This window comes from Paracoccus versutus (genome assembly GCF_000763885.1).
Taxonomy (GTDB): domain Bacteria; phylum Pseudomonadota; class Alphaproteobacteria; order Rhodobacterales; family Rhodobacteraceae; genus Paracoccus; species Paracoccus versutus.
This window is the reverse complement of the sequence record NZ_JRKO01000022.1, coordinates 1-88,416: the sequence shown is the minus strand read 5'-3', so window position 1 is coordinate 88,416 and position 88,416 is coordinate 1. Positions and strand designations below refer to the sequence as shown.

Sequence of the window (88,416 nt, the reverse complement as noted above, 5' to 3'; positions counted from 1 at the left end):
TGACGACGGAATTGGCCTCCTCGCCCTCCTTGACCGGCGGCGCGGGCAGCACCTGGCGCAGGGTGGCGCGATGCTTGCGGTCGGGAAAGCCGAGCGTGGTGAACCAGACCGGCATGCCGGGGCGCAGATGCACCACATCCGCCTCGGAGACGTCGCTGCGCACCGTCATGGTGGCCAGGTCGGCGATGCGCAGGATCAGCGGCGTGTCGTAATTGGCGTTCAGCGTCTGCCCCTCGCGTGCCAGCGCCGCGACCACGGTGCCGGCCATGGGCGAGGTGATGCGCGAGCGGGCCAGCGTCGCCTCCTCGGCCCGCAACCCGGCGCGACTGCGGCGGATGGTGGCGTCCAGCGCCTCGATCCGGGCGCGCAGCACGTCGCGGTCACGCTCGGCCTCTTCCAGCGTCACCCGGCTGCTGCTGCGCCCGGCCAGCGAGGAATGCCGCCCGGCCTGGCGCTCGGCAAAGCCCAGCTGCGCCTGCAATTCGCTGCGCTCGGCGGCCAGGCGGGCCAGTTCGGCCTGCAAGCCCTCGACCTGCGCCGCCTGCACCTCGGCGTCGATCTCGGCCAAGAGCTGCCCGGCCTCGACCCGGTCGCCGGCCGCGACATGCAGCCGGCGCAACTGCCCCGAGACCTGCGCGCCGACATCGACATGGGCATGCGGCTCGATCCGGCCCGAGGCGGTCACGGCGTTTTCCAGGTCGCGGCGCATGACCGGCGCGGTGTCATAGGCGACGGCGGGCGGCCCGCCGCGCAGATGCCACAGCCCCGCGCCGGCTAGGGCGGCCAGCGCCAGCACGGCCAGCAGGGCGCGGCGGCCGCGGCGGGCGGGTGCTTGCGCGGGCAGGGGCGGCGGCAGGTCAGTCTCGGACTGTAGAAGCGCGTTCATGCACAGGGTCCATTGGGTGCCCGAAAACAGGAAGATCCGACCTGGCCGGATCGCGTCGGAAGTGATGAGGAACGCCTGCAACCTTCGCCGCAGGCGGCGCGGCGATCTGGCTTTGCGAGGGTCCGATGGCGACGGTCGGGGGACCGGCGGCCCTGCACATGGCGTCCCTGCTGTTTAGGGCCGCCCCGGCCCAAGCGCAACAGGCCAAGGCGGGCGCGCATCGGCCGGGGAAAGCCCGGCCGACGGCTTGCGGCACGCCTCAGAACCGGCCGCGCAGGGTCAGCGTGGCATTCCGGGGCTCGCCATACCAATTGCCGCCGCCAGGGGTGCCGATGGTGGCGTAATAGGTCTTGTCGAAGACATTGTTCACGTTCAGCGCCAGCGCCCATTGCTCGTCGATCTGGTATTGCACATGCGCATCCCAGACCGAATAGCCGCCCTGCCTGATCTCGAACTCGGGCTGGGTCCAGTTGCCGTCGGGGCCGCGCAACCAATAGGTGCCGCTGTTCGCGTGCCGGCTTTTCACCGTCACCCCGCCGCCGAAGGTCCATTTCGACCAGTCGCCCGGCAGGTTGTAGTCGGTCCACAGCTTGAACATGTGGCGGGGGGTCAGGGCGCTGAAGACGGCGTTCTCCCTCGTGTTCTTGTTATGGTTGTAGGTATAGCCGGCAAAGACCTGCCAGCCCGGCGCGACCTCGCCCGAGACCTCCAGGTCGATGCCCTGGCTGACGATCTCGCCCAACGGCAGGTAATAGGTGCCGAGCTCGTCCTCATAGCGCGGATCCTCTACCTTTTCGCCCTGGCGCTCGATGCGATAGAGCGCAGCCGCAAGGTTCAGCGCACCCCCCATGATGGCACCCTTGGCGCCCAGTTCGTAGTTGCGGCCGGTGATCGGGTCCAGTTGGGTCGGGTTGTCGGGCGGACCGGCAAAAGTGTTGCCCTGCGGCTTGTAGATCTCGGTCAGGCTGGCATAGGCGGTCCAGTCCGGCGTCAGGTCATAGGTGACGGCGGCATAGGGCGTGAAGATGCCGTTTTCGCTCCAGCGCCAGCTGGTGTCGCGATAGGTGACGTTTCCGTCCTCGTCATACTCCTCCATAGTCTCGGAATGCCTGTAGTTGCCGTAACGGCCGCCGACGATGACATGCATCCTGTCGGTCGCCTGCATGTCCAGCCGGGCATAGATGCCTTGCTGCTTGCCGCCCCATGCCGGCCAACCGGATCCGGCCCTGCCCCGCACCGGCGCGGGCAGGTCCAGACCAGGGAAGTCGTCCAGACGGATTTCGCCCTCGGGAAACGCCGTGTCGATGCGGTTGCGCAACTGCTTGCCGTAGCTGCGCCGCCAGTCGGCGCCCATGGTCAGCTTGTATTCCCGGCCCCAGGCATCGAAGCGACCCGAAAGGCTCAGGTCCACCCCGTCCGAGTGGTTGCCGTCGTCTTCGGAAAAGGCGCTCGGCGTGCCGAAAGAACCCGTCACCGGATCGATCGGACCGCCGAGACTGAGGTTGAGGTAATCGAAATCAAAGCGTTGCCGCGCGGCGCTGAGCTTGAGCGTCCAGTCCGAATCGAACCGATGCTCGACCGAGGCGAAAAGCTCGCGGATGGTCTGCTCGCGCTTGGCCCAGTCCACCGTCAGCGCCACGTCGCGCGGCAGGCCAAGCTGGCTGCCGTCGGTATAGGTCGGCAGGCCCCTCTGCCACATGGTGCCGTCTTGGCGCTGGTAGCTGATCCCGGCGCTGATCGTGGTCGAGGGCGTCAGGTCGTATTCCAGGATGCCGTAGAGAACCTGCTTTTCCTCATCCGCCGGCTTGTAGAAATAGTCGCGGTCCTGCCAGACGCCGACCAGCCGGCCGCGCAACCGGCCGTCAAACCCCAGCGGGCCGCCGATATCGGCCTCAAGCCGGCGGTTGTTCCAGCTGCCATAGGCCAGCGTCACCGCCGAGCGCAGTTCATCCGTCGGGCGCTTGCGCGCCAGGTTGATGGTGCCGCCCGGCTCGCCCGCGGCGGAAAACAGCCCCTCGGCCCCGCGCAGCACTTCCAGCCGGTCATAGATCGCCAGGTCGAAATCTGGCCGGAATGTGGAATCATACGAGGTGCCCAACCCGTCGATCTGGTAATTGTTGATGACGAAGCCGCGCGAATGGAACTCGGGGTTGCCCATGCCGTCGGTGATGGCGACGATGCCCGGCGTCTTGGCCATGGCGTCGGACATCATGGTCAGGCCCTGGTCCTCGATCGCCTGGCTGGTCAGGACCGTGACCGATTGCGGCACCTCCTTCAGCGACTCGGCGCCGCGGGCGATGCTGGCGGACGGCGTGGCATAGGAGCCGCTGCCCTCGGTCGTGGCGCTGCCGCCGCGCAGGGTGACGGTATCCAGGACCACCGCGCCATCGCCCGCCCCCGCTGGCGCCGCGGCGCCGGGCCGGACCAGGACATAGCTTCGCGGCCCCGCCTGCTGCAGCTGGTAGCCGCTGCCGGACAGCAGGACGGAAAAGCCCTGCTCGACCGTGTAGCTGCCGCGGATGCCGGCGCTTTGCAGCCCCGCCAGCGCCGAGGGTTCATAGACCAGCTGCACCCCCGAGGCGGCCGCATAGCGCGCCAGCACGTCGCTGAGCCGGCCGGGGCCGATGGCATAGTCGCGCGCCTGCGCAAGGGCCGGGGCGGTGATCGTGGCACCCAGGGCGGTGCCGACCAGAAGCGCCCGCACCGCGCCGCGCGGGGCCGATAGCCCGGTCGAAAGCGCGAGGGCGCGGGCAACCGCCACCGGCGCGCAGGTAAGATAAGTCATGCTGCTTCGTCCTGTCTTGAATGGATGAAGGGCAGCGGGCTGATACCTGCTTGGCTGGCTCCCTTTCCCCATTCACCGGACGAGATCCGAAAAGTGATCACCCTGGCGGCAAAAAATTTCCCGCGCCGGGCCTTTCAGGCGCGCGGCGCGACCACCACCCACCAGGGCGTGCGGCGCTGGATGCGCACCGGCAGGGTCTGCGCCAGCAGGTCGAGGCCGCGATCCGTATCGGCCAGCGAGATCGCCCCCGAGACCCGTATCCCCGCCACGGCGGGATCGCAGCGCAGCACGCCATGGCGATAGCGCGCCATCTCGGCGATCACCTCGCCCAGCCGCATGTCCTGCGCCAGTAGCATGCCCTGTTCCCAGATCGCCGCGCTGTCATCCACCGCCGCCGGTCGCCTGACGCCGCCGCGGCCGAAATCCGCCTGCTCGCCCTGGCGCAGGACATGGGGCGGGGCATCCAGCGGCCGGATCTCGACGGCATGGCGAAAGACCGAGACCCGCGCCAGGTCGTTTTCCAGATGCCGCACGCTGAAGCGGGTTCCCAGCGCCCGGATCTCGCCAAAGGCCGTGGCGACCAGCAGCGGACGCGGCGCCGGCGCGGGATCGGCATGGGTCGTGACCAGGATCTCGCCGCTGTGCAGGTGGATGCGCCGCTCGGCGGCGGTAAAGGCGATGTCCGCCGCGCTGTCGGTGTTCAGCACCAGTTCCGAGGCGTCGGGCAGGTCCAGCGCCTTGCGCTCGCCCACCGCCGTGGCCACGTCGGCGCGCCATTTCCGCCAGGGCTGCTGCCAGACCAAGGCCCCGGCCGGCGGGACGAGCAGCAGGCCGCCCAGCAGGCCGAGCGCCCGGCGCCTGTTGGGCTGCGGTTCGATGGTGCGCAGGACATCCTGGCCCAGCCCGCGCGGCAGCCGGTCGAAGGTCTGGAACACCGCCTGCGCCCGCGCCCAGGCCGCGGCATGCTGCGGGCCCTGGGCCAGCCAGCGGTCGAAGGCGGCGCGGTCGACCTCGCCGGGGGCGCCGTAGCGCATGGCCATGGCCCAGTCGGCGGCTTCCTCCAGCAAGGCGTCCCCGCAAGGCTGCGCCATGTCAGGCCGCCTCCATGCAGGCCAGCAGCGCCTTGCGGACATGCCGCCTGACGGTGATGACCGGCGCCTGCACCCGCTGGGCGATCTGCTGCAGGGTCAGCCCGTCCAACTGGGCCAGCAAAAAGACCTCGCGGGTAAAGGCCGGCAGCCGCGCCAGAACGGCGTCGATCCGCATCAGGGCCTCGATGACCAGCATCTGCTCTTCGGGGGGCGGAACCGCGGGGACGGGCAGATGGGCGATGGCCTGCTGATAGGCCCTTTCGACGCGCCGGCGCCGCCAGTGATCGGCCAGCAGGCCCTTGGCGATATGGGTCAGAAGCGCGCGGGGCCGGTCGCCGAGTTGCGAGCGGCGCGAGGCCAGCAGCCGCAGGAAGGTGTCATGGGCCAGATCCGCCGCATCGCCGCTGTCGCCCAGCTTGCCGCGCAGCCAGCCATGCAGCCAGCCGTGATGAGCGGCGTAAAGCGCATGGAATTCGCATCTGGGATTTTCGCCGATCGACACCCTGCCCCGCTGATCTGCCCGGAAAGCGTCCGGGTCCGAAATCCTTACTAGATTACAAAGGTATTTCCATCCTGGGCTTGCCGGCGGCACCGAAAATTTGCCCGCCGCGGCCCGGTTGTCGATTTCATGTCACAACCGGCCGGCATGCGCGGCATGGCAGCGCCGGGCTGGCCCGCGCGATCCACCGCGCATCGCCGCGGCCGCGGGGCGCGATTCGGCCGCGTCCAGGGCCGGGCCTAGGGTTCGAGCAGCGCGCGCGCGGCCGCCTTGGCGGCGGGGGTGATCTCTTCGCCGGCGAGCATGCGGGCGATTTCCTCGATGCGCTGGCTGGCGGTCAGCGCGGCGACGTTCGAGGTGGTCATACCGCCCTCGACCGATTTCGCGACCCGGAAATGATGCCCGCCAAGCGCCGCGACCTGCGGGCTGTGGGTGACGACCAGCACCTGCGCGCCCTCGGCCAGCCGGGCCAGGCGCCGGCCGACCGCATCGGCGGTGGCGCCGCCGACGCCGCGGTCGATTTCGTCGAAGATCAGCACCAGCGCGTCGTTGCCGCGCGCCAGGCAGACCTTGAGCGCCAGCAGGAAGCGCGACAGCTCGCCGCCCGAGGCGATGCGGTCCAGCGGCCCGGCCGGGGCGCCCGGATTGGTGGCGACGGTGAAGGCCACCGCGTCGCGGCCCTCGGGGCCCGGCTCGGCCTCGGCAAGCCGGGTCTCGAAGACCGCGCGCTCCATCTTCAGCGGCGCGAGTTCGGCCGCCATCGCGGCATCGAGCCGCTTGGCAGCCGTGGCGCGCCGGTCGCTCAGCCCCGCCGCCGCCGCGCCATAGGCGGCGTCGGCCGCCGCCACGGCCTCGCGCAGGCGCGCCAGATCCCCCTCGCCCGCGTCGATCCGGCCCAGCCGTTCCCGCAGCGTGTCGGCCAGCCCCGCCAGATCGTCGGCCAGCACCTCATGCTTGCGCGCAAGCGCGCGCAGCGCGAACAGCCGTTCCTCGGTCGTCTCGAGGTCGCGCGGGTCGAAATCCATCGCCTCCAGCGCCGCCTCGACGCCCGAGGCCGCCTCGCCCAGTTCGATCAGCGCCCGCTGCAGCGCGGCCGCGGGCGCCTCCAGCCGGCCCTCGGCCCGCTCGGCGGCACCGTCGAGCCAGCGCGCGGCATCCAGCATCGCGCCCTCGGCCCCTTGCGGCCCCAGCGCCTGCAAGGCCCGCGCCACGTCCTCGCGGATGCGCTCGGCGCCCTGCATGGCGCGGCGGCGGGTGTCCAGTTCCGCCTCCTCGCCCGGCTGCGGGTCGAGCTTGTCGAGTTCGGCCACGGCATGGCGCAGGAAATCCTCTTCGCCCTTCGCCGCGGCCAGCGCCGCCTCGGCCCGTTCCAGCGCCGCGCGCGCCTCGCGCCGGGCGGCCCAGGCGGCACGGACCGGCCCCAGGTCCACCCCGGCAAAGGCATCCAGCAGCAGCCGGTGGCCGCGCGGGTTCAAGAGACCGCGGTCGTCATGCTGGCCATGCAGCTCGACCAGCAGTTCCGAAAGCGTGCGCAGCACCTCGCCCGAGGCGCGGCGGTCGTTGATCCAGCCGGTCTTGCGCCCGTCCAGCGCATTCACCCGGCGGATGATCAGCTCGTCCGAGACCGGAAAGCCCGCCTCGTCCAGCAGGGTGCGGGCGGGATGACCGGGCGGCAGGTCGAAGACCGCCGTCACCTCGCCCTGGCTGGCGCCGGCGCGCACCAGGTCGGCACGGCCGCGCCAGCCCAGCACGAAGCCCAGGCAGTCGAGCAGGATCGACTTGCCCGCCCCGGTCTCGCCGGTCAGCACGTTGAGGCCCGGCCGGAACTCCAGTTCCAGCCGGTCGATCAGCAACATGTCGCGGATGTCGAGATGCCGCAGCATCGCCCGCTTACAGCCACTTGCCCTGGATGACCTGGCGATAGACCCGCGTCAGCCAGCTGTCGCCGCGCGCTTCGGCCTGCAGGCCGCGGCCGCGCAGTTGCGCATGGGCATCCTGATAGAAGGGCGAGGACTGGAAGTTGTGGCCCAGGATCGCGCCGGCCGTTTGCGCCTCGTCGTTCAGGCCAAGCGCCAGATAGGCCTCGACCAGGCGCATCAGCGCCTCGGGGGTATGGGAGGTGGTCTGGAACTCCTCGACCACGACGCGGAAGCGGTTGATCGCCGCGGTGTAATGGCCGCGCTTGAGGTAGTAGCGGCCGATCTCCATTTCCTTGGCGGCGAGGTGGTCGAAGGCCAGGTCGAATTTCAGGATGGCCGAGCGGGCGTATTCGGTGTCGGGATATTGCTCGATCACCTCGCGCAGCGCCTGGAGCGCCTGGAAGGTCAGGCCCTGGTCGCGCCCGACCTCGTCGATCTGGTCGTAATAGCTGAGCGCCAGCAGGTATTTCGCATAGGCCGCGTCCGCATCGCCCGGATAGGTGTCGATGAAGCGCTGCGCGGCGCCCCGCGCCTCTTCGTAGTCGCGGGCGCGGTGATAGGCATAGGCCTGCATGATCAGCGCGCGCTTGGCCCATTCGGAATAGGGGTAAAGCCGCTCGACCTCGGAGAAATACTGCACCGCGTCCTTGGGCCTGCGCGAGTTCTCAAGCTCGTATTCGCCGCGCTTGTAGATCTGTTCGGCGGTAAAATTCTCGAATGATTCGGGCTTGTTCCCCGCACCGCCCGAACAGCCCGCCAGCAGGCCCAACGACAGCACAGCCGCGACCAAGGAACCCGATCTGATGCCTGTCATTCCATACCGCCCGTCAGAAATTCACGCCGCCGCATGGGCGGAAGGCCCGCGCGGCCCGGTCGTCCTAGCACAGAAAATCGGGCTGCGCAAAATGCCAAAACGGCAAAAACGGCGCAGGGCCGCCACCTTCAGGCGACGGCCAGCTGACGGGTGCGGGAAGCGAGGCGCGCAGCCGAGGCGATCACCCCGGCGCCGGGCTGGCGGCTTTCCATCGCCGGGGTCAGCGTGACCCATTCCCAGGCCTCGGGCTGGGCGAAAAGCGCGCGCAGCAGCTTGTTGGTCATGGCGTGGCCGGCGCGGTGGCCGGTATAGCGCGCCAGCAGCGGCGCCCCGGCCAGCGCCAGGTCGCCCACCGCGTCCAGCATCTTGTGGCGCACGGCCTCGTCGCGGTGGCGCAGGCCGCCCGGCGACAGCACCCGGTCGCCGTCCACGACCACCGCGTTCAGGTAGGTGCCGCCAAGCGCCAGGCCGTTCTTCTGCATCTGCACCACGTCAGCCTGGCGGCAGAAGGTGCGGCTGTCCATCAGCTCATGCACGAAGCTGCCGTTGGCCATGTCGAGGCGCTTTTCCTGATGGCCGATCGCCGCGTCCACGAAGTCGATGTCGAAATGGATCTCCAGGTGGTCGGCGGGCGAGAGGCGGGCGAAAGCCTCGCCCTGCCGCACCTCGACCTCGCGCAGGATGCGGATCGCGCGCAGGGGCGCCGCCTGCTGGCGCAGCCCGGCTTCCAGGATGCCCTGCACGAAGGGGGCTGCGGAGCCGTCGAGAATCGGCACTTCCGGCCCGTTCACCTCGACCACGGCATTGTTGATGCCGGTGCCCGACAGCGCAGCCATCACATGCTCGACCGTTGAGACGGTGGCGCCGCGGCCGTTGTCCAGCAGGGTGCAAAGCTGCGAGGGCGTGACATGGTCCCAGCGCGCCGGAATCCGGGCGCGGTCCAGGTCGGTGCGCACGAAGACGATGCCATGGTCCGCCGGCGCCGGCAGGATCGCCAGCCGCACGGCCGCACCCGAATGCAGTCCGACGCCGCGGAACTGGGCTTTCTGAGCGATGGTGGTCTGCATGGTCTTGCCTGCCGATTCTTGTGAACTGAGCGTGCCACGGCAAGAAATCCGCGGCGCAAGGATCAGTTAGGCATCCCCCGCCGATTGCTCAAATAACCTTTTGTAACGGGGTGAAACAATCGGCCCCGGCTTGCGCCCCGGCCCCGGCCGGAACCGCCAATACCTTGATCCAGCAAAGAAAAAGGACCGCCGAAGCGGTCCTTCACGAAATCGTCGCCGGAATTTTGTGATCGGCTCAATTCGCCTGGCGGCGCAGGAAAGCGGGGATCTCGACATTGTCGCCGGCCCGGTCGGGGCTGGCCAGATCGTCGAATCCGGCGTCGAAACCGCCGCGGTTGCGGGCCGCGACACGCTCGTTCACGCGCTCGGCGATGGTCGAGGGCGCGGGCTTGTCGGCCTGCTCGCCATGGCCCGAGATGCGCTCCAGCATCCGGCTCAGCCCGCCCATGCGGCCCTGGGCGCGGCCCTGCTCGGCCGGCTGCGGCTGCTGCTGGGCGGCGCGGTTCTGGGCCGCGGCCTGGCGCTCGGGCGCCTTCTGGACGGCGGCGGCCAGGCGCTGCATCACCGCATCCGAGGGCGTGCCGGCCGGCGCCTGCGGCCGGGTCGGCGCGACGAAGCCGCCCGCATCGCCGTTCAGCGCGTCGCTGGGCGCGGCGGGCTGGCGCAGTTCGGGCTGGTAGGCCGGGCGCGGCATGTCTTCCTCGTCATAGCGCGCGGCAGGGGCCGAGGGCTGGACGCGCGCCGCCGGGGCGGGCTCGGCCAGGGGCGCGGTGCGGCGCGGCGGAACCGGCAGCTCTTCCTCGGCCGGTTTCTGCGCCACGACGGGGTTCTGGGTCAGCGGCTCCTTCATGCCGCGGCGCGGCACCGGAACCTCGGCCGCCGAAGCGTCGATGCCGGTCGCGACGACCGAGACGCGGATCGAGCCCTCCATCGACGGGTCAAGCGTCGAGCCGACGATGATGTTCGCATCCGCATCGACCTTCTCGCGGATCTTCTCGGCCGCCTCGTCCATCTCGAAGAGCGTCAGGTCGTAGCCGCCGGTGATGTTGATCAGCACGCCCTTGGCGCCGTTCAGGCTGATCTCGTCCAGGAGCGGGTTGGCGATGGCCTTTTCTGCCGCCTGCACGGCGCGGTTCTCGCCCGAGGCCTCGCCGGTGCCCATCATCGCCTTGCCCATCTCGTCCATCACCGCGCGCACGTCGGCGAAGTCCAGGTTGATCAGGCCCGGCCGCACCATCAGGTCGGTCACGCCCTTGACGCCCTGGTAAAGCACGTCGTCGGCCATGGCGAAGGCTTCGGTGAAGGTGGTCTTTTCGTTGGCCAGCCGGAACAGGTTCTGGTTGGGGATGATGATCAGCGTGTCGACGACCTTCTGCAGCGCCTCGACGCCTTCCTCGGCCTGGCGCATGCGCTTGGTGCCCTCGAACTGGAAGGGCTTGGTCACGACGCCGACGGTCAGGATGCCCATCTCGCGCGCGGCCTGGGCGATGATCGGGGCGGCGCCGGTGCCGGTGCCACCGCCCATGCCGGCGGTGATGAAGCACATATGCGCGCCCATCAGATGATCGACGATGTCCTCGATCGTCTCTTCGGCGGCCTTGGCGCCGATCGAGGGCTTGGCGCCGGCGCCCAGCCCCTCGGTCACTTTCGGGCCGATCTGGATGCGGCTTTCCGCCTTGGAGGATTGCAGCGCCTGGGCGTCGGTGTTCGCCACGACGAACTCGACCCCCTCCAGCTGCTTGTCGATCATGTTGTTGACCGCATTGCCACCCGCACCACCGACGCCGAAGACGGTAATGCGCGGCTTCAGTTCCTGGTCATCATTCAGCATCAGGTGAATCTGCCGTTCCATGTCTCGCCTGCCTTCATCTGTTGCGCCGGACATGTGCGCAGTCCGGTCGAATCCCCGTATACCGGCCAGCCTAGCCAGATTCGCGCCGAGCGTCACCCGAAAAACACACCCCGCACACCAAATATCGCGGTGGATGCTGGGGTTTTCGGCGGCATCTTGCCCATTCTGCTGCATGTGGTGGAGGCGCCGGCCCACACCACCGCATCCGGGTTCCGCGCCCCTACCAGTTGTTGCGGAACCAGCGATAGGCCCGGCGCAGGCTGCGCGCCGGGTAGTGTTCGGCGGGCATGTCGAAGTCCCACCATTCGTCCTGCGGATGCGCCGTCAGCAGCGCCAATCCGATGGCCGAGGAAAAGCCCGGCGCGGTCGCATTATGCGGCAGGCCCTGGATACGCAGCGGCCGGCCGATGCGCACGTTCTGCCCCAGCATGCGCGAGGCCAGCGCATCGAGCCCCGGGATCTGACTGCCGCCGCCGGTCAGCACGATCTGGCGCGAGGGCATATAGTCGAAGCCCGCCGCATCCAGGATCTCGCCCACCTTTTCCAGGATCTCCTCGACCCGCGGCCGCATGATGCCGATCAGGTCGGCGCGGCTGACGCTACGGCGGTCGGTGTCCCAGTCGCCGGTCTCGCCGCCCAGCTCGATCATCTCGCGGTCGTCGCGGCCGGTGGCCTCGAGCCCGCCGTGCAGGGTCTTGAGCCGCTCGGCCACGGCATGGCTGACGCGCAGCCCCTTGGCGATGTCCTGGGTGATTAGCTCGCCGCCGAAGCGGACGGCATCGGCAAAGATCATGTGCTTCTTGATGAAGACCGAAACGCCCGTCGTGCCGCCGCCCAGGTCGATGCAGGCGGCGCCCAGCTCCTGCTCGTCCTCGACCAGCGCCGCAAGACCCGAGGCATATGAGGCCGAGGCCACGCCTGCCAGTTCCATGTCGCAGCGCCGGATGCAATGCACCAGGTTGCTGGCCGCATCGCCGTCGATGGTCAGCACGTGCATGTCGCAGGCCAGCCGGCCGCCCGACTGGTCGCGCGGGTCCGACAGCCCCGAGCGGCCGTCGAGGGCAAAGTTCACCGGCTGGGCGTGCAGCACCTCGCGGCCGCGGCCAAAATCGGGCACCTCGCAGGCGGCCAGCACGCGGGCCACGTCGCCCTCGCCCACCTTGCCGGCGGGCAGCACGATCTCGCCGGCCAGGCCATAGCTGGCCGGGCGCGCGCCCGAGATGCAGGCGATGACGTGGTCGACGCGCACGCCTGCCACCTTCTGCGCCGACTGGATCACGGTGCGAATGGCGCGCTCGGTCTCGGCCATGGTCTCGATCTCGCCATAGCGCATCCCGCGCGAGCGGGTGGTGGCGGTGCCGATGACGCGGAAATTCGACTGGCCGGCCATGGGGCCGACGCCGTCCGTCTCGCGGAACTGGCTCGGGCCGTCGAATTGCAGCACCAGGCAGGCGATCTTCGAGGTTCCGATGTCCAGAACCGCGATGACGCCGCGCTGCATGGCCTGGCGGCGCATGTTCCGCATGGCCCGCTGGCCCTGATACAGATCCTTCATCTCACCTGCCTCCTTGCGCTGTCAGCCGCTTTTCTTCGCGGTCTTCGCCGCCTTGCCGGCCGTTGCCTCGGGCGGCAGCGGCAACCCGTCGGGGCCCAGTTCGGGCTGGCCGCGGGCACGGCGGATGGCGTTCTGCGCCTCCATCCCCAGCCGCACCACCGGGCGCGCCTCCTGCCGCAGGTCGACGACCGAAAGGTCGCGGTCCAGCATGTGCAGCGCGCGGTCCAGCGCGATGGCGCGCTCCAGCGCCTGAAGCGCCTTTTCCTCGGGCAGCTTGATGCGCTGGCCGCGGTCCAGCACCACGTCCCAGCGCCGCTCGCCCATGCGCTCCAGCCCGCGCAGCCGCGGCAGGATCGGCCCGGCGGCGTCGATCAGCGCCAGCGCCTCGGCCGCGGCGCGGTCGGCGCCCTCGCCGGCGATGATCGGCAGGTCGCCGCGCACCTCGCGCCCCGTGACCGAGGCGACGCGGTGCCCGGTCTTGTCCAGCAATTCGATGCCGCGGGCATGGCGCCACAGCAGCGCCGGCACCCGTTCCGTGACCACGGCCGACAGCACCCCGCCCGGCTTGATGCGCAGGTCCACCGCCTCGACCGCATCGAGCTTCAGCACCCGCTCGCGCAGCTTTTCCAGGTCGATGTCGAAGCTCGAGGCCGGCAGGTCCACCGGCAGCATGGCGCGCAGCCCCTTGTCCACCGCGGGCGAGGCGCCCTCGATGGTCATCATCCTGACCATGAACTCGTCGCGGTGCTGGATGCGGTCCACGATGGCGTCGATGCCGCCGGTCAGGTTGGCCCGGCGCGTGTCGTCCGACAGCCAGATCCCCGCCACCAGCGCCGCCAGAAAGGCGGGCAGGCCGACATGCACCAGCCGCCGCACCAGCGGCCGCAGCATCATCCGGTTCAGCCGGTAGGCCAGGCGCGAGGGCGCCGGATCCTTGCGCGGCGTGCGCGGCGCCGCCGGGGCGGGGCGCGCGGGCGCAGGGCGTACCGGCGCCGGCCGACCACCCGGCCCCTGGCCGCGGTGGAAGGGGTTCAGGCCCTGCATAGCGCCTCCTCGACGATCCAGCGGCAGAGCGCGGGAAAGTCCATGCCGGCATGGGCCGCCTGCTCGGGGGCAAGCGAGGTGGGGGTCATGCCGGGCTGGGTGTTCACCTCGAGGATGATCAGCCCGCCCAGCCCGCGGCTTTCGTCCCAGCGGAAATCGGTGCGGGTCAGCCCGCGGCAGCCCAGGGCCTGGTGCGCACGCACGGCCTGGTCGCGGCAGGCGGCGGCGATTTCCGGCGGGATCTCGGCGGGGATGACATGGCGCGAGCCGCCGGGCTTGTATTTGGCATCGTAGTCGTACCAGCCCTCGGTCACGATCTCGGTCACGCCAAGCGCGCGGTCGCCCAGCACGGCCACGGTCAGCTCGCGCCCCGGCGCATAGGTTTCCACCATGACCCGCGCGGGCATCCGGTCGGAAAGCTGCGGCGGGCCGTTCGCGGCCTCATGCACGATATAGACCCCGACCGAAGAGCCCTCGTCGTTCGGCTTGACCACATAGGGCGGCGCCATGACGTGGCGGGCGCGCACCTCGGCGGCATCGGCGATCAGGCTGTCCAGCACCGGCAGGCCGGCAAGGCGCAGCACGTCCTTGGCGCGGGTCTTGTCCATGGCCAGGGCCGAGGCCAGCACGCCGGAATGGGTATAGCGCCAGCCCAGCCATTCCAGCAGGCCCTGCACGCAGCCGTCCTCGCCCCAGCGGCCATGCAGCGCGTTGAAGACCACGTCCGGCGCGTGTTCGGCCAGACGCGCGGGCAGATCCCTGCCCGCGTCCAATTCGACGACTTCATAGCCCGCCTGCCGCAGCGCAACCGCGCATTCACGCCCCGACGAGAGCGAAACCTCGCGCTCGGCCGAGGGTCCGCCCATCAGGACTACGACTTTCGGGGCCGACCTGCTCGACCTGCCCGCCAATGTTCTGCCTCATGCTCCCCGGTTGATCCGGGTATTTGTCGGGTCAGGATAGCCGCTTGGGCGGAATCGCAAAAGTCCCTTTTCGCGTCTCGCGCGATATTTCCGGCAATGACGGCGGGTTACGGCCGGTTCCTAGGGCTGGCCTACGCGGATGACTTCCCATTGCAGCTCGTGCCCGCTGGTCTCGCGCACCTTCTGCCGGACCAGTTCGCCCAGGGCTTCCAGCTCGGCGGCGGTGGCGCCGTCGGCGTTCAGCAGGAAGTTCGGGTGCTTTTCCGACATCTGCGCCCCGCCCAGGCGGTGGCCGCGCAGGCCGGCGGCGTCGATCAGCGACCAGGCCTTCAGCTCGTGGCTGTCATCCGCCCGCCCGGTCGAGGAAAACCCGGCCGGGTTGCGAAAGGTCGAGCCGGCGCTGCGTTCGCGCGTGGGCTGGCTCGCATCGCGGCGCGCCAGCTGTTCCTCCATCCGCGCGGCCAGTCCCGCGGGGTCGCCCGGCTCGGCGCGAAAGCGGGCCTCGGTCACGACCCAGCCCTCGGGGATCTCGGAATGGCGATAGCCGAGGCGCAGGTCGGCGGCCGCGATCTCGTGCAGGCTGCCGTCGCGGGCCACGGCGCGGACCGAGACCAGGTGGTCGGCGACATAGCTGCCATAGCAGCCCGCGTTCATCCGCACCGCGCCGCCGATGCTGCCGGGGATGGTGCGCAGGAAGGTCAGGTCCAGCCCCGCCTCGGCCGCGCGGCGCGCGACATGGGCGTCCAGCGCCGCCGCACCCGCGGTGACGATGCCGCCCTCGCAGGAAATGCCGTTGAAGCCGCGCCCCAGCCGGATCACCACGCCGCGAATGCCGCCGTCGCGCACGATCAGGTTCGAGCCGACGCCCATGGCAAAGACCGGCAGCGAAGGGTCGAGGCCGCGCAGGAATTCGGCCAGATCCGCTTCGTCCGCGGGCTGGAACAGCCAGTCGGCCGGCCCGCCGACGCGCAGCCAGGTCAGGTCGGCAAGGGCCCGGTTCGGGGTCAGGGCGCCGCGGGGCGCGGGAGGCGTCTGGGTCATGGCGCGGTGGTTAATCAGCGTTGCGCGCGCCGTCAATCCGGCCCGCATGCCGCAGCCGCTTTCCGGCGCGTCTCGCCAGGGTTCCGACTGCGGCCTGCCGAGACGCGCCGCGCATCTAGCGCAGCCCGTCCACCGGGGCCGGAGGCACGGGCTGGGTCACAAGATGGCTCTTGCGCTTTTCGTAGAAGGCATTGCCACCCGCCACCAGGACATAGTGCATGTTGTCATAGGAAAAGCGGTGATCCTTCTGGTGGAAGAACATGGCGTTGCCGATCCCCGGCTGCCTTTCGCCGCGCAGGACCGCGATCGCGGCCTCGCGCACCGCCGGCAGGGATTTCGAATCCATTCGCCGGGTCAGGACGCCCGGCGCGAACTGGCCCTTTTGCCCGACCACGCCGCAAACCGTGTTGGGATAGCCCTGCGCCCTGACGCGGTTCATGACCACGTTGCCGACGGCGATCATGCCGTCGCGGCTCGAACGGTTCGCTTCGAAATAGATCGCCCGCTCCATGCATTCCAGCTCGCTCATGCCGCCGCGGCCGCAGCCGGCAAGCCCGGCCAGGGCAAGCGCCAGCATCGCGCCCAGCCCTGCCCGGACCCGCATCCTGCTTTCCGTCATCTCGTCCCCCTTTTTCATCCCGTTTCCTGTCATTCCAGCGCGCTGAGGACCACCGCCAGCGCGGCGAAGCAGCCCAGGCCGACGATGTCCCAGGGCTGCGAGAACGGCGCGCGAAGGACCGGCGGCGGCCGCAGGCGGTCGTGAACCCAGCGCAGCAGCGCGCCTGCGGCCAGGCCCCCCGCCGCGATCAGCAGCAAGAGCGACAGCAGCGCGCCGATGATCCCGGCCAGATAGCCGCCGGTCTTGCCGTCGCCGATCAGATAGCAAAGCCAGGCCGCGCCGAGCAGCAGGGCCAGTTCGCCCCCCAGCACCCGGAACGAGCGGGCGCCGGCACGCAGGATGCCGACGGCGGCGGCCAGCGCCACCGTGACGGCGACGATCAGCCATGCCACCATCATCGCCGGCGGTCCCTAGCGCAGGCCGCGCTGCGCAAGCGCGCGCCGGCGGCGGCGCGCATCGAAGGGCGGCCAGACCAGCAGCGACAGGCCGAGCGCCAGGAACAGCACGCCGAAGCCGGGGCCGCACAGATAGGTCAGCCAGCCCAGCACCGGCACGCCGCACAGCACCAGCGCCCAAAGCGCCGAATGGCGCCAGCGCAGCCGCACGAAGGGTAGAAGGCAGGCCATCACGCCCCAAAGCAGGGCGCAAAGCGCCGCGGTGGCGGGATGGCTGGCCAGCGCGATCACGCGGCCTTCTCCGTCAGCCGCTCGGGCAGGTTGTTGGCCCAGGTCGAGATGGTGCCGGCGCCCAGGCAGACCACCATGTCGCCCGGCCGCGCCTGTTCGCGCACCAGCCGTTCCAGGTCGCCCTCGTCCATCACCGCGCGGGCGTGGCGGTGGCCGTGGGCGATCAGCCCGGCGACCAGGTCGTCGCGCGAGGCGCCGGGGATCGGTTCCTCGCCCGCCGAATAGACCTCGGCGATGGCGACGACATCGGCTTCGTTGAAGCAGGTGCAGAAATCGTCGAAGAGGTTGGAAAGCCGCGAATAGCGATGCGGCTGATGCACGGCGATGACCCGGCCCCTGGTCGCCTGGCGCGCGGCCTTCAGCACCGCCGCGATCTCGACCGGGTGGTGGCCGTAATCGTCGATGATGGTGACGCCCCCCACCTCGCCCACGCGGGTAAAGCGGCGGCTGACCCCGCCGAAGCGCGCCAGCGCCTCGCGGATCTGGGCGCGCTTCATGCCCAGGTGGCGGGCGACGGCCACCGCGGCCAGCGCATTGCTGACATTGTGGTCGCCCGGCATCGGCAGGGTGCAGCCCTCGATCACCGGGATCTCGCCGTCGTTCAGCTCGGCCTCGCCCTGCAGGGCGATGTCGAAATGCGCCACGCCGTTCTCGTAGCGCAGGTTCACGGCGCGCACGTCGGCCTGGGCGTTGAAGCCGAAGGTGGCGACGCGGCGGTCGGTCAGCCGGCCGACCAGCGACTGCACCTCCGGGTGGTCGGTGCAGCAGACGGCCAGCCCGTAGAAGGGGATGTTCGAGACGAAGTCCTGGAAACCCTTGCGCAGCGCGTCGAAGCTGCCCCAATGCTCCATGTGCTCGGGGTCGATATTGGTCACGATGGCGATGGTCGCGGGCAGGCGGTTGAAGCTGCCGTCCGATTCGTCGGCCTCGACCACCATCCATTCGCCGGCGCCGGCGCGGGCATTGCTGCCATAGGCATGGATCACGCCGCCGTTGATGACCGTCGGATCGAAGCCGCCCGCGTCCAGCAGCGTCGCGACCATGGTGGTGGTCGTGGTCTTGCCATGGGTGCCGGCGATGGCGACGTTGGATTTCAGCCGCATCAGCTCGGCCAGCATCTCGGCCCGGCGCACGACGGGCAGGCCGCGGCGGCGCGCCTCTTCCAGTTCGGGGTTGCCCTTCTTGATCGCGGTCGAGATCACCACCACGCCCGCTTCGCCAATGTTTTCAGCGCGCTGGCCCTCGAAGACGGCGGCGCCCAGCGCCTCCAGCCGGTCGGTGATCTTCGAGCGTTTCGCGTCCGAGCCCTGCACCTGGTAGCCCAGCGTCATCAGCACCTCGGCGATGCCGGACATGCCGATGCCGCCGATGCCGACGAAATGGATGGGGCCAAGCTCGCCCGGAAGTTTGGTCGCTGCGTTCATCGGGTCGGTTCCGTCACTAGATCTGCAAGGCGCTGCGCCGCGTCGGGGCGGGCAAGCGTTAGCGCGGCAGCTGCCATGGCGGTGGCGCGGGCGCTGTCGGAAAGGATGTCCCGGATGTCGCGCCTGAGGCTCTCGGCGTCAAGCACGGATTCGGGCAAAAGGATCGCCGCGCCGGATTCCGCAAGGGCACGGGCGTTGGCGGTCTGGTGGTCGCCGGTCGCCGCGGCATAGGGGATCAGGATCGCCGGACGGCCGACCACGGTGATGTCGGCAATGGACGAGGCCCCGGCCCGGCTGACGACCAGCTGGGATTCGGCAAGGCGGCGGGGCACGTCGTCGAAAAAGGGCCGGACCTCGGCATTGACGCCGGCCGCGGCATAGGCGGCGGTGACGCGCTCGGCATCCTCGGCGCGGGCCTGGTGGCTGACCGACAGGCGGGCGCGCAGGTCGTCCGGCAGGTCGGCGATGGCCTCGGGCACGATGTTCGACAGCACCCGCGCGCCCTGGCTGCCGCCGATGACCAGCAGGTGCAGCTCGCCTTCGCCCGGCGGGGCATAGGGGGCGGCGGCGCGGTGCAGCACCGCCTGGCGCACCGGGTTGCCGGTATGGATGCCCTGGACGCCGGGCGGCAGCCGGGTCGGCCAGGTGCCGCAGGCCACGCGATCCACCCGGCGGGCAAAGGCGGCGTTCACCCGGCCCATGATGCCGTTCTGTTCGTGGATCATGCGCGGGATGCGCAGGGCCAGCGCCGCCGACATGGCGGGGATGGTCGGGTAGCCGCCAAAGCCAACCACCACGGCGGGACGGTCGGCGCGCATCGCCCGGATCGCCCCCAGGATGCCGGCGCCGATGCGGAAGGGCACGGCCAGCTTGGCCAGCGCGCCCCCGCGCGCGGTGGTGGCCGAGCTGACCACCTCGCGCACCACCTCGGCCGGGAAGGCGCCGGCATAGCGCGCGCCGCGCTCGTCGGTGGAAAGCTTCACCCGCCAGCCCTGGGCCAGCAGCACCTCGGCCAGCGATTGCGCCGGGAACATGTGGCCGCCGGTGCCGCCGGCAGCGATCAGGCACAGCGGCCGGCCTTGGGACTGCGGGTCGCTCATCCCCGGCCCCGGCCCAGCACGTCGGCGATGCGGCCCTGCGGGCGCGAGCGGGTCAGCGCCAGCAGCATCCCCATGGCGATGCCCGAGGCGATCACCGACGAGCCGCCGTAGCTGACGAAGGGCAGCGTCATGCCCTTGGCCGGCAGAAGCCGCACCGCCACGCCCATGTTGATCAGCGCCTGCACGCCGAAGGCGCAGGCAAGCCCGGTGCCGGCGATGCGGACGAAGGGATCGCGCTCACCCTGGAGCCGCAGCAGCGAGCGGATGACGATGGCGGCATAAAGCGCGATGATGATCAGGACCAGGATCAGCCCGTATTCCTCGGCCGCGACCGCGATGATGAAATCGGTATGCGCGTCCGGCAGCGACCACTTGACCGAGCCCTCGCCCACGCCGACGCCGAAGAAGCCGCCTTCCTGGATGGCGTTGGTGGCATAGCCCAGCTGGGTGCGCGGATCGACCTCGGCCGCAAGGAAGCCGTTGATGCGGCGGGCGAAATGCTCGGACGCGCCATAGGCGAAGACGCCGCCGACGCAGGCCAGCCCCATCACGCCCCCCAGAAGGTAAAGCGGCGCCCCGGCGATGAAATACATCACGCACCAGGAAAACAGCACCAGCGAGGCCTGGCCGAAATCGGGCTGCATGGCCAGAAGCAGCACCACGACCACGGCGAGGCCGAAGGAAAAGGACTTGCCGGGCGGGCCGCCGACCTCCTGGCTGGCGGCCATGAACCAGGCGCAGATGGCGACGAAGCAGGGCTTGAGGAACTCGGACGGCTGCACCGACATGCCGCCGGGCAGGCGCAGCCAGCGCACCGCGCCCTTGCCGAAATCGGTGCCGATGAAGGGCAGCGCCATCAGCACCACCAGCGCGACCAGAAAGCCCAGCACGCCGATCCGCCGCACCATCCGCGGCGAGAAGGTCGAGATCACCAGCATCGCCGCCAGCGCCATGGCACCGAACACCGCCTGGCGGGTGACGTAATAGAATTGCGGCAGGCCGTTCTTTTCGGCCAAGGGCACCGAGGCCGCCAGGCCCAGAAGCAGCCCCACCGCGAACAATCCCAGCACGCAGGCCAGGGACCATCGGTCCAGCGTGCGCCACCAGCGTGGAAGAATCGGGTCACCTGCCCGCAAGGGGGTGGTGCCAAAGACCATTTCGGTCATGGGTTACCGCCGTCACTGCCTCGTTTGCATCGCCCGTTTGCCGGGTCTGGGCCGAAGCATAGCGCGATTGCACCCGGCGCGCTACTGCGGATTGAGCGACGTGGTGGCAGCCCGGATGACATCGCGCGGAAGACGGCCGGGTTTCGCACCCCGCCGCCCCGCCTTCTCCGTTCTTCAAATACCCGACGGCAACCGCGCGGCCGGGCGCGGCGGCGGAAATCTGGCGCTCAGGCGCGCGCCACGTCCTTGCGGGTGCGCCACAGCGACCAGCCGACGCCGGCGCCGAGGATGGCGAAGGTGATGCCCAGGGACACGGCGGGCGGGAATTTCGCCAGCCCCATCAGGTCGGCGATGAACACCTTGGAGCCGATGAAGATCAGCAGCACCGCCAGCGCCTGCTTGAGGTATTCGAAGCGGTGGATGATCGCCGCCAGCGCGAAAAACAGCGCGCGCAGGCCCAGGATGGCGAAGATGTTCGAGGTATAGACGATATAGGGATCGGTGGTGATGGCAAAGACCGCCGGCACCGAATCGACGGCGAAGATCAAGTCGGCGATCTCGATCATCACCAGCGTCAGCAGCAGCGGCGTGGCAAAGCGGCGGATGCGGCCGGTCGCGGGATCGGGCCGCTTCACCACGAAGGCATGGCCGTGCAGCTCCTGCGTCAGCGGCATGCGGCGGCGCAGGAACCGCAGGACCGGGTTCGCGCCCATGTCATGCTCCTTGTCGCCGACGAACAGCATCTTGATGCCGGTCAGGATCAGGAAGCCGGCGAAGACATAGAGGATCCAGCCGTATTGCGCGACCAGCGTGGCGCCGACGCCGATCATGATGCCGCGCAGCACGATCACCCCCAGGATGCCCCAGAACAGCACGCGATGCTGGTAGCGGCGGGGGATCGACAGCGTGGCGAAGATCAGCGCGATGACGAAGACGTTGTCCATCGCCAGCGTCTTTTCGACCACGAAGGCGGTCATGTATTCCGCGGCGGCATTGCTGCCCAGCTGATACCAGACGAAGCCGCCGAACAGCACGCCCAGCGTGATGTAGAAGGACGATAGCTTCAGGCTCTCGGCGACGCCGATCTCCTTGTCGCCGCGATTGAGCACACCGAGATCGAAGGCCAAGAGCAGGCCGACCAGGCCGACGAAGACCAGCCACAGCCAGATCGGCGTGCCGAGAAACAGGGTCAGGTAGAAAGGTTCCATGTCAGGCTCCACGTTGAACGAAAGCCGGTGCGAAGCCTTGGGCGGGAATGGTTCCGGGCTGGCACCGAGCAGGGCTCGATGCGGTCCGACATCACGACATGCGTCGTCAGAGGGGCCCGGTCCGCCCGTCCCAGATAGGGGCTCGATGGCGCGATGCAAGGCCGTCCCGCCGGCTTTTCGACAGGCAGTCCCACCGGCGGCCCGCGTCCCCCTTCCCCTCGGCCCTGCGCGGGACTAACTATCGCCAAGCCCCGCAAAAGGATCGCCCATGCTTTACCAGACCAAGGCCGAATGGCTGGCCGCCCCGAAAAAGCGCGTGCTGTTCTTTGGCATGTCGGGCCTGGGCAAGACCTTCCTGGCCTCGATGCTGCGCGGCTCGGGCGAATGGTTCCACTATTCCGTCGATTACCGCATCGGCACCCGCTACATGGGCGAGCTGATCGCCGACAACTTCAAGCGCGAGGCGATGAAGGTGCCCTTCCTGCGCGAACTCTTGCTGTCGGATTCGGTCTATATCGCCAGCAACATCACCTTCGAGAACCTGGCGCCGCTGTCCACCTATCTGGGCAAGCCCGGCAGCGTCACCCGCGGCGGGCTGGAGTTCGACGAATACATGCGCCGCCAGGACCAGCACCGCATGGCCGAGATCGCGGCGCTGCTGGATACCGGCCACTTCATCCGCCGCGCGCAGGAAATCTACAACCTGGGCAATTTCGTCTGCGATTCCGGCGGCTCGGTCTGCGAGGTGGTGGACCCCTTTGCCGAAAGCGACCCGGTGCTGGACGCGCTGGGGCGCGAGCTGCTGCTGGTCTGGATCAAGGGCTCGGACGCGCATACCGAGGAACTGGTGCGCCGCTTCGACCGCGCGCCGAAGCCGATGTATTACCAGCCGGATTTCCTGGACCGGGCCTGGACCGACTATCGCGTCGAAAAGGGCCTGCGCGAGGACCAGGTGAACCCCGACGACTTCATCCGCTGGACCTATGCCCGCGCCCTGGCCCACCGCCAGCCCCGCTACGAGGCGATGGCCCGGCGCGGCGTGACGCTTTTGGCCGAGGAGGTGGCGCAGGTGACGACCCCGCAAGACCTGATCGCGCTGATCGGCCATGCCATAGACCGACGGCCCGCCGGCGCCGCCATTGCCGGAAAGTTCGACAGAAAGGACGCATGATGCCCATCACCCTGCCCAATGACCTGCCCGCCTATGACATCCTGTCGAACGAAGGCGTCATGGTCATGTCGCCGGGCCGGGCGGCGACGCAGGACATCCGGCCCTTGCGCATCGGCCTGCTGAACCTGATGCCCAAGAAGATCCAGACCGAGAACCAGTTCGCCCGGCTGATCGGCGCGACCCCCTTGCAGATCGAGTTCCAGCTGATCCGCATGTCGGACCACGAAAGCCGCAACACGGCCGCCGACCACCTGCAATCCTTCTATCGCCGCTTCTGCGAGGTCGAGGAGACGGGCGAGAAGTTCGACGGGCTCATCATCACCGGCGCGCCCATCGAACACCTGCCCTTCGAGGCCGTGACCTATTGGGACGAGTTGACCCGCGTCTTCGACTGGACGCAAAGCCACGTGCATTCGACCTTCGGCGTCTGCTGGGGCGGCATGGCGATGGCCTGGTATTTCCACCGCCTGGAAAAGCACATGCTGGACCGCAAGGCCTTCGGCTGCTTCCGCCACCGCAACCTGGCGCCCTCCAGCCCCTATCTGCGCGGCTTTTCCGACGACGTGCTGGTCCCGGTCAGCCGCTGGACCGAGGTGCGCCAGGACGAGGTGGACGCCATCCCGGCGCTGAAGACGCTGATCGCCTCGGACCAGGTCGGGCCCTGCCTGCTGCAAGACCCCGGCCATCGCGCGCTCTATGTCTTCAACCATTTCGAATATGACAGCACGACGCTGAAGGACGAATACGACCGCGACGCCGCCTCGGGCAAGCCGATCGACGTGCCGGTGAACTACTACCCGGACGACGACCCCTCGCGCACGCCGACGAACCGCTGGCGCAGCCATGCGCATCTGCTCTATGGTAACTGGATCAACGAGATCTACCAGACCACCCCCTTCGACCTGAACCGCATCGGCGAGGCGTGAGCATGGCCAGCAACGGCGACAAGGCCGGGTCCGGCAAGCAGGGATCGCTGCCCGACCTGCCCTTTGTCGGCGCGATCACCCGCTATCTGGAAAAGGACGCGCCCGATGGGCTGCGCAAGGCGGTGGCGGCGGCGGACGGCAAGCGCATCCCCGATCCCACCTATCCCTATCCCGAGGAGATGAAGGGCAAGGATTACGACGACCGCATGGCCGGGCTGCAATTGCAGCTGGTGCGGCTGATGCGCGACGTGATCCACCAGCGCAAGCGCCTGGTGGTGCTGTTCGAGGGCCGCGACGCCGCCGGCAAGGGCGGCACCATCGAGCGGGTGCGCGAGAACCTGAACCCGCGCTCGGCCTATATCGCCGCCCTGCCCAAGCCCAGCGAACGCGAGGCCGAGGAATGGTATTTCCAGCGCTACGTGGACTGGCTGCCCGCCAGGGGCGAGATCGCGCTCTTCGACCGCAGCTGGTACAATCGCGGCGTGGTCGAAAAGGTCTTCGGCTTCTGCACGGATGCGCAGCGCGAGACCTTCTTTCGCCAGTTGCCGCTGTTCGAGACCATGCTGGTCGATGACGGGGTGATCCTGGTCAAGCTGTGGCTGGAGGTGGGCCGGGCCGAGCAGCTCAAGCGGTTCCTGGACCGCGAGCGCGACCCGCTGAAGCAATGGAAGCTCAGCTCCATCGACGTCGAGGGGCTGGCGAAATGGGACGATTACAGCGCGGCGATCCGGGATACGCTGCTGCGCAGCCATTCCGGCATCGCGCCCTGGACGGTCATCCGCGCCGACGACAAGCGCCGCGCCCGGATCGCGGCGATCCAGGCGATCCTGCGCGCGGTGGATTTCGCCGGGCGCGACGACGCGGTGATCGGCCAGCCCGACCCGCGAATCACCGGCGGCCCCGAGATCCTGCCGGGGTGACGGGCAAGACGATGGACAAGGCGGCTGGCAGGGCAAGGAGCGACGATGGATAGGCCGTCCGGGACCGCCCCGGCCAGCGCAATCGCCCGGATGGCGGCATGGCTGGTCGCGCTGCTCTGGCTGGCGGCCCTGGCCCCAGCCCATGCGCAGGGCCTGCCCGACTGGCAGAACCTGCATGTCAACGATTTCGCCGGGTTGCTCGCGCCCGAGGATGCCCAGGCCCTCGACGGGGCGCTGGCCGCGCTCAGGGAGCAGACCGGCATCGAGGGCACGGTCGTCACCCTGCCCGACCGGGCGCGCCATGGCGGGACCGACGGGCTGGAGCCCTTTGCCACCCGGCTTTTCAACCATTGGGGCGTGGGCGACGCCGCGCGCAACGACGGCTTCATGGTGCTGGTGCTGGCCCAGGACCGCGAGGCGCGCATCGAACTGGGCCGCGGCTACGAAAACGACGCCGACATCCAGGCCCAGGACATCATGCGCAACACCATGCTGCCCGCCTTCCGCGACAACCGGATGTCGCAGGGCATCCGCGAGGGCACGCAGGCGGTGATCGACCTGATCGCCCGCCCCGTCGCGGCGGGCCAGCCGCTCGCCATGCCCCGGCGCAGCCTGATGGACCGCATCCTGCCCTTCCTGTTCGGCGCCGCCGGGCTGGCGATCCTGGGCGCCGCCGCGCGGCAGGCCTGGCGGCGCAACCGCTGCCCGCAATGCGGCCGCCGCGGCCTGGAAACGCAGGTGGCGCCGCTGGAAACCCCGCTGCCCGAGGGCGGCCACATGGTCTCGCAGGACAATGTCACGCGGCGCTGCCCGGCCTGCGGCTGGTCCGAAACCCGCCAGCGCCTGCGGCCGCAGACGGTCTGGTATGGACCGACCGGCACGGTGCTGCGCAGCGAGCCGACGCCGGGCTATCGCAGCGCCGCGCGCGGCTCCTCGGGCTTCGGCGGCGGCTCGTCGCGGGGCGGCGGCGCCTCGGGGCGCTGGTAGGGCACGGCCGCGCTTGCGAGGGCGCGGCGGGACCGCTAGCGTCGTGCCAGACTGCCTTCAAGGAAAGCTCCGACATGAAACCTCTCCGCTTCCCCGCCCTGGCGCTCGCGCTCGCCAGCACCAGCCTCACGGCCGCCTGGGCCGCCGACCCCGAACTGACGGTCTTCGACTGGGCCGGGTTCGAGGAGCCGGTGATCTTCCAGGGCTATATCGACCAGCATGGCGCCAGCCCCACCTTCGTCTTCTACGGCGACGACGACGAGGCCTATCAAAAGCTCGCCTCGGGCTTCAAGGCGGATGTCGCGCATCCCTGCTCGCAGATGGTGTCCAAATACCGCGACGCCGGGCTGATCGAGCCCTGGGACGTGTCGAAGATCCCGGCCTTCGAAAGCCTCGATGCGAAATTCCTCGATTCGGAAATCTTCAAGGACGACGAGGGCGTCTGGTATATCCCGACCGATTGGGGCGCGACCGCGGTGGCCTACAATACCGAAACCGTGCCGGCCGAGGACGTGGCCAGCCTGAACATCTTCATCGACCCCAAATACCAGGGCCGCACCTCGCTGCCCGATTCGGCCGACGACGTCTGGGCGCTGGCCTACCTGGCCACCGGCACCACCGACTGGACCGAAGTCACCGACGAGCAGTTCGCGGCCGCCGCGGACTGGCTGCGCCAGGCGCATCAGAACGTCGCCGCCTATTGGGCCGACCCGGCCGAACAGGCGCAGCTGATGGCCTCGGGCGCGGTGGACGTGGCCTGGTCCTGGAACGACGGCGTGGTGTTGCTGGAAAACGACGGCTTCCCGGTCGGCTTCCAGCGCGCGGCCAAGGAGGGCAGCTCGACCTTCTTCTGCGGCTTCATCAATCTCAAGAACGGACCGGGCAAGGAAGACAAGGCCTACGATTTCATCAACGCCTGGCTCGCCCCGGAAGCGGCCAAGGGCCTGCTGGACACGATCGGCTACGGCCATACTTCGACCGTCGCCATGGAGACGATCAAGGACGAGCCCGCGGTGCAGGAGGGTCTCTCGCCCGTGGACGCCCCGATCCTGGCCCAGACCCCGAACGACCCGCAGCAGCGCGAAAAGCAGTTGCAGGAGTTCGAAAAGATCAAGGCCGGCTTCTGACCGGCCCTTACAGCGCCCCGCCCGAAGGCGGGGCGGGACGCCGGCGGCACGGCCGCATGAGTATTTTGGGAACGAAGAAGGCGGGACGCCGCGCCCGCTTCTTCTCCGTTTTCCAAATACCCCAAGGGGTAAATTGGCCCGCGCAGCGGGACAAGAGGGGAACAGCGTTCCCCTCCCTTGCGCGACGGGATGGTGGCGCCTATATTCCGCTTGTCCGGGTTCGCCCGGACTATGGACATAAACGCGCAGGTAATAAGCGGATCGGACCCGGGGGCGGTACCCGGCGGCTCCACCAAGATCCCTCGTTGGGGGCACAGGGGGCCGAAACAGGATCGACGAACGTCTAAAGCTGTTTGCTTTGTCTCGGTGAGCTACCACCGTTATCGGTGCAAAATGTACAGTTGCCAACGACAACCGTGCTCCGGTGGCTCTGGCTGCGTAAGCAGCTCGGGTAACCGAAACTTAAGCCCTTCCGCCTAGCAGCGTAAGGCGGGGCCCGCAGGAGCCTGGCAACAGAATCCTGCACCTTCCCCTTTCCATCTGGCCCCTTTCCATCTGCCCGCTTTGCATCTGGCTTTTCAGCGCGCCGGCCCCTATTTCAGGCGTCATGCAAGGGAATGCCGCCATGAAAGACCTGACCTCTTCCGATGCCGATGCGCTGATCGCGGATCTGGGCGCAAAGGCGCGCGCCGCCGCCGCCGTCCTGGCCGAGGCCAGCGCCGAGCGCAAGCACGCCGCCCTGGTCGGCGCCGCCGATGCGATCCTGAAGGCCGAGGACGCCATCCTCGACGCCAATGCCGAGGACATGCATTACGCCGAGGCAAAGGGCCTCTCCCCCGCCATGCTCGACCGGCTGAAGCTCGATCCCGCGCGCATCCGCGCCATGGCCGAGGGGCTGCGCTCGGTCGCGGCGCAGGCGGACCCGGTCGGCAAGGTGCTGGCCGAATGGGACCGGCCGAACGGGCTGCATATCCAGCGCGTCGCCACCCCCCTGGGCGTCATCGGCGTGATCTACGAAAGCCGCCCCAATGTCACCGCCGATGCCGCGGCGCTGGCGCTGAAGACCGGCAATGCGGTGATCCTGCGCGGCGGCTCGGAAAGCCTGAACAGCTCGGCCGCGATCCACCGGGCGCTGGTGACGGGCCTGGGGCAGGCCGGGCTGCCCGAGGCTTCGGTGCAGATGGTGCCGACCCGCGACCGCGAGGCCGTCGCCGCCATGCTGCGCGCGCAGGAATTCATCGACGTGATCGTGCCCCGCGGCGGCAAGGGGCTGGTCGGGCTGGTGCAGAAGGAAGCCCGCGTGCCGGTCTTTGCCCATCTGGAGGGCATCTGCCACGTCTATGCCGACCGCGACGCCGACCTGGACAAGGCGCGGCGCGTGGTGCTGAACGCCAAGACCCGGCGCACCGGCATCTGCGGCGCCGCCGAATGCCTGCTGATCGACTGGCAGTTCTATACGAAACATGGCGCCGTGCTGGTGCAGGATCTGCTGGACGCGGGGGTCGAGGTGCGCGCCGAGGGCGAGCTTGCCAAGGTGCCGGGCACCACCCGCGCCGAGCCCTCGGATTTCGGGCAGGAGTTCCTGGACAGGATCATCGCGGTGAAACTGGTCGATGGCGTCGAGGAGGCGATCGCCCATATCCGCCGCTATGGCTCGGGCCATACCGAATCGATCCTGACCGAGAATGACGCCACCGCCGAGCGCTTCTTCAAGGGGCTCGACAGCGCGATCCTGATGCGCAACGCCTCGACGCAATTCGCCGATGGCGGCGAGTTCGGCATGGGCGCCGAGATCGGCATCGCCACCGGCAAGATGCATGCGCGCGGCCCGGTCGGCGCCGAGCAGCTGACCAGCTTCAAGTATCTCGTCACCGGCGACGGCACCATCCGCCCCTGATCCTCGCCCGAAAGGCTGCGCCGGGGCCGCCGCATCGCCCCGTTTGGCGGCAGCGGCCACGGATGCGCCGTGGTCGGTGTCGCGCAAGGCCCCGTGCCTTGCCGAAAGGCTGGATTGGCGCGCAGGTGATGCAGGCCGCACGGCGCGACCGTTCGTCCAGGGCCGCAGCATGACGCCTGCCGAAGCGCCGCCGCCGCCGATCCAGATCGCGGCGACCGGCTCTCGGCGAAGGCCGGTTTGCCGCGCCGGGCAAGGTAGCGGCGGCGCTCGCTTGGCATGAGTTGCGGGGCGGGCGATTCCGGCAAAGCCGCGCTCACGGCGCGGAGAGGCTTTCCAGGGACAGGCCGCATCCATGGCCGGCATAGCCCACCCAAACCACGGCGGGTCCGGCCCCAAAAGCCCGGCAGAGAGCCTCAGAACGAGATCTCGCCGCCGGTCTCGTCCAGTTCCCAGGCCAGCGGCCGGTTGGCGGCGCAGGCAAAACCGGCCAGCAGCGGGAAATGCACCTCGGAGGCGCCCGGTTCTGGCCGCGCCCGGTCCCCGTCGGGGCCAAGCCAGGACCACAGCGCCGGATCGGACCGGATGCGGCTGCATTCGGCGACCAGCCGCCAGCCCTGGGCGCCGCGGCAGACCAGCACGCTGCCGCCCCAGGGCATCGCCGTCTCAAGGCACATCAGCGCCAGCAGGATCAGGCGCGCCTCGATGCGCGGCAGGTCGCCCTCGGCCTCCAGCCGCAGGCGGATGCGGCCGCCCTTCTCGACTTCGGCCAGCAGCGCGGCCAGTTCGGCCAGACCAAGGCGCTGGTCCGGCGCGGCATGGCCGAAGGCCACGCGGAACCAGCGTATCCGCGCCCGCGCCGCCTCGACGCTTTCGGCGATCAGCTGCATCTCGGGGCTGTCGTCGATGCCCGGCCAGTCACCCGAAAGCTGCAGCAGCTCCAGCCCGTTGCCGATGGCGCCCAAAGGAGAGACGATGTCGTGGCACAGCCGCGAGCCGACCAGCGCGGCCAGCCGCTCGGGCGAGACCGCGCCGGGGGTGTCGGGCGGGCAATGGATTGTCAGATCGTCCATGGAAGGCTAGCCTGCATGCTGTCTCGGGAAAGGGCGTGAGATGAATGAAATCCTGGAACCCGGCATGATCGTGCGCCATCCCGGCGCGCCGGAATGGGGCACCGGGCAGGTCCAGTCGCGCATCGGTGACCGCATCACCATCAATTTCACCAATGCCGGCAAGCAGGTGGTGAACGGCAGACATATCAATCTTGAACTGGTCACAACCGACCCTTTTTAGGCGACCATTGCAGAGTAATTCAACTTTTGCGCGAGTCAACCGCTGTTGAAACGCCGGGCCTGCTGGCGGTTGCAATGTCGCGTTCCCCCGCCTAGACACGGGCGCAAGATGCCATAAGCCGGGGATAGCAGGCCGTAAGATGACGCCGGAAACCTCCTATTTCGCGACCCGTCTCGCCACCGAGGAAGCCGATCTTCTGGCCGCGCAGCGCCTGCGCTATCGCGTCTTCGTCGAGGAACTGGGCGGCGACGGCCCTCTGGTCGACCACATGAACCGGTTCGAGCGCGACGAGTTCGACCCGGTGGTGGATCATCTGGTGCTGGTGGACGACCGCCGCTCGCGCGAGGCGCTGGACCATGTGGTCGGCGTCTATCGGCTGTTGCCGGGCGACCGGGCCGAGGCCTTTGGCCGCTTCTATTGCGACAGCGAATACGACCTCGCGCCGCTGCGCGCCTCGGGGCGGTCGCTGCTGGAGCTGGGCCGGTCCTGCGTCGATCCGGCCTATCGCGGCGGCTCGGGCATGTTCCTGATGTGGAACGCGCTGGCCGATTACGTGCTGGCGCGCGGGATCGAGATCCTGTTCGGCGTCGCCTCGTTCCACGGCACGGACGTGCAGGCGCTGGCCCAGCCGCTGTCCTGGCTTTACCACCACCACCTGGCGCCCGAGGCGATCCGGCCCCGCGCCCGGCCCGACGGCTATCGCCGCATGGACCTGGTTGCGCCCGAACAGCTGGATCGCCGCGCCGCCATGACCGGGATGCCGGCGCTGATCAAGGCCTATCTGCGGCTGGGCGGCATGGTCGGCGAAGGCGCCTGGCTCGACCGCGCCTTCAACACCACCGATGTGTTCCTGATGGTCGATACCCAGGCGATGTCGGCCAAGCACCGCAGGTTCTACGAAGCCCGGCAGGGACAATGAGCGAGGGCAACCGCTCCACCTGGCGGGACGCGGTCGCGCCGCCGGCCACTCCACGGCCCGGCGCGCTCGGCTGGCTGCTGGTGCTGCTGCGCGGCGGCGGCATCGTCCTGGTGCTGGCGCTCGGCGTGCTGCTGATCCTGCCGCTGCGCCTGGCCGAGCGGCTGTTCACCGGCCCGCGCCGCCCGCTGACCGGCCCCTGGGTGCAGGGCGTCTGCCGCATCTGCCTGGGGATCATGGGCCTGCGCTGGCGCTGCATCGGCCGGCCGATGCGCGGCCCCGGCGCGGTGGTGGCGAACCATTCCAGCTGGCTCGACATCTTCGTGCTGAACGCAGCGATGCCGGTGTTCTTCGTCTCGAAATCCGAGGTGGCGGGCTGGCCGGGGATCAACATCCTGACCCGCGTCACCGACACGCATTTCGTCGCCCGCGACCCCAGGCTCGCCCGCGCCCAGGCCGAGGAATTCGCCGCCCGCACCCGCGCCGGCCACCGGCTGCTGTTCTTCCCCGAAGGGACCAGCAGCGACGGGCGCCGCGTGCTGCCCTTCAAGCCGACGCTGTTCCAGGGCTTCCTGGATCCCGCCCTGCCCGAGGGGCTGGCGATCCAGCCGATGAGCGCGACCTATCATGCGCCCGAGGGCCGCGATCCGCGCTTTTACGGCTGGTGGGGCGACATGGCGCTGGGGCCGCATCTGCTCGCGGTGCTGGCAGAGCCGCGCCAGGGCTCGGTCGCGGTGCGGCTGCTGTCGCCGATCCCGGTCGCGGCAGAGACCCGCAAGACGCTTTCCGCCAAGGCGGAAACGGCGGTGCGTCAGGGCTTCGACCAGGGCTGACGCGCCGCGCCGACGACGCTGTCGCATGGGTATTTGTGCAACAGAGAAAGCCGCAAGGCACGCCCAAGCAGGCCGGGGAGCTCCAGAGGTTCGCCTTCTCTGTTGTTCAAATACCCCGGCAGCCGTGACGCCGAGACCGCGCCGCCGCCTAGAGCGGCCAGAACAGCGGGATGGTCAGGCAGGCGACGATGCCGCAGATGATGTCCAGCGGCACGCCGACCTTGACGAAATCGCTGAATCTGTAGCCGCCGGGGCCATAGACCATCAGATGGGTCTGGTAGCCGATGGGCGTGGCGAAGGCGACCGTGGCCGAGAACATCACCGCCACCACATAGGCGCGCGGGTCATGGCCCAGCGATTTCGCCAGCGCGATGGCGACCGGCGTCAGCAGCACCGCGACGGCATTGTTCGACAGCACCTCGGTCATCACCAGGCCCAGGAAATAGACCGCGATCAGCGTGGCAAAGGGCGGCAGGCCGGAAAGATGGGGCGCGACCACATCCACCACCAGGTTGACCGTGCCGGTATGTTCCAGCGCCTCGCCCACCGCCAGCATGGCAAAGATCATCGCCAGCAGCCGGGCATCGACAAAGGAGAACGCCTCTTCGGCATCGACGCAGCGGGTGATCAGGATGATCGCCGAGGCCATGAAGGCCAGCGCCATGATCGGCGCCACGTCCAGCGCCGCCAGCGTGACCACCGACAGCAGGCATACGATAGCGATCGGCGCCTTGGCGCGGCGATAGGGCCGGGCCGAGGGGCGCGAGACATCGACCAGTTCCATGTCCGCGGCCAGCCGGGCGATGTCCTCGGGCGCGCCTTCCAGCAACAGCGTGTCGCCGACCTGCACCACCAGGTCGTCGAGCTGGCGGCCGATGTTCTGGCTGCGGCGATGCGCGGCCAGAACATAGACGCCATAGCGCCGCCGCAGGCGCATGTCGCCCAGCCGCCGCCCGACCAGCCGCGCGCCGGGCGAGATCAGCACCTCGACCGTGTTGGTCGCGACCGAGCTGAGCTTGTCCACCATCTGGAAATTCTTGTTGGCCTGCATCTCCAGCAGGTCGGCCATTTCCGAGCGCAGCACCACGCGGTCGCCCGGTTCCAGCACCACCTCGGCCAGGTTGCGACGCAGCGAGGCGTCGCCGCGCAGCACGTCGATCACCCGCACCGCCTCGCGCTTGAAGATCGGCGCGGCCAGCACCGGCTGGCCGACCAGGCTGGAATCCTCGGGGATGGCGACCTCGGTGAAATATTTCATCTCGCGTCGGGTGCCGAGGAAGCCGGCCAGCGAGGTGCGGTCGGGCAGAAGCCGCCAGCCGATGGTGGCGAAATAGGCGACGCCCGCAAGCGTGATGGCGATGCCGACCGGGGCGATCTCGAAGATGGTGAAGGGCACCATGCCCTGTTCGCGGGCCACGCCGTCGACCAGCAGGTTGGTCGAGGTGCCGATCAGCGTCATCATCCCGCCCAGGATGGTGAAATAGCTCAGCGGCATCAGCAGCTTCGAGGGCGAGAAACCCAGTCGCAGCGCCAGCTGGATGAAGATCGGGATCATGACCGCCACCACTGGCGTGTTGTTCATGATCGCCGAGGCCAGGATCACGAACAGGAACAGCGCGCCGATGGTGAAGCGCGGATGGCTGGTCGCCCGTGCGGTCACGAGGCGGGACATGATTTCCAAAGCTCCGGTCCGCAGAAGTCCGCCCATGATCAGGAACATGAAGGCGATGGTCCAGGGCGCCGAGTTCGACAGCACCCCGGCCGCGTCCTTGATCGGCAGAAGGCCCAGCAGCAGCATCACCGCGGCAGTGCCGATGGCCACGACTTCGGGCGGGTGCTTTTCGCGAATGAACTCGATGAACATGATGGTCACGATGATCAGCATCGCCACCGCCGCATTGGTTCCGGTCAGTTCAAAGCCCAGCATGCAATCCTGTCCCGTGCGCCGTTAAATCACGGCCCTTTCGATGGGTAATAGAATTATTTTCTCCGCCGCCGCAAGCAAAAGCACGAGGGCACCGTCGCCTTCAGGCAGGAAGCTGCGTGGCATCCAGCCTGCCGCCCTGGCGCACCGCCTGGACCGCGACCGCCTTGCCGGTGCGGTCATCGGTTGTGACCAGCACGCCCGAAAGCGTCGCCTCGCCCTCGGCCGGGGTGAAGCGTTCCGAGGCCATGCCGGTCAGGAAGCGGCGCAGCGGCTCGGCCTTTTCCATGCCGATCACGCTGTCGTAGTCGCCGCACATGCCGGCGTCGGTCTGGTATGCGGTGCCGCGGTTCAGGATCATCGTATCGGCGGTCGGCACATGGGTATGGGTGCCGACGACCAGGCTGGCGCGGCCGTCGCACCAATGGCCCATGGCCATCTTTTCGCTGGTGGCCTCGGCATGGATGTCCACGACCGATGCCTGCACCAGCCCGCCCAGCGGATGCGTGCGCAGGATCGCGTCGATGGCCGAGAAGGGATCGTCGAAGGGCCGCTTCATGAAGACCTGGCCCAGCACCTGCGCCACCAGCACCTTGCGGCCGCGCGTCGCCTCGAAGACCCGCGCGCCATGGCCGGGCGCCACCTTGGAATAGTTCAGCGGCCGGATGACGCGCGGCTCGGTCTCGATATAGGACAGCATTTCCTTCTGGTCGAAGGCATGGTCGCCCAGGGTGATGCAATCGGCGCCGGCCTCGAGGATCAGCTTGGCATGGCCGCCGGTCAGCCCCATGCCGCCCGAGGCGTTTTCGCCGTTCACCACGGTGAAATCGACGCCCAGCCGTTCCTTGAGCGGGCCGAGCCCTTCCGCAATCGCGCGCCGGCCGGCGCGGCCCATCACATCGCCAAGATAGAGAATCCGCATGCGACAGCGTTAGGCGAAAGCCGGGGCGCGCTCAAGCCCCGGCGGTGGCCGGGCGGCATCTTACCCCAGCCATGCGCCGAAGGCCGCGCCCGCCAGGGCAACGACGGCGCCCAGCGCCATGCCGGCGACAAGGCCCGGACGCCGGCGCGGCTCGGGCGGGGGCGGCGGTTCGCGCAGCAGCTCGGGCATCCGACGCTCCAGGTATTCCGGCAGAAGCGGCGCGAAGCGCCCCAGAACCTGCGCCGCCCGCGTCAGGTCGCGCACCGCCGCATGCGGGCCCAGGTTGTCGCGGATGTAGCTTTCCACCACCGGCTTGGCGACTTCCCACATGTTGATCTGCGGATCGAGCGAGCGCGCCACACCCTCGACCACGACCATGGTGCGTTGCAGCAGGATCAGTTCGGTCCGCGTGGCCATGCCGAAGCGCTCGGTCACTTCGAACAGATAGGCCAGCAGGTTGGCCATCGAGATGCGGCTGGCATCGGCGCCGAAGATCGGCTCGCCCACGGCGCGCAGGGCACGGGCGAATTCCTTGATGTCGCGGTCGCGCGGCACGTAGCCTGCCTCGAAATGCACCCGCGCGACGCGTTCGTAGTCGCGGCGGATGAAGCCCATCAGGATCTCGGCATAGACGCGGCGGGTGTATTCGTCGATCTCGCCCATGATGCCGAAGTCATAGATGACGATGTCGCCGTTCCTGGCCACCTTCAGGTTGCCCTGGTGCATGTCGGCGTGGAAATAGCCGTCGCGCAGCGCGTGGCGCAGGAAAAGCTGCAGCACCCGCGCGCCGATCGTCGGCAGGTCGTGCCCGGCCGCCCGCAGCGCCGCGACATCGCCCATCGGCACGCCCTCGGCCCAGTCGGTGGTCAGCACGCGCCGCGCGCTGAGGTGCCAATAGGGGGCGGGCACCGCCATCCCCTCGTCCCCCGACGTGTTCTCGGCAAATTCCGAGGCCGAGGCAGCCTCGAGCCGCAGGTCCAGCTCTCCAGTCACCACCGATTCGAAATGGGCGACCACGTCGCGCGGCCGCAGCCGGCGGGTCGAGGGCGACAGCCGCTCCATCATGCCGGCGGCGAAATGGAAGGCGTCGATGTCGCGGCGAAAGGCCGATTCGATGCCGGGCCGCAGCACCTTGACCGCCACCTCGCGGCCATTGTCCAGCCGCCGCGCGCGATGGACCTGCGCGATCGAGGCGGCGGCCACCGGCTCGGAGAACTCGCTGAACAGCGCCTCGACCGGGCGGCCCAGCTCGGCGGCGACGGTGCGGCGCGCCTGTTCCTGCGCAAAGGGCGCCAGCCGATCCTGGAGCATGGAAAGCTGGTTGGCCAGCTCCACGCCCACCACGTCCGGCCGGGTCGACAGGATCTGGCCGAATTTCACATAGGCCGGCCCCAGCGCGGTGATGGCGCGGGTGACGGGCGGCAGCGCCGGGTCGCCCTTGTAGCCGAGCCAGGCGAAGGGCCAGCCCAGGATGCGGGCGGCGACGCGGATGCCGGCGGGCGCGTTCGCCGCGTCCAGCGCGACCTTCATCGCGCCCGTGCGCTCGAAGGTGGCGCCGGTGCGGATCAGGCGCCAGATGTTGTGCGGGCCGCGCATCGTTACAGCTTCCAGCCCGAATGCAGCGCGGCGATGCCCATGGACAGGTTGCGCCATTGCACGCGGCCGAAGCCCGCCTCGCGGATCATGGCGGCAAAGGTTTCCTGGTCGGGGAACTTGCGGATGGATTCGACCAGATACTGGTAGCTGTCGCGGTCGTTGGCAACGATCTGGCCCATGACCGGGATCACGTTGAAGCTGTAGCGGTCATAGAGCCATTGCAGCATCGGCACCGGCATCTGGCTGAACTCCAGCACCATCAGCCGCCCGCCGGGGCGCAGCACGCGGCGCGCCTCGGCCAGGGCGTCGGGGATGCGGGTGACGTTGCGGATGCCGAAGCTGATCGTGTAGCGGTCGAAGCTGTCGTCGGCGAAGGGCAGCTGCATCGCGTCGCCCGTCACCCAGGCGAGGCGCGAGGCGAGCTGGCCGGCCTCGGCACGCTTGCGGCCCTCGACCAGCATCGACTCGGTCATGTCGCAGACGGTGACGCGGGCGCCCGGCGCGCGCTCCAGGAAGCGGAAGGCGATGTCGCCGGTGCCGCCGGCCACGTCCAGGAGGTGCTGGCCGTCGCGCGGCGCCAGCCAGTCCATCATCGCGGTCTTCCAGATGCGATGGATGCCCCCGCTCATCAGGTCGTTCATCACGTCATAGCGCGAGGCCACGCGCGAGAAGACGCCATGGACCAGCCCGGCCTTGTCCGTCTCGGCCACGGTGCGGAAGCCGAAATGGGTCTGCTTTGGCTCGTCAGGGGTCATGTCGCTTGTCCATCCGTCGTTTCGCGCCCAGATAGTCCGAAAGCGCGCCGCGCGCCATAGCAAGGCCGCGGCCGCACCATGCGACGAACGGGAAGAAAATGCCAGAACTGCCAGAGGTCGAAACCGTCCGGCGCGGCCTTGAGCCGCATCTTGAAGGCCGCGTGATCGCCCGCGCCGAGGCCCGCCGCCCCGACCTGCGCTGGCCGCTGCCGCCGGACCTGGTGCAGGTGCTGACCGGGGCGCGGGTGACGCGGCTGCGGCGGCGCTCGAAATACATCCTGGCCGAGCTGGAGGATCGCGGCAGCCTGCTTTTGCACCTGGGCATGTCGGGGCGGATGCTGATCGAGGGGGAAAGCCAGGGCGAGTTCCACCGCGACCCGGCGATCCTGCCGCGCCACGACCATGTGGTGATCTGGACCGACCAAGGCACGCGCATCACCTTCAACGACGCGCGGCGATTCGGCATGGTGGACCTGGTGGGGCCGGGCGCGACCCATCCGCTGCTGGCGCATCTGGGGCCCGAGCCCCTGTCCGACGCCTTCACCCCCGAGGCACTGGGGCGGGCCCTGGCCGGGCGGCGCACGCCGGTCAAGGCGGCGCTGCTCGACCAGCGAATCGTGGCGGGGCTGGGCAATATCTACGTCTCGGAGGCGCTGCATCGCGCCGGCATCGACCCGCGCCGGCTGGCCGGAGCGGTCGCCGCCCCCGAGCTGGCGGCGCTGGTCGGCCATGTCCGCGCCGTGCTGGAAGAGGCGATCGCGGCCGGGGGATCGTCCCTGCGCGACCACCGGCAGGCGACGGGCGAGCTGGGCTATTTCCAGCATTCCTTCCGCGTCTATGGCCGCGAGGGCGCGCCCTGCCCGACGCCGGGCTGCGCGGGCGCGGTGCAGCGCATCGTCCAATCCGGCCGGTCCAGCTTTTTCTGCCCGCTCTGCCAGAGGTGAAGCCGCCGCCGGCCGCTGCCTCCGGCGGGGGTATTTGGACAACAGAGAAGCGCGCTGGCCTTGGCCTCGCGCATTTGTTACGAGTCGCGGTCAACTTGCTTGCGAAAGGCGAAGAGTCGATGGCTTACCAGACCCTCACCGTCGAGATCGACGATTATGTGGCGCTGATCCGGCTGAACCGGCCCGAGGCGCTGAATGCACTGAACGCGCAGCTTCTGGGCGAGTTGGGCGATGCGCTGGCCGAGGCCGACCGGAACGAGAAGGTGCGCTGCGTCGTCCTGACCGGCACTGAAAAGGCCTTTGCCGCCGGCGCCGACATCAAGGAAATGTCCAGCAAGAGCTTTGTCGACGTCTATGCCGAAGAGCTGTTCGGCCCCGAGATCGACCGCATCACCGCGACGCGCAAGCCGATCATCGCCGCAGTCTCGGGCTATGCGCTGGGGGGCGGGTGCGAGCTGGCCATGGCCTGCGACTTCATCATCTGCGCCGACAACGCCAAGTTCGGCCAGCCCGAGATCAACCTGGGCGTGATCGCCGGCATCGGCGGCACCCAGCGGCTGACCCGTTTCGTCGGCAAGTCGAAATCGATGGAGATGCACCTGACCGGCCGCTTCATGGATGCGGCCGAGGCCGAGCGCTCGGGGCTGGTGAGCCGCGTCGTGCCGGCCGCGAAGCTGATCCCCGAGGCGCTGGCCGCGGCCCGCAAGATCGCCGAGAAGGGCCAGATCGCCGTCATGGCCGCCAAGGAGGCGGTGAACCGCGCCTATGAGACCACCCTGCGCGAGGGCATCCTGTTCGAGCGCCGCAGCTTCCAGGCGCTGTTTGCCACCGAGGACCAGAAGGAGGGCATGGCCGCCTTTCTGGAAAAGCGCGAGCCGCAGTTCCGCGACCGTTGATTTGGCGCTTGGCATCGGGGCCGGTCCACTGTATAGGGCCGGGCTACATGCGCGTGGGCCCGCTTAAGGCAAGAATCATGACCGTCCGTTTCTGCGGACGGCGCCATGGGCTTTGCGCAACCGAGACATGAAGAACAGATAGGACCGCACCCATGGCCAATACGCCCCAGTCGAAAAAGCGCGCCCGCCAGATCGAGCGCCGCACCGCCGTCAACAAGGCCCGCCGCTCGCGCATCCGCACCTTCCTGCGCAAGGTCGAGGAAGCCATCGCCGGCGGCAATGCCGAAATCGCCCGCGAAGCGCTGAAGAATGCCCAGCCCGAACTGATGCGCGGCGTGACCAAGGGCGTCATCCACAAGAACACCGCCTCGCGCAAGATGTCGCGCCTCGCGGCCCGCGTTAAGGCCCTGGGCACCGCCTGAGCCGCTGCGGCATTTTCGCAACTATCGGTGGAATCCACCAGGGGCGCGCTCTATCCAGGCGCGCCCTTTCGCATAAGGAAGCCGTGGTTTTTCCTTGGCTTTTCAGCATTTTCGTCCCTGCCCTCCCCTTACCGCCGGGCCGCGAGATTCGATCAGGCAAAGTGACTGTCAAGCGCGAAGATCGGTTGCTGGCCGGGCGCGGTTCTTGCTAGCTTGTTCCCTGCGATTCACCGTCGCGCCTGGGGGACATGCCCTGAACCGTCGGCCGTGCCGCCGACAGGCAGGGTGGCAGCAGGATCGGACAAGATCCGCTACCGATGAAGCGTAAGCCGGCTGCCACCGGACTGCGCTGCGTGTCTGCAAGTTTCGGCCGCAAGATGGCCCATGCGTCGCCTTGGCGGCGGGGTCTTCTTGTTGCCGAAACGTATTGCGTTCAGGCCGCGGCACCGAATCGCCTCACGCCGGAAAATGCCGGCGGCATGTGGGGACAAGAGACGGAACTGGGCGAGATGGACAGACTTTGGGGGCAGGCGCGTGAAGAACTTCAGAAGATCGTCGGAGCCGACAGTTTCTCGACCTGGATCGAGCCCCTGCGCCTGACCGGCGTCGAGGACGGCACAGCCACCATCGCCTGTCCGACCCGTTTCCTGTCCGACTGGGTCTCGCGCCATTACAGCGACGACATCCTGAAGGTGCTGGACCGCATGGGCGGCCCCGTGCAACGCCTGAGCTTCCAGACCCGCAGCCAGACCGCGCGCCAGGCCGCGGCGCCCGCCGTCAAGCGCCCCGCCCCGCGCCCCGCGGGCGAGGAGGAACTGGCCGCGCCGCTGGACAGTCGCTTCACCTTTGAGAATTTCGTGGTCGGCAAGCCCAACGAGCTGGCCCATGCCGCCGCCCGCCGGGTGGCCGAAGGCGGCCCCGTCACCTTCAACCCGCTGTTCCTTTACGGCGGCGTCGGCCTGGGCAAGACCCACCTGATGCATGCCATCGCCCGCGAGATCCAGGTCCGCCAGCCCGAGGCGCGGGTGCTTTACCTGTCGGCCGAGCAGTTCATGTATCGCTTTGTCCAGGCGCTGCGCGACCGCACGGTGATGGATTTCAAGGAACTGTTCCGCACCGTTTCCGTGCTGATGGTCGATGACGTGCAATTCATCGCCGGCAAGGATTCCACGCAGGAGGAATTCTTCCACACCTTCAACACCCTGGTCGACCAGGGCAAGCAGATCGTCATCTCGGCCGACCGCGCGCCGGGCGAGATCAAGGACATGGAAGAGCGCATCAAGTCGCGCCTGCAATGCGGCCTGGTCGTGGACCTGCACCCGACCGATTACGAGCTGCGCCTGGGCATCCTGCAAAGCAAGACCGACAGTTTCCGCGCGCAATATCCCGGCTTGCAGATCGCGCCGGGGGTGCTGGAGTTCCTGGCCCATCGCATCACCTCGAATGTCCGGGTGCTGGAGGGCGCGCTGCAACGGCTGTTCGCCTTTGCCAGCCTGATGGGACGCGAGATCACGCTGGACATGACCCAGGAATGCCTGGCCGACATCCTGCGCGCCAACGACCGCAAGGTTTCCATCGAGGAGATCCAGCGGAAAGTGGCCGAGCATTACAACATCCGCCTGGCCGACATGATCGGCCCCAAGCGGGTGCGCACCGTCGCCCGGCCGCGGCAGATCGCCATGTATCTGTCCAAGCAGATGACCTCGCGCAGCCTGCCCGAGATCGGGCGCCGCTTCGGCGGGCGCGACCACACCACCATCATGCATGGCGTGAGAAAGATCGAGGAGCTGCGCGGCTCGGACCGCAGCCTGGCCGAGGACATCGACCTGCTGCGTCGCCTGCTGGAGGCGTGAACGCATCTGCTTGACCTTGCGCGGGATTGTGCCACATTGGCGCCCCGCGTCGCCGGGTGCGGGACGAGGCCAGAACGACATAAGGGTTGACCATGAAATTTTCGATCGAACGTGCCGATCTGGTGAAAGCCGTTTCCCAGGCCCAGTCCGTGGTCGAACGCCGCAACACCATCCCGATCCTTGCCAACGTGCTGATCGAGGCCGCGCCGGACGGCGTCAGCTTCCGCGCAACCGACCTGGATACCGAGATCGTGGACCGCGCCACGGCGCAGGTCGAACGGCCCGGCGCCACCACCGTCTCGGCCGGGATGCTGAACGACATCGCCCGCAAGCTGCCGGACGGCGCGCTGGTGCAGCTTAGCCTGGATGCCGCCTCGGGGCGGCTTTCGGTGCAGGCGGGGCGGTCGAACTTCAGCCTGGCGACCCTGCCGCGCGAGGATTTCCCGGTCATGTCCTCGTCGGAATACAGCGCGAATTTCTCGGCCCCCGCGGCGGTGCTGCGGCGGCTGTTCGACAAGTCGAAATTCGCCATCTCGAACGAAGAGACCCGCTATTACCTGAACGGCGTCTACATGCATGTCGCGCAGGCCGAGGACGGGCCCAGCCTGCGCTGCGTCGCGACCGACGGCCACAGGCTGGCGCGGATCGACGCGCCGCTGCCCGCCGGGGCCGAGGACATGCCCGGCGTGATCGTGCCGCGCAAGACCGTGGCCGAGCTGCGCAAGCTTCTGGACGATGACGAGGCCGAGATCGCCGTCTCGGTCAGCGAGACCAAGGTGCGTTTCGCCACGCCGACGATCACGCTGACCTCGAAGGTGATCGACGGCACCTTCCCGGATTATTCCCGCGTGATCCCCTCGGGCAATACCCGCAAGCTGGAAGTCGATGCCGGCGATTTCGCCAAGGCGGTGGACCGGGTGGCGACGGTCAGCAGCGAGCGTTCGCGCGCCGTCAAGCTGTCGCTCGACGAGGACCGGCTGGTGCTGTCGGTGAACGCACCCGACGCCGGCGCGGCGGACGAAGAGCTGCCGGTCGCCTATGCCGACGAGCCGCTGGAGATCGGCTTCAACGCCAAATACCTGCACGAGATCGCCAGCCAGATCGAGCGCGAGAACGCGGTCTTCCTGTTCAACGGCTCGGGCGACGCGGCGCTGATCCGCGAGGGCGGCGACACCAGCGCGGTCTATGTCGTCATGCCGATGCGCGTGTGACGCTGAGCCGCCTGCACCTGACCCAGTTCCGCAGCTGGGCCAGGCTGGAGATCGAGGCCGACCGCCGCCCCATCGCCATCCATGGCCCGAACGGGGCGGGCAAGACCAATATCCTGGAAGCCGTCTCGATGCTGTCGCCCGGCCGCGGCATGCGCGGCGCGGCGCCCGGCGACCAGGCCCGCAAGGGGCCCGACGTCGGCTGGCAGATCCGGGCCGAGATCGGCCAGCATCAGGTGCTGACCCGCGCCCTGCCCGGCCAGCCGCGCGAGGTGGTGATCGACGACAAGCCCTCGACCCAGCTGGCGCTTGGCCGGCTGATGCGGGTGATCTGGCTGACCCCCGCCATGGACCGGCTGTGGACGGATGCGCCCGAACAGCGGCGGCGCTTCCTCGACCGGGTGACGCTGAGCTTCACGCCCGGCCATGCCGAGGATGCGCTGGCTTTCGACAAGGCCATGCGCGAGCGCAACCGGCTGCTGCGCGACGAGGTGCGCGACGCCGGCTGGTATCGCGCGCTGGAGGCGCAGATGGCCGAGGCGGGCGCGGCCCTGACGCGCAACCGGCTGGACGCCATCGCCCGGATCATGGCGGCGCAGCAGGGGGCCGAGACCGCCTTTCCCTGGGCCAGCCTGGTGCTGCTGCCCGGCGAAGGCGCGGCCGACGATCCCGACCCGGACAGCATCGCCGCCCGGCTGGCCGAGGGGCGCGGCCGCGACATGGCCGCCGGGCGCACGCTGACCGGCCCGCACCGCGCCGATCTGGGCGCGCATTGGGGGCCGCAGGCGATGCCCGCCGCCCTGTCCTCGACCGGCGAGCAAAAGGCGCTGCTTCTGTCGCTGATCCTGGCCAATGCCCGTGCGCTGGCCGACGAAAGCCCGGTGCTGCTGCTGGACGAGGTGGCGGCGCATCTGGATGCCGACCGCCGCGCCGCGCTTTACGACGAGATCTGCATGCTCAGGGCGCAGGCCTGGCTGACCGGCACCGGCCCGGAACTGTTCGCGGCGCTGAGCGGCCGGGCGCAATCCCTGGCGGTCGCGCGCGAGGGCGACAGCTCGCGGCTGGTCGGGGACGGTTCGTGATCGGGCCCTGACGGGTTTCCTTGTCCGTCGGGACCACCCTTCGGACGCCGGGACGCTCCGCCGTTTCCTGGGTATTTGTCCAACGGAGAAGCGCATCAGGCGTCGAGGTCGATCCAGACCGGGACGTGGTCGCTGGGCTTGTCCTTGGCGCGTTCGTCGCGGTCGATGCCGACGTCGATCAGCAGGTCGGCGGCCTGCGGCGACAGCAGCACGTGGTCGATGCGGATGCCGTTGTCCCTTTGCCAGGCGCCCGCCTGGTAGTCCCAGAAGGTGAAGGGGCCGCGCGTGCTGCCCGGATGGCGCAGGCGCACCGCATCGGCCCAGCCGTCGAACAGGATGCGGCGCAGCGCGGCGCGGCTTTCGGGCTGGAACAGCGCATCGTCCAGCCATTTTTCCGGGAAGGCGGCGTCGCGGGGCTCGGGGATGACGTTGTAGTCGCCCAGCATCGCCACCGGCGTCTCGGTCGCCAGCAGCGCCCTGGCCCGCGCGTGCAGCCGCTCCATCCAGGCCAGCTTGTAGTCGAATTTCGGCCCCGGCTGCGGATTGCCGTTGGGCAGGTAAAGCCCGCAGATGCGCACCGCGCGATGGCCGACCACCGTCGCCTCGATATAGCGGGCCTGTTCGTCGCCGTCGTCGCCCGGCAGGCCGCGGCTGACATCCTCGAGCGGCAGCTTCGACAGGATGGCCACGCCGTTGAAGCCCTTTTGCCCGTGGGTTTCGATATTGTAGCCCAGATCGGCGATCGGCTCGCGCGGGAAGCCCTCGTCCTGGGTCTTGATCTCTTGCAGGACCACGACATCGGGCCGGGCTTCGGCAAGCCAGCCGGTCAGGGTCTCGATACGGGCACGGATGCCGTTGATGTTGAATGTCGCGATCTTCATGCGCGCGAGACTAGCCGGCCCGGCGCGCCCGCGCCAGACCGGATCGAAAACCCGCGGTCAGATCGAGAACGAGGTGCCGCAGCCGCAGGAGGCGCTGGCATTGGGGTTGTCGATGGTGAAGCGGGCCCCGATCAATTCGTCGGCAAAGTCGATGGTGGCGCCGGCCAGGAAGGGCAGCGAGACCGGATCGACCACGACGGTTTGCCCGGCGCCGCTGAGGACCAGGTCGTCCTCGGCCGCCTCGTCCAGGCGGATGTCATACTGGAACCCCGAGCAGCCGCCGCCCGCGACCGCGACCCGCAGGGGCCGGGCGGGGCGGCCTTCGTTGATCTCGGCCAGGCGCGCAAAGGCGCGTTCGGTGACCTTGGGGGGCAGGTTCAGACCTGTGTTCATGGGGCGTTCCCGTTTCCGACTTCCGGTCTGGAATATAGGCTCTGGCCCGAACCCTCGCAAGGAACGCAGGACCAGATGACGGCACCCTATGCCTGCCAGCCCCAAGACAGCCGCGGCCGCCGCTGGCCCGAGCGCATGTCCACCTTTCGCAGCCCCTGGCAGCGCGACCGCGACCGCATCATCCATTCCAGCGCCTTCCGCCGGCTGAAGCACAAGACCCAGGTCTTTGTCGAGCACGAGGGGGATTACTACCGCACCCGCCTGACCCATACGATCGAGGTGGCGCAGGTCGCCCGCACCATCGCCGGCGCGCTGGGGCTGAACACCGACCTGGCCGAGACGGTGGCGCTGGCGCATGACCTGGGCCACCCGCCCTTCGGCCATACCGGCGAGGATGCGCTGGCCGCGCTGATGGCGCCCTATGGCGGCTTCGACCACAATGCCCAGGCGCTGCGCATCGTAACCCGGCTGGAACGGCATTACGCCGATTTCGACGGGCTGAACCTGACCTGGGAAAGCCTGGAGGGCATCGCCAAGCATAATGGTCCCGTGACCGGCGAATTGCCCTATGCCCTGGCCGAGGTGAATGCGGAATGGGATCTGGAGCTGCACAGCAATGCCAGCGCCGAGGCGCAGGTGGCGGCGGTGGCCGACGACGTGGCCTACAACCACCACGACCTGCATGACGGGCTGCGCGCGGGGCTGTTCACCGAGGCCGATCTGGCGCAATTGCCCGTCGTCGGCGAGGCCTTTGCCGAGGTCGATGCCCTGCATCCCGGCCTGGCGCCGATGCGGCGCCGGCACGAGGCGCTGCGCCGCGTCTTCGGCGTGATGGTCGAGGATGTGATCGCGGTGGCGCAGAACCGCCTGACCGGCCTGCAGCCGCAAAGCGCGCAGGACATCCGCGACATGGAGGGGCCGATCATCCGCTTTTCCAAGCCGCTTTACCAGAATCTCAAGGCGATCAAGCTGTTCCTGTTCCAGCGCATGTATCGCGCCCCCTCGGTGGTGGTGGAAAGGCAGCGCGTGACCGAGATGCTGAACGGGCTGTTCCCGCTGTTCCTGGCCGACCCCTCGAAGATGCCCCCGACCTGGTTCGAGGCGGCCGAGGCCGCCGGGGACGAGACCGGGCGCGCGCGGGTGGTGCTGGACTACGTCGCCGGCATGACCGACCGCTTCGCCATCCAGGAGGCGCAGCGCCTGCTGGGCTGAGGACGGGCGCCGCTGGCGACGGGATGGCCGGCATGCGCTTTCCCTACGCGCCGGGGGACGGGGCTTTATACCGTGGCGGGCACGCTGGCTGTGCTACACTTTCCCTGCGCGCGCGGGGGGACGGGGCGTTCCCGACGATCTGGTTGCGCAGGCGGAAGCGCTTTCCCTGCGCGCCGGGGACGGGCGATTGAACCCGCGCAAGGGATCGCGCGTTCGCCCCCCAGGTCACGGCAGAAAAGGAGAACGGCGATGATCGTGAATTCCGGTTCGGCGAAATGGGAGGGCGGGCTCAAGGACGGCAAGGGGTCGCTTTCGACCAAGTCCGGGGCGCTGAGCAGCCAGCCCTATGGCTTCAACACCCGCTTCGAGGGGCTGCCCGGCACCAACCCCGAGGAGTTGATCGGCGCGGCCCACGCCGCCTGTTTCAGCATGGCGCTGTCGATGATCCTGCAAGAGGCGGGGATCGGCAATGTGCGGATCGAGACGACGTCCGAGATCGGGCTGGCCAAGGAAGGCGACGGCTTCGCCATCAAGACCGCGCATCTGAACACCAAGATCTGGGGCGACGGCGACAAGGCGGTGATCGAGGGTTGCGCGCGCAAGGCCGAAAAGGGCTGCCCGGTCAGCAAGGTGCTGAACGCCGAAGTGACGATGGACGTGACGGTGGCATGAGATCGGCCATGCGGTGCGGCCTTGCGCCGTGCCGCATGCGGTCGAGGCGGCGGTTATGCGGGACGGAGCTGCCGTTAGCCTTCTCCGCCGCTCAGTGCTTCTGCCACCACCTCATACCAGATCTGCTTGGCGTGTTCGGAAACATCTGGCTGCTCCACGCGCACGAGCAGAGCCGATGCCCATGGGTCGGGCCTGCCTGAATTCTTGATGATCGGAGAAGCTTCTGTGGCATTGAGAATTTCCAGCAGCTTGGCACGGGGTTCGCCAGATCACGCCAACTCAAGCGCACGCAGCATGTCACGCTCAGCATCCTGGCGTTTGATGGCGTTCACAAGAAGAATGCCCCGCTCCAAGTAGATGTGGGACATTTCATGGTCTTCTACAGCCACTAGCCAGATATGAGAGATACCAAGCGACAGGTTGCAGTATCTCAGTCTTTTCGCCTCACCGTACTTCGGATTGGCGCAAACGCTTGCTGCAAGGCTCCCCGTCATCAACGAGGACCATATGCCTAGGAAGACCACGACGAGGATGACGATGAATCGTCCTGAGGGCATGGGCAGTTGGACGAACTTCATTGCAACGTCTTGATGAGCGCCACTGACTTAGATCGCATCAATCGCAGGAGCAATGACCGCAATGGGCTCGGAGCGATGCTCAACGCCCCAGGACCACCAGCGCGGCGGCAGCGATGCGGGACGGAGCTGCCGTTCGTCCTATTTGTCGCAGGGATGCGTAATTTGCTCACCCGCGTTCACCCTGAAAAAATCGCCGTCGGTCATGAACGCCAATGAGATAATCACACGGCAGCCATGGATGCCGCGCTTCAAGGGGCCATACCCAAGCGTGACAATTGGAGGTATCTTCTCGGGATCGCGGCGCTCGTGGGTGCCCTCAGCTATCTGCTGTTCCATCCTGCTGACAAAGCTATGGAACAACGCGTCTCGTTCCTCAGGCGTTAGAGGTGTGGCGCCCTTAAGCAAAGACACATCACAGGTCGAGCGCAACTGACCGACGCCATCAATATATGTGGAGTGGACCACTTGAAGAGGAGATGAGAGGAAGCGCCAGATTCGACGATCTCTCACATTTAAAGGCAGTTCAGTTTCAGCCTCGCCTACCCTCTCTAGACCGTCGTCGGAAAACCCTGTCGTCGTTTCCAGAGAAGCCTGACAGCGGTTCAGGGCGTCCTGAAAATCGGCGAGATAGGTCTGCGCGGCAGCTGAAACAGGAAAGCATAGAAGCGCCAAGCAGATGAGAAGCCGCATCACATGATCCCAATCTATCATGACAAGTTTTGCACGACGCCGAATGTCTGTTTTGGGCTCCTCCCCGCCGTTCAGGAACTGCGGGGCGACATGCGCGCACCATAGCCCGTCAGACAAGCCGGGCTTTTGCCGAGATCGGCGCGCTTACACCATCATCTCCTTGGTCGCCGTCAGCTTCAGATCGGGATGGTCGCGCTCTACGCGGTCGATGTCCCATTGCAGCCGCGTCAGGTAAACCAGGTCGCCGTCATGGTCCTGCGCCATATGGCCCTTGTTCGTATTGGCGAAAGCCTCGACCTTGTCCTTGGGCCCGGACACCCAGCGCGCGCTGGTGAATTGCGAGGATTCGAAGCGCACCGGCAGGCCGTATTCCAGCTCGATGCGGCTGGCCAGCACCTCGAATTGCAGCGCCCCCACCACGCCGACGATGAAGCCCGAGCCGATCATCGGCTTGAACACCTTGGCCGCGCCCTCCTCGGCGAATTGCATCAGCGCCTTTTCCAGGTGCTTGGCCTTCATCGGATCGCCCGCGCGCACCGTCTGCAAAAGCTCGGGCGCAAAGGAGGGGATGCCGGTAAAGCGCAGCGCCTCGCCCTCGGTCAGCGCGTCGCCGATGCGCAGCTGGCCGTGGTTCGGGATGCCGATGATGTCGCCGGCCCAGGCCTCCTCGGCCAGCTCGCGGTCGGCGGCCAGGAACAGGACCGGGTTGCTGACTGCCATCGGCTTCTTGGACCGGACGTGCAACAGCTTCATCCCGCGCTCGAAATGCCCCGAGGCCAGGCGGACGAAGGCCACCCGGTCGCGATGCTTGGGGTCCATGTTGGCCTGCACCTTGAAGACGAAGCCCGTCACCGGCTTTTCCTCGGGGGCGATCTGGCGCTCGGCGGCGTTCTGCGGCTGCGGCTGGGGGCCGAACTCGCCGATGCCGGTCATCAGCTCCTTGACGCCGAAGCTGTTGATGGCGGAACCGAACCAGATCGGCGTCATGTGCCCTTCCAGGAAGGACTTGCGGTCGAAGGCGGGCAGCAGTTCGCGCGCCATCTCCAGCTCTTCGCGCAGCTTTTCCAGCAGGTCGGCGGGGACATGCTCGGCCAGCCTCGGATCGTCGAGCCCGCTGATCTGGATCGACTCGGCCACCTTGTTGCGGTCGGCGCGGTCCATGATCTCCAGCCGGTCGTTGAGCAGGTCGTAGGCGCCGATGAAGTCGCGACCCATGCCGATGGGCCAGCTGACCGGCGCCACGTCGATGGCCAGGTTTTCCTGGATCTCGTCGATGATCTCGAAGGTGTCGCGGCTTTCGCGGTCCATCTTGTTGCAGAAGGTCAGGATCGGCAGGTCGCGCAGCCGGCAGACCTCGAAGAGCTTGCGGGTCTGGCTTTCGACGCCCTTGGCGCCGTCGATCACCATGATCGCCGCATCCACCGCGGTCAGCGTGCGATAGGTGTCCTCGGAGAAATCGCTGTGGCCGGGCGTGTCCACCAGGTTGAAGCGATAGGGCCCGAAATCGAAGCTCATGGCCGAGGCGGAGACCGAAATCCCTCGGTCCTGCTCCATCTTCATGAAGTCCGAGCGCGTGCGCCGCGCCTCGCCCTTGGCGCGGACCTGGCCGGCCATCTGGATCGCGCCGCCGAACAGCAGGAACTTTTCGGTCAGCGTGGTCTTGCCCGCGTCCGGGTGCGAGATGATCGCAAAGGTGCGGCGGCGGGCGATTTCGGGCGGAAGTTCGGGACGGTTCATCATGCCCGGCCGTTTAGCGCGCGCCGCGCACAGTCTCAAATGGAATCGCGGCCCAGAGGGAATCGGGCTCGAACGGAATCGCGGATCAGACGAATTGTTCGCGGATCAGCCGTTCCTCCAGCCCGTGGCCGGGGTCGAAAAGCAGGTGATGGCGGATGGTGTTTTCCGAACGGATCTCGACCCACAGCACCGAATCGACGCCGCGCGAATCGGCATCGGCCATCACCGGCCGCTTGTCGGGGTCCAGCACGTCGATGCGCACCGTCGCCGACTTGGGCAGGATCGCACCGCGCCAGCGCCGCGGCCGGAAGGGCGCGATCGCGGTCAGCGCCAGCACGTCCGAGCCCAGGGGCAGGATCGGCCCGTTCGCCGAATAGTTGTAGGCGGTCGAGCCCGCCGGGGTCGACAGCAACATACCGTCGCAGATCAGCTCCTCCAGCCGCACCCGGCCGTTCACGCTGATGCGCAGCCGCGCCGCCTGCGGTCCGGCGCGCAGCATGCTGACCTCGTTGATCGCCAGCGCGCAATGCTCGTGCCCGTCGGTGGTGCCGGCGGTCATGGCCAGGGGATTGACCACGGTTTCCTCGGCGGCGCGGATGCGGCCGGGCAGGTCGTCCTCGGAATAGGGGTTCATCAGAAAGCCCACGGTGCCCCTGTTCATGCCATAGACCGGCAGGCCGCGATTCTGGTGCATGACCGACAGCATCAGCCCGTCGCCGCCCAGCGCCACGATCACCTCGGCCTCGCGGATCGGCACATGGCCGTAGCGCGCGGACAGCGTCTCGGCGGCGGTCACGGCGGTTTCGGTGCTGGAGGCGATGAAATGCATCTTCATGCGGCCATCATGGCCAGCCGCCGGGCGGAAGCAAGTCCCGGCGACGCATGGAATATCTACCACCAAGGCGTCGCATCCGTCCTAGCGGGGCGCGGCGAAAGGCGCTAGAAGGCCGGCAAGCCGCTTTTTGCATGAGGACCAGATGACCGACACCGGATTCTTCACCGAGACGCTGGACAGCCGCGACCCCGACATCTTCGGCGCCATCCGCAAGGAACTTGGCCGCCAGCGCGACGAGATCGAGCTGATCGCCTCGGAAAACATCGTCTCCAAGGCCGTGCTGGAAGCGCAGGGCTCGGTGCTGACGAACAAATATGCCGAGGGCTATCCGGGCAAGCGCTATTACGGCGGCTGCCAGTATGTCGACATCGTCGAGGAACTGGCGATCGAGCGCGCCAAGGAACTGTTCGGCTGCGCATATGCCAACGTCCAGCCGAACTCGGGCAGCCAGATGAACCAGGCGGTGTTCCTGGCGCTTCTGCAGCCGGGCGACACCTTCATGGGCCTCGACCTGAACTCGGGCGGGCACCTGACGCATGGCTCGCCGGTCAACATGTCCGGCAAGTGGTTCAACGTCGTCAGCTACGGCGTGCGCCAGCAGGACCAGCTGCTCGACATGGAAGAGATCCGCAAGAAGGCGCATGAGAGCAAGCCCAAGCTGATCCTGGCCGGCGGCACCGCCTATTCGCGCGTCTGGGACTGGGCTGAATTCCGCAAGATCGCGGACGAGGTCGGCGCCTGGCTGATGGTGGACATGGCCCATATCGCGGGCCTGGTGGCCGGCGGCCAGCATCCCTCGCCGCTGCCGCACGCCCATGTCGTGACCACCACCACCCACAAGTCGCTGCGCGGCCCGCGCGGGGGCATGGTGCTGACCAACGACGCCGACATCGCGAAAAAGATCAACTCGGCCGTCTTCCCCGGCCTTCAGGGCGGCCCGCTGATGCATGTCATCGCCGCCAAGGCCGTGGCCTTCGGCGAGGCGCTGCGCCCCGAGTTCAAGGACTATGCCGCGCAGGTCGTCGCCAATGCGCGCGCCATGGCGGACGAGCTGATGAAGGGCGGCATCGACATCGTCTCGGGCGGCACCGACAACCACCTGTGCCTGGCCGACCTGCGCCCGAAAGGCGTGACCGGCAAGGCGACCGAGGCGGCGCTGGGTCGCGCCCACATCACCTGCAACAAGAACGGCGTGCCCTTCGACCCCGAAAAGCCCTTCGTGACCTCGGGCATCCGCCTGGGCGCCCCCGCCGGCACCACTCGCGGCTTCAAGGAAGAAGAGTTCCGCCAGATCGCCCGCTGGATCGTCGAGGTCGTCGATGGCCTTGCCGCGAACGGCGAGGAAGGCAATGCCGAGGTGGAAGCCCGCGTCAAGGCCGAGGTCGAGACGCTTTGCGCCCGCTTCCCGCTTTATAACGGTATGTAATCCCGGCGCGGCGCGGGTTCGTTCGGACCCGCGCCGCCCCTTAATGCCCGGCCAGCCGTTGCCCCGGCCGGACAGCAGGGCGCCACCGGCACCTGGGCCGGCATCCGGGCCTCTCCCTCCTTTGCCGTCCCGCCCAGCCGGCACAGTTCCTCGCTTCGCCCGGCAGCGCCGAACCTATCACAAGGCGCACAACCCGGAGCCGACCGCGCGGCTGTCCTGACGCCAGCGGCGACGGTGCTGCAAGTCCACCGGAGCCAGTCGAGCCGGCTTCAAAGCGGGCGATGCGGACAAGGCGTGCGGCGGGGCCCCTTCACGAATCGCAACACCTTCGCCGGCAGGGAGCAAGCGACGCTCAGTCAGCTCACGGCGACTGCGGCTAGCGTGCTGGCTTGGCACAGATGCTGCGGCCACGCCCCCGGCGACGGCCCTGACAATCTTTGGAAAAAGCGGTAATCCATCGCAAACAATTGATCTATATCAAAAACAAGTATGCGACTGCTCTTCCAGCAAGGCGCACGGCAAGTCTCTGCACAAATCGGAACATCTTCATCGGCGCAGAGCAAGCGCCGTTCCGATCAGCCCGCGGCGGCCTTTCCGGCGCAAGACGCCCAGTTCGGCGCAGATGACTGAACCGCGCGGCCACTCCATCCCCGGCGACGGCCTGGTCTTGCAAGAAGCGCGATCCAACGTAACCCGTGGATCCGGCTGAAAAGCAGGCCTTCCGAGAGGAACGTGGGACGGCCTCTCCACGAATCGCGACACCCTTGCCGGCGCCCGGCAAGCGACCCTCAGATCAGCCCGCGGCGGGTCATGATCCAGAGGGCGACGGCCCCCAGCAGCAGCAGGCCGAACAGCACGCTGGCCGCGATGCTGGCCGCGCCGCCCCGCAGCCGCATCCCCTGCCCCAGCGGCCGCAGATAGGCCGTCAGCGCCTTGTGCGCATGTTCCAGTCGCGTGAAATCCACTTGGCGCGCCAGCTTGGGCTGGCCGGCCTTGCGGTCGGCCTCGGCCAGGATGCGCGCCTCGCGCCGCAGCCGCCGCGGCAGCGCGCCGCCGCGCTTGCGCAGCATGCTTTCCAGATCGGCCTGCTGGCCGCGCCTGAGGCCGCCGAACCGCGCCGCCATCAGGCTGGCGACCTCGTCCGCCATCGGCCGGATGCTTTCGATGCCCATCGCCCCCATCCCGTTTTCGCCAAGGCTAGCGCCTCTGGCGCCGCTTCGCCAGTGCCGCTAGGCTGCGCGCATGATGCTGAACATGACGATGACAGGAATGGATTCGGATCGCCCGCCGGTGCTGCTGGCACATGGGCTGTTCGGATCGGGGCGCAACCTGGGCGGCCTTGCGCGGCGGCTGGGGGAAAGCCGGCGGGTGATCTCAGTCGACATGCGCAACCATGGCGACAGTTTCCACGATCCCGACCATGGCTATGCCGCGCTGGCCGGCGACCTGGCCCAGGTGATCGCGGCGCAGGGCGGCCGGGCGGATGTTCTGGGGCATTCGATGGGCGGCAAGGCCGCGATGATGCTGGCGCTGACGCAGCCCGACCTGGTGCGCCGGCTGGTCGTCATGGACATCGCCCCCTTTGCCTATGGCCACAGCCAGAGCGGCTTGATCGACGCGATGGAGGCGGTGGACCTTGCCGGGCTTCGCCTGCGCTCCGAGGCGGATGCGCGGCTGGCCGAACACGTCGCCGATCCGGGCGTGCGGGCGTTTCTGCTGCAATCGCTGGACCTCAAGGCCGATCCGCCGCGCTGGAAGTTCAACCTCCCGGCGTTGCGGGACCAGATGCCCCGGCTGGTCGGCTGGCCTGAAGCGCCCAAGGGTGGTTTCACCGGCCCCGCGCTGTTCCTGGCCGGAGCGGATTCGGATTACTGCCGCGCGCCGCAAGCCGAGGCGATCCGCGAATATTTCCCCCAGGCCGAGATCCGCGTCATCCCCGGCACGGGACATTGGCTGCATGCCGACCGCCCGGCCGAGGTCGCCGAGGCGGTGGCAGCCTTCCTGGACTGATCCCGCCGGCGGCACGGGCCCTTCAGCCGTCGGGACAGCGCAGCGACAGCCGCGCCTCGCCGGTATCGCCGGGGATGCGGCTGCGCAGGCTGTTCGGAATCGCCTGGCATCCGGTCGTCCGCTCGGCGGCGATCACCATCAGCTCCGGCACCACTGCCCGCGCATCCCGGCCAAGGTAGCCCAGGCGGATCACCTCTGCCTGGCTGCCGTCGTGAAAGACGGCGAAGCGGATGCCCTCCAGCGTGATGTCATGCCGCTGGGCACCGAAAAACTGCGGCGCAGGCGAGGCGCAGGCGGAAAGGAACAGCACAAGAAGCAGAATCACACGCATGACGCCTGTCTAGCGACCAACGGTTAAGAAAGCCTTAACAGGCGGGGAACCCCGGCCGGGGGCAGGCGTTGATCCCAAAGGAAAATCCACGCAGGAGACTGAATATGCGTAAAATTATTCACGTTTCGCCCCTGCTTGCACTGCTGGTCCTGGCCGCCTGCCAGACGGTGCAGGGCGCCGGGCGCGACCTGCAAAGCGCCGGACAGGCGATCAGCCGGGAAAGCCAGGAAGCCCAGGCCGGCATGTGACCCGCCTCAGGCGGCCCGGTTGCAGTCCTCGCAAACGGGGGTGTCCGGCAGCAGTTCCAGCCGTGCCGGCAGGATGCTGGTCCCGCAACCCGTGCAAACCCCGTATTGGCCGCTTTCCATGCGGCGCAGGGCTGCCTCTATACGCTCCACCTCGATCTGCTGGACCCTGCCGAGCGCGTGAAAGACCCTCTCTTGCGCGGCTTTCGCATCCTGCGGGCCGGCAGGGCGCAATGCCTTTCCGATAGAGGCAAGGTCGGCAAGAAGCGCCCGGCGCCGCATGATCAGCATGGTCTTGCGCGCATTCAGGTCCATGGAACTTCCTCTCTTGGTCCCGGCGTTCTGGCACAGCTGCGCGGCGGCCCGCTTGACTTGCGTCAAGTTGTCACGGGGCCGCGCGGCGGGCCCCGCCCAGCCGGATCGGCCGGGATCCGCCTGCGGGAGCGTCCCTTTCAAGACAATCCTTGCCGATCGGGCGCCCACTGCCACGGCTGTGACTTGAGCGGCTTGCCAAGGAGATTAGGCTTTGCCGACAACGAGCAGAAAAAAAGAAAGGAACGAGCATGCGTCGGATGGTTACGGTCGGCCTTTGCCTGGCCGGCATGGCGGTCGCGGGCTGCGAGACGATGCAGGGCGCGGGGCGGGACATGCAGACCGCGGGACAGTTGCTGAGCGAACAGGCGGCAAACAGCCAGGTGCAGATGGGACAGCCGGCCCCCTATGGAGCCGCACCGGCCCCTTATACGCCGCCGGAAGTGGCGCCCGCGCCCTATTGAGCCAGGCGGCCGGCCGGCTGTCCAGGCCGTCGCGGGCTAGGCCGCGCCCGTCTCCTTGCCGGCCAACCGCGACAGGAGCCGGTCCAGCGCGGCGGCATCCGGCCCCAGTTCGGCCAGCAGATCGGCCTGGAACGCCTCGGCGATGCGGCCCAGCCGCAGCATCAGCGCCTGCCCCTGGGGCGTCAGTTCCAGCACGATCAGCCGCCGGTCGGCGTCGTTGCCCGATTTCCGAACCAACCCCGCCCCCTGCAGGCGCGAGGCGGCACGGCTGACCACGGACTTGTCCAGGTTCACGCGGGCATGGATGTCGCGGATGCTGACCGCGCCGGAATGGTCCAGATGCGCCAGCACCCGCCATTCGGGGATGGTCAGCCCCGCCTCGGCCTCGTAGAGCGCGGCGAATCGGCGGCTGACCTGCGCCGCCGCCACGGACAGGCGATAGGGCAGGAAAGCGTCCAGCCGAAAGGTCATGGGGCACCCCTTTTTCCGGCCAGAACAGCAAGGATTCGTCGCCTTGGCAACAGGAATGGGCGGCGCTTGACAGGCCTGCGGCCCAGGCGGCATAATCGTTGCAACTGCAATGATCTTGCAGGGAGGAGCCCGATGACCAGCCCTGCTCTGCCCGGCGGCATGATCCGCGCGGCCGTCACCACCGGCACGCATCCGGGCTACATGCCCGGCTTTGGCAACGATTTCGAAACCGAGGCCCTGCCCGGCACCCTGCCGCAGGGCCAGAACAGCCCGCAGAAATGCGCCTATGGGCTTTATGCCGAGCAGCTTTCCGGCACCGCCTTCACCGCGCCGCGCGGCCGGAACGAGCGGACCTGGTGCTATCGCATCCGCCCCTCGGTCCGGCATACCGGCGATTTCGCCGCGATCGAGCTGCCCTATTGGAAGACGGCGCCGAATGTGCGCGACGACATCGTCAGCCTGGGGCAGTATCGCTGGGATCCGATCCCGGTCCCGGAAGAGGCGCTGACCTGGATCACCGGCATGCGCACCATGACCACCGCCGGCGACGTGAACATCCAGGTCGGCATGGCCAGCCATGTCTACCTGGTCACGCGTTCGATGCAGGACGAATATTTCTTCTCGGCCGACAGCGAATTGCTGGTGGTCCCGCAGGAGGGCCGGCTGCGCTTTTGCACCGAGCTGGGGGTGATCGACCTGGAGCCGCGGGAAATCGCCATCATCCCGCGCGGTCTGGTCCATCGCGTCGAAGTGCTGGAGGGCCCCTGCCGCGGCTTCGTCTGCGAGAATTACGGGCAGAAGTTCGACCTGCCGAACCGCGGCCCCATCGGTGCCAATTGCCTGGCCAATCCGCGCGACTTCAAATGCCCGGTCGCGGCCTTCGAGAACCGCGAGGCGCGTTCCCGCGTGGTGATCAAGTGGTGCGGCCGGTTCCACGAGACCTGGATCGACCACAGCCCGCTGGACGTGGTGGCATGGCATGGCAATTACTGCGCCTATAAATACGACCTGCGGACCTATTCGCCCGTCGGCGCGGTGCTGTTCGACCATCCCGACCCGTCGATCTTTACCGTGCTGACCGCGCCCTCGGGGCAGGAGGGGACGGCGAATATCGATTTCGTGCTGTTCCGCGAGCGCTGGCAGGTGGCCGAACACAGCTTCCGCCCGCCCTGGTATCACAAGAACATCATGTCCGAGCTGATGGGCAATATCTATGGCATCTACGACGCCAAGCCGCAGGGCTTCGCGCCGGGCGGCATCAGCCTGCACAATTGCATGCTGCCGCATGGGCCGGACCGCGGCGCCTTCGAGGGTGCCTCGAACGCCGCGCTGAAGCCCGAGAAGCTGGACAACACCATGTCCTTCATGTTCGAAACCCGCTTTCCCCAGCACCTGACCGAATTCGCCGCCCGCGAGGCACCGATGCAGCGCGACTATGTCCAGGTCTGGCAGCAGCTGGAGAAGAAGTTCGACGGAACACCCGGCGGCCAATAGGCGGGTAGCGTTGCGGTGCATCAATCCGCCCGCTCGCCCCCGCCGAACGGCTTGAGCGTCGGGGGCGAAGAAGGACGCGGGCAGCATTCCCCGCCTTTCCCGGCGCGGCGCCGGGATCAAGGCGGGCAGCCGCCAGCCAGAACCGGCGTGCCGGGCCGAAGGCGACGGCGCGCCGCCTGCCGCGCTCAGACCGCGGGCAGGCCCACCCCGCCGGCCGAGGCCGCGCTCAGCGCGACGAAGTTCAGCGCCTGCTGGCGGATGGCCGCCGCCAGTTCCTGGCGGGCCGAGAGCAGGCTGCGCTCGGCGTCCAGGACCGGGAAGAAATCCGCCTCGCCCAGCTCATAGGAGCTGCGGGTCAGGTTCACCGTCTCGCGCGCATTCTCGACCAGCCGCGATTGCGCGGCGACAGCGCGGGCGTCGCGGTTATAGCCGGCCAGCGCGTTCTCGACCTCCTCGACCGCACCCAGCACCGCGGCCTGCCAGGCCAGCCGCGCCTGTTCCGCCCGCGCCTGCGCCGCGGAAAGCCGGGCCTGGTTCGCGCCGCCCGAAAACAGCGGCAGCGAGATCTGCGGCCCGAAGCCCCAGGTCTTGCCATTCGTCGGCGTGATCGAGCCCGAAAGCGTCAGCCGCGGATAGAAGGCCGCCTGCGCCTCGCCGACATCGGCGGCGGCGGCGGCGAGGTTGCGCTCGGCCATGCGCACGTCGGGGCGGACGCGGACCACATCCGCCGGCACGCCGACGCTGGCGCTGTAGCGCGCGCGCGGCTGGCCGCCACCCTGGCGCAGTTGCGCCGCAAGCTCGGCGCTGCGCCCGGCGGTCAGCGTGGCCAGCCGGTTCACCGACTGGTCGAAGCCGACCTCGAGACCCGGCAGCGCCGCCTCGGCCTGCGCCACCAGCTGCTCGGCCTGCAGGACTTCCAGCCGCGAGACGCTGCCGAAGGCGTCCTGGGTGCGGGTCATCTCCAGCGTGCGGCGGCGGCTTTCCAGGCTCTGCCGGGTCAGCGCCAGCGCCTCCTGGTAATAACGCGCGTCGACATAGGCCGAGGCGATGGCGCTGGCCACGGTCAGCCGCGCCACCTCGGCCGACAGATAGGCCGCGTCCAGCCGGGCCGAGGCGCCCTGCCGCGCCGCGCGGGTCGAGCCGAACAAGTCGACCAGCCAGGACACGCCCAGCGTGGCGGAGCTGGTCTCGACGATCCCGGTCTCGCTGCGGCTGCGCGCGGCCGAGCCCTGCACATCCACCTGCGGCAGGTCGCTGGCGCCGATCAACTGGGCGTTGGCCTGGGCCTCGCGGATGGTGGCGACGGCGGTTTGCACGTCCAGGTTGCGCCGCAGCCCGGTGGCGATCAGCGCGTCCAGCCGCTTGTCGCGGAACGCGGCCCACCAGGCATTCGCCCCGGCGCGGCGGGCGGGCGAATCGGCGGCGAACTCGGCCGCCAGCTCGGCGCGGGGCGCGGCATAGCGGACCGGGTTGCAGGCCGCCAGCGCCAGGCTGGAGACGAGCCCGCCCAAGATGCCGCGGCGGGAGAAAGGCAAGGTCTGGGTCATCCGAAACTCTCTGTTGGGTGGCCCGGATTGCGGGCGCGAAAGGAACGGGCAGGGACGGTTCTCAACCGCCCCTGCCATGGGCTGCGGCGCGACTCAAGCGGCCGTATCGCCGCGGATGGGCGCGGACTCGCGGCGGCCGGTCGCCCGGCTGAACAGGCCCAGCACGAAGACGAAGAACACCGGCACGAAGAACACCGCCAGCACAGTGGCCGCGACCATGCCGCCGATGACCCCGGTGCCGATGGCGTTCTGGCTGGCCGCCGACGGTCCGGTGGCGATGGCCAAAGGCACCACGCCCAGCGTGAAGGCCAGCGAGGTCATCAGGATCGGCCGGAAGCGCAGCTTCGCCGCCGTCACCGCCGCCTCGATCAGGCTTTGGCCCTCGTCGCGCAGATCCTTGGCGAATTCGACGATCAGGATGGCGTTCTTGGCCGAAAGCCCGATGATCGCGATCAGCCCGACCTTGAAATAGATGTCGTTGGGCATGTCGCGCAGCATGACCGCGACGACGCAGCCCAAGACACCCAGGGGCACGACCAGCATCACCGACAGCGGGATCGACCAGCTTTCGTAAAGCCCGGACAGCAGCAGGAAGACGAACAGGATGCTCATGGCGTAAAGCAGCGTCGCCTGGCTGCCGGCCTGGATCTCCTCCAGCGACTGCCCGGTCCATTCGTAGCCGAAGCCCTGCGGCAGTTCGGCCGCCAGCCGCTCCATCTCGGCCATGGCGGCGCCGGAACTGTAGCCCGGCCCGGCGGCGCCGGCGATGCGGACCGCCGGATAGCCGTTATAGCCCACGACCTGCGACGGCCCCTGTTCCCACGCCACGCTGGCGAAGGACGAAAACGGCACCATCCCGCCATTGGCGTTGCGCACGGTCAGCGCCAGGATGTCCTCGGCCTGCATGCGCGAGTCCTCCTCGGCCTGCATGACCACGCGCTGCATCTTCCCGGCATTGGGGAAGTCGTTGATATAGGCCGAGCCGAGGTATTGCGAGATCGTCGCCGAGATGTCGGCGAAGGTCACGCCGAAGGCATTGGCCTTTTCGCGGTCGATGGTGACAAAGACCTGCGCGGCCGAGGGCAGCCCCTCGATCCGCAGCCCGGTGGCGATGCCGTTTTCCTGGGCCTGGGCAATGATCTGCTGGGCGGCGGCCAGCAGCGCCTCCTGCCCCTGCCCGCCGCGGTCCTGCAGGCGGAAGCTGAAGCCGCCGGTGGCGCCGAAGCCGGGGATCGGCGGCGGCGACAGCGCGAAGGCCTGCGCGTCCTGATAGCCGAACATCTGCATGTTCGCGGCATTGGCGATGTCCTGCGCCGATTGCTCGCGCTCGGCCCAGTCCTTGAAGGTGACGAACATCAGCCCCGCATTCGGCCCCTGCCCCGAAAAGCTGAAGCCGCGGATCGCCACGGTATTCTCGACCGCCTCGTTCTGCTGGAACATCTGCGTGGCCTGGGCCAGCACCTCGTCGGTGCGGTTGGAACTGGCCGTGGCCGGGGTCTGGATGTCGGCGATGATGAAGCCCTGGTCCTCGTTCGGCAGGAAGCTGGAGGGCAGGCGCAGGAAGCCCATGGCCGTCGCCCCGACCAGCACCAGGTAGAAAGCCATCATCACCAGCCGCCGCCGCGTGACCAGCCCGACCGCGCCGGTATAGCGGTCGGTCAGCCGGTCGAAATTGCGGTTGAACCAGCCGAAGAAGCCCTTCCTTTCGTGATGGCCGCTGATCGGCTTGAGGAAGGTCGCGCAAAGCGCCGGGGTCAGCGTCAGCGCCAGGAAGGCCGAGAACAGGATCGACACCACCATGGTCAGCGCGAACTGGCGATAGATGATGCCCGACGAGCCGGGAAAGAAGGCCATCGGCACGAAGACCGCCGCCAGGACCAGCGTGATGCCGACGATGGCGCCCGAGATCTGGCCCATGGCCTTTTCGGTGGCCTCGCGCGGCGGCAGGCCCTCGGTCGCCATGATGCGTTCCACGTTTTCGATCACCACGATGGCATCGTCGACCAGGATGCCGATGGCCAGCACCATGGCGAACATGGTCAGCACGTTGATCGAGAACCCCGCCGCCAGCATGACCGCCACCGTCCCCATCAGCGCGATGGGCACGACGATGGTCGGGATGATGGTATAGCGGAAATTCTGCAGGAACAGGAACATCACCACGAAGACCAGCGCCATGGCCTCGACCAGCGTATGCAGCACCTTCTCGATCGAAGCCTCGACGAAGGGGGTGGTGTCGTAGGGGATGGTGTAGCTCACCCCCTCGGGGAAGAACTGCGACAGCTCCTCCATCTTCTGGTGCACCGCTTCCGAGGTGTTCAGCGCATTGCCGGTGGCCGACAGCTGGACACCCAGCGCCGCCGCCGGCTTGCCGTTGATGCGCGAGGCGAAGCTGTAGCTTTCCGCCCCCACTTCCAGCCGCGCCACGTCGCGAAGCAGCACAGTCGAGCCGTCGGGATTGGCGCGCAGCACGATCTTGCCGAACTCGTCCACGTCGTCGAGCTGACCCTTGATCAGCACGGTCGCGGTCAGCTGCTGGCCGATGGGGTTCGGGTCGGCGCCGACCTTGCCCGCCGCCACCTGCGCGTTCTGCGCCCGCACCGCCGCCACGATCTCGGCCGAGCTGAGGTTCAGCCCGGTCATCTTGGCCGGATCGACCCAGATGCGCAGCGCGCGTTCCGGGGCAAAGACCTGCGCCCGGCCCACGCCCTCGATGCGGCGGATCTCGCCCACCACGTTGCGGTTCAGGTAATCGCCCAGCGCGATGTCGTCCAGCGAGCCGTCGTCCGAGGTCAGCGCCACCATCATCAGGAAGCCCGTGCCCGCCTCTTCGATCAGCACGCCCTGGTCGACCACGCTTTGCGGCAAGAGCGGCTCGACCCGCGCCACGGCATTCTGCACGTCGACCTGGGCGCGGGCGATGTCGGTGCCCGGCTCGAAGGTGGCGGTGATCGACATGGCCCCGGAACTGTCCGAGACCGATTCGTAATAGGCCAACCCCTCGACGCCGTTCAGCTCGTCCTCGATGGGCTGGGCGACCGCCTGGTTGATCTCGCCCGGCGCGGCGCCGGTATAGGCGGTCGAGATGGTGATCTGCGGCCAGGCCACCTGCGGATATTGCGCGACCGGCATCATCGGCAGCGCCAGCACGCCGGCGATGACGATGAAGATGGAAATCACCCAGGCCAGCACCGGCCGGTGAATGAAGAACCGTGCCATCGCCCTACTCCTGCGCGGGCGCTTCGGCGGCCGCGGCGGCGCCGGCCGGCACCCTGGGGGCCTCGACCGGCTGCGCCACCACCTTGGCATCGGGGTAAAGCTTCTGCGCCCCCAGCACCACGACGCGGTCGCCCGGCTCCAGCCCGCTTTCCACCAGCCAGCGGTTGTCGGTGGTCTGGCCCAGGGTCACGTCGCGGCGCTCGACCGTCTCGTCATCCTTCAGCGCATAGACATAGGCCTGGCCCGACTGGTCGCGCTGCACCGCCATCTGCGGCACGGTCAGGGCGTTGTCGCGCATGGCCTGCTCGATCCGCACCCGGACGTAAAGGCCGGGCAGCAGCTCGCCCTCGGGGTTCGGGAACTCGGCGCGCAGGGTGATCTGCCCGGTCGAGCTGTCCACGCTCGCCTCGGAAAACAGCAGCTTGCCGGGATGGGCATATTCGCTGCCGTCGTCGAAGATCAGCCGCACCGCCGCCTCGTCGGCCGACATCATCGCCAGCTGCCCCGCCGCCAGGGCCCGGCGCAGCGCAAAAAGCTCCGAGGAGGACTGGGTGAAATCCACATAGACCGGGTCGAGCTGCTGGATCGTCGCCATGATGTCGGTCTGGGCGTTGACCAGCGCCCCCTCGGTCACCAGCGCGCGGCCGACCACGCCGGCGATGGGCGCCGTCACCTCGGTATAGGAACGGTTCAGCTGCGCCTCTTGCAGCGAGGCGCGGGCAATGGCGACATCCGCCTGGGCCTGGGCCAGCGCGGTGGCGGCATTGTCCAGGTCGACCCCCGCCGTCACCTTGCGCTCGCGCAGGGCACGGGCGCGCTTTTCCTGGTCGGCGGCGTTCAGCGCGGTGGCCTCGGCACGGGCCAGCGCGCCCTGGGCGCTGGCGACGCGCACGTCATAGGGGGCCGGGTCGATGCGATAAAGCACATCGCCCGCCTCGACCTTGCCGCCCTGTTCGAAGACACGTTCGACGACGATGCCGCCGACGCGGGGCCGCACCTCGGCGATGCGGGTCGCGGCGACTCGGCCGGGCAGTTCGTTCACCACCGGCAGCGCCTCGGGCGTCATCACCTGCACGCTGACCTGGGGCGGCGGCAGTTGCTGCGCCGCCACCGGGGCGGCCGCCGTCAGGCAGCAAAGCACAAGCCCGGCGCAAAGGCCGGGAGACAGTCTCATGGTCATGGTTCTTTCCTGGGAGGGCTGAATGGTTGGGGGGAGGGGTCAGTCTCCGGCTGTGCCGGGGTCGCTTTCCGCGACCGCCATCAATTCATCAAGGATCTCATCGCGGGTTTCCTGGTCGAAGCGGTGGAAGCCGAAATATTCCAGGAAGGCCATGCCGTGCAGCGTCAGCAGCGCCATCAGCATCCGGCGCCGGTCGGCCGCCTCGGCCGCGACCGCCTCGGCATCGCCGGCCAGCACCTCGCGCATGATCTCGCGGCATTCGGCATGCTCGCCCATGCTGGCGCTGATCAGCAGCGCCATGTCCAGTTCCTCGTCGGTCGGAACCCGACGATATTCATCGATCAGCGCGCGCAGCCGGGCATTGGGCTCGCCCTCGTGCCGGGCGCGCACCTCGGCGAATCGCGCCCGGTGCTGGGCCATCTTGTGGCGGATGAAGGCGGCCAGCAGCCCGGCCTTGCTTTCGCAGTCATAGACCACGCTGGACTTGCTGATCCCGGCCTCCCTGGCCACCGCGTCGATGCTGAGCCCGGCAATGCCCGAGCGCCGCGCCACCCGTTCGATGGCGCCCATCAACTCGTCGCGGTCGATCGTGCGCTTGCGTCCCATATCCACCACCAAGATTTCAATACGGTCGTTCGTTTATAATTCTGACCCTCTCCTGTCAACCGCTTCTCCGCGTCGGATGCCGCAAGCCCTGCTTGACTCGCCGGGCCAGCCATAGGTATACCGACCTACCTACTTCGTGGAGGCGATGATGGAAGCTCCCCAGCCCCCAGCGCCGGAAAGCGCGCGCGAGCGGCTGCTCAAGGCGGCTGCCGTGCTGTTCTACAACAACGGCATCGGCGGGACCGGCATCGACGCCATCGTCGAGCGCGCCGGGGTGGCGAAGAAAAGCCTCTACAACAACTTTTCCTCCAAGGCCGACCTGGTGAACCAGTACCTGCAGGCGCGGCACGAGGAATGGCTGGGCCTCCATGAAGCTCGGGCGCGGGATGCCGAAACGCCCCGCGCGCGTGTGCTGGCGGTGTTCGACGCCTATCAGGACCATGCCGAGCATGAATACGAGCGCGGCTTTCGCGGCTGCGGGTTGCTGAACGCCGCCGCCGAACTGACCGCCGGCGACATCGGCCGCCAGGCCGTCCGCCGCCACAAGGAAGAGGTCGAAGCCCTGCTGGCCGCGCCCCTGGCCGAACTGCTGCCTGATGATCCCGACCGCGCGGCCCGGCTGGCGCAGCAGCTCTCCTTCCTGCTGGAAGGGGCCATCGCCCGCGCCGGGCTGGAAGGCACCAGCGCCCTGGTGCATGAGGCCCGCGCCATGGCCTCGGACATGCTGGAGGCGCTGTGAGCAGCCCGTCCAGGGATCACGGCATCGGCGTCGCCGCGGTCCTGTTCTCCTCGGTCGTCTGGGGCACCACCGGCACCGCCGCCACCTTCGCGCCCGAGGTCGGCCCGGCCGCCATCGGCGCGGCGGCGATGGGCGTCGGCGGGCTGCTGCAGGCGCTGCTGGCCGGCGGGCGCATCGCCCGCGCCCTGCCGGAACTGGCACGGCATTGGCGCAACCTGCTGCTTGGGGGGCTGGCGGTGGCGATCTATCCGCTGGCCTTCTACGCCTCGATGCGCCTGGCCGGGGTGACCATCGGCACGGTGGTGACCATCGGCTCGGCACCGCTGCTGTCGGCCCTGATCGAATGGCTTTTCGACGGCGCGCGGCTGTCGCGGCGTTGGCTGGCCGGGGCCTCGATCGGGCTTCTGGGCATGGTGCTGCTGTGCCTGGCCGAGGATGCGGGACACCAGGCCGGCGAGGGCGCGACCCTGCTCGGCATCGCGCTCGGCCTGGTCGGCGGGCTGACCTATGCGCTTTACTCCTGGACGGCGCGGCGGCTGATGCTGCGCGGCATCCACTCGCGCGTGGCGATGGGCACGACCTTCGGCATCGGTGGGCTGCTGCTGATGCCGGTGCTGGTCGCGACCGGCGGGCCGTTCCTGGCCTCGTGGGGGAATGCCGCGGTGGGCATCTACATGGCGCTGGTGCCGATGTTCCTGGGCTATGTCTGCTTCGGCATCGGCCTGGCGCGAATTTCCGCCAGCATGGCGACGACGATCACCCTGATCGAGCCGGTGATGGCGGCGATGCTGGCCATCCTGGTGGTGGGCGAGCGCCTGCCGGCGCTTGGCTGGATCGGCGTGGTGCTGGTCGTCTCCTGCCTGGTGGTGATCACCGTGCCGGTCAAGCTGAAGATGCGCCCGGTTCGCACCGTGCAGAAGGCATGAAAACCCGCCATGGCCAGGCTTGTGACCGGCACGGGACCCCCTGATGCCTCGCGGCTGTCCCATTGGCCGGGATCGCCCCCGCCCATCGCATCGGCCCTCGGCAGCGCCGTTCCGACACCGCCAGCCTGTCAAGCCGAGGCAGGAGTGCGCCTTGGTCGCACCTCCATTGCCCCTGGAAAAGAGCAATCGCCAAGGTGATGCTGACCAAGCGCGGCGCCGGTTGACTTCGCATAGGTGCCGAACGCGATGCGCGACCTGGCTCGAACCCGTGCCACCGCAATGCCGGTGCTGCACAAGGCGCGGAGGCACCTGCCGGGTTTTCCGCTGCGCCACGGTCGCAGCCATCCCGAAAGAAAATGCTGGCTGGATACCTGATCGGCGCACCTAATGTCGCCGCGCTCCCCACAGCAAGCGGAACAGATCCTGCTCCAAGACTGCCAAGACCGAATGCGGGTCGAGCATTTGCCAGGACGAATCAAGGAACTCCTCCCGAAGCCTGGCGCCGTTTATCCCAGGGGTATGCCACGTCGCGACCATTGGCGTTGTCGCCGAGGGCAGCGGGTTTCGACACTCCGATAATCCTCGGCGGCCGATTGCTTCTCTCGCACCGACACCGCCGAGCATTCGAACGGTACCGCCAGAGCGGGATCGGCAAGACCGGCAGAGGGCGTGCGCAACCATTCTTTCCAACCTGCAAGCGACCAGCCCCTTCCGCTTGTAAGGTTCTGGTGCGGTCATCTCCCCCCGCAAAAACACCCGCGGATTCGCCTTCCAGTTCGACCCGCATCTCTGTCCGCGCACATGTGGATCCAACGAAATCAAGCTGCGCAGCGCGGCCATGGCTTCCACCTTAATGTCCAAGGGGAACAGAACGGTGACGAAGTTAGTGATCTGGACCCGGTAAGCTCCCTGAGGCCGGGATGGCGTCGCAGGACAGGTGGCTCTGTCGCAATGGCGATGGCCACCCGCAGCTGCGCCCTCTGGGCTTCAAGCTTGCGCTCTCGGGTATCAGTCGAGATCAAGCAAGGACAACTCCCACAGGCACGTCTTCCCATTTCTTAACGTAAAATATTACGGAATAGCTGCCTATGCTCTCAACAAGGCAAGGGCATTGGCATAACGAGAGCTCCCCGATGACACACTCATCTGGCTACGCAAAAGGAAATGCCTGAGAACAAGATCAAGACCATCGCCTGATTCGAACTGGCTCACGCTATTGCTTCCGGTAAGTCTCTCGGTTCTCACCTTCAGCTCCGAAAGCTGCCTATCAATGGAAAGAGAGGAAAATCCGGTTCCAATACCATAAGCTCCTTCAAACACCTGGCGCAGAGGCTTAGACGCGAGAATTTGATACCATTTCGTATTTTCACTTGCATCTGAAGTCGCAATATTTAGCAATTCTCGCTGCGCGTTCAACGCCAGCTCAATTTCCGCATGCCTTTCCCCGATATTCCTCTCGAATGATCTCGACTCATATTTCTCAATAATCGCACCGACATCAACCCTAGCACCTTGCCCCTCCGACGAAAAATGGAGCGCCAAACCCTGATTCAGGGCAAGGTAACGCTTATCTGCAAGCCTATTTACCAAACTACCCTTATCGGCAGGATCGGATTCAATAACCTTTCTTAAAAAGAACTTGTTGTTAACGTCAGAATCCAACCCAAAGGCACGCAGCACGACCACCAACAGTTTTCTGTCATTGACCAGCTCTTCGGCAGTCTTAATGTTCTGAATGTTCTTCTGAAAATAATCCTTGGAAACCCTTATGTCATGACTCTTGAGAAAAGCGCTACGCTGCTTCACCATCGTACGCTCAAGAATCTTCCAGCCCGCATACCCTCCCGATCCCGCCTGAACATTATAACTCATGGCTTACCTATGGCCATTAACCTTGACTCCCTTGGAATAAGCAGTCTGAGCTTCCTAAAGGCCCCGTAGTAATCCCCTTCAATTACTGCATTGGAGGCGAAATCAAGCAAACTGCCACTGTCCAGATCACGAAAAACTTGAGACAACTGCTCTATACCGTAGAGAACCTGCCTTCGCCCCTCATCCTCAAGAGCATCTCCGGTGAGAACGAGTTGGCAGATATAGCATATCCTCGAAACCGGAGAGTTGACAGAATCTGGATGTATGGCATCTCTTAATCTAAGGATACTGGTATTCGGCGTAAGAATTGATACCTTGGAACGCTTATCGCCGTTTTCTATTACGGCACCGTTCACCAGAATTCTTTCGCGAGGAGCCAGCTTGAGAACAAGGCCTGTCATGAGTTCATGTCCCCTCGCAAACCCTTCATTATTCTGATGTTTATTTCTATGAGCGGCTCAGCAGAGGCGCGTTCCAACAGGATACGACGGCCTTGCTTGAGAGAGAAAAAAGCAAGCGATAGCAGGCCCGCCTTTACCTCTGGAGGTAGACTGTTTTCCTCATGGGCAAGATCGGCAGCTATGACAGTCCAAAGCTGGCTACTGGCGTTTACCGCCTCTATCATCGCATAACGATCATCGATTTTAGTTGCGTTCTTGAGCTTTTGCGTTACCTGGGAAAACGCAAAATACTCATTATCCCTGTCTGTTCGAACATGCCGCGAACCAAAATTCGTGTCAGTGCTTTGAAAATTTGCAAGCTTCACGTCAGGAGACCCATTCTAGACCTATATTGGAACGAAGGGCGCCCCACAGGGCGCCCTTGCTAGATTATCGGAATAGCGACAGAATCGTTTGCGGTGCCTGGTTGGCGATCGACAACGCCTGCACCCCAAGCTGCTGCTGGGTCTGCAGCGCCTGCAGACGGGCTGACGCTTCCTCCATATCGGCATCCACCAGCGCACCGATGCCGGCAGTCAGCGAATCGGCCAGCTTCGATACGAAATTCGATTGATCGTTGATCCGCTTGGCGGCCGTACCAAGTTCTGCTGCCCCTGTCTTCGCGATGTCGAGCAACGCCTCGATTTCACCAACCGCAGTTCGTGCCGTGGTGCTGTCCGTAATGGTCGTGATCGTAGCGCCTTCAATATCCGCCTCGAAGTCCACAGAATTGACCGTAATCGTCTGCGCAGTGGTTACAGCTGTACCCGCCGTCCGGTCCAAGGACGCCAAGACGCTGAAGGATGTCGCAGTACCGATCGGATTGGTCTTGAGCAGATTGACCCCATTCATCTGGGTTCCGTCAATCGTCGAAATAATCTGGTTCCTTTTCTCCACGATCTGCTCGTTCACAGTCGCAAAATCGTTCGCATCACTGCCGGCACTACTTGCCAGCCTTCTCATTTCATCAAGCAAATCACGGATATCTTCAGCACCGTCCCGCGCAGTCGTCACCACCGCCGCAGCAAGATTCAGGTTGCTCTGAAGCGTCTTGAAGACTGCTTGGTCGGATTCCATGACCTTCGAAATGGCCCAAACCGCAGCATTGTCCTGTGCGTTGGCGACCTTTTTTCCGGTCGAAATCTCATTCTGGGCTTTCGTCAGATTCGCATTGATCCCCTTCAGGGTTTGCAGCGCGACCATCGCGCCATTATTAGTCAGAATGCTGGACATCTTCAATCTCCATTCCTGGGTGGTTTACCCGTTTCTAGTGCAAGAGGCCTTCTGACCTACGGGACGGACCCGATGACTATGTCACGTCATTCGATCTATCCGCCCTTCCTGAATAAACTCCTGACCAGGCGACCCAGGCAATCAAAGACTACAGAAAAGTTTACTCAAAATCTTCTATCATGCGGTGAAGAAATAGGATTGCCGATCCTGCGGCCCTGGCGATCATAGGTGTTCAGGTGGCGCGACAAGGCTGCGATCTCGGCAAGCTGCCGCTGCGCGGCCGCCACACCGTCGCAGGCAGCACTGGCGAGGGACAGAATGTCGCGCAGCAGTTCGGCAGTTTCTGCAACCCTGTCCCTTGGCATCGCGCCAGAGTGAACAAGCACTTCAAATTCCTGCATTTTCACAAGGGCCGCATCGGTTTGGAATACCAGAAGATCCTCCCTCGCCTGTTGGAGCAAATGTAGGGCTTTTGTCATTCGATCCCCTCGTTACGTCGTTGAAATCCAAGATCAATTCGTTCCGCGATGGCTTCCGCATAGGTATCGTTCAACAGGCTTGCAAATTGCGATTCGCCGATGCCGCCGCCGAACTCACCAGTCGGCTGTCCGGGTCCGGCGTGCTTCAGCATTTCCGCAAGAAATGCCTGCTCGAGCCCATCGACGACGCTCGGTTTCGGTCGGGTTGTCGTGCGGGCGGTTCCTGCTGCCAGAACTCTCTCCATGCCAGGCTCTTTTCTGAATAAAAGTTTCAACAACTGGTGACTTTAGCTGGCATAAGTAAATATTTGGTAATCTTGCTATGCCAATCTGGCAGGAACTTGATCGGCACAGAGGGGATCCAAGTGGATGTGGGTTTTACATGTCACCAAGCAGCAGCTGCGCCGCTTGGCGTGCAGTGCAACAATGTGGTTCGGCTAAGCGCTTGCAAAACAATTGATTTTTCAGGATTTTTCAGCGTCCAGCTGCAAGACGACCCCACGGCGGAGCCGATCGAATCGCCCGTCCATTCCACCGCATCCGACGATGAAGATATCCTTGCCGATGCAGATGATACGGCCGACAGTTCGGTTCTTGATCTGGCCGCCGATCCGACCGTTGCAGCCGATCAGCTATCTCTCGGCAGTTCGGAACATATCTGTGCCGCCGGAGAGGGACAAATCACAGCAGAGCCGTTGATGGAGGAAAGCGAATGGGTGGAAATGGCATCAGATTTCTTCGAATACGCCGAACAGACGCCGCCAAAAGTAGAGAACACGCATCACGAGCTCTCGGAACGAGGCCTCAGCGCCTACGCAGGCATTTCGAGCAATGGTCATACTCTCAAAAATATATTCGGCGGTATTTTTTTTGAAAATTCTTCCGATGAAGGCTCTCTACACGGCCACAAGGAACGCGATCTCATAAAGGTTACATCTCTACCGAATGTTGCGGTATTTTCAAAATCCGACCCGATCGTAAGGGAGAGCTTATCCGAACCCTTCACCGACACAGCCATAATGGATTTTCATATGAGTAACGAGGGTCAAGATGCAATCCCTTTAAAGGATTATGAGATAAAGGCTCCAGCCTCTCATGAAGGTGACCATGCTGAAAGAGCCATCAAGACCTCGAGCTTTGATCCACGCCAAGTTATACGCCAAATAGGGCGAGAAGTTACACCTACGCAGGTTGCTACGCGGGTCGAGGTTATTCTTGATCCGGCAGAATTGGGGAAAGTTCGGATGCTGATATCACCGGGCGACAATCCGGCCGTAACGATTCTTGCCGAACGGCCAGAGACGTTCGATTTGTTGAGGAGAAACATAGATCTACTCTCAAAGGAGCTTCGTGACGTAGGGATTTCAGGCGCAGACATCTCATTTTCCGATGGTGAGGAGGGATGGAGCTCGCAAAACAATTTTTTGGCGAGAAAGCCTGATCCTCTGCCAGAATCAGCGCCGCAGCCATATCTGGAAAATACGGACTCGATTAAAACTACCGCAACCTTTGTGAACACCGGAATTGATATCAGGATCTAGGGGAAAGAGATGGTGACTATCAATACAACTTCTGCGGTTGACGGAATTGATGCAAGAAGCCTCCAATCTTCAAAAGGATCCAGCGAAACCAACTCCACGAACCAGTTCGAAATGTTCCTGAAGATGCTGACGACGCAGATCAAGAATCAGGATCCGCTTAATCCAATGGAGAACACGGAATTTGCCGTGCAGCTTGCGACATTTTCCGGGGTTGAGCAGCAGGTTCAGACCAACCTGCTTCTGACGCAACTCCTGGGCAATATCGACGGTGGGGAGATCGGTCAGCTTTCGACCTGGATAGGCCGGGAGGTGAGAACGAATGCTCCTGTATGGTTCGACGGATCCTCCTTGATACTGGCGGCGGACAGAAGCGCGAATGGCGAAAGTGCTACGCTCGTTACGCTGAATGAACAGGGCAAAGAGGTGCTACGACAAGCCATAGGATCAATGTCTGGGGAGATTGAATGGCATGGTCGATATGCGGATGGCACTTCACTCCCTGCGGGATTTTACACCTTCCGCATCGAGGAAGAGAGTAGCGACGGCAGCGCAACCCTGCGCGATGTCGAATCCTATAGTCGCGTGACCGGGATAGAATTGACCCAAAACGGCGCCGAACTGGTCCTGAAAGGCGGCGGATCTGCAAGAGTCGATCAGGTCAGCGGCCTGCGGGAATGATTTGCTTCGATCAGCTATCCGGTTTACAGAACACGGTTTCATCGCAAGGAGTCGCCCTGTCTCGCAGCAAAGGTCGGCGAAGTATCTGGACCACCCACGTTCCCGGAGACATGTTGCGCGATCGATATTCAGCGACTGCTAGGCGGTGAAACCCATGTCATGCGAGTTGAGCGAAAAATGCCATGGATACGAGGAAAATGACCTTTTACTCGCAATTCCAGCCGCCGGATTTGCACCGAGAGGCAGCGCGCTAGGCAGCGTTAGGACCAATTCGACCCGCATGAATTCTTCCGCTTCTTGTAATGTGAACCGGCAGTTTCATGGCGGCAAAGCCAGACCGGAGGCTGCTTTAAACTTACACGTTCTGACAGTTCGCCTTGGTATTGGAGGAAATTCCACGGAGGTAACGAAATTCTATAGCCGTCGGGGGAACGCAGTATTTCCATATTTGCCGTCGGACACGACAAAAGGCTTGCTTCACGATCGCCTTGATGGCGCCCGGTAAAGCAAACCGAAGTGCGGGCCTTCATCCGCACACAAGCGGCGGCACGGTTCCGCCATATCGGCTATAGGACGACGGGCCCGCCGGCATCAAGGCATAGCAGCATCAGGTCTTGTCGCCGCCCCTGCCACGACAACGACCGCCTGACCGCCCGGTTACCTCGTCAGGACGGAGGGCGCGAACCCCGCTGGCGGGCTTGAGCCAGGCTCATCAGGCCGACCGGGGCCCGCGTTCCAGGCAACTGCACGTCCGGGTCGCCTCGAAATGCCGGGGGGCGTGAGCCCGCGGAAGCGGCGGCAGGTCATGACACGCCCGGCCGCCAGCAACACCGCTAGCAGACTGCGGAAAAAGGGCCCTGACAGGGCGTCGTGGCGGAATTCGTTCTGGATTCGGCGAAGATCGGCCTGAAAACCGGGCATTTCCGGCAGAATTGAGGCGGATTTCCCGGTTCCCGGCCCAAGCTCTCCTGTCGCACGGATTTTTTCAGCAGCCTGCTAGACACCTGCTAATGCAAACTGCCGCTATTGGGGCCCGCGTGCAAATGATGACAGATGCCTGGGCAGGAGCCGGGGCCGGCGGCCGCGCGGATGGCGCGCCGGGCCACCAGGGAAATGCCAAGGAAACCCGGCTCTATCCCCGCCTTACCAGCAAAACGGGCGGTCCGAGCGGCGGGCGACCGCGCGGGTCATGAATGCCGATACGCAGGTCACGGATGCAAAAATACCGGCAGGACCAGCAGCAGGATTGCCGCGGTCCCCGCCCCGGCCAGGGTCGTTCGCCACCAGCCGGAGGCATAGGTCAGCATCATCGCGACCGCGAAGGCCGCCACGGACAGGATGCCCAGCCAGGACGAAACCGCGACAGCGGGGTTTCCCCACCAGATCAGCGCGGGCCAGGCCGACAGGCCCAACAGCACCGCGCCGGTGATCCGTAGCAGCCAGACCAACCCTCGGCCGGGCTTGCGGCCGCGCAGCTGCTCGTGGTGCCGCGGCATGGCCAGGGCCAGCGCAAGGAACGCCAGGTAGCAAAGGACAAGGGACAGCCAGACCAGCATCCTACTCTCCCGGAACCTGGCTGGCCTGGACACGGGCGCGTGGCTTCGGTGCCTTCACCCGTCCGGGCCGGGCCCTCCAGGCGGCATGAGCGCAGGCAAGGCCGCACAGGATCGCCATCAGATCGACCGAGGCCAGCACCCAGTTCCCCTGCCCCATCGCCTGCAACAGGCTGGACGGGCCGGTCGCCGCGTTCAGCGGCGGCAGGGCCAGAAGCAGCAAGGCGGCAAGGCCAAGCTGCTCGCTCCAGGCTTTCGCGGGCGGGCGCAGGAAGGGCCAGACCGCCGCGGCGAGCCAGATCAGGAAGAAGGCGCGGATCTCCAGCAGCGCGCGTTCCGGCGCATCGGCCGGGATCAGCCGGTTGGCCCAGAAATAGCCCGCCGTGGCCAGCGTGAGCCCGGCGATGCCGCCGATGTTCAGCCGCTCGACCAGCCACAGCCCGCGGGGCTGGCGCTCGGCACGGGAATGCCTGGCGGCGCGTTTCGACACCCACAGCACCAGCCCGCTGCCCACCATGACGGTCCCGGCCAGGCCGGCGACGAAGAACAGCCAGCGCAGCGCGGTATCGGCAAAGCGGGCGCGATGCAGCGCGCCGAGCGCGTGGTTCACCTTTGCCGTGGCCGAGGCCTCCGGCCGGCCGGTCTGTTCGATCAGCGCCCCGCTCAGCCCGTCGAAGCGCATCCGCTCGACCCCGTTCGCGCCCGAGCCGCTCTGCACCGTCAGCACCGAGTTGCGTTGCGGGACCAGGACGATCTCGGGCCGGGGGCCGTCGAGCTTTTCGATGCCGATCCGGCCGACCGGCATGGCCCAGGCCGCCTCGGCCTGCGCCAGCAGCGGCGCCAGCGGGACCAGTTGCGGCAGCGCCCGCGGCGGGGGTAACGCGGCAACGGCGGCGGATGCCTGCGGGGCCGGGCCGCGCGGCGCGGGGCGGTCCACCACCAAGGGCATCAGCGTCGCCGCGAACAGCACCAGCCCCGAAAAGGTGATCATGACATGATAGGGCAGCGCCAGCACCGCGGTCATGTTGTGGATGTCCAGCCAGGAGCGCTGGCCCTTGCCGGGGCGGAAGGTGAAGAACTCCTTGAAGATCTTCTTATGGGTGATGACGCCGCTGATGATGGCGACGAACATCGCCATGGTCGCGATGCCGACGATCCAGCGCGCGAAGCTGCGCGGCAGGCCGTAAAGCTCGAAATGAAAGCGATAGAGGAACTCGCCCCCCGCCGTCGGGCGCGGCGAAAGCGTCGCGCCCGTGGCGGCGTCGATCACCATGGTCTCGCCGCCGCGCCGTCCCGCCTGCTCGCCCGGCTTGGCCCAGGACAGCGCCAGCACCGGGTTGCGCTCGTCTGGCAGGGTGATGTTCCAGCTTGCCGCCTGCGGCGCGACCTCGGCCAGGCGGGCCAGGGCAAGCCCGGCCGGGTCGGCGCCCTGGACCGAGCCGTGCAGTTCGGGGCGCATCCAATAGGTCACCTCGCTGCGGAAATAGGCGATGGTGCCGGTCAGGAAGATCGCAAAGAGCAGCCAGCCCAGCAGCAGCCCGGTCCAGGTATGCAGCCAGGCCATCGACTGGCGAAAACCGTTCTTCATGCGCCACCTCCCGGCAGGGCCGCGACGACCAGCGCAAACAGCGCCGCGGCGCCCAGGATCCCCGCCCAGGCCCGTGCGGCGCTGCGGCAGGCGAAGGCCCAGACCGAGGCCGCGGCGAAGACGACGAAGGACAGCATCAGCGCCAGCTGCGCGGCATCGCGCGGCGGCATCGGCACCAGCCTGGCAAAGGCCGGCACGAAGAGATTGGCGGCCAGGTAGCCGCCCAGGATGGCGGCAAGGCTGCGCGAGGCGACCGAGAGCCGCTGCCGGGAAACGGGCTCAGACATGGCACCCCTGCCGGGACGGGGGCTGGCAACGGGCGAAGGGCTGGGCGTTGGCGGGCATGGATGGGGTCCGGGATACTGGGTGACGGGACGAGGCGGTCTCTGCCCCCAGAGGGACGGGGCAGAGACCGGGGACCGCGCGCGGCAGGGATACCGCGCCTTGCGGTCACGCCTTGGGCGCGATGCGGGTCAGGCGGTCGCCTTCGGGATCGTCCTTGCCGCGCGCCTTGTTGACCGAGAACACCGTGCCTTCCGGGGCGACGACCAGGTGGTTGGGGAAGGAGCCGCCATCCAGGTTGGCCTTGATCTCGCCCGTGGCGGCATCGAGGACCGTGATCGTGTCCGAGGCGCGGTTGGCCACGAACAGCCGCCCGCTTGCGGCGTCGAAGGCGACGTTCAGCGTGCCCGCGCCGACCGGCGTGTCGAACAGCACCGCGCCGCTTTCGCCGTCGATCGCGATCACGTTGTCGCTGCCCTGCGAGGCCACGAAGACCCGCCCGGTCGCCGGATCGAAATCCACGCCCGAGGGGGTCTTGGCGCCCGGTAGCGCCAGGATCTTCACCTCGCCCGAGCCCAGGTCGATGCGCGCCAGTTCCGGCGTGCGCAGCGAAACGGTGTAAAGCCGGCCGGCCTTTTCATCCAGCGCCAGGCTCATGGTGGCGAACTGCCCGCCGCGCTCTGCGGATTGCAGCTCGAACCCGTCGAGCTTTTCCAGCGTCTTGGTGTCGAAGGCCTCGATCCGGCTGCGATGGGTGCTGACATAGGCGCGGCCGCGCGCGGCGTCGATCACCACGTCGCGCGGCTTTTCGACCGAGCCCGCCTCGAACTGCCTGACCAGCGACAGGTCGTCCTGGGCATAGACCGCGACCGCGTCCTGGCGGGTGTTCGTGACCCATAGGGTGCCGTTCGCATCGTCCACGGCGATGCCGAAGGCGCCGAAATCGCCGGGATTGACCTCGGCCAGAACCTCCAGCGTGCCGGCGTCCAGCTTGGCGATGCTGGACGTGCCCTCGGGCGGCCGGCCCACGGCGGAGGCCACGAAAACCGTGCCGTTCTGCGCGCTATGGGCGACCTGGTAGACGCCGGGCCCCACCTTGGCCGAGCGGATATCATAGCCCTCGGCCCCGGCAAGCGGCACCTGGGGCGAGACCTTCAGCTCGGCCACGCCAGCGGTGTCCGGGCCTTCGGTCTGGACGACGACCGGATGCAGGCCGACCGCCGCGTCCTGGGGCAGGTCGAAGGCAAAGCTGAAGCCGCCCTCGGCATCGGCCTGCATGTCCTGCGGCGACAGCAGCGTCTTGCCGCGTTGCAGGCTGACCTGCTGCTGCGGGGCAAAGCCCGAGCCGCTGACCTCGACCTTGCCGCCGGCATGGATCGCGCCGCGCTCGGGGCCCGAGAACATGACGCGGCCGGCGAAATCCGCGGGCGTGTCGAAAGCGGTTTCCGCGCTCAGCCCCGAGGCCGAGGCGAAAAACGCGGCCAGGGTCAGCGCCCGGCCTGCATTGCGAAGGGGAAAAGCCATGTCGGCTCCTGAAGTTGCGATTGGCATGATCCGGCCGCCGCTGCGGCGGCCGGAGGGGGGTTCCGGTGGTTCAGAAGGTGCTGGTCAGGCCCATGTAGAACCGGCGGCCGTCGTTGTAGCCGGTATTGTCGAAGGTCTTGTCATCGACGTTGTAGATGGCCAGGCTGCCCATCACGTGGTCGTTGAAGTGATAGTCGGCGCCCAGGTCGACGATCGCATGCTCGCGGATATAACCGCTGCCGGTATCGGTGGTGGCGCTGCGATACTGGACGTTGCTCCACAAGGACAGCGCATCCGTGGCCTGCCAGTCGAGGCCAAGGTTCGCCACATGCAGCGGGCTGTTGTTGAAGGCGGTGCCGACGGCGTCGCCCTTGGTGATCTTGCTGTCGGCATAGGTATAGTTGAACGAGACATCGACGTTGCGCAGGGTGAAGTCCACCGTGGCCTCGACCCCGTTCAGCTCGGCGGCGTCGCGGTTGACGTATTGGTTGATCCACTTGATCGGATCGGTCGGGCTGTTCATGCCGCAATCCGTCGGCAGGCCCGGAACCGGCGTGTCATGGGCGCAGATCTGCTCGGTGGTGATCTTGTTCTTGAACCGGGTGTGATAGGCGGTCAGCCCCAGCTGCACGCCGCCCGCCGTCTCCCAGATCGCGCCGATTTCATAGTTGGTGCTTTCCTCGGGCTTCAGGGCGGTGTTGCCCTGGTCGCGCGCCCGGCCGTCGCCGCCCGAGGGCTCGAAGATGTTGCTGTCGGCCTGTTTCAGCGTCGGCGTCTTGTAGCCGCCGCTGACCCCGCCCTTCAGCGTCAGCGAGGGGTTGGCGTGCCAGACCGCATAGACCCGCGGCGTGACCTGCGAGCCGTAGCGTTCGTTATGGTCGTAGCGCAGGCCCAGCGTCAGGGTCAGGTCGTCGCGCAGGTGGAAGTTGTCCTCGGCGAACAGCGCCCATTGCCAGCGGGTCATCTCGGGATCGACGCTGACCCGGTCGGGGTCGTGGCGGGTGGTCTCGTCCCGCCAGTCGGCGCCAAAGGTCAGGTCGTGGCGGCCCAGGCTCATGCTGGTCCGGGTGTTCAGGTTCAACATCTCGTAGCCCGAGACGTTCGAGCCGTTCTCGAAATCGACATCCTCCAGCGTCAGGAAGCTGTCGGTGCGATAGTCGTCGCCCCAGGTGATCTCGTGCGACAGGCCGTAGTTCATGCGCTTGACGCTGACGCCGCCGGGCGTCCCGCCGCCCTGCGGGGTCGAGATGGTGTCCTGTGCGCTATAGACCGTCTCGAAATCCAGGTTCTGCGTCTCGTCGATCTTCCAGGTCAGGCGGGCGCCCAGCGACTTGCGCTCGATGTCCTGGGACTGGTAGCTGACGCTGCCGCCGCGGCCCGCGACGGCCATCTCGTCCTTGCTGCGGTCATGGCGCGAGCCGAACAGCGCCAGCCCCAGCCGGTCCTGGACCAGCGGCCCGCTGAGATAGAACCGCCCCTCGTTGGCATCGCCGGCACCGCCGTGCTTGTAATGGCTGCTGCCCAGCGTCAGCGAGCCCGACCAGACATCCGAGATCGGCTTGGTGATGATGTTGATCACCCCGCCCGAGGCGGCCGAGCCGTAAAGCGAGGACATCGGGCCGCGGATCACCTCGATGCGTTCGATGGCCGAAGGCGGCGGCAGATAGGACATCGCCAGCCCCGAGCCGAAACCGTTGTAGGTCGCCTCCTGCGAGTTGCCGATGGGCTTGCCGTCGACCAGGGTCAGCACATAGCTCTCGCCCAGGCCGCGGATCGAGATGGTCTCGGCCCCGGACCGCCCCGAGGGCGCGCTGACGATCACGCCCGGCACGTTCTTCAGCACATCGGCCACGGTGGCATAGGGTTTCGAGTTGATCTCTTCACCGTCGATCACCGTCACCGTCGCGGGGGCGTCCGGCAGGGCCTGGGCCTGGCCGGTCGCGGTCACGACCACGGTGTCGAGCTGCACCACCGCCTGCTCGTCCTCGGCCGTCGCCTGTGCCAGCGCCGGCGCAGCGGGCAGGGCCGCCGCCCCCGTCACCGCCAGCCACAACGGCAGCCGGCCCAGCATATCGGCCGTGGTGTTCTTCAATCCTCTCATCGGTTCGGTCCCTCTTTCCTGTTCGGCGTTCGGCCTTGTTACGAGGGCTTCACGCACCAGGGCGGCGGATACTGAACCCGATCGCAGAGTTTTTTTGTCGGCTTTCCCGGCGCGACTGTATCGGAACTGCAACAACGGCCCGCCGGGCGCCGGCCAGAGGGGTGGACAGCCCGTCCCGCCGCGGCCTAATCTCGCCCCGGTCAGCCGATGCGCCGCGCGCATTTCGCCAGAACGCTCTTCCTGCCCCGATGCGGACCCCGATGCGGATGTTTGGCTGCTGCGATGTCTTCCTGCGACAGTGACAAGGTTGGCCGGCTTTACCGCGACGAGGGCGCGCGGCTGGAACGCCAGATCGCGCGGCGCATCGGCAACCGCAGCATCGCGCGGGATCTGGTGCATGACGTCTTCCTGCGCTTCTGGGAACGGGCGGGCGAGCTGCGCGGCAATCCCGCCGCCTTCGTGACCCGCTCGGCCCGCAATGTCGCCATCGACCACCTGCGCCGCGAAAAGGTGCGCTGCACCCATGCGGCCGGGGCCGAGGCCCCCTTGCCGGCGCAGGATCCGGCCTTCGACGCGCTTTCGGCGCAGCAATCGGGCGATGCGGTGCGCAGGGCCATCGCCGACCTGCCCGAGACCACCCGCCGGCTTTTCCTGATGAACCGCGCCCAGGGGCTGAGCTTCCAGGAAATCGCCGCGATCTGTGGCATGTCCGAACGGAACGTGGCAAAACACATGGCCAAGGCCGTGGCCCGCTGCGCGCAGGCCCTGGAAGATCTTCGCAACGAATGAGGGCCACCCCCTTGCTGCCACGACCCGATCCGCAGGAACGACTCCGGGCAGAGGCTGCGGATTGGGTGGTGCGGATCGTGGCCGATCCCGCGCTGGAACACGACCCGGCCTTTCGCCGCTGGCTCGGGGGCGGCAAGGACCGGGCACGCGCCTTTGCCGACGCGCGCCTGGCCTGGCAGATCGCCGGCGAGGTCGGCGGCACGGTCATGGCCGGGACGCAGCCCATCCGGCCGGCGGGCCAGCGTCCGTCAGGGACGGGCCGGGGCTGGTTCCGCCCCCTTGCCGCGGGACTCGCGCTTGGCGCCTGCGCCATGGCCGCGCTGTGGCTGGACCTGGCGCGGCCCGACCTGCGGCTGCGGCTGCTGGCCGATCACGTCGCCCGGCCCGGTCCCGCGCAGGATCTGGCGTTGCCGGACGGCAGCCGGACCCTGCTCGACGGCGGCTCGGCGCTGGACTATGCCGAGGATGGTGCCACCCGCCGCGTGACCCTGCGCTCCGGCGCCGCCTTCTTCGATGTCCAGCGGGACGGGCGCCCCTTCTCGGTCCGGCTGGGCGGGAACGAGGTGCGCGTGCATGGCACCCGCTTCGAGGTGCGCGATTGCGGCGGCTGCATGCTGGTCACGCTGGAAGAGGGCCGCGTCGAGATCCTGGACCCGCAGGGACAAAGCCTGGCGATGCTGGAACCGGGGCAGCAGGCCCGCATCCCCGCGCAGCCCGGCGCCCGCCCGCTGGTGCAGCGGGTCGACGTGCCCGACGCGCTGTCCTGGCGCGAGGGCCGCTTCACCTTCTACGACGCCAGCCTGCGCGAGGTCGCCGGTGTCCTGCAACGCCACGGCGCGGGCGCGATCCTTTTCGCCAGCGAGACGCTGGCCCGGCGGCCGATCACCGGCAGCATCAGCCTGGCCGACCCCAGGGGCGAACTCGAGGCGCTTGCCGAGGCCGTGGGTTTCCGCATCCTGCCCCTGCCCGGCGGCAGCCTGCTGATGTAGCCCTGCATTCCGGGCCGGGGCGCGCCGCCCTTGCCCGTTTCCGCCAGCCCTTCCGCCAGCGCCTGAAAAACGAAACCGCGGGTTCAGCGTGCCGCCGGCTCATGCGTCGAGCATGTGTGGGGCGGCATTCGGCCGGCCCCTCGCACGGAAGGAACGATGTCGCCGCTCTTGTCTCGATACGGGGTCTCGCTGCTCGGGCTGGCCGTCCTGCTGTCGCTGGGCTGCGCCGCCGCGCCCGCGCCGGCCGTCGCGGCGGCCGGGCAAGCCGCGGCGGCGGAATACGACTTCGACATTCCCGCGCAGCCGCTGGCGCGGACGCTCAACCGCATCGGGCAGGTCGCGGGCCTCTCCGTGCTGGTCGAGGGGGATGGCGCGGCCCTGGTGGCCCCGCCGCTTTCCGGGCGCATGACGCTGGACGCGGCCCTGCGCAGCGTGCTGCCCGCGGGGCGGGGCCGGCATCGCTTTACCGCGCAGGGCAGCCTGGTCGTCGAACTGCCGGCGCCGGCGGATGAGGCCGCGCCCACGGTCACGCTGAAGACCGTCGTGGTCACGGCGACCGGCTATCCCCAGCAGCTGGCCGATGCGCCCGCGACGATGACCGTGGTCGGGGCCGGGGAGCTGGCCCGCCGCCCCGGCCCGACCCTGGCCGAGGCGCTGCGTGACGTGCCGGGCCTGTTCGTCGGCGCGCCGGGCCGCGACGGCGGCACCCCGATCACCCTGCGCGGCATGGGGCAGCCCTATGTGCTGTTCATGATTGACGGCAAGCCGCTCAGCGCCTCCGAGGAGGCCGCCTATAACGGGCGCGGCGTGGGCGCCAAGGCCGGCTTTCTGCCCCCCGTCCCCGCCATCGACCGGATCGAGGTGATCCGGGGCCCGATGTCGGCGCTTTACGGATCGGCGGCCTCGGGCGGCGTCGTCAACGTCATCACCCGGCCGGTGCCCGACGCCTGGACGGGCAGGCTGGACCTTGGCCTGACGCATGACATCGGCCCCGGCGGGACGAACGAGGCGCGCTTCATGCTGGGCGGGCCGCTGGTCCGCGACCGGCTGGGGCTGATGCTCTACGGCTCGCGCCATCGCCAGGACGGGGCCGTCGCGCCTTCGTCCTCCGGGCGGCGGGCCAACCTGGGCGGCAGGCTGGGCTGGACCCCGGCGCCGGACCAGTCGCTGGAGCTGGACCTGTGGGGCAGCCGCCTGCGGCTGGACGAGGGCGGGCCCGCAGCCCCGGCCCCGACCGTGATTCGCGACCGGGGCACCAGCCTGACCCACCGCCTGCGCCGCGGCGACGAGGCCGAGACGGTTTCCTTCCTGTTCCGCGAGACCACGGATTTCGATGCCGGCAATCGCAGCGGGCACGAGGCGCTGACCTTCGGCACCCGCTCGACCCAGCCCTGGGGGCGGCATCACCTGACCTTCGGGTTCGAGCATCGCCACGAGCGCACCCGGCACGACCCCGGCCGCCTGCCCGATTCCGCCGTCACCGATCCCGGCCGCTGGCACCAGGCGCTTTACGCCGAGGGCAGGCTGGCGCTGTCGCCCGACCTGACCCTGACGCTGGGCCTGCGCCACGACCGCAACCAGAGATACGGCGCGCAGCTGACGCCCAGGGCCTATGCGGTCTGGCGCCCCCTGCCCGGCCTGACCATCAAGGGCGGGTTCGGCAGCGGCTACCGGGTGCCGGCGCTGAAACAGGCCGACGACGGGGTGTGGGAGCCGTCGGGCGGCGACGGCCGCTCGCGCGACCGCGGCAACAGCGCCCTGAAGCCCGAGCGGAGCAGCAATTACGAACTGGGCCTGGTGTGGGAGGGGCAAACCGGCCTCCAGTTCGGGGCGACCGCCTTCTACACGCGGTTTCGCGACCGCATCGGCCGGGTGGACCTGTGCCGCACGCCCGCCGGTCAGGCCCCGGCCTGCGTGCTGAACGGCGCGCATTACGTGGCGGTCACGCAATACCGCAACCAGGACGAAGCCCGGCTGCGCGGGGTCGAACTGACGCTGGACATCCCGCTGGGGGATGCGACGGTGTCGGCGAATTACACCTGGTCGGATTCCCGCATCGCCAGCGGCCGCAACGCCGGGCAGCCCTTTCACAACCTGCCCCGGCACATGCTGAACCTGGCGCTGGACTGGCAGCCGGACGAGGCGCTGAACCTCTGGGCCCGCGCCCGCTATCGCAGCACCTCGCAGGCGCTTGGCCGCACCGCCGGGCTGCGGGCGCATCTGGTCGTCGATCTGGGACTGGACTACCGCCTGCGCGAAGGCGTGACCGGCGCCATCGGCCTTTACAACGTCGCCAACGTGGTGCCGGACGAAAGCATGGTGGAGGGGCGGCGGCTCTACCTGGGCCTCAGCAACTCCTTCTAGGGGGCATCGGCCCGGCCCGCCGCCGGACCCGGCGCAAGGCCAGCCGTCGCGATAGCGGGCGCACCTGCCCTCGCCGATTCGGTCGTCCGCACAGCGACAGCCGCGGCGGCACTCGTCATGGTCGCGCTACGCGTCCTGCCGGCGGCGCTCGGCCTCCTCCGGGCCGAAGCAGGACGCCGCGTCGTCCCCGGCGGGGTCCATCCAGTCCCAATCCCGGCCGTCGCGCCAGCCGTCATCGTCCCGGTAGCCGCAGCGATAATCGCCAAGGCCACCCGGCCATGGCCGTCATCCCACCGGAAATCCCCGGCGCCATGGCCCCGCGCCCATAATCGCCATAGCCGGGTCGTGGTCGTCGTCGCGGCCATAGGCGCCGCGCCAATCCTCGCGATCGGAATGGTTTCGGTCGCGGCGGTTGCGCTCTTCATCCCTCAAACGATCTGCCTTGTCATCCTCCTGTCTCGCGGATCGACCGGCGCCGTCCTCGACGGGGGGCACATAACCAGACCCATAGCGGTTTCGGAGGAACGCGGTTCCTGCGGGCCAGCAACCCCAGCCTGCCGCAACGCCTGGGCATCGCGGCAGGCAGGCGCCCCGCTAGAATCGGGGCGGTCCGACCCACAGCCCCATGGACTGCATGGTCAGCACCGACGCGGCCGCGATGCTGGCGCTGGCGATGACGCCGAACACCAGGGCGGAGGCGAAAACGGTTTCATGTGGCATGCTCAACTCCTCATGTCCTGAGCGGTGCCCTCGGGCGTGCTTGCAGAGTCAACGCGCAAGCGCAAACCCCTGGGCGGAAAATGGCCGTCCTGCCCAATCCGGCGGCGCTTGCGGCGGCGGCCCGCCCGGCCTGGAACATTGTCCGGGCTTGGCGGTTGTCCGCCTTCTTTCCCGGAAATCCTTCAGCAAGGAACACCGACATGACCGACAAGCAACCCAAGCCCAGCCAGCCCTCGGACGCGGACCTGCGGCACGATCCGGGCATCGGCCGCTCCAAGGGCGCCGGTCGCAAGGACCCCGAGATCGGCGGCGAGAACACCTTCGAAGGCGACGTGCTGAACGACACCACCCCGCAGGGCGGCATAGACCCCCGCCAGCGCGGCCGCGAGAACAAATAGCCAGCCGGAGGAAAAGGAGACCGGACATGATCGGCAAGAAGACCCGCCAGCAGCAGCGGCAGATCATCGAAAAGCGCGTGGATACCAGCAACGCCGGCAAGGATTTCGACCCCCGCCCCTATCTGGACGCGGCCAAGCACCCGCACCAGGAGATCGCCGAGTCCCCCAAGCCGCGGGCCGAGGCCAAGGAGGACGGCGATCCCACGCCCAGGGGCGAAAACCAGGAAAGCCGGCATCGCAAGCGCAGCGGCAAGCCAGCGGACCAGGCCGAGGGCTGAAAGCCCCCTGCCCTGCGAGACCATCCGCCGGCATCGGTGGCGGGAACAACCGCCGCCCGCTTGGGGTTCGGCCTGAAGGCGGCATCTGACGAAAGGGACAGCACATGGCCGACGAGCCCGAATTCTCGCTGGGCGTCGAAGAGGAATACCTGCTGGTCGATGTTGAAACCGGCGACGTGCGCGAGGCACCCGATGCGCTGATGGCCGCCTGCAAGGCCGAGTTGGCCGACCAGGTCGGCCCCGAGTTCCTGCGCTGCCAGATCGAGATCGGCACCCCCGTCGCCGCCGATGTGCGCGAGGCGCGCGATCATCTGGCCCGGCTGCGTGGCAGCATCGCCCGCCATGCCGCCGAATTCGGCCTGGCGCCGATTTCCGTCGCCTGCCATCCGGTCGCGGACTGGCGCAGCCAGGACCATACCGACAAGGACCGCTACAACCAGCTTTCGCAAGAAATGGGCGGGGTGTCCCGGCGCATGCTGATCTGCGGCATGCATGTCCATGTCGGCATCCCCGACCAGGACATGCGCATCGACCTGATGAACCAGTTCTCGTGGTTCCTGCCGCATCTGCTGGCGCTTTCGGCCTCGAGCCCGTTCTGGCTGGGCGAGGATACGCTGCTCGCCTCGTATCGCACCACGGTCTTTGCCGGCTATCCCCGCACCGGCCTGCCGCCGCGGCTGGGCAGCTGGGCCGAATACGACCGCTCGGTCGCGGCGCTGACCGAGACCGGGATCATCGGCGATGCCAGCAAGATCTGGTGGGATCTGCGCCCCTCGGCGCGCTTTCCCACGCTCGAGACCCGGATCTGCGACGCCTGCCCCCGGCTGGATGACACGATCACCCTGGTCGCGCTGGTGCAGGCGACGCTGCGCATGTTGTGGCGGCTGTCGCGGCAGAACCTGCGCTGGCGGCAATACGACAACTTCCTGCTGGGCGAGAACCGCTGGCGCGCGACCCGCTATGGGCTGACGGAGGGGCTGATCGACTTCGGCACCCGCCGCATCCTTCCCTTCGACGAGATCGCCGAGGGCTGGCTTGCCGCCATCGCCGAGGATGCCGATGCGCTGGACAGCCAGCCCGCGGTGGCCGGGCTGCGCGACATGATCGCCCGCGGCAGCGCGGCCGAGCGGCAGCGGGCGCTGTTCGCCTCGGCCATGGCCGCCGGCGCCACGCCGCAGGAAGCCTTTCGCAGCATCGTCGCCTGGCTGGTCGAAGAGTTCCGCCGCGGCCTGTGATCCGGCCTGGCGGCGGATTTCCCCGGCTCGCGGGAACAAAGCCCGCGGGCCGGGGGTTCCCCCGCCGACATGCAGCACTGGGAGAAACAGCAATGCCCAAATATCTTCTGGCCCTCGGCCTCGCCCTGATGCCGCTTTCGGCCCATGCCCAGGATGCCAAGGCGGTTTTCCTTGACACCGAGGGGCAAGAGGCCGGAACCGCGGCGCTGACGGCGACGCCGACCGGCGTGCTGATCGAGGTCGAGGCGACCGGGCTGCCGGCCAGCCAATGGGTCGCCTTCCACGTCCACGAAACCGGCAGCTGCGACCACGCCACCGGCCATGAATCGGCGGGCGGCCACTTCAACCCCTCGCAAGCCCCGCATGGCGTGCTGGCCGAGGGCGGCCCCCATGCCGGCGACATGCCCAATATCTGGGTCGATGCCGAGGGCACGGCGCGGGCGCAGGTCTTCAACCCGCTGGTGACGCTGGCCGAGGGCGACAATGCGATCAAGGGCCGGGCGCTGATGATCCATGCCGGCCCCGACGACTACCAGACCCAGCCCACCGGCGGCGCCGGCGACCGGCTGGCCTGCGCGGTGATCGAATAGGCCAGCGGCGCCGGGATCAGCCCGGCGCACCCTCGCCCTCGCCCGCGCCCAGGTGGCTCATGCGGCTGTGCAATTCGCAGCGCAGCCCCTCGGGCTCGTGGCGGATCACGCTTTCGCCCATGAAGTCCTGGGCCAGCGCCTCCTCGATGATGAGCGAGCCGAAGCCCTTGCCGGCATGGGAGGCGACGGGCGGGCCGCCCGATTCCGCCCAGAGCAGCCGGAACGGGTCGTCGCTGCCCGGCCGCCCGCCGGTCCAGCCCAGGTCCACCGCGCCCTGCGGGACCGACAGCGCGCCGTATTTCAGCGCGTTGGTCGCCAGTTCGTTGATGGCCAGCGCCAGGGTCAGCGCCTGCCTGGCCGACAGCCGCACCGGCGGGCCGGCGATGCGGAAGCGCCGCTGCCCGGTGCGAAACGGCGTCAGCGCCTGCCGGACCACCTGGCCGATTTCGGCATCCAGCGCGCTGGAATCGGTCAGCAGCGTCTGCGCCTGGGCCAGGGCACCGATGCGCTGGCGCAGGATCTCGCGCGCCTCGGGGCCGTCATGGCTCAGCAGCGTCTGGTTGACGATGGCCGAGACCACGGTCAGCGTGTTCTTGATCCGGTGGCCCAGCTCGCCGTTCACCAGCCGCAGCTGGCGGGTGGCCTCGACCTTGCCGGTGGTCTCGATCACCGTGTCGATCATGCCGCGCACCACCCCGTTCTCGTCGCGGATCGGGCTGTAGCAAAAGGTGAAATGGCATTGCTCGGGATAGCCGTAGCGGTCGATGACCAGCGGAAAATCCTCGATGAAGGTCGCCTCGCCGGCATAGGCGCGCTCGGCGAGGGGGCCGATCTCCTCCCAAGCCTCGCTCCAGACCTCGGCGAAGGACCGGCCCAGCACGTTGCCCTTGTCGCCCAGGATCGGGCGAAAGGCGTCGTTGTGCAGGGTGATCAGCCCCGGACCCCAGACGATGCATTTCGGGAATTTCGAGTTCAGCGCCATCCCCAGCGCGATCTTCAGCGCCGAGGGCCAGCCGTCGGGCGGGCCAAGCGCGTTGCCGGACCAGTCATGGTCGCGGATCGCCCTGCCCATCTCGCCGCCGCCATCCAGAAAATGCACCGATCCGTCCATCGCCCCTCCGTCGCGCTGCTGCCGCCCCATCCGGTATGCCCGTCCCCGTCCGACGCAAAATAGCGCAACGCGGGACATTGTCCGGCGGTTTCCCATCCTGGCACGCGGCGCCGGGGAAAATGACCGGCGCCGGCTCGTGCCGGCCGCGATCGCGGCCCGCCGCACGAAATCATGCGCCACCCAACCGGCCGGGCGCGGGAATGTTCCCGGAAAAACTCGCCCGCCCCAGGCCCTGACACGGAACGATTGCGGCGCTGCCCGGTTCTGCATGGAACGTCCCGATCATCAAGACCCCCGGCGCCATGGCAGAAACCCTTCGCTTCGGCCGCCTTCCGGCGGCGACGGTTCATCTTTGCGTCGACATGCAGCGGCTGTTCGGGCCCGGCTCTGCCTGGGCGGTGCCGTGGATCGAGCAGGTTCGGCCGGCGGTTGCGACGCTGGTCGAAGCGCGGCCGCAGCACACCGTCTTCACCCGCTTCATCCCGCCCGAGCGGCTCGGGGCGGCGTCCGGCGCTTGGGCGCGCTATTACGCGCAATGGCCCGAGATGCTGCGCGAGCGGCTGGACCGGACATGGCTCGAGCTGCTGCCCGAGCTGGCGCGGCATGTGCCGCCGGCCAGGGTGGTCGACAAGCCGGTCTATTCGCCCTGGCACGACGGGCGGCTGCACCGCTGGCTGCGCCGCGCCGGGATCACCACGCTGGTGATCACCGGCGGCGAGACCGACGTCTGCGTGCTGGGCACGGTGATGGGCGCGGTCGACCTGGGCTACCGGGTGGTGCTGGTGGGCGATGCGGTCTGTTCCTCGACCGACCAAGGCCATGACGCGGCGATGACGCTCTACCGCACGCGGTTCTCGCAGCAGGTCGAGACCGCACCGCTGGGCGAGGTTCTGGACGCCTGGGCCGCGGCCTAGGGGAACAAGCCGGGGGCGGCGGGTGTTTCCTTTCCATGGCCGTCCCCAAGCACGCCCGAGGGGGACCCCGCGGAAGGCCGCCCGACGGGGCGGCCGCGCCAATGGGTCCCGTCTAGGGCCTGTCCGACACCAGCACAGGAGCTTTGCAATGTCCGCACCCCGCACCGACCTGGAAAGGCAAAGACGCCACCACCTCGTCCCAATCATCGGCATCCTCGCGGCCGTGCTGATCGCGCTGGCGGGGTTTCTCTGGTGGTTCAACGACGAGACCAGCGATCCCGAGATCCCCGGCCAGGTGCCGGGTCCAGTGGACGAGATCACCGACCCCCCCGCCGCCGGGGGGGAAACCGCACCCGCCACCACACCCGCCGCCGCGGGGCCTGCTGCCGACCAGACCCCGCCCCCCCACAGCACCCCCCCG

Annotated in this window: 86 protein-coding genes and 1 other RNA gene; 36 read left to right on the top strand and 51 right to left on the bottom strand. The window is 67.6% G+C overall.

Annotated elements, in window-relative coordinates; translation table 11 throughout:
- The 19 genes from IT40_RS11750 to IT40_RS11660 form a co-directional block, all read right to left on the bottom strand.
- On the bottom strand, nucleotides 1–886 hold an 886-nt coding region (locus IT40_RS11750; protein ID WP_052095877.1), incomplete at its 3' end, for an efflux RND transporter periplasmic adaptor subunit.
- A gap of 259 nt (nucleotides 887–1,145) precedes the next feature.
- Nucleotides 1,146–3,671, bottom strand: a complete 2,526-nt coding sequence (locus tag IT40_RS11745; protein WP_036754996.1) for a TonB-dependent siderophore receptor — start codon at nucleotides 3,669–3,671, stop codon at nucleotides 1,146–1,148.
- A gap of 134 nt (nucleotides 3,672–3,805) precedes the next feature.
- Nucleotides 3,806–4,762 carry a FecR domain-containing protein gene (locus IT40_RS11740; protein ID WP_036754994.1) on the bottom strand — a complete coding sequence of 319 codons (957 nt, stop codon included), beginning with the start codon at nucleotides 4,760–4,762 and terminating at the stop codon, nucleotides 3,806–3,808.
- Between the two features lies 1 nt (nucleotide 4,763).
- A complete protein-coding gene (locus tag IT40_RS11735; protein WP_036754991.1) occupies nucleotides 4,764–5,264 on the bottom strand; it encodes a sigma-70 family RNA polymerase sigma factor in 501 nt (166 codons plus the stop codon).
- 236 nt (nucleotides 5,265–5,500) lie between these two features.
- A complete protein-coding gene (gene recN, locus IT40_RS11730) occupies nucleotides 5,501–7,144 on the bottom strand; it encodes a DNA repair protein RecN (protein WP_036754988.1) in 1,644 nt (547 codons plus the stop codon).
- 7 nt (nucleotides 7,145–7,151) lie between these two features.
- The gene (locus tag IT40_RS11725) at nucleotides 7,152–7,994 is read right to left on the bottom strand and encodes an outer membrane protein assembly factor BamD (RefSeq protein WP_036754985.1); all 843 of its coding nucleotides are present in this window, start codon (nucleotides 7,992–7,994) and stop codon (nucleotides 7,152–7,154) included.
- Nucleotides 7,995–8,122: 128 nt separating this feature from the next.
- Entirely contained in the window at nucleotides 8,123–9,061 is a 939-nt protein-coding gene (gene lpxC, locus IT40_RS11720; protein WP_036754982.1) for a UDP-3-O-acyl-N-acetylglucosamine deacetylase, read from the bottom strand.
- Nucleotides 9,062–9,296: 235 nt separating this feature from the next.
- A complete protein-coding gene (ftsZ, locus tag IT40_RS11715) occupies nucleotides 9,297–10,913 on the bottom strand; it encodes a cell division protein FtsZ (protein ID WP_036754979.1) in 1,617 nt (538 codons plus the stop codon).
- A 220-nt stretch (nucleotides 10,914–11,133) separates the two neighbouring features.
- Nucleotides 11,134–12,468 (bottom strand): cell division protein FtsA, encoded by a 1,335-nt coding sequence (ftsA, locus tag IT40_RS11710; RefSeq protein WP_036754976.1) that lies wholly within the window; start codon nucleotides 12,466–12,468, stop codon nucleotides 11,134–11,136.
- Between the two features lie 21 nt (nucleotides 12,469–12,489).
- The gene (locus IT40_RS11705; protein ID WP_036754973.1) at nucleotides 12,490–13,512 is read right to left on the bottom strand and encodes a cell division protein FtsQ/DivIB; all 1,023 of its coding nucleotides are present in this window, start codon (nucleotides 13,510–13,512) and stop codon (nucleotides 12,490–12,492) included.
- Complete coding sequence (locus IT40_RS11700; RefSeq protein WP_036754971.1) at nucleotides 13,500–14,423, bottom strand: D-alanine--D-alanine ligase; 924 nt, start codon at nucleotides 14,421–14,423, stop codon at nucleotides 13,500–13,502. Before IT40_RS11700 ends, IT40_RS11705 begins: the two co-directional genes overlap by 13 nt.
- A 132-nt stretch (nucleotides 14,424–14,555) precedes the next feature.
- Complete coding sequence (murB, locus tag IT40_RS11695; RefSeq protein WP_036754968.1) at nucleotides 14,556–15,476, bottom strand: UDP-N-acetylmuramate dehydrogenase; 921 nt, start codon at nucleotides 15,474–15,476, stop codon at nucleotides 14,556–14,558.
- A 115-nt stretch (nucleotides 15,477–15,591) separates the two neighbouring features.
- Nucleotides 15,592–16,080, bottom strand: coding sequence for a cell wall hydrolase (locus IT40_RS11690; RefSeq protein WP_373995220.1), 489 nt, complete (start codon nucleotides 16,078–16,080; stop codon nucleotides 15,592–15,594).
- A 44-nt stretch (nucleotides 16,081–16,124) separates the two neighbouring features.
- Entirely contained in the window at nucleotides 16,125–16,493 is a 369-nt protein-coding gene (locus IT40_RS11685) for a hypothetical protein (protein WP_036754965.1), read from the bottom strand.
- A gap of 12 nt (nucleotides 16,494–16,505) precedes the next feature.
- On the bottom strand, nucleotides 16,506–16,781 hold the full coding sequence (locus IT40_RS11680; protein WP_036754962.1) for a DUF2484 family protein: 276 nt from the start codon (nucleotides 16,779–16,781) through the stop codon (nucleotides 16,506–16,508).
- Entirely contained in the window at nucleotides 16,778–18,205 is a 1,428-nt protein-coding gene (gene murC / locus IT40_RS11675; RefSeq protein ID WP_036754958.1) for a UDP-N-acetylmuramate--L-alanine ligase, read from the bottom strand. Before murC ends, IT40_RS11680 begins: the two co-directional genes overlap by 4 nt.
- On the bottom strand, nucleotides 18,202–19,305 hold the full coding sequence (gene murG, locus IT40_RS11670) for an undecaprenyldiphospho-muramoylpentapeptide beta-N-acetylglucosaminyltransferase (RefSeq protein ID WP_036754955.1): 1,104 nt from the start codon (nucleotides 19,303–19,305) through the stop codon (nucleotides 18,202–18,204). Before murG ends, murC begins: the two co-directional genes overlap by 4 nt.
- A complete protein-coding gene (locus tag IT40_RS11665; RefSeq protein ID WP_036754952.1) occupies nucleotides 19,302–20,471 on the bottom strand; it encodes a peptidoglycan glycosyltransferase FtsW in 1,170 nt (389 codons plus the stop codon). Before IT40_RS11665 ends, murG begins: the two co-directional genes overlap by 4 nt.
- A 227-nt stretch (nucleotides 20,472–20,698) precedes the next feature.
- Nucleotides 20,699–21,679: a TerC family protein gene (locus tag IT40_RS11660; protein WP_036754950.1), complete on the bottom strand. Its 981-nt coding sequence runs from the start codon at nucleotides 21,677–21,679 to the stop codon at nucleotides 20,699–20,701.
- Nucleotides 21,680–21,947: 268 nt separating this feature from the next.
- Here IT40_RS11660 and IT40_RS11655 point away from each other — a divergent pair, with 268 nt between their 5' ends.
- The 7 genes from IT40_RS11655 to IT40_RS11630 all read left to right on the top strand — a co-directional run bounded on the left by IT40_RS11655 (nucleotide 21,948) and on the right by IT40_RS11630 (nucleotide 28,707).
- Nucleotides 21,948–22,850 (top strand): hypothetical protein, encoded by a 903-nt coding sequence (locus IT40_RS11655; RefSeq protein ID WP_036754947.1) that lies wholly within the window; start codon nucleotides 21,948–21,950, stop codon nucleotides 22,848–22,850.
- A complete protein-coding gene (locus tag IT40_RS11650; protein WP_036755021.1) occupies nucleotides 22,850–23,776 on the top strand; it encodes a homoserine O-succinyltransferase in 927 nt (308 codons plus the stop codon). Before IT40_RS11655 ends, IT40_RS11650 begins: the two co-directional genes overlap by 1 nt.
- 2 nt (nucleotides 23,777–23,778) lie before the next feature.
- Nucleotides 23,779–24,696, top strand: a complete 918-nt coding sequence (gene ppk2 / locus IT40_RS11645) for a polyphosphate kinase 2 (RefSeq protein WP_052095875.1) — start codon at nucleotides 23,779–23,781, stop codon at nucleotides 24,694–24,696.
- Nucleotides 24,697–24,741: 45 nt separating this feature from the next.
- Entirely contained in the window at nucleotides 24,742–25,683 is a 942-nt protein-coding gene (locus IT40_RS11640; RefSeq protein WP_036754944.1) for a TPM domain-containing protein, read from the top strand.
- 74 nt (nucleotides 25,684–25,757) lie between these two features.
- Nucleotides 25,758–26,810 carry an ABC transporter substrate-binding protein gene (locus IT40_RS11635; protein WP_036754941.1) on the top strand — a complete coding sequence of 351 codons (1,053 nt, stop codon included), beginning with the start codon at nucleotides 25,758–25,760 and terminating at the stop codon, nucleotides 26,808–26,810.
- A gap of 173 nt (nucleotides 26,811–26,983) precedes the next feature.
- Nucleotides 26,984–27,337: a transfer-messenger RNA gene (gene ssrA, locus IT40_RS27545) on the top strand.
- Nucleotides 27,338–27,435: 98 nt separating this feature from the next.
- Nucleotides 27,436–28,707, top strand: coding sequence for a glutamate-5-semialdehyde dehydrogenase (locus IT40_RS11630; RefSeq protein WP_036755019.1), 1,272 nt, complete (start codon nucleotides 27,436–27,438; stop codon nucleotides 28,705–28,707).
- A 413-nt stretch (nucleotides 28,708–29,120) separates the two neighbouring features.
- On the opposite strand, the gene IT40_RS11625 is transcribed toward IT40_RS11630, so the two are convergent.
- Nucleotides 29,121–29,777 carry a histidine phosphotransferase family protein gene (locus IT40_RS11625; protein ID WP_052095874.1) on the bottom strand — a complete coding sequence of 219 codons (657 nt, stop codon included), beginning with the start codon at nucleotides 29,775–29,777 and terminating at the stop codon, nucleotides 29,121–29,123.
- A gap of 40 nt (nucleotides 29,778–29,817) precedes the next feature.
- Here IT40_RS11625 and IT40_RS11620 point away from each other — a divergent pair, with 40 nt between their 5' ends.
- From IT40_RS11620 to olsA, 3 genes are all read left to right on the top strand, one after another.
- A complete protein-coding gene (locus IT40_RS11620) occupies nucleotides 29,818–29,997 on the top strand; it encodes a DUF3553 domain-containing protein (RefSeq protein ID WP_036754938.1) in 180 nt (59 codons plus the stop codon).
- A 139-nt stretch (nucleotides 29,998–30,136) separates the two neighbouring features.
- Nucleotides 30,137–30,916 (top strand): L-ornithine N(alpha)-acyltransferase, encoded by a 780-nt coding sequence (gene olsB, locus IT40_RS11615; protein ID WP_036754935.1) that lies wholly within the window; start codon nucleotides 30,137–30,139, stop codon nucleotides 30,914–30,916.
- Nucleotides 30,913–31,746 (top strand): lyso-ornithine lipid O-acyltransferase, encoded by an 834-nt coding sequence (gene olsA / locus IT40_RS11610; protein ID WP_036754932.1) that lies wholly within the window; start codon nucleotides 30,913–30,915, stop codon nucleotides 31,744–31,746. The genes olsB and olsA overlap by 4 nt, the downstream gene beginning before the upstream one ends.
- 148 nt (nucleotides 31,747–31,894) lie before the next feature.
- On the opposite strand, the gene IT40_RS11605 is transcribed toward olsA, so the two are convergent.
- From IT40_RS11605 to ubiE, 4 genes are all read right to left on the bottom strand, one after another.
- A complete protein-coding gene (locus IT40_RS11605) occupies nucleotides 31,895–33,673 on the bottom strand; it encodes an SLC13 family permease (protein WP_036754929.1) in 1,779 nt (592 codons plus the stop codon).
- A 100-nt stretch (nucleotides 33,674–33,773) separates the two neighbouring features.
- A complete protein-coding gene (locus IT40_RS11600) occupies nucleotides 33,774–34,592 on the bottom strand; it encodes a TIGR00282 family metallophosphoesterase (protein ID WP_036754926.1) in 819 nt (272 codons plus the stop codon).
- A 60-nt stretch (nucleotides 34,593–34,652) separates the two neighbouring features.
- Nucleotides 34,653–36,188 carry a 2-polyprenylphenol 6-hydroxylase gene (ubiB, locus tag IT40_RS11595; protein ID WP_036754923.1) on the bottom strand — a complete coding sequence of 512 codons (1,536 nt, stop codon included), beginning with the start codon at nucleotides 36,186–36,188 and terminating at the stop codon, nucleotides 34,653–34,655.
- Between the two features lie 2 nt (nucleotides 36,189–36,190).
- A complete protein-coding gene (gene ubiE / locus IT40_RS11590) occupies nucleotides 36,191–36,943 on the bottom strand; it encodes a bifunctional demethylmenaquinone methyltransferase/2-methoxy-6-polyprenyl-1,4-benzoquinol methylase UbiE (protein WP_036754920.1) in 753 nt (250 codons plus the stop codon).
- Nucleotides 36,944–37,041: 98 nt separating this feature from the next.
- On the opposite strand from ubiE, the gene mutM reads away from it, so the two are divergent.
- From mutM to recF, 6 genes are all read left to right on the top strand, one after another.
- Nucleotides 37,042–37,887 (top strand): bifunctional DNA-formamidopyrimidine glycosylase/DNA-(apurinic or apyrimidinic site) lyase, encoded by an 846-nt coding sequence (mutM, locus tag IT40_RS11585; protein ID WP_036754917.1) that lies wholly within the window; start codon nucleotides 37,042–37,044, stop codon nucleotides 37,885–37,887.
- Nucleotides 37,888–38,006: 119 nt separating this feature from the next.
- On the top strand, nucleotides 38,007–38,783 hold the full coding sequence (locus IT40_RS11580) for an enoyl-CoA hydratase (protein ID WP_036755017.1): 777 nt from the start codon (nucleotides 38,007–38,009) through the stop codon (nucleotides 38,781–38,783).
- Nucleotides 38,784–38,935: 152 nt separating this feature from the next.
- A complete protein-coding gene (rpsT, locus tag IT40_RS11575; RefSeq protein WP_036754914.1) occupies nucleotides 38,936–39,205 on the top strand; it encodes a 30S ribosomal protein S20 in 270 nt (89 codons plus the stop codon).
- Nucleotides 39,206–39,714: 509 nt separating this feature from the next.
- Nucleotides 39,715–41,058, top strand: coding sequence for a chromosomal replication initiator protein DnaA (dnaA, locus tag IT40_RS11570; protein ID WP_036755016.1), 1,344 nt, complete (start codon nucleotides 39,715–39,717; stop codon nucleotides 41,056–41,058).
- A gap of 92 nt (nucleotides 41,059–41,150) precedes the next feature.
- Nucleotides 41,151–42,269: a DNA polymerase III subunit beta gene (dnaN, locus tag IT40_RS11565; protein WP_036754911.1), complete on the top strand. Its 1,119-nt coding sequence runs from the start codon at nucleotides 41,151–41,153 to the stop codon at nucleotides 42,267–42,269.
- Nucleotides 42,266–43,348 (top strand): DNA replication/repair protein RecF, encoded by a 1,083-nt coding sequence (recF, locus tag IT40_RS11560; protein ID WP_036754908.1) that lies wholly within the window; start codon nucleotides 42,266–42,268, stop codon nucleotides 43,346–43,348. Before dnaN ends, recF begins: the two co-directional genes overlap by 4 nt.
- A gap of 95 nt (nucleotides 43,349–43,443) precedes the next feature.
- Here recF and xth read toward each other — a convergent pair whose 3' ends face one another.
- Together xth and IT40_RS11550 are read right to left on the bottom strand one after the other, a co-directional pair.
- Complete coding sequence (xth, locus tag IT40_RS11555) at nucleotides 43,444–44,229, bottom strand: exodeoxyribonuclease III (RefSeq protein ID WP_036754905.1); 786 nt, start codon at nucleotides 44,227–44,229, stop codon at nucleotides 43,444–43,446.
- Between the two features lie 57 nt (nucleotides 44,230–44,286).
- Nucleotides 44,287–44,622, bottom strand: coding sequence for a HesB/IscA family protein (locus tag IT40_RS11550; protein ID WP_036754902.1), 336 nt, complete (start codon nucleotides 44,620–44,622; stop codon nucleotides 44,287–44,289).
- Nucleotides 44,623–44,697: 75 nt separating this feature from the next.
- On the opposite strand from IT40_RS11550, the gene IT40_RS11545 reads away from it, so the two are divergent.
- Nucleotides 44,698–45,834: a deoxyguanosinetriphosphate triphosphohydrolase gene (locus IT40_RS11545; protein WP_036754899.1), complete on the top strand. Its 1,137-nt coding sequence runs from the start codon at nucleotides 44,698–44,700 to the stop codon at nucleotides 45,832–45,834.
- 249 nt (nucleotides 45,835–46,083) lie between these two features.
- A complete protein-coding gene (locus tag IT40_RS11540) occupies nucleotides 46,084–46,506 on the top strand; it encodes an OsmC family protein (protein WP_036754896.1) in 423 nt (140 codons plus the stop codon).
- A gap of 269 nt (nucleotides 46,507–46,775) precedes the next feature.
- On the opposite strand, the gene IT40_RS11535 is transcribed toward IT40_RS11540, so the two are convergent.
- The 4 genes from IT40_RS11535 to IT40_RS11520 form a co-directional block, all read right to left on the bottom strand.
- Nucleotides 46,776–47,084 (bottom strand): hypothetical protein, encoded by a 309-nt coding sequence (locus IT40_RS11535; RefSeq protein WP_036754893.1) that lies wholly within the window; start codon nucleotides 47,082–47,084, stop codon nucleotides 46,776–46,778.
- Between the two features lie 138 nt (nucleotides 47,085–47,222).
- The gene (locus IT40_RS28555; protein ID WP_147307280.1) at nucleotides 47,223–47,774 is read right to left on the bottom strand and encodes a hypothetical protein; all 552 of its coding nucleotides are present in this window, start codon (nucleotides 47,772–47,774) and stop codon (nucleotides 47,223–47,225) included.
- Between the two features lie 144 nt (nucleotides 47,775–47,918).
- On the bottom strand, nucleotides 47,919–49,514 hold the full coding sequence (locus IT40_RS11525) for a peptide chain release factor 3 (protein WP_036754887.1): 1,596 nt from the start codon (nucleotides 49,512–49,514) through the stop codon (nucleotides 47,919–47,921).
- Between the two features lie 82 nt (nucleotides 49,515–49,596).
- Nucleotides 49,597–50,346, bottom strand: a complete 750-nt coding sequence (locus IT40_RS11520) for an NAD kinase (RefSeq protein WP_036754884.1) — start codon at nucleotides 50,344–50,346, stop codon at nucleotides 49,597–49,599.
- A 142-nt stretch (nucleotides 50,347–50,488) separates the two neighbouring features.
- On the opposite strand from IT40_RS11520, the gene glyA reads away from it, so the two are divergent.
- Nucleotides 50,489–51,772, top strand: a complete 1,284-nt coding sequence (gene glyA, locus IT40_RS11515; protein ID WP_036754882.1) for a serine hydroxymethyltransferase — start codon at nucleotides 50,489–50,491, stop codon at nucleotides 51,770–51,772.
- Between the two features lie 788 nt (nucleotides 51,773–52,560).
- Here the strand turns inward: glyA and IT40_RS11510 are convergent.
- Entirely contained in the window at nucleotides 52,561–52,944 is a 384-nt protein-coding gene (locus IT40_RS11510) for a hypothetical protein (RefSeq protein WP_036754880.1), read from the bottom strand.
- Between the two features lie 73 nt (nucleotides 52,945–53,017).
- On the opposite strand from IT40_RS11510, the gene IT40_RS11505 reads away from it, so the two are divergent.
- Entirely contained in the window at nucleotides 53,018–53,782 is a 765-nt protein-coding gene (locus IT40_RS11505) for an alpha/beta fold hydrolase (protein WP_036755015.1), read from the top strand.
- Nucleotides 53,783–53,804: 22 nt separating this feature from the next.
- Here the strand turns inward: IT40_RS11505 and IT40_RS11500 are convergent, their stop codons facing one another.
- Complete coding sequence (locus IT40_RS11500) at nucleotides 53,805–54,113, bottom strand: hypothetical protein (RefSeq protein WP_036754877.1); 309 nt, start codon at nucleotides 54,111–54,113, stop codon at nucleotides 53,805–53,807.
- Between the two features lie 104 nt (nucleotides 54,114–54,217).
- Between IT40_RS11500 and IT40_RS11495 the strand changes: the two genes are divergently transcribed.
- Nucleotides 54,218–54,361 carry an entericidin A/B family lipoprotein gene (locus IT40_RS11495; protein WP_036754874.1) on the top strand — a complete coding sequence of 48 codons (144 nt, stop codon included), beginning with the start codon at nucleotides 54,218–54,220 and terminating at the stop codon, nucleotides 54,359–54,361.
- A 6-nt stretch (nucleotides 54,362–54,367) separates the two neighbouring features.
- Here IT40_RS11495 and IT40_RS11490 read toward each other — a convergent pair whose 3' ends face one another.
- Nucleotides 54,368–54,673, bottom strand: a complete 306-nt coding sequence (locus IT40_RS11490; protein WP_036755014.1) for a TraR/DksA family transcriptional regulator — start codon at nucleotides 54,671–54,673, stop codon at nucleotides 54,368–54,370.
- A 248-nt stretch (nucleotides 54,674–54,921) separates the two neighbouring features.
- Here IT40_RS11490 and IT40_RS11485 point away from each other — a divergent pair, with 248 nt between their 5' ends.
- Complete coding sequence (locus tag IT40_RS11485) at nucleotides 54,922–55,134, top strand: entericidin A/B family lipoprotein (RefSeq protein WP_072462523.1); 213 nt, start codon at nucleotides 54,922–54,924, stop codon at nucleotides 55,132–55,134.
- 36 nt (nucleotides 55,135–55,170) lie between these two features.
- Here IT40_RS11485 and IT40_RS11480 read toward each other — a convergent pair whose 3' ends face one another.
- Nucleotides 55,171–55,605, bottom strand: a complete 435-nt coding sequence (locus IT40_RS11480; protein WP_036754869.1) for a MarR family winged helix-turn-helix transcriptional regulator — start codon at nucleotides 55,603–55,605, stop codon at nucleotides 55,171–55,173.
- A gap of 132 nt (nucleotides 55,606–55,737) precedes the next feature.
- On the opposite strand from IT40_RS11480, the gene hmgA reads away from it, so the two are divergent.
- Nucleotides 55,738–57,099 carry a homogentisate 1,2-dioxygenase gene (gene hmgA / locus IT40_RS11475; protein WP_036754866.1) on the top strand — a complete coding sequence of 454 codons (1,362 nt, stop codon included), beginning with the start codon at nucleotides 55,738–55,740 and terminating at the stop codon, nucleotides 57,097–57,099.
- A gap of 185 nt (nucleotides 57,100–57,284) precedes the next feature.
- Here hmgA and IT40_RS11470 read toward each other — a convergent pair whose 3' ends face one another.
- The 4 genes from IT40_RS11470 to IT40_RS11455 all read right to left on the bottom strand — a co-directional run bounded on the left by IT40_RS11470 (nucleotide 57,285) and on the right by IT40_RS11455 (nucleotide 63,651).
- Complete coding sequence (locus tag IT40_RS11470; protein ID WP_036754864.1) at nucleotides 57,285–58,646, bottom strand: efflux transporter outer membrane subunit; 1,362 nt, start codon at nucleotides 58,644–58,646, stop codon at nucleotides 57,285–57,287.
- Between the two features lie 93 nt (nucleotides 58,647–58,739).
- Nucleotides 58,740–61,865, bottom strand: coding sequence for an efflux RND transporter permease subunit (locus IT40_RS11465; RefSeq protein ID WP_036754862.1), 3,126 nt, complete (start codon nucleotides 61,863–61,865; stop codon nucleotides 58,740–58,742).
- Between the two features lie 4 nt (nucleotides 61,866–61,869).
- The gene (locus tag IT40_RS11460; RefSeq protein WP_036754861.1) at nucleotides 61,870–63,045 is read right to left on the bottom strand and encodes an efflux RND transporter periplasmic adaptor subunit; all 1,176 of its coding nucleotides are present in this window, start codon (nucleotides 63,043–63,045) and stop codon (nucleotides 61,870–61,872) included.
- Between the two features lie 39 nt (nucleotides 63,046–63,084).
- Nucleotides 63,085–63,651, bottom strand: a complete 567-nt coding sequence (locus tag IT40_RS11455) for a TetR/AcrR family transcriptional regulator (RefSeq protein ID WP_036754860.1) — start codon at nucleotides 63,649–63,651, stop codon at nucleotides 63,085–63,087.
- 148 nt (nucleotides 63,652–63,799) lie between these two features.
- Here IT40_RS11455 and IT40_RS11450 point away from each other — a divergent pair, with 148 nt between their 5' ends.
- Both IT40_RS11450 and IT40_RS11445 read left to right on the top strand, forming a co-directional pair.
- Nucleotides 63,800–64,390, top strand: coding sequence for a TetR/AcrR family transcriptional regulator (locus IT40_RS11450; RefSeq protein ID WP_036755013.1), 591 nt, complete (start codon nucleotides 63,800–63,802; stop codon nucleotides 64,388–64,390).
- Nucleotides 64,387–65,316: a DMT family transporter gene (locus tag IT40_RS11445; RefSeq protein ID WP_036754859.1), complete on the top strand. Its 930-nt coding sequence runs from the start codon at nucleotides 64,387–64,389 to the stop codon at nucleotides 65,314–65,316. The genes IT40_RS11450 and IT40_RS11445 overlap by 4 nt, the downstream gene beginning before the upstream one ends.
- Before the next feature lie 1,086 nt (nucleotides 65,317–66,402).
- On the opposite strand, the gene IT40_RS27540 is transcribed toward IT40_RS11445, so the two are convergent.
- The 6 genes from IT40_RS27540 to IT40_RS27525 form a co-directional block, all read right to left on the bottom strand.
- Nucleotides 66,403–67,188 carry a DUF1217 domain-containing protein gene (locus IT40_RS27540; protein WP_084197058.1) on the bottom strand — a complete coding sequence of 262 codons (786 nt, stop codon included), beginning with the start codon at nucleotides 67,186–67,188 and terminating at the stop codon, nucleotides 66,403–66,405.
- Nucleotides 67,185–67,589: a flagellar biosynthesis repressor FlbT gene (flbT, locus tag IT40_RS27535; protein WP_084197056.1), complete on the bottom strand. Its 405-nt coding sequence runs from the start codon at nucleotides 67,587–67,589 to the stop codon at nucleotides 67,185–67,187. Before flbT ends, IT40_RS27540 begins: the two co-directional genes overlap by 4 nt.
- Nucleotides 67,586–67,954, bottom strand: coding sequence for a flagellar biosynthesis regulator FlaF (locus tag IT40_RS27530; RefSeq protein ID WP_084197054.1), 369 nt, complete (start codon nucleotides 67,952–67,954; stop codon nucleotides 67,586–67,588). The genes flbT and IT40_RS27530 overlap by 4 nt, the downstream gene beginning before the upstream one ends.
- Nucleotides 67,955–68,018: 64 nt before the next feature.
- A complete protein-coding gene (locus IT40_RS11440; RefSeq protein WP_036754856.1) occupies nucleotides 68,019–68,861 on the bottom strand; it encodes a flagellin N-terminal helical domain-containing protein in 843 nt (280 codons plus the stop codon).
- A gap of 164 nt (nucleotides 68,862–69,025) precedes the next feature.
- Nucleotides 69,026–69,340 carry a hypothetical protein gene (locus tag IT40_RS11435; protein ID WP_036754853.1) on the bottom strand — a complete coding sequence of 105 codons (315 nt, stop codon included), beginning with the start codon at nucleotides 69,338–69,340 and terminating at the stop codon, nucleotides 69,026–69,028.
- On the bottom strand, nucleotides 69,337–69,585 hold the full coding sequence (locus tag IT40_RS27525; protein WP_084197052.1) for a hypothetical protein: 249 nt from the start codon (nucleotides 69,583–69,585) through the stop codon (nucleotides 69,337–69,339). Before IT40_RS27525 ends, IT40_RS11435 begins: the two co-directional genes overlap by 4 nt.
- Before the next feature lie 96 nt (nucleotides 69,586–69,681).
- On the opposite strand from IT40_RS27525, the gene fliK reads away from it, so the two are divergent.
- Entirely contained in the window at nucleotides 69,682–70,881 is a 1,200-nt protein-coding gene (gene fliK / locus IT40_RS27520) for a flagellar hook-length control protein FliK (RefSeq protein WP_147307279.1), read from the top strand.
- Between the two features lie 9 nt (nucleotides 70,882–70,890).
- Nucleotides 70,891–71,559, top strand: a complete 669-nt coding sequence (locus IT40_RS11430) for a flagellar hook capping FlgD N-terminal domain-containing protein (protein WP_052095873.1) — start codon at nucleotides 70,891–70,893, stop codon at nucleotides 71,557–71,559.
- Between the two features lie 1,208 nt (nucleotides 71,560–72,767).
- On the opposite strand, the gene IT40_RS11425 is transcribed toward IT40_RS11430, so the two are convergent.
- The 5 genes from IT40_RS11425 to IT40_RS11405 form a co-directional block, all read right to left on the bottom strand.
- Nucleotides 72,768–73,115: a DUF3325 domain-containing protein gene (locus IT40_RS11425; protein WP_052095872.1), complete on the bottom strand. Its 348-nt coding sequence runs from the start codon at nucleotides 73,113–73,115 to the stop codon at nucleotides 72,768–72,770.
- 1 nt (nucleotide 73,116) lies between these two features.
- On the bottom strand, nucleotides 73,117–74,700 hold the full coding sequence (locus IT40_RS11420) for a PepSY-associated TM helix domain-containing protein (RefSeq protein WP_036754850.1): 1,584 nt from the start codon (nucleotides 74,698–74,700) through the stop codon (nucleotides 73,117–73,119).
- Nucleotides 74,697–74,987, bottom strand: a complete 291-nt coding sequence (locus IT40_RS11415; RefSeq protein WP_036754848.1) for a DUF3649 domain-containing protein — start codon at nucleotides 74,985–74,987, stop codon at nucleotides 74,697–74,699. The genes IT40_RS11420 and IT40_RS11415 overlap by 4 nt, the downstream gene beginning before the upstream one ends.
- Nucleotides 74,988–75,150: 163 nt before the next feature.
- Nucleotides 75,151–76,506: a Vgb family protein gene (locus IT40_RS29255; RefSeq protein WP_036754847.1), complete on the bottom strand. Its 1,356-nt coding sequence runs from the start codon at nucleotides 76,504–76,506 to the stop codon at nucleotides 75,151–75,153.
- A gap of 70 nt (nucleotides 76,507–76,576) precedes the next feature.
- Nucleotides 76,577–78,607 carry a TonB-dependent receptor domain-containing protein gene (locus IT40_RS11405; RefSeq protein WP_052095871.1) on the bottom strand — a complete coding sequence of 677 codons (2,031 nt, stop codon included), beginning with the start codon at nucleotides 78,605–78,607 and terminating at the stop codon, nucleotides 76,577–76,579.
- A 282-nt stretch (nucleotides 78,608–78,889) separates the two neighbouring features.
- On the opposite strand from IT40_RS11405, the gene IT40_RS11400 reads away from it, so the two are divergent.
- The 3 genes from IT40_RS11400 to IT40_RS11390 all read left to right on the top strand — a co-directional run bounded on the left by IT40_RS11400 (nucleotide 78,890) and on the right by IT40_RS11390 (nucleotide 82,749).
- A complete protein-coding gene (locus IT40_RS11400) occupies nucleotides 78,890–79,396 on the top strand; it encodes an RNA polymerase sigma factor (RefSeq protein ID WP_036754846.1) in 507 nt (168 codons plus the stop codon).
- Between the two features lie 68 nt (nucleotides 79,397–79,464).
- Nucleotides 79,465–80,385, top strand: a complete 921-nt coding sequence (locus IT40_RS11395; protein WP_166436094.1) for a FecR family protein — start codon at nucleotides 79,465–79,467, stop codon at nucleotides 80,383–80,385.
- Between the two features lie 156 nt (nucleotides 80,386–80,541).
- Entirely contained in the window at nucleotides 80,542–82,749 is a 2,208-nt protein-coding gene (locus IT40_RS11390; RefSeq protein ID WP_052095869.1) for a TonB-dependent receptor domain-containing protein, read from the top strand.
- A 594-nt stretch (nucleotides 82,750–83,343) separates the two neighbouring features.
- Here the strand turns inward: IT40_RS11390 and IT40_RS30460 are convergent.
- Entirely contained in the window at nucleotides 83,344–83,469 is a 126-nt protein-coding gene (locus tag IT40_RS30460; protein WP_255469536.1) for a hypothetical protein, read from the bottom strand.
- 200 nt (nucleotides 83,470–83,669) lie between these two features.
- Between IT40_RS30460 and IT40_RS11385 the strand changes: the two genes are divergently transcribed.
- The 4 genes from IT40_RS11385 to IT40_RS11370 all read left to right on the top strand — a co-directional run bounded on the left by IT40_RS11385 (nucleotide 83,670) and on the right by IT40_RS11370 (nucleotide 85,970).
- Nucleotides 83,670–83,867 carry a hypothetical protein gene (locus IT40_RS11385; protein WP_036754845.1) on the top strand — a complete coding sequence of 66 codons (198 nt, stop codon included), beginning with the start codon at nucleotides 83,670–83,672 and terminating at the stop codon, nucleotides 83,865–83,867.
- Between the two features lie 26 nt (nucleotides 83,868–83,893).
- A complete protein-coding gene (locus tag IT40_RS11380) occupies nucleotides 83,894–84,145 on the top strand; it encodes a hypothetical protein (protein ID WP_036754836.1) in 252 nt (83 codons plus the stop codon).
- 104 nt (nucleotides 84,146–84,249) lie between these two features.
- On the top strand, nucleotides 84,250–85,380 hold the full coding sequence (locus IT40_RS11375) for a carboxylate-amine ligase (protein ID WP_036754833.1): 1,131 nt from the start codon (nucleotides 84,250–84,252) through the stop codon (nucleotides 85,378–85,380).
- 92 nt (nucleotides 85,381–85,472) lie between these two features.
- The gene (locus tag IT40_RS11370; RefSeq protein ID WP_036754830.1) at nucleotides 85,473–85,970 is read left to right on the top strand and encodes a superoxide dismutase family protein; all 498 of its coding nucleotides are present in this window, start codon (nucleotides 85,473–85,475) and stop codon (nucleotides 85,968–85,970) included.
- Nucleotides 85,971–85,986: 16 nt separating this feature from the next.
- Here the strand turns inward: IT40_RS11370 and IT40_RS11365 are convergent, their stop codons facing one another.
- Complete coding sequence (locus IT40_RS11365) at nucleotides 85,987–87,081, bottom strand: sensor histidine kinase (protein ID WP_036754998.1); 1,095 nt, start codon at nucleotides 87,079–87,081, stop codon at nucleotides 85,987–85,989.
- Nucleotides 87,082–87,383: 302 nt separating this feature from the next.
- Here IT40_RS11365 and IT40_RS11360 point away from each other — a divergent pair, with 302 nt between their 5' ends.
- Together IT40_RS11360 and IT40_RS26750 are read left to right on the top strand one after the other, a co-directional pair.
- Complete coding sequence (locus IT40_RS11360; RefSeq protein WP_036754827.1) at nucleotides 87,384–87,995, top strand: cysteine hydrolase family protein; 612 nt, start codon at nucleotides 87,384–87,386, stop codon at nucleotides 87,993–87,995.
- Nucleotides 87,996–88,143: 148 nt separating this feature from the next.
- Nucleotides 88,144–88,416: hypothetical protein (locus IT40_RS26750; RefSeq protein WP_052095868.1), on the top strand; the 273-nt coding region annotated here is incomplete at its 3' end.

Coding starts and splice junctions, on each gene's coding strand:
- IT40_RS11390 (WP_052095869.1), top strand. CDS start 80,542: ATGTCGCCGCTCTTGTCTCGATACGGGGTCTCGCTGCTCGGGCTGGCC.
- mutM (WP_036754917.1), top strand. CDS start 37,042: ATGCCAGAACTGCCAGAGGTCGAAACCGTCCGGCGCGGCCTTGAGCCG.
- dnaN (WP_036754911.1), top strand. CDS start 41,151: ATGAAATTTTCGATCGAACGTGCCGATCTGGTGAAAGCCGTTTCCCAG.
- IT40_RS11470 (WP_036754864.1), bottom strand. CDS start 58,646: ATGACCCAGACCTTGCCTTTCTCCCGCCGCGGCATCTTGGGCGGGCTC.
- IT40_RS11500 (WP_036754877.1), bottom strand. CDS start 54,113: ATGCGTGTGATTCTGCTTCTTGTGCTGTTCCTTTCCGCCTGCGCCTCG.
- IT40_RS11380 (WP_036754836.1), top strand. CDS start 83,894: ATGATCGGCAAGAAGACCCGCCAGCAGCAGCGGCAGATCATCGAAAAG.
- IT40_RS11650 (WP_036755021.1), top strand. CDS start 22,850: ATGCCCATCACCCTGCCCAATGACCTGCCCGCCTATGACATCCTGTCG.
- IT40_RS11405 (WP_052095871.1), bottom strand. CDS start 78,607: ATGAGAGGATTGAAGAACACCACGGCCGATATGCTGGGCCGGCTGCCG.
- IT40_RS11430 (WP_052095873.1), top strand. CDS start 70,891: ATGGTGACTATCAATACAACTTCTGCGGTTGACGGAATTGATGCAAGA.
- IT40_RS11540 (WP_036754896.1), top strand. CDS start 46,084: ATGATCGTGAATTCCGGTTCGGCGAAATGGGAGGGCGGGCTCAAGGAC.
- IT40_RS11690 (WP_373995220.1), bottom strand. CDS start 16,080: ATGCGGGTCCGGGCAGGGCTGGGCGCGATGCTGGCGCTTGCCCTGGCC.
- ubiE (WP_036754920.1), bottom strand. CDS start 36,943: ATGACCCCTGACGAGCCAAAGCAGACCCATTTCGGCTTCCGCACCGTG.
- ppk2 (WP_052095875.1), top strand. CDS start 23,779: ATGGCCAGCAACGGCGACAAGGCCGGGTCCGGCAAGCAGGGATCGCTG.
- olsA (WP_036754932.1), top strand. CDS start 30,913: ATGAGCGAGGGCAACCGCTCCACCTGGCGGGACGCGGTCGCGCCGCCG.
- IT40_RS11495 (WP_036754874.1), top strand. CDS start 54,218: ATGCGTAAAATTATTCACGTTTCGCCCCTGCTTGCACTGCTGGTCCTG.
- IT40_RS11520 (WP_036754884.1), bottom strand. CDS start 50,346: ATGAAGATGCATTTCATCGCCTCCAGCACCGAAACCGCCGTGACCGCC.
- IT40_RS11435 (WP_036754853.1), bottom strand. CDS start 69,340: ATGACAAAAGCCCTACATTTGCTCCAACAGGCGAGGGAGGATCTTCTG.
- IT40_RS11385 (WP_036754845.1), top strand. CDS start 83,670: ATGACCGACAAGCAACCCAAGCCCAGCCAGCCCTCGGACGCGGACCTG.
- IT40_RS11635 (WP_036754941.1), top strand. CDS start 25,758: ATGAAACCTCTCCGCTTCCCCGCCCTGGCGCTCGCGCTCGCCAGCACC.
- IT40_RS11625 (WP_052095874.1), bottom strand. CDS start 29,777: ATGGACGATCTGACAATCCATTGCCCGCCCGACACCCCCGGCGCGGTC.
- IT40_RS11550 (WP_036754902.1), bottom strand. CDS start 44,622: ATGAACACAGGTCTGAACCTGCCCCCCAAGGTCACCGAACGCGCCTTT.
- IT40_RS27540 (WP_084197058.1), bottom strand. CDS start 67,188: ATGAGTTATAATGTTCAGGCGGGATCGGGAGGGTATGCGGGCTGGAAG.
- IT40_RS11450 (WP_036755013.1), top strand. CDS start 63,800: ATGGAAGCTCCCCAGCCCCCAGCGCCGGAAAGCGCGCGCGAGCGGCTG.
- IT40_RS11375 (WP_036754833.1), top strand. CDS start 84,250: ATGGCCGACGAGCCCGAATTCTCGCTGGGCGTCGAAGAGGAATACCTG.
- IT40_RS11535 (WP_036754893.1), bottom strand. CDS start 47,084: ATGAAGTTCGTCCAACTGCCCATGCCCTCAGGACGATTCATCGTCATC.
- IT40_RS11425 (WP_052095872.1), bottom strand. CDS start 73,115: ATGCTGGTCTGGCTGTCCCTTGTCCTTTGCTACCTGGCGTTCCTTGCG.
- IT40_RS11660 (WP_036754950.1), bottom strand. CDS start 21,679: ATGGAACCTTTCTACCTGACCCTGTTTCTCGGCACGCCGATCTGGCTG.
- dnaA (WP_036755016.1), top strand. CDS start 39,715: ATGGACAGACTTTGGGGGCAGGCGCGTGAAGAACTTCAGAAGATCGTC.
- IT40_RS11665 (WP_036754952.1), bottom strand. CDS start 20,471: ATGACCGAAATGGTCTTTGGCACCACCCCCTTGCGGGCAGGTGACCCG.
- IT40_RS11455 (WP_036754860.1), bottom strand. CDS start 63,651: ATGGGACGCAAGCGCACGATCGACCGCGACGAGTTGATGGGCGCCATC.
- IT40_RS11740 (WP_036754994.1), bottom strand. CDS start 4,762: ATGGCGCAGCCTTGCGGGGACGCCTTGCTGGAGGAAGCCGCCGACTGG.
- glyA (WP_036754882.1), top strand. CDS start 50,489: ATGACCGACACCGGATTCTTCACCGAGACGCTGGACAGCCGCGACCCC.
- IT40_RS11580 (WP_036755017.1), top strand. CDS start 38,007: ATGGCTTACCAGACCCTCACCGTCGAGATCGACGATTATGTGGCGCTG.
- IT40_RS11725 (WP_036754985.1), bottom strand. CDS start 7,994: ATGACAGGCATCAGATCGGGTTCCTTGGTCGCGGCTGTGCTGTCGTTG.
- ftsZ (WP_036754979.1), bottom strand. CDS start 10,913: ATGGAACGGCAGATTCACCTGATGCTGAATGATGACCAGGAACTGAAG.
- ubiB (WP_036754923.1), bottom strand. CDS start 36,188: ATGCGCGGCCCGCACAACATCTGGCGCCTGATCCGCACCGGCGCCACC.
- IT40_RS11640 (WP_036754944.1), top strand. CDS start 24,742: ATGGATAGGCCGTCCGGGACCGCCCCGGCCAGCGCAATCGCCCGGATG.
- IT40_RS27525 (WP_084197052.1), bottom strand. CDS start 69,585: ATGGAGAGAGTTCTGGCAGCAGGAACCGCCCGCACGACAACCCGACCG.
- xth (WP_036754905.1), bottom strand. CDS start 44,229: ATGAAGATCGCGACATTCAACATCAACGGCATCCGTGCCCGTATCGAG.
- IT40_RS11685 (WP_036754965.1), bottom strand. CDS start 16,493: ATGATGGTGGCATGGCTGATCGTCGCCGTCACGGTGGCGCTGGCCGCC.
- IT40_RS11400 (WP_036754846.1), top strand. CDS start 78,890: ATGTCTTCCTGCGACAGTGACAAGGTTGGCCGGCTTTACCGCGACGAG.
- IT40_RS28555 (WP_147307280.1), bottom strand. CDS start 47,774: ATGCGGCTTCTCATCTGCTTGGCGCTTCTATGCTTTCCTGTTTCAGCT.
- IT40_RS11480 (WP_036754869.1), bottom strand. CDS start 55,605: ATGACCTTTCGGCTGGACGCTTTCCTGCCCTATCGCCTGTCCGTGGCG.
- flbT (WP_084197056.1), bottom strand. CDS start 67,589: ATGACAGGCCTTGTTCTCAAGCTGGCTCCTCGCGAAAGAATTCTGGTG.
- olsB (WP_036754935.1), top strand. CDS start 30,137: ATGACGCCGGAAACCTCCTATTTCGCGACCCGTCTCGCCACCGAGGAA.
- IT40_RS11460 (WP_036754861.1), bottom strand. CDS start 63,045: ATGACCATGAGACTGTCTCCCGGCCTTTGCGCCGGGCTTGTGCTTTGC.
- murC (WP_036754958.1), bottom strand. CDS start 18,205: ATGAACGCAGCGACCAAACTTCCGGGCGAGCTTGGCCCCATCCATTTC.
- IT40_RS11605 (WP_036754929.1), bottom strand. CDS start 33,673: ATGCTGGGCTTTGAACTGACCGGAACCAATGCGGCGGTGGCGATGCTG.
- IT40_RS11525 (WP_036754887.1), bottom strand. CDS start 49,514: ATGATGAACCGTCCCGAACTTCCGCCCGAAATCGCCCGCCGCCGCACC.
- IT40_RS29255 (WP_036754847.1), bottom strand. CDS start 76,506: ATGGCTTTTCCCCTTCGCAATGCAGGCCGGGCGCTGACCCTGGCCGCG.
- IT40_RS11465 (WP_036754862.1), bottom strand. CDS start 61,865: ATGGCACGGTTCTTCATTCACCGGCCGGTGCTGGCCTGGGTGATTTCC.
- IT40_RS11485 (WP_072462523.1), top strand. CDS start 54,922: ATGCGTCGGATGGTTACGGTCGGCCTTTGCCTGGCCGGCATGGCGGTC.
- IT40_RS11505 (WP_036755015.1), top strand. CDS start 53,018: ATGCTGAACATGACGATGACAGGAATGGATTCGGATCGCCCGCCGGTG.
- IT40_RS11600 (WP_036754926.1), bottom strand. CDS start 34,592: ATGCGGATTCTCTATCTTGGCGATGTGATGGGCCGCGCCGGCCGGCGC.
- rpsT (WP_036754914.1), top strand. CDS start 38,936: ATGGCCAATACGCCCCAGTCGAAAAAGCGCGCCCGCCAGATCGAGCGC.
- IT40_RS30460 (WP_255469536.1), bottom strand. CDS start 83,469: ATGCCACATGAAACCGTTTTCGCCTCCGCCCTGGTGTTCGGCGTCATC.
- IT40_RS11705 (WP_036754973.1), bottom strand. CDS start 13,512: ATGCAGGGCCTGAACCCCTTCCACCGCGGCCAGGGGCCGGGTGGTCGG.
- murG (WP_036754955.1), bottom strand. CDS start 19,305: ATGAGCGACCCGCAGTCCCAAGGCCGGCCGCTGTGCCTGATCGCTGCC.
- IT40_RS11745 (WP_036754996.1), bottom strand. CDS start 3,671: ATGACTTATCTTACCTGCGCGCCGGTGGCGGTTGCCCGCGCCCTCGCG.
- IT40_RS11365 (WP_036754998.1), bottom strand. CDS start 87,081: ATGGACGGATCGGTGCATTTTCTGGATGGCGGCGGCGAGATGGGCAGG.
- IT40_RS11545 (WP_036754899.1), top strand. CDS start 44,698: ATGACGGCACCCTATGCCTGCCAGCCCCAAGACAGCCGCGGCCGCCGC.
- IT40_RS11370 (WP_036754830.1), top strand. CDS start 85,473: ATGCCCAAATATCTTCTGGCCCTCGGCCTCGCCCTGATGCCGCTTTCG.
- IT40_RS11360 (WP_036754827.1), top strand. CDS start 87,384: ATGGCAGAAACCCTTCGCTTCGGCCGCCTTCCGGCGGCGACGGTTCAT.
- IT40_RS11630 (WP_036755019.1), top strand. CDS start 27,436: ATGAAAGACCTGACCTCTTCCGATGCCGATGCGCTGATCGCGGATCTG.
- IT40_RS11420 (WP_036754850.1), bottom strand. CDS start 74,700: ATGAAGAACGGTTTTCGCCAGTCGATGGCCTGGCTGCATACCTGGACC.
- IT40_RS11415 (WP_036754848.1), bottom strand. CDS start 74,987: ATGTCTGAGCCCGTTTCCCGGCAGCGGCTCTCGGTCGCCTCGCGCAGC.
- IT40_RS11620 (WP_036754938.1), top strand. CDS start 29,818: ATGAATGAAATCCTGGAACCCGGCATGATCGTGCGCCATCCCGGCGCG.
- IT40_RS11510 (WP_036754880.1), bottom strand. CDS start 52,944: ATGGGCATCGAAAGCATCCGGCCGATGGCGGACGAGGTCGCCAGCCTG.
- IT40_RS11655 (WP_036754947.1), top strand. CDS start 21,948: ATGCTTTACCAGACCAAGGCCGAATGGCTGGCCGCCCCGAAAAAGCGC.
- murB (WP_036754968.1), bottom strand. CDS start 15,476: ATGACCCAGACGCCTCCCGCGCCCCGCGGCGCCCTGACCCCGAACCGG.
- IT40_RS11440 (WP_036754856.1), bottom strand. CDS start 68,861: ATGTCCAGCATTCTGACTAATAATGGCGCGATGGTCGCGCTGCAAACC.
- recN (WP_036754988.1), bottom strand. CDS start 7,144: ATGCTGCGGCATCTCGACATCCGCGACATGTTGCTGATCGACCGGCTG.
- ftsA (WP_036754976.1), bottom strand. CDS start 12,468: ATGAAGGATCTGTATCAGGGCCAGCGGGCCATGCGGAACATGCGCCGC.
- IT40_RS11490 (WP_036755014.1), bottom strand. CDS start 54,673: ATGGACCTGAATGCGCGCAAGACCATGCTGATCATGCGGCGCCGGGCG.
- lpxC (WP_036754982.1), bottom strand. CDS start 9,061: ATGCAGACCACCATCGCTCAGAAAGCCCAGTTCCGCGGCGTCGGACTG.
- hmgA (WP_036754866.1), top strand. CDS start 55,738: ATGACCAGCCCTGCTCTGCCCGGCGGCATGATCCGCGCGGCCGTCACC.